Below are 113,515 nucleotides of genomic sequence, written 5' to 3' on the forward strand. Positions count from 1 at the left end.
TCGCCGAGGGACTTCAGCCGAGCGAGGCGGGGGCGGACCTGCCCTGGCTTCGCTGAGCCACGGGCTGGTCCCCCCGATCCCCGCGGTGGGTCAGTGCGCGATCACCGGCACCGCCAGCTCGTCCTCGACCGCCTCGCCGGACGTGGCGTCCGAACCGGCGACCGGCGTACCGCCCGGGCGCCCGGCGTTGATCAGGGTCAGCGCGATCAGGGCGGCGACGAGCAGGATGCCGACGGCGAACCAGATCGCGCTGGTGTAGCCCTGCACCTGCCCCTGGAGCAGTACGAGCTGCTGCTGGGAGCGGTTCGTCGCACCGCCGATGTGGTCGGCGATGTAGGACGTGGTCGCCGAGGCGGCGATGGTGTTCAGCAGCGCGGTGCCGATGGCGCCGCCCACCTGCTGCGAGGTGTTGACCATCGCCGAGGCGACACCGGCGTCGCGCGCCTGCACGCCGAGGGTGGCCAGGGACATGGCCGGCATGAACGCCGTACCCATGCCGAGGCCGAGCAGCAGCATGCCGGGCAGCAGCAGGGCCGCGTAGGAGGAGTCGATCTCCAGCTGGGTCAGGACCAGCATGCCGAGGGCGGCGACCAGGAAGCCGGGTCCCATCAGCAGCCGGGGCGCGACACGGGTCATCAGGCGGGCGCCGATCTGCGTGGAGCCCGTGATCATGCCGGCGATCATCGGCAGGAAGGCGAAGCCGGTCTTGACCGGCGAGTAGCCCTTCACGACCTGGAGGTAGTAGGTCAGGAAGAGGAACAGGCCGAACATCGCGATGATCGCCAGGCCCAGCGAGAGGTAGACACCGCCGCGGTTGCGCTCGGTGACCACGCGCAGCGGCAGCAGCGGCGCCTTGACCTTCGACTCGACGAGCACGAAGGAGACCAGCAGCACACCGGCGGCGACGAACATGCCGACCGTCAGGGAGTCGCTCCAGCCGTTGGACTCGGCGCGGGTGAAGCCGTACACCAGCGAGACCAGGCCGAGGGTCGACAGGATGACGCCGGGGATGTCGAGCGAGGAGCGGTTGCGCTCGCCGCGCGGCTCACGGATGGCGATGATCGCGCCAGCCGCGGCGACCACGGCGAACGGGATGTTGACGAAGAAGGTCCAGCGCCAGTTCAGGTACTCGGTGAGGAAGCCGCCGAGGATCAGGCCGACGGCGCCGCCGCCGCCCGCGATGGCGCCGTAGATGCCGAACGCCTTGGCGCGCTCCTTGGCGTCCGTGAACATCACGGCGAGCAGGGAGAGCGCGGCGGGCGCGAGCAGCGCGCCGAACACGCCCTGGAGGGCGCGGGCGCCGAACATCATCACGTCGTTGGTGGCGGCGCCGCCGAGCGCGGAGGCCACGGCGAAGCCGGCCAGGCCGGTGACGAAGGCGCGGCGGCGGCCCCAGAGGTCGGCGATCCGGCCGCCGAACAGCAGCAGACCGCCGAAGGCGAGGGCGTAGGCCGTGACGACCCACTGCCGGTTGCCGTCGGAGATGCCGAGGTCCTGCTGGGCGGAGGGCAGGGCGATGTTCACGATGGTGGCGTCGAGGACGACCATCAGCTGGGCCAGCGCGATGAAGACGAGCGCTTTCCAGCGGCCGGGGTCGGGCAGGGCGGCGGCCGGGGCTGCCTGCGTGGCCCGGGGGGCGGCTGTTTCGGACATGGGGATACCCACTTCGGTACTTCGTGACGGAAAGAGAGCGTGTAAAGACGTGCGGGGGCGCGATCGCAGGGGACGACCGGCGGGCTGTCGCCGGTCACCCGGGGCTGGGAGGCGGAACGGTCGGTCAGTGGCAGGGCCGGCGCAGATCCTCCATGGTCACGGCGGTCCCCGGCAGGGCGGAGCGGGCGGGTGCCCGCAGTCCGTCCAGGAAGAGCTGGAGATGGCGGTGGGCGAACCGGTCGACGTTCGGGCACTGCGTACCGGCCGGGGGCCGGCTGAGCTGGGCCACGGCGATCATCAGATCGCCCACGCCCACGTCGTCCCGGAGCTGGCCGGCCGTCCTCGCCCGGTCCATCACCTCGGCGACGAGCCGCTCGACGCGTTCGCGGGCCGCCTCGAGGTCGGGGTGGAACTTGTCGAAGGTCGTGGCGACCATCGGGCACAGGGCGCTGATCCGCTCGTCGGCGGCGACGTGCACGAAGCGCTCCAGCGCCTCGAACGCGTCGCCGGTCTCCGCGAGCGCGACCTCGGCGGCCCCGGCCGTACGGTCCATGACCGAGCAGACGACCTCGCGGACGAGGGCGTCACGGTCGGGGAAGTTGCGGTACACCGTGGCGTTGCCGACGCCGGCGCGGCGGGCGATGTCGTCGAGCGGGACGTCGGGCCCGTGCTCGGTGAACATCTCCCGGGCGGCGGCGACGATCCGCTCCCGGTTGCGCAGGGCGTCGGCGCGGGGCCGGGGCGCCTTGCGCTGCTCGGGGGCTACGGTCTGCACGACGTACTCCTGGGTCGGTGGACGTTGCTTGCGTGCGATCCGGGGAGGGCCTCCCCGTTTCGCTCGGACACAGTTCCAAACGGGGAAACGATCCCCGGTTATTTCTCGAGCCGCCGAGAACATGGCGTGACCTGCGTCACACCCATCCCTCCGCGCGCACGAAACCCACCCACCACCGGCTACTGACCGGAAACCCACGATCGGCCCCTCCAGCGCGCGCCCGCCCCCTGCCCGACACAGGGTGAACGCAAGGGTGCAGCCGGTCACCGGCGGCTGCCGTGGACCGGGAGGTGCCGACGTGCCGCCGCAGCCGAAGGCACCGCCGTCGAAGGCACCGCCGTCGAAGGGCCGGATACCCCCGCGGGGGCGGATACGGCCGCGCCGGCTGGCCGCCCTCACGACCGTCACCGTGCTGACCCTCGCGGTCAGCACCTCGGCCGGCACCGGCCGGCTGGCACCGGGCGGCACGGGCGCCGGACCGGCCGCCCTGGCCCTCTCCCCCGCGCACGGCCCGTGCATGATCAGCGGCGGCCCCGAGATCCAGATGTCGGAGGGCGTCCCCACCGCCACCGGCTACGCCCGCTCCACCGGCACGGTCCGCGCCCTCACCCTGATGATCGACTTCTCGGACGCGGTGGGCGAGGGCAAGGCCATGGACCGCTACGCCGAGTTCTTCCCGCAGACCCGGGACTGGTTCGCGACCAGCTCCTACGGCCGCCTGGACTACCGCCCCGAGACGCCGGTCACCGACTGGCTGCGCATGCCGAAGTCGTTCGCCGACTACGGCATAGAACGCGGCGCGCCCTTCGAGCCCGGCTACCGGGAGCTCGTCCAGGACCTCGTCGCGGTGGCCGACCCGAAGGTCGACTTCCGCGACTACGACCTGGTCAACGTCCTGGTCACCCCGAACGCCGGCCCCTCGGCACTGGACACGGTCCTCTCCGTCACCTTCGCCGGCAACACGGAGGCCCCGGTGGCGGACGGCGTCCCCGTCTCCAACGCGTCCTTCGTCTACTCCCGCCAGGACGACGGCTCCGGCTCCTACGACAAGACCGGCTTCCGCGTCCTGCCCCACGAGAACGGCCACGTCTTCGGCCTGCCCGACCTCTACACCCAGGAGGGCGGGGGCGCGGTCGGCCACTGGGACATCATGAGCGAGGACTGGGGCGCCGACAACGACCTCCTCGGCTGGCACAAGTGGAAGCTGGGCTGGCTGGCGCCCTCCCAGGTCCACTGCGCGGCCACCCCCGGCACGACGGACTACACCCTGGCGCCGCTGGGCACCCGGGGCGGCGACAAACTGGTGGTCGTCCCCCTCGACGCCAAGTCCGGCTACGCCGTCGAACTGCGCACCCGCTCCGGCAACGACGAGGCGGTGTGCCGCCCCGGCATCCTGATCTACCGCGTCGACGCGGACGTGGACACCGGCATGGGCCCGGTCACCGTCCACGACTCCCAGCGCGACAGCGGCGGCTGCACCCGCAGCCCCAACGTCCACGCCGAACTCTCCGACGCGACCTTCACCCCGGGCGAGACCTTCCAGGACCCGCACGCGGCCCTGACGATCAAGGTCACGTCCACCAACCCGGACGGCACCTACCGCATCCGCGTCACCCGCAGCTGACCCACCCCGCCCCGACCCCACCCGCTACACTGACGACGGTGGATCACCACCAGCCTTCGCCTTCGTAGCTCAGGGGATAGAGCACCGCTCTCCTAAAGCGGGTGTCGCAGGTTCGAATCCTGCCGGGGGCACAGCGAAAGGCCAGGTCAGAGGCCCTTCCGTCCATCGGACGGGAGGGCCTTCGTACTCGCAGCACACATATGGCACACGTGGGTGCTGCGGGCAGAGGTGGGGAGCTGTGCGATATGCCCGCGAAGGACGAGCTGGCTCGCCGTCGGCACGAGAGGCTGATCGACCGACTTGAGTCGATGATGCTGGCCGCGCTGAGGCCGGAGTACGAGGGGTACTACGGGCAGCTGATCCTTGGCGCTGACGATCTTGCGGAGATGGGCGAGCTCAAGGACGTCCGGCGTGCCGCCAGGGAAGCGGGACGACGTCTCGGCTGGAAGACGACCACCCACCTCGTCGGCGGGAGGCTCTTCGTCCTCGACGAGCGCGAGGTGCCCGAGAGGATCGAGCGGTTGGCTGGGGATGCGGCCGCTGCTGCGATGGACCGGTTCTGGGACGAAAGCCGTCGGCCGCGACTGACCTGATCCGAAGAAGACGCAAGGGGGCACCCACCGCATCAGGGCGGTGGGGTGCCCCCTTCGGTTACGGCTCCCCGGCACGGGTTAGGCACACATCACGCGGCGTCTTCCTCCAGGGCGGCCACGGTCTCGGCGGCCTCACGGGCCTTCCGCTCCGCTTTCTCCAGCTTGGCCTTCGCCTTGGCCAGTTGCTTGGAGCGGCGCTTGTGCATCTTCTTCGAGACCTCGTCCAGGCGGTCGGGAAAGAGATGCCCGTAGGTGTCCAGGGTCAGCGTCGCGGACTTGTGGCCCAGCATCGTCTGTACGACATTGACGTCCGCGCCGCTGGCGATGGCGAGCGAGGCCGCCGTGTGGCGCAGCTTGTGCGGGGTGACCTTGAGATGCCCCAGCCCGGTCTTCCCGACCGCCGGCGCGAAGAACCGCTGACGGAAGTTCCGGGCCCGCAGCGGCCCGCCCTGCGGGGCGGTGAAGAGCAAGTCGCCATCTCCCCTCCCCTTGACGTGGGGCTTCAGCTCGTCGGCCAGGAACCGCGGGATTGGTACGGACCGGCGCTCGTGGTTCTTGGGGGTGTCGAGGTAGAGCTTGCCGTTGTCCTCGGCGTACGCCTCCACGATGTGGGCTCGACAGGCGCTCAGGTCGACGCGGCCCACCTTGAGCGCGGATGCCTCGCCCCAGCGCAGTCCGGTGTAGGCCAGCAGCAGGATGAACACCCGGTAGGCGCCTGACGCGGTAGCCAGCGCGTCGACCTGCATGTCGTCGAGGTACACGTGATCAGCGGGCATCGCCTTCGGCAGAGGCACGCCGACAGCCGGGTTGGCCGCCAGACGACGGGCCTTGACCGCGTAGCCGAGTACGCGGCTGAGGACGACGTACGCCTTGCGGACCGACCGGGGGCTGAGCTTCCTGCCGCCGGTCGCCTCGCCGGACAGCAGATCCGCAAGCCACTCGGCGACATCCTCGAAGTGGATGCGGTCCAGCGGGGTGGTACCCCACTTGGGAATCACGTGGACGTCGAGAACACCGCGGTAGCGAGCCCGGGTTGAGCGCTTGAGGTGGAGCTGCGCCGCCAGCCAGGACTCCGCCACCTCTGCGAACTTCACCCGCGCGGCTGCGGGATCGCGATAGGAGCCGTCGTTGAGACGCGACTCCATCCTTGTCCGCTCCGCCTCGGCGTCGACCTTGCGGGCGAAGGTCTTCATCTTCGGCTTGCCGTCGGGGTCGTACCACCGCACGCGGTAGCGCCCCGGTGGCGTACGCCCCGCCCGCTTGGCGTCCGCGACGGCCCGTACATACGCCGCGTGCCCTATGCGGTCCTCAATCCAGACCCGAGCCAACTAGCACCCCCTCCGGCCATCGCTCGACACCGACGGGAGCGGCAGGAGCAGGGTTGTGGGAGGGACGCCGAGCGCCGTGGCGATGGCGACGAGATCGTCTACGTCGCAGCGCGGGTGGGCGCGTTCGGTTCGGCTGAGGACGGTGTTGCTCATCGGGCGGCCCAGAGCCGTGCAGCGGGCGGCGAGCTGGTGCTGGGTCAGACCGCGCACGAGACGTAGGTGCTCGATGGCGCGGGCGGCGTGGAGGCTGACGGGGCCTATTTTGACAGGTCGGTTGGGCATGACAGATAGCTGTAACTTGCAGCCGGCCGTTATGGCAAGAGTTAGTTCTTAAACTCTCCAAAAGTCGTTCGGGGGCGAAGTGGTGTTCGTCTCGTCGAATTCCCATACATCACGAGCCGTTTCAGCAGGGAGGTTGTGCTACCTTCCCTCCGCGTCAAAGAAGTGGGCGATTTGAGCACCTATTGGGTGCAGTGTCCGGCGGGCTGGCCGCGTCACTTCTGACTGCTGCACGCTACCTCTGAGCTGCCGAGGTACCGGATTCCGGCACCCCGGCCGGTTGCTTCGTCGCAGAAAATTTCGGCTTCCGCGGGAGCGATTTCGGCAACCGACGATCCGCCCTTACTGTTTTGGTCTTCCCCGGCGACGCCGAGGGAAGTGGCCGGGAGTTTCAGAATTCACTCTGGACGCTTCCATGGGTGGTGTGACTGTGTTGCCCACGCCTGCCATCCAAAACCCTGATTCCGATATGGAGACCTCATTGCCGAACCACTCCCCGCGCCTTGCCGACGCCGAGCGTGACCAGCTCGCCACTCCCACCGACGTGGCCGCGTATCTCGGGGTGCCGGTGAAGACGCTCTACCAGTGGAAGTACCGGGGCATCGGCCCCAGGGTCCACAAGGTTGGCCGTCACCTGCGCTACCGCTGGTGGGAGGTGGACGCGTGGCTGGATGCCCAGACGTCGTACGACCTCACGGCCTGACCCCGCGTCTGGAGCGGGCAACGAAGCGGCCCCCGGCGCACCAACGCCGAGGGCCCAAGACTTCCCAACTGATCGCCCATCCCTGAACGAATGAGCTTGTGAGGGGCGGGACCTTGCCCGTCCTGCCCCTCACCGGAGAGGAACGCCTATGGAGGACTCTACGTCCCCCACCCCCACGAACATCTCCCCGACCGGCTGGCCCACTCCCGCCGTCCCCGGCGAGGGCGTCCCCTGGCGCCGTCGGGATCCGACGGACACACGGTCCCCCGCGTCGGGGACCGTCGAACACTCGGCGGATGTGGAAGCACACGGGGACCGTCCCCAGCAGTCTGCAGATGCTGCCGTTGGGGACCGTCCCCGCGACCTGCCCGGTACTCGGTCCCCGCACGTCCCAGTCCCCGTATCGACATCCGGCGCAAACCCGCAGGTCAACGGCGCCGAAATGGGGACTGGTCCCCAACAGGCTGCAGTTGCACCAGGGGACCGCAACGGGGACCGTGATCACGGTCCCCGCCAGTCACTGGGGACCGACAACCCCGTGGCGGGAACCGCCCAGCAGGAGGGGACCGGTCCCGTCGACGCACGGGGACCGGATCACGGGAGCGTCTCCTGGCCTCCTCGGGAACCGGCAGACCCCGTGAAACAGGGTTCCGGTGAGGGTGCGGAATTGTTGGACGAGTTGCGGGCGGCCATCGGCAAGTACGTCGTACTGCCCAATGACGAGGCGCTGACAGCGGTCACCCTATGGGTGGCGGCCACGCACATCCAGACCGCGCTGCAGCACGCGCCGCGTCTGGCGGTCGTCGGCCCGACGAAGGGCTGCGGCAAGTCCCGGGTGCTGGACGTGCTCCACGAGACCGTCCACCAGCCGATCATGACGGTGAACATGTCCACGGCGGTGCTCTTCCGCGTCATCGGCAAGAACCCGCGCACGATCCTTGTGGACGAGGCCGACACCATCTTCAGCAAGGCGGGCGACAACGAGGAACTTCGCGGCCTGCTGAACGCCGGACACCAGCGCAACCGGCCCGCCTGGCGCATCTCCGGCCCGGAGCACAAGCCGACCCCGTATCCGACCTTCGCCATGGCCGCACTGGCCTCGATCGGCGACCTGCCCGACACGATCACCGACCGGGCGGTCGTGCTCCGCATGCAAAAGCGCAAGCCGGGCGAGAAGGTGACCCCCTTCCGCTCGCGCCACGCCACACCGGAACTGAACGCACTGCGGGACAAGCTGGCCGCCTGGCTGGGCCCGCTGCGCGGCACGGCCGGCCGCATGGCGCCAACGATGCCGGTGGAGGACCGGGCGGCAGACACCTGGGAACCGCTGGTCATCATCGCCGACCTGGCCGGCGGCCACTGGCCCGCCAGCGCCCGTGCGGCCTGTGTCGCGATGACCCGCTTCGAGGCCGTCCAAGACGAGCAAACCAACCTCAAGACGCGCTTGCTGCGCGACATCCACCGCGTCTTCGAGACACACGGCAACCCGGAAGCCCTGTCCTCCCTGGATCTGGTCACCGCCCTGCTCCAGGACCCCGACGCCCCCTGGGCGGAACACAGCACCAACGGGCTCAACGCCTACCACCTGGGCAGAATGCTCCGGGACTTCGACATCCGCCCGGCCAACTACCGGTTCGACAAGGGCAGGCAGGCCAAGGGGTACGCCCGTAACCGGTTCCTCGACAGCTGGGCCCGGCACTGCCCCGACCTCACCGAGACAGCGCCCGCCCCCACACCCGCGCCCCCGGCCCAGGGCAAGCCGCCCGCCGCCCCGTCGGGTCAGCTGCCCATCGGCCCGCCCAGCGGCACCGCCGGCCCGAAACGCGCCCGCTGACCCGCCTCCCGCTGGGTCCGTATCACTGCGTCGCATCCGTCCCCGCGCAGGTCAGCGCGGGGACGGATGTCCTCACCGGGACGGACTTCTCCGTACCTGCCCGAGTGTCCGTACCTGTCCTGACCAGGCATGGGACGGATGCGACGCACGTGACACATCTCCCGCCCCTCACCACCGGAGGACCACCATGCACGAACAGCACCACGAACTGCCCATACCTCAGGAGCAGATGCACACCGCCTCAGCCCCAGACAGCGCAGCAAGTTGTCGGGTAAGGAGTCCTTACCCGGCCTCCGCTCCTGGGGTGGCGGAGGCACCCGGCGCCGAGGGGGCGCCGGGGTCGGTCGGCCCGGGGGAGCCGACCGAGACGGGAGACACCAGACCCTCGCCGCATGCCACGCAGACGCCGACGCCGCAGCGCCGCCTGCGTCAGCCGCGCCTACGCGAGCGCCGCGTACACCCCCGTTACAGCGACAGCGAGTTCACCGACCTCGCCCACGCCGCCGCGCTCAGCCGTATGCAGATCGGCGGCTACGTCGCCGAGGCATCGCTCGCCGCCGCCCGCGCCGAGGACCCCACCGCCGCGGTCGCCGACTACCGCGCCATGGTGAAGGCACTGATGGCCGCCAACCGCCAGCTGGGCATGATCGGCAACAACCTCAACCAGCTCACCTGGCACCTCAACAAGGACGGCGCCTGGCCCGAGCCCGCCGTCGTCCACCGGCTCCTGGCCCACGTCGAAGCATCGATCGCCGACGTGGACACCGCCGTCGCCCAGGTCACCGAGGGAAGGCAGGACCGGTGATACCGAAGATCATCACCGGCAAAGGCAGCACCCGCCGTCTGATCGCCTACCTCTTCGGCAAGGGCGACGCCAACGAACACATCGACCCCCACCTGGTCGCCTCCTGGAACGACTTCGCCCCCGACCCCGGCCGCAGCCCCCACCGCGACCCCAAGGAGGTGGAGAAACAGCTCTACACCCAGCTCGACCAGCCAGTGGCCATGCTCGGCCGCCGGGCTCCCCAGACCACGGTCTGGCACTGCCCGGTCCGCGCCGCCCCCGAGGACCCCATCCTGTCCGACGCCCAGTGGGCAGAGATCGCCCGCCGGATCGTGGCCGCCGCCGGCATCGCCCCCACAGGAGACACCGAAGCCTGCCGCTGGGTGGCCGTACGGCACGCCGACGACCACATCCACATCGCCGCCACCCTCGTCCGCCAAGACGGCCGCCGCCCCAAACGGGACTACGACATCCGGGCCGTCCAGCGCGAAGCCCGCCAGATCGAAGTCGACTACGGGCTGAGGCGGTTGAAGCCGGGCGACAGCACCGCCGCCAAACGCCCCACCAGCAAGGAACACTTCAAGGCCAACCGCCAGGGCCAGGACGCCACCGCCCGCGAGATCCTGCGCATGCGGGTGCGCCGCGCGGTCGCCGCCGCGGCCGACGAGGCCGAGTTCTTCTCACTGCTGGAGGCGACCGGCGTGGACGTACGCCTCAAGCTCGCTCCCTCCGGCGACGCGCTCGGCTGCAACTTCGCCCTGCCCGGCAACGTGAACGAGGAAGGCAACCCGGTGTGGTTCGCAGGCTCCACCCTCGCCCCTGGCCTCTCCCTGCCCAAGATCCGCGAACGCCTCGCCACCACCAGCCCCGAGCCGGCCACCATCCACCCTGGCAACCCGTGGCACCAGGCCACCGCCGCCACCGAACGCATCCCCCACCACCTCACGAAAGGCGACGCTCAGACGGCTCAGGGCCAACTCGTCGCGCTCGGCGCGACGCTGGACCTGCTGCCCGTCATGGCACCGACCGCGGTGCGGGCCGAACTCGAACAAGCCGCCGCTGCCTTCGAGCGCGCCACCCGCTCCCTCATTGCCGCCGACCTCGACAGCACCCGCGCCATGCGCCGCAGCATCCAGACCATCTGGCGCGAGAGGCCACAGGACAGCGACGGCACCGGACTCACCATGCTCCTGGACGCCGCACTCACCGCGGTCGCCTTCGCGCTGCACTGGCACCGCACCCGCCAGCACGCCCAGCAGGAGGCGGCAGCCGAACAAGCGCTACTCCACCTGCAGACCGCGTACGCGCAGACCGCCGAGCCCGTCCTGGTCGGCCTCGCCAGCCGGGCACCCGGCCCACAGACCAAGCGCCGCTTCGCCCACCACCTTCAGGATGTGATTCCGGAGCACGCCGAGCGCATCCTCAACGACCCCGCTTGGGACGCACTCGCCACCGTGCTCGCCGAGACAGAGGCAGCAGGACACAACGCACCCACTGTCCTCGGCCAAGCGCTGCACCAACGCGCCCTTGACGACGCCCGCAGTCCCGCCCGCGCGCTGACCTGGCGCATCCGCCGCCTCGGCGAGCGCCACGTTCCCGGTCCACGGGCCCAGGCAGCCAGAGCCCACAGCGCCATGCAACGGCCCAGCGTGCCGACCCACCTTGCGGCAGCCATTGCTCGGCCACCACAGGGGTCACCGCCACGACGGCGCTGATCAGGCCGGGGCGGACAGCTTGGGCGCCAGGAGCTCCAGGGCTTCCTCCCAGCGGTAGCGGTCGACCCCGCCGCCGGCCTTCGGCCGGTGCGGTTCATACGAGCCGATCAGGACGCCCATCTCGCGCAGCCGTTCCAGACTCTGGCGGTACGCGGGGTGGGCAGCCTGGGCTGAGTTCAGATACGGCAGCACGGCGACCGGGATGTCCATGCCGGGTGCTTCGCACAGGACGCCCAGGGCGAGATTGTCGGAGATCCCTGCCGCCCACTTGTTGACCGTGTTGAAGGTGGCCGGGGCGACCGCGATCGCGTCCGCAGGCCGAGTCGGGCGCGGCTCCCCCGGTGATCGCCAGGCCGAGCGGATGGGGCGTCCGGTCTGGGCCTCGACCGCCTCCGCGTCGAGGAAGCAGAGCCCTTGTGGGGTGGCGATGACGCCGACGTCCCAGTGCCGCTTCTGTGCTGCGGTGATCAGCTTGCTGACGTCGGCGGCTACGCCGGCCGCGCAGACCACGATCTGTAGGAACGGCTTGTCGGGCTGATCACTCACGCGGGCACTCCCAGTTGGCGGCTGAAGTGGTGCAGCTCGGGCAGTGCCCGGCGGCGGTCGCGGGCAGCCATGTCGGCGACCAGTTCGCGTACGGCCGGGCGGCGGATGTCCTGTGCCGCGCAGCTCTCGGCGATACGCAGGGCCTGGTAGCCCTCGGCGAGCCTGCCCTGCTGACTGTAGGCGCGGGCGGTCTCCACCCACAGCGCGGCCCTGCGCTCGGGGACAGGAATGTGCCGCCGCATGAGCGGCCGTGCGGTTTCCAGGGCGATGCCGGCGTCACCGAAGGAGACGGCTGCGCTGATCTCGTGGAGTGCGACGTTGGTGGGGCTGAAATTCGCCCAGGCGTCCGGCCGGTCGAAGGAGACGTAGCGAGCGACTTCCTTGGCTTCGGTGAGGAAGTCCTGGGTGGTGTCGCGGTCGCCGTTTCTGCTGGCGGCGGTCGCCCCGCGGAGCAACAGCAGACCAACCGCTGCCAGGTACCGGGGCGAGCGCTGGTCGTAGGAGCCGGTGAGCTGGTCGGCAGTGTGACGGACCATGTTCACGGCCTGAGCCGTGTGCTTCTCCCGTACGAGGACGTGAGCGTGGACACGGACACTCGCGGCGAGAACGACAGGATCCCCGGACCGTTCCGCCTCGGCCATGGCCCGACCGGCCGCGAGCCAGGCGTTGCCCTGATCGGCCCGCTTCAGCAACAGGCTCACCGACGTCTGGTAGGCGGTCGCAAGCAGCCCGGACACCTCCGCCGAGCCGGATGAGCCTCCGGCAACCTGACGCAGGTCGGCGATCAGACCCGGCAAGGTCTGCTCCAGTTCCGCGTAGTCGCACGTGCAGAACATCCGGCGTACGGCTCGTGCCCGGTCCCGCAGTTCGTCGAGGCCCAGGGCCTGCCCGGTGGCCGCGGGGCTCGTGCCTGGCAACAGGACTTGGATCAGGTCGTGATGTGCCGCGCTCGACGACGGCGGAGCCGCGAGTGCGGCGACGCTCGCGGCAAGGAAGGTACGGCGGTGCATGTCCTCTGTTCCGGGCTCGGCGGGGCTGGCATCAGAAGCAGCAGCGAGGCCGAGACGTTGCGGCGGAATCTCCAGCACCTGCGCGATCTCGCGCAGCACTCGTACGTCCTCGGTACCCCTGCCGCTCTCCAGGCGGCTCAGCTTCGACTGGTGATACCCAAGCGCGGCGGCAACGTCCCTCTGCGAGCGCCGCTGTAACACACGTGCCTGACGGATCACTTCACCGATCCGTCTCGCTTCACTCTGTGCCTCGGCCATCTGTGCCACGGCCCCTTCTGCCGTCGCCGATCCTGCATGCTCAACCGAGAGTAACCGAGTGGCATTTGGCAGTGATGCAGCTCCTGCATAAGTGATGCAGCCCCGGCACACCGACTGGTTCCGCTTACGTGCGGAGCGGTTGCGTGGAGTGGCCAAACCAACCAGGAGGCCGCTCATGGAAGCGCATCACATCCGGATTCCCGTCTCTGGCACGCCAGCTGCCGCAGCGTCCGCGCGCCAGCAGCTCGCGAAGGGGATACGGACTTTCGGCGCCTTCCTCGGCCCCGAACTCCTGGACGCGGCAGAGCTGGTGGCCGCAGAGCTCATCGCGAACGCGGTCCGGCACGCAAACGGCGGCCCGATCACGGCCGCCGTCTGCCTGAGCGATAAGGGACTGCGAATCGAGGTGAACGACGCCAACCCCGCCGTCCCACAGGTCAGCTTGTCGGATGTCGACGACGAAGGCGGACGAGGGCTGTTCCTCGTCGCGGCACTCGCGGACCGCCACGGCTTCGATCCGCTGCCGCCCGGCAAACGCTGCTGGGCCGAGTTCAAGGTCAGCACCCCACTACGCACCGCATCTCACTATCCCCTGCAGAGGAGTTGACCGTTGACAGCCGTACGCACTCCCCCCGTCGCCGCAGAAGTGGTCGCCGTGCGACCCGGCAGCCCACTCGCCGGCTCCATCACCGTCGACGGCTCCAAGAACGCGGCCCTGCCCCTGCTGGCCGCCGCCGCGGCCCTGCACCGCCCGGTGCATCTGAGCAACGTCCCGTCGAACACGGATGTCGAGACCATGCTCACCCTGCTCCAACAGGCCGGCTGGCACACGGCCCGTCCGGTCAGCGATCCGCACACCACCGTGATCCTGCCGAGCGACAAGCCCCAGCCAGGCCCCGATCCTGAGGTCGCCGCCCGTATCCGGGCCTCGTACTACCTCGTACCGGCCCTGCTCGGCGCGTACGGGCGAGCCCGGCTGCCCTGGCCGGGAGGCTGCCGGATCGGGGAACGGGGGATGGAGCAGCACTTCAAGGTCTACGAGCGCTTCGGTGACCGCACGACCGTAGACGGCCACGGGTACGTCGTGGAAGCAGCCACTGGTGGGACCAAGACGGTGTCCGTGGTGCTGCCTTTCCGTTCTCGCGGGGCGAGCATCGCCGCCCTCCTGCGCGCCGTCGTAGCCGGCCGGTCACTGCGCCTTGGCCACCCCAATCTCTCGCCTGAAGTCATCAGCATCGTAGAGGCGTTGCAGGCGGCGGGATGGACGTGCCGGGTCAGTGAGTCGGTCCTGACGCTGTCACCACCCACTTCCGTCTCGACGAACACCACCGTCTGGGCGGTGCCTGGCGACAAGGTCGAAGCCGGGACGCTGGCCTGTGCGGTCGCGGCGACCGGCGGGGGTGCACACATCCGGGGCGTACGCGCCGACGACGTCGCTCCCCTGGTCTCAGCCTTGAACTGGCTGGGAGTCCCAGCCGACGTCGAGGGCGATGCCTTCACCGTCCGGGCCCACGACGCCGAGCCGACCGGGCGATCGCTGCGCGCCATCGCCTCCCTCTCCCCCGGCGGTCTGGACGCCGACTTCGAACCACCGCTGATGGCTCTGGCCCTCGGACTGCCCGGCACTCATCTGTTCGCCGACGCCATCAACCCCGGCCGTCACGGCAACCTGCTCCCCCAGCTCGCCCGCCTCGGCGCCGAGATCCACGAACTCTCGCCCACCGAATGCCGCCTCACCGGACCGCAGCAGCTGACCGGAGCCGGCGTGGAGGCCACCGACATCCGCACGGGCTCGGCCCTGCTCATCGCCGGTCTCACCGCGCGCGGCGTCACCACCCTCGGCGGCCTCGAACAGCTCCGGCGCGGCCACGCCGACCTGCCCACCAAACTGCACGCCCTGGGCGCCGACATTTGCGAGGTCACGCCATGACCCGGCAGCTTCAGCGGATCACCGCCACGACCGACGTCCACTCCTCCTTCGCCCAGGCCACACCGATGCTCGCCTACCTCCACGCCGCCAGGGCCGAGAGCCTGATCGTGGACTGCGGCGACTTCTTCGAAGGCACCGGCTTCTACCGCTTCGGCCAGGGGCAGATCGAGTGCGAGGCTCTCACGAGCCTGTACGACCTGCTCGCCCCTGGAAACCACGGCTGGCCGCACTACTTCGAACCGCAGCTGCACGCGATGACCGTGTGCGCGAACGCAGCCGACAGCAGCGGCAGGCCACTCTTCGACCGCGTGCGCATCGAGAACATCGGTGGCCGGCGAGTTGCCGTCACCGGGGTAATCGGCCTGCAAGCCTTCAACGCGATCCCTGCCAACCAGCGCACGGGCCACCACGTCACCGACCCTGCCCAGGCCCTACGCGAGGTGATGCTGGAGCACCACCACCGTGCGGACGCCTGGATGGTGCTGTCCCACTCGGGCTTCGACGAGGACTTGAAAATGGCCGCCGCCTGCCCGTTCGCGGACGTCATCTTCGCCGGGCACTGCCACAGCGGCAGCTACGGCCCCGTGCCCGTCGGTGACACCCTCGTCGTCAAGGGTCACGAACTCGGCGTCGGGTACGCCACCGCCGAGCCGGTCGGGGCCGGCTGGGCCGTCCGCGTAGGCATCTTCCCCGACACGTCCCTGATCCCCGAGGCCCTCGCCGTACTGCAGGAGAAGATCGCCCTCGTCGGCAGCACCCTGGGGAGCCAGCTCGGCATCGTGAACGAGCCATATCTCAATACCCTGTTGAACCGGCGCCTCCTCTTGGGCGAGATCGCCACCCGCCTGCACACCGGCCTCGGAGCGGACGCGGTCATCCTCAACGAGACCGCTCTGCGCCCCGTACCACTCGGCGATGTCCTCACCCTCGGCGACCTGCTCGCCATCGAGCCCTTCGGCAACCAGCTCGTCCACGCCTTCCTCTCCGACGATCAGTCCGAGGACCACGCCAAGCCGCTCGCTCATCTCGTCGAACGCGTCGGCCCCTTGGCCGTCACGCCCACACCCCTGCCACTGACAGCGCGCATCGTGCTGACCACCGACTACATCGCCGATACCTATCTCGGCGGCCGCACTCATCAAGCCGGACTGCGTCTGGGCCAGGCGGTGCGCAGCGTCCTGGCGGCCCCGTTCGCTGACTCTGCCGACGCTCTTCCAGGGAGCGCTCAATGATCCTCACCGGTCCCGAGATCAACACGGCCGTTGCCGACGGACGCCTTCGCATCACCCCGTTCGACCCGAAGCAGACGAACCCCAACAGCTACAACGTCCGCCTGGGCGCCACCCTGCTGACGTACGCCACCAAGGTCATCGACGCCCACCACGCCAACCCCACGCACGCGATCCGAATCGACACGGACGGATACGTCCTCCAGCCCGGCGAGCTGTACCTCGGCCACACCGTCGAGGAGGTCGGCTCGGACCTCTTCATCCCACTGCTCTTCGGCCGCTCCTCGGTCGGACGACTGGGGTTATTCGTCGAGATCACCGCCCCTATCGGTGACATCGGCTTCCACGGCCAGTGGACTTTGATGCTGTCCCCCATCCGCCCTCTGCGGGTGTACGCAGGCATGAAGATCGGGCAGATCATGTTCTTCGTCTCCACCGGGGACGTCGACCTGTACCGAGGCAAGTACCAGGGCGCCGCCGGCCCCCAGCCCTCCCGCTACTGGCTGGACGAGGCACCCGCCCAGGCGGGCGCCTCGTGATCCTCACCGGCCCCGCCATTGCCGCCGCCGTCAGCGCAGGCGAGATCACCATCGCGCCCTACGACCCGGCACGTCTGTCCCCCAATGCCTACGACTGGCGGCTGGGCGACACGATCCGCATCTGCGACGGCGACCTGGACGCCGCCGCCCCCACCGCCTTCACCGAACTGGCCATCCCGACCTCCGGATTGGTCTTGCAGCCCGGTGTGCTCTACCTCGGCGTCACGCTGGAAAGGACCGGCTCGGAAACGTATGCCCAACTCCTCAACGGCAACCGCACCATCGGCGCCCTCGGCATCTGGGTCCACGTCTCCGCACCACTCGGCCACCAGGGCCACGCGATCCGCTGGACCTTGGAGATCCGCGCTGCCAAGCCCGCCCGCGTCTATCCGGGAATGACCTTCGGCAAGCTCGTCTTCCTCACCACCCTCGGCCCCCCGGCCAGCTACCAGCAACAGCGCGCCAAGTACGCCGCCACGCACGGCATCGACATCTCCCGCCTGTACGAAGAGATCCCCCAAGGAGCGCTGTGAGCCCCCTCGTCCGCCCGGCCGCGGGGCCGCTGGCCGCCACCTTCCTCGACCTCCCAGCCGGAAGCCCCGGCGGCAGCGTCGAACTCTTCCTCGACCTGTACACCGGCGACAAGCCCCTCATCCCCGCACGGGCCTTCATGCTGGCCCCCACCCGCCCCAAACCCCACCTCCCCGCCGGGCTCGACCTGCTGACGGTCGCCGGCAAGTGCCTGGAGGGCGCCGCCTTCAGCCGCTACGTCGCAGCCCTGCGCCAGGCGCTGGTGACCGCGATCGATCCAGCCCAGATCCGGGTACTCCACCTGCAGCACCTCACCTTCGGCGCCACGCCCGCCCTGCTCCGGGCTCTGCCGGCCCACCCCAGGATCGCCTTGGTCCACGGCACCGACCTGATCTTCGCCGATGCACACCGCGACCAGCTCCAAGTCCTGCGCGAGACGGCGAGGGCCGCCGACGCGATCGTCGTCCCCACCGGCGCGATGGCCGACCGCCTTCTCAAGCTCGCCCCGCAGATCGACCGCCGCAAGGTCGTCCGCATTCCGTGGGGTGTCCCCGACCATCTGCTCACCGATCCGCCTTCCCGGCCCGGCCGCACTTCCACCAGCCACCTACGGCTGCTGTACGCAGGCAGGCTGACCGCCGAGAAGGGCGCAGAGCACCTGATCACCAGCCTGGCGCCCATTCCAGGAGTCGAACTGAGCATCGCCGCACCCAGAGCCCAGTTCCACGCCTTGGCCCCGCTCCTCCAGCGGACCGGAGTGCGGGCCCGGTACCTCGGCTGGCTCCGCCGTCCACAACTGTGGAAAGCCTTCGCCGAGCACGACGTCCTGGTCATGCCGTCCACCACCCTGGAAGCCATGGGCCTGGTCGCACTGGAGGCCCAAGCATGCGGTCTGCCTGTCCTGTACCAACCTGTGCCCGGCCTCAACGAAGTCGTCGCCGCGTCCGGAGTGGCCACCGACTTCACCCATTCCGCCGCACTCGCCCGCGACCTCGACCGCCTACGAACCGCCCCCGGCCTGCTGCCCGCGCTGCGACAGGCGGGCCACGCGAATGCCGCCCGTTACCCCCTCACCACTACCGCCCAGGCCCTGGCTGACCTCGGCCGCCAGCTCACCTGAGAAAGCCACCGATCAGCCCCCGCATCCGACGTCCGACACGCCATTCCCCCACCGGCCCTGCCCGCGTCACTACGCTGATCCGGCGGGTTGCCCACGGCGAACAGGGAGACCATGACGTACAGCACCGACCGCATCGAAGCCCTCCTGAACGAAGGCGTCCGCGACAAGGTCTACCCCGGCGCCGTATGGGCAGTCGGTGACGCCACCGGCACCCGCGCCCAGGGCGCCACCGGGGTCCTCGACCCCAACGAGCCGGACGTGCCGATGCAGCCCGACACCGTCTTCGACGCCGCCAGCCTCACCAAGATCCTCGCCGTGTGGGCCTCGATCGGAGCCCTGTGGGAGGAAGGCAAGCTCGACCTCGACACCCCGCTTGGTGCCTTCTGGTCCGAAGTCGACGGCCACCCGCTCGGCGCCGTGACCGCCCGCCACCTGCTGACCCACACGGCCGGCGCACCGCTCCGCGCCCAACTCAAGAACCTCTACGGCACCAACCCCCAGGACATCCGCGACGGAGTCCTCCACGAGGCCCTGCACCGCCCGCCCGGCGAGGCCGTCGAGTACACCGACCGAGCCGCCCTCATCCTCGGATACCTCGCCGAATACCTCGCCGGGCGACGCCTTGACCAGCTCGCCACGGAACGGACCTGGCAGCCGCTGGGCATGCACTCCACCCGCTTCGGCCCCCTGACCACCGAGATCACCACGCGGTGCGCACCGACCGAACTCGACCAGGACACCGGCGCCCACCTCAAGGGCGTCGCCCACGACTTTTCCGCCCGCCTCCTGGGCGGAGTGTGCGGGATCGCCGGTGCCTTCACCGTCCTCGACGACCTCGCCGTCTTCTTGCGCTACATGCTGGACACCTCAACCAGCCACGGGCAGGCCGGATTCGGCCCCGACTGGACCAGGCAGTCGCTGACCGTCCAGACCGGCGCCCTGGAGCCAGTGCGCGGCCTGTTCTGGCACCCCGCGCCTGGCACGCACCCCGCTGAGGACATCTGGGTCCACTACGGCTTCACCGGCACCGGAATGTGGATCTCACCCGAGCAAGGACGGTGGGCAGTACTGCTGACCAACAAGCTCTACTACACCCGCGAACGCCAGCCCTTGACCGACGTCCGCAACGCCTTCCGCGGTCTAGCCTTCCCCTGATCCCCACGGGGATCAGTGCTCGGCGCCACACCTGCCTCACATCGTAGATGCCTATTTGCCTGGGAATATCACCGGCAGCAACGTCGTCAACACCGCCAGGCCAGCGCTGACTGTGCTCCGGTACAACCACGCACCAACCATGACAACAGCTCCCATAGCAAGCGGCATGGGCACGTGCCACACACGGACGCCGAAGGCCACTGCCACCATCACACCAGCCATCATCACTAGGTTGAATGCCTCACGCCGACGCGCAGGTTCGACCAACTCCGCACTGTCAAGAAGAGCTCCCACGTGCCCTTGGGCATAACGGTCGCTGATCTTGAGTGAAAGTGCGGCAAGCTTCCGAGCGGCTTCCTTCCTGTCGAGGTCGAACCCAGCGTGAGCAGCGCGCAGGGCGGCAACAACCCCGCTCGCGTGAGCCCGCAGCCCGGGACGGCGCCATGACACCCCCGGCACCGTTCCACGCATCGACCGCGCACCCCTGACCCGCATTACTGCGAACCGCAAAGACACACTCTGCAGATCCGCGCGCATGTGCGGGGCGCGGGCAGTCTCAGCGCATTCGCCGATGAGGTCGGCCCACCGCTGAACCCGTTCGAAGGTCATGCTCCGAAGTTCGAACGCGTCTGCCGCCCACACAGCGAGACGTCGTGCAGCCAGAAAGCTGGCTCCGACCAGCAGCACACCATGCCCGAACGACACCCAAGCTTCCCGGCTGGACAGAGATGCTTCGGGCGGGTCCCCGTATATGGCCTCTTGAACCCAGGTCGGCGTGTACGTCAGAACCAGGACCCGCAGTGCTCGGCCCACAAACGCCACCACGCAGTAGCCCATGGGGATCAGAACCGCCCATGTTTGCCAACGGGTCTCGTGGTGGGCACGCAGTGCGACCCGAACTGGTCCTGGAACCGGACCGATGCCCAAGTATTCGGCGTCCTCGCACAACTTGCGTATCGCCGCGTTCGCCTTCTCTCGCTGTCGCAAGGCGAGTTGAGAACGGATGCGTCGGAACATGCAGTTGAGGATGCCACCTCGAGGTGGGCCACGAAGCGGCGATGATCACTATCGTCGCCCGGCCAGAGCCGTCGTTATCCGGCTGGCGCCCCGCCACTCCTGCACAACTGCCCCCTGTACGGGCTCGGCGGGCACAGCGAACGCGCCTCCAGCAGCGGATTTCGGTCAGCGCCCCGTATCGCCCGACCCCTGCTGTGCCATGGCCGGTACGGTCGATAAGTTCCGGCGTGCGAAACGGCCCGAAGGGGGAACCCATCCCATGTACGAAGAAGCAGTGATGGCCGTGAGCACAGGAGCTGCCAGCGGGGTCCTCTCCTACCTGCTTCAGGGCCAGGCCGACGCTTTGCGCTCACAGATCTCGGCAATCTTCCGGCTTGGCGGCAACCCTCAGGAGGAAGCCGCCGCCCTGCAGGTACTGGACGAGCACGCGGCAGCCCTGGCTCGGCGTGGAATCACTGAGCGCACCGTAACGGACACCTGGACGGAGCTGCTCGCCGCCTTTCTCGACGCTCACCCCAGCGCCCGAGCGGACATCGAGGAACTCAAGACAACGGCGCCGACGAAGACGGTCAACATCGGCTCCCAGCACAACCACGGCTCCGGGGCCTTCATCGGCAACGACCACCACGGCGACATCAACATCAACACCCGAGACGACCGGTGACCACCAACGACCCGGCACCTCCGGAGCAGCGCACCGTCCAGAACAACTACGGCGACGGCGCCTTCGTCGGCCGTGACCACATCGGCGACATCAACGTCCATCACGAGATCGACCCACAAACCAGGGCCACACTCGCGAAGCTGGGGAAGTCCGCGCCCGCACTGTCGCAGATGCTCGAAGACGGGCTGCGGGACGGTGTTGTCTCGCCTGACACGGTCAGTCAGCTCTCCATGGCCGCTCGGAGCATCAACGAAGATGTCGCTGGCCAGATCTCGCGTGCCTCCCACCGGATCAACGAGGACGTAGCCGGCCTTCTCACCCACGCAAGCCACAGCATCAACGAGGACGTCGCTGGCCAGCTGACCCACGCCGCAGACCGACTATCCAAAGCCTCCGCGAAGCTCGACTTTGACGCGCTTGACCGACTCGTCAGACGGTTGGAGGGGGTTCTCGGCCACCACAACGGCAGTGATCTCAACGGGCTCGCCACCCGGCTGGAGAGCAGCCTGGAGGATCTCAGTACGGCGACGCACCGCGTCGGCAACCTGAAGGGTGACAGCACCCAGGCGGGCAGGCTAGAGCAGGTGACGAGATCGCTCGCCGACATCGCGAAACGAGTCGAGGCAAGGGTGACCCCACCTCCACCGGTGGTTCTCCCCGACTGGGAGTGACGATTGCGGTGGTTCGGCGCCGGCGTTCTACTCGGCCTCTTGATATCTGTCCTGTACGCGGCCTACTCGTAGCCGTCGACACCGCCAAGTTAGAGCAAGTGTCGCACGCGGAACCCCCGCCGAGGTGCCCGACGTAGGCCAGCGCAGGAGGCTTCGGGGCCGCCGGGCCGCGGAGTCAGCTCAAGCGTTCCGGCTTCGCCTCCAGCCCACGAGCGAGCGCCCCAGGGCACAACCAGGGCACATGAGCCTGGGAAACGGCGTTGACCCGTGCGAACTATGGAGATGAGCTTTCCCAGGTCAACGCACATTTCACCGAGAACCTCGGGTCAGCATCCCGCCCCGCCCATTCGCCGCATAAGTGGCAAGACAGCTCTCCGCCACCAGCAGGGTAAACCGCCCCCGTTCGGATAGAGGCTCTGATGTGCTTGTGCTGGTGCCCGGCCAGGCCCGGTAGGCGGCGGGCGGGAGCCCCAGCTACGGGACGCTGGCCATGGCTCGTGCGCCGCGGTATGGATCCGGGCGGACGCTGCTCGCGCCCGGACTTTTCCAGGACAGAGACCACGAGGGTTCAGGCGCCCGCACCCGAACCGCCCTTGTCTTGCCCCGCCTCTCGGTGTGACGTCTTACCATGGGGCGGTGCTCCGCCGGAGGTCAGGAGCAAGCGGTGTGGGTCGGTCGGGCGGAGTGCGGTCGGTGTGAGCAGGGCGGGGCAGGCTGGGGAAGTCGGCAGTGTCTTCCGGTGCGAGCTGGCCGCGCACTTGGCAGTGCACGGGCTCCGTGGCCGCGCGGTGTCGGGGCTGGATGTGCCCGCAGGAGTGTGGCCCGTCCGGCTGGATTTCGAAACCAGCGACCCAACCGACGACATCCGTGTCACCTTCTCCGACGGACGCCACGCCTACGTATCCGCGAAGCGGAAGATCGACCGAGGCCGTCCGATAGAAGAGACGCTGACAGGGTGGGTGGAACAAGTTCCGACGCTCGGTCGCGACGATCTTCTGGTTATCGCCGGCGAGGAACTCATCGGGCCGGTAAAGTACCTCGACCGAGCTCTGCGCCGCCACCGTGCGGGCCTGCCCATGGAGACTGGCGACGAGTCCAGGGCCCTCGCCCTCCTCATCGACCGGCTTCCGTCGCAGGTCCGCAGGCTTGTCCTTGACCGGGCGCGTGTCCTCCATCTGCCCGGCTCGACCGGACCGGCACCGCACCGGGACCTCCTAGCGGCCCTGATGGACTTCGTCGTCGCAGACACACAGGGACACCGTGCCGTGAGTGCCCTAACCGACCTCTTCCACCGGCAAGCGGGCGCAGCGCTCGGGAGTTCCGTCGAGGACTGGGTCACCGCCCTGACCGCCTCGGGGGTGACCGTGCTCCCGGACCAGGGGGGTCCGGTGGCGATGCGTCTGGCCTCCCGTCGGAACGCCGTCGAGGCGTACCGCACTCGACTCACAGCGCAAGCCGGACGGATCGACCTCAGCCTGCTCGCCGATGACCTCCCGCCCCTCGTAGTCAATGACCTCGTCGGTGGCCTCCGGATCGACGTGGAGGGCGAGCGTACCTCCTCTTTCCTCCTCCAATACCTGAGGCGCTGGCGCCGCATGCTCGTCGTCGGGCAACCCGGCTCAGGAAAGTCTGTGGCGGTACGCGAGATCGCGGCCCACTGCGCCAGCCATGCCGACGCCCCCGCCCCGATCCCCGTGTCACTGCCGCGTCTGCTGAAGAGACAGCCGGGACGCCTGACTCTCGACAGCCTGGTCGATGACGCCGTAGCGGACACCGTGCCGGGCGCGGACCGGGCACCGCTCGCCGCCCACCTCCAGGAGGAGATCGGCGAGGGGCGTGCGCTCGTCCTCTGCGACGGGCTGGACGAATGCGGAGCGCGCGCGCCGTGGGTCGCGCAGGAACTCGCAGAGATCCTCACGTCTCTGCACCCCTCCTGCGGCTTTGTGGTGACGACACGGGCGAACGCACAAGGGGCCGCGGCCCGACTCAGCCTGCCGCACGTCGAGCTCGCGCCTCCAAAGGATCTCGGCGCGACGGTGGACAGCGTCCTTGTCACGTGTGCCGAGGCACGGATTCCCGGGCCGGACCGAGCGGCCTTCCTGACAACGCGACGTGCCTGGATCAAGGATGCGAAGAAGGAGCACGCACACCTGCTCGCGGTGCCGCTGCTCGCCGCTCTGCTTGCCCTCGTCTGCGCGAACACGCCGGACGTCGACCTTCCCAAAGGACGTGCGGCGTTGTTGCACCGCGCGGTAGAACAGTCCGTGCACCGATGGGAGCGGCTACGGGGGACGCTCGACCCGGCCCGGCCCTGGGCACCCACCCTGACGACGGGCATGCTCCTCGACGGGTTCGTCACGCTCGGGCGGCTCCTCGACGGCGAGCCGACCCCTCCAGCGGGACGCGCCCTCGAATCACTGACCGGGATGTTGAGGGACTCGCTGCGATGGGCCATGCCGCCCTCAGCCGCCGGCGAGGTGGCGGAGCACGTGCTCCGGTTCTGGGACGAGCACGTCGCCGTGTTCGTGGTGAACGGTGCGGGCGAACTCATCGCCCGCAGCAAGGTCTTCGCTGAGATCGCAACGGCCATGTGGGCACGGTCATGCCGGGCCGAGGAACTGCGGGACTGGCTGCGTCGCGCCCTCGTCCACACGGACTCCGACGGGGCAATCGCACTGGCCGCCGGACTAGATTCCCGTACGGCTGAGGCTCTGCTCGATGTCGGCGAGACACAGCGGGAGGCCACGCTCATGGCGGCTGACCTCGCGGCGCGCGGTGTCGTGACTCTTTCCGACGGCGAACTGGAACGGACCCTGGGCCAGCTCATGGACGGTGCTCTCGGGGCGCTCGCGGGCGAGCCGGTATCCCCGCGCGGCCCTGGCAAACCCTCGGAGTTCTTTCCGGCCCTATGGGAGAAGACGCGCGACGCGGGGCCCTGGCCCTTTGTGGAGGCCGCCTGTCTGCTGGCCCTGCCAGCGACATTGCGGCGTCGACGAGCGGACCTTGTGGACCTGTCCGAGCTTGATGACACCGCCGAGTCGATTGCCCGGACATTGTGCGCGCTGACAGACGCTCGCACGGACGCGTCCCCCCTGAGCGGAGCGGAGATCAACGCGCTCCGCGCTGTGCTGGCGCTTCCCCTGCCGCAGGAATCCGAAATGGTGCAGACGGGGCGCCGCCGTTGGAAGCTGGTACGTGGTGGCCGCCTTGTACCAGGGCTAGTGCAGGTCGCCCTAGGCGTGGCCGACCGCCTGGATGAGCTTCCCGGCGACGCGGGTGAGCGTGTGTTCGCCCTCGCGAACTACACGCCTGTGTACGTCGCCGAAAAGATCTATGCCGCACTCGCACACGCGGGATTCGACACGAGTCGCCGCTGGGGGAACATGTCAGCCCAGCTGCGAGACTGGGCATCCAGCGCCCGGGACGACAGGACGGCTTTGCTATCCGACCTTGTGTCGCTCCACGACCCCTTGCCGGAGTCCATGGGCAGGGACCTCTGGTCGCTCACCGCCCTCGGCAACCTTCTCGCGGCGACCGGATACGCCGATTCCTCGGTGACCGAGATCGACTTCGCCTTCGCCCACGGCAGTGCGGCGGAGCGCCGGGCGTGGCTCGACGCGATGGCTGACGCGTACGGCATCGACAAGGCAGCAGTGGCCGCGCAGGCTCATCACCTTCAGCAGAACACCACATCCGAAGCCCTGCTCGACGAATGGCTCGTCGTGGGCACACCGCCTCTGGCCAAGCCCTCGCCCATCCCCGGCGTCGGGCAGGTCCTCACGGACGCCCAGCAGATGGCGTTGCTGGCTTGCCTGGAAGCGGACTCCTCGTGGATGGCTTGGTCAGCGGCGAACGTGTTGGTCAACCTGGCAGGGGATCACGTTCCGTGGGACGGCCAGGAACTGTTCAACAGGGACATGAGCCACTGGCCTCGCCACCGGGCAGCCCTCTTCTACTCCATCGCCGTCATGACCGCAGGTGATCGGCGCCCTTCGCTCCTGGCATGGGCCGCTTCCTCGAAGTCGGCGGACCACCGATTGGCCGCCAGAATGTTGATCTCTGTCGTACCTAGCCTCGACCCCAACGGTTCGATCATTGAGGCTCTCCGTCGGGACGCCGACCTATCGGTCCGTCCTGAGGACGCACATCAGGCCACGCCCGCCCCAACTCACTGGAGTTGCGACAACTGCCGGACGGTCCAGGCCCTCGACGCCGAGGAATGCCCAGGGTGTGACGAGGGTGTGCGCCCTCGGCCTGAGGACTGAGTCAGCAGGAACACCACGCGCGACGCACCGGCCGGAGGCAACCACCGCCGGAAATGGAGCGGGCGGTCGCGCAGAGTTCACCAACCATGATCCTTACCGCCCCGAGTGGAGGATTCTGACGTGAGCGTCATGATTGGTCTGCGATGATGCGACCTGATTACCGAGATGGCGCCGGCGAAACCGGAGGCTAGGGCGTAAGCGCCTTATAGGCGGCACTGACCGATCGGTTGGGCAAGCCCGAGCCAGCAATGTCGGCTCCTGCCGAGTGTGGTTCGGGGCGCGGACCTTCCAGAACACACACAGCACACATGAGGCCGAGCAGCGTTGCGAACGCCTGAAAACTAGCGAGAAGCGTTTCCGCAGGTCAACCGCGGTTGGTCGGTAGTTTGCGCAGCTCACAGCCTCGCCCGGAGAAAACTCCTAAAGCGGGTGTCGCAGGTTCGAATCCTGCCGGGGGCACCAGCCAAAAGGCCCCGAACCGATCATGGTCCGGGGCCTTTGACGGCAGCCGTTGACGGCAGTCGCCCTCAGGCGGCCGGACGTCGGCGCTTCAGTAGCCGGTCCATGTGGCTGATGGCCTCCCGCTGGGTCGAGGTGGACGTGGCAACGAACCTGCTGAACGGCACCGTGCGGCTGTCCGTGCTGTGGACCCAGGAGATCTACCTGCATCCCGACGATGCCGAACGGGTAGCCCAGTCACTGGTGCTGTCCGGCGAGGTGCGCGAGCGGACGGCCTACCCCCGGGACGCCGGAGAACCCTTCGCTAGCGCTCGGTCCACGACGAGCAGCCCTGGCATCCCGGCGTGCGGTCGGACAACGTGGCGGTGTGGAAACCATCATCGCCAGCGCCATAGCGGTCCTGGGCACACTCCTCGGCTCCGGAATCACCCTGGCGTTCCAACAGCGCGTCAGCGACAGGGGTCACGCGTTCACTCGGCGTGAGACGCTCCGGCAGGAGCGACTCGATGCTTACTCCGCCTACGTGGTGGCGGCGTCGATCGCGGACTCCAGTAATCCGTTGAGGCCGCCGCACCAGCGCGCGTAGCGTCCGGTGGGATGAATCGACGTGATGTGAGTAGTGGCGTAGTGGTGGAGTGGGTTGCCGGGAGTGGCGGGGGCGACCGGGGAGTCGTCGTCTACGTGCATGGGGGCGGGTTCTCCCAGTCCCAGCCGGAGGCCGAGCGGGAGGTCGCGCGGCGGCTGGCCTCGGTGTGTGGGCGGGATGTGGTGCGGGTCGGTTATCGGCTCGCGCCTGCCGATCCGTACCCGGCTGCCCTGGAGGACGTGCTGGGGGCCTGGCGGGCGGTGCTGGAGCGGGGGGTGCCTGCCGAGCGGGTCGTGTTCTTCGGGGAGTCGGCCGGGGGGACGCTCGTACTGTCCGCGTTGCTGGAGATCGCCCGGCAGGGTGGGCCCCGGGCGGGGGGTGCGGTGCTCGTGTCGCCGCTCACCGACCTGGCCGTGACCGGCGAGAGCGTCGACGGCAACGGGGGGAGGGATCTGATCGGCCGGGGTGCGCTGGAACAGCTCTGTGCGCAGTATCTCGGCGGGGCCGAGGCGACCGGTGTGCCGCAGTCGCCGCTGTACGGGGAGTTGGGCGGGCTTCCGCCGCTGTACGTCGCCGTCGGTGGGGACGAGACGCTGCTCGATGACGCGCGGCGGCTGGCGCGGGGCGCGGCGGAGGCCGGGGTGAGTGTCGAGCTGCGGGTGTTCGAGGGCAAGCAGCATGTCTTTCATCTGTTCGACGCCGAGGCCGGGCGGCAGGTGTTCGAGGACGTCGGGCGGTGGGTTCGCGGCTCGGTGCGGGAGTTTCCCGTCGGCGGGGCCGAGGGGGAAGGGCAGGGGCCGTATGCCCTCGCTGAGGGCGGGGACGGCGGGCTGTGGTTCACGCTCGTGCATCAGGGGGCCGTGGGGCGCCGGGACCCCAGGGACGGGCGGATGTCCCGGTACGGCGTCGGGGACGGGCCCACCGTCGTCGCGGCCGGGCCCGACGGGGGTGTCTGGTTCACCGAGTACCGGGCCCATCGGATCGGGCGGATCGGCGGTGACGGGCGGTACTCCTCCTACGCGCCCCTCTCCGAGCAGGGCGGGCCGTTCGGGATCGCCGCCGGGGCGGACGGGGCCATGTGGTTCACGCTGACCGGGGTCGATCGGATCGGGCGCGTCAGCGTGGAGGGGGAGGTGAGCGAGTTTCCGGCGCCTGGGGCGTTTCCCTCGGCCATCGTCGCGGGGAGCGACGGGGCACTGTGGTGCACCCTCAATCAGGGCAACGCCATCGGGCGGATCGGGCTCGACGGGAGCAGTCGCCGATACGGGCTGCCCACCGAGGGTGCGGCGCCCGTCGGGATCGCCGCCGGGCCCGACGGGGCGCTCTGGTTCACCGAGATCGGGGCGGGGAGGATCGGGCGGATCACGGTGGAGGGTGAGGTGAGTGAGTTCCCGCTGCCGGATCCCGGTGCTCGGCCTCATGCGATTACCGCCGGGCCCGACGGGGCGCTGTGGTTCACCGAGTGGGGTGGCGGGCGGGTCGGGCGGATGACCGTCGATGGGGAGTACCGGGCGTACCCCCTTGCCCGCGCGGACAGTGAGCCGCACGGCATCGCCTCGCACGGTGGTGCCCTATGGGTGGCCCTGGAGAGCGGGGCGCTCGCGCGGGTCGAGCCCCCCGTCTCCGGAGCCGCGCCGGGATCCTGAGGTCATGCCGCGCGTCTCGGCAGCAGGCCCCCGTCCTCGTCTCCCCGTCGGCTGACCGCCGTCAGGGTCGCCGTGAACACCAGCGACATCAGAGCCATCGCCGTCATCGCCAGTGCGGGAGTGGCGAGTTGGGCCAGCGTGCCCGCCAGTGCCGCCGATACGCCCTGGAGCGTGAGCATGCCCGCCGAGTGCAGGCCCAGGGCGTGGCCGGAGAGTTGGGGTGGGGTCAGGGTCATCAGGCGGGCCTGCTGGATCAGGCTCGCGCCGAAGCCGAAGGAGGAGACGGCGACCAGGGCCGCGGCCACGGGGAGGGGTGGGTGCAGGGCGAAGGTCAGGTACGGGGTGGCCAGCAGGAGGAGGAGCGGGATGCCCGCCCTCGGGTGGCGGCGGGGTGGGAGCAGGCGGCCGACCGTCACATCGCCGGCGAGCATGCCGAGGGCCGCGCAGGCGAAGAGGGTGCCGGCCGCGTCGGGGGCGTAGGAGACGTACAGCGACTCGCAGCCGACGATCAGGCCGTTGGGGAGCCACAGGGCCAGGTAGACGTGGCGGCGGGGGGCCGAGGACCAGAGCTGGGCGTTGGTGCGCCAGGTGGCGGTGACGGAGGGGCGGCCGGTGGCGCGTGGGGGGCGGGTGGTCAGGCGGCCGGTCAGGGCGGCGGCGGTGGCGTGCAGGGCGGCTGCCAGGAGCAGGCACAGGTGCGGGGAGAGCAGGGTCAGGAGGGCGCCGCCGACGGCGTAGCCGGTGATCTGCATGATGCCGTTCATCGCGTTGAAGACGGAGCGGCCGGCGAGGTAGCGGGCGGGGGTGAGGATCTCGTTCAGCAGGCCCCAGCGGACGCCGCCGCCGAGGGAGGCGACCAGGCCCTGGAGGAGGAGCACGGTGAAGAGGGCCGGTAGGGGGAGGCCGGGGAGGGCCAGGAGGGCCGTCGCGGTGGCGAAGGCCAGGGACAGGGACGTCAGGGTGCGGCGCGGGGGGAGGCGGTCGGCGCCGGAGAGGAACAGGGTCGCGCCCAGTACCTGGGTGAGCGCCTGGCCGAACATGCTCAGCGCGGACAGCAGCGGCGAGTCCGTCGCCCGGAAGACCAGCGTGCCGAGGGCCAGACCGCTCACCGTCTGGGCGGCGACGCCCGCGGCGGAGGAGAGGAAGAGCGGGGTGAACTCGGGGGTGCGGAGGAGGAGGTCGCGGTACGTCGTCGTCACCGGTGGTCGTGCTGCGCCGGAGAGGGGGGCGGCCGCCTTCTTGCCGGTGTCCGTGTCGTCGGGCATGGGTGGAGTCTCGGGGGGTGCCGCGCGGGCGCGTCAGTGTTTCGCGCCTGTGCGAAAGGTGAGCAGGGTGGCAGGGTCGGGGGGCGGTGGGGGTGGGGCTGTGGCGGGTCAGTGCCGACACGCTCGCTCGTAGTCGCTTCGTCGTCTCGCCCTACGCCGAGACCTTCGCCTGCCTGAAGCTGCTGCACGCCGCCCGCGCCGCACATCCCGGTGAACGGGCCTGGCTCGACGCCCACTTGCCCGGTTACCGGCGTCGGCTGGCCGGTGATCCGGTGACCGCGCTGCTGGTGCGGGCCGGGCTCGGGCGGGGGTGGATCGCGGACTTCCTGACGCCGACGCCGCGCTCTGGCGAGTCCTTCGAGGACGGTGTGGCGTGGGTCCGGGCCACCCGGCCCGGCGCGGCCCTTGACCACCTGCGGCTCGCCCTCGACGGAGCGCCGCTGCCCGCCGCCCTGGACCGCGACGACCTGCCCGAGCGGGCCGCCGTACTGATCGAGTACGTGTGGGAGGAGGCCGTACGGCCGTACTGGCGGCGGCGCCGGCAGGTGCTGGAGGCCGATGTCGGGGCGCGGACCGCGCAGGTGAGCCGGGGCGGCTGGGCCGCCGTCCTGGACGCGCTGCGGCCGGGGACGCGGTGGCTCGGCGAGAGCGGGTTCCAGGTGAACCGGCAGGCGTATCCGCCGCGCGAGCTGTCCGGCGTGGAGCTGGCCTTCGTGCCGGTCACGCCGCAGCGGCACGGGTGGGTGTCGTGGGAGGGGACGGAGCGGTACGCCCTGGTCTACCCGTGCGCCGGGGCCCTCGCGGACGCCGGCGCGCGGGCCGTGCCCTCCGCGCTGGCCGCGCTGCTCGGGCCGGGGCGGGCGGCGGTCCTGGTGCTGCTCGGCTCGCCGATGAGCACCAGCCAGCTGGTCGGGGTGACCGGGCAGGGGCTCGGGTCGGTCGGGCGGCATCTGCGGGTGCTGCGGGACGCGGGCCTGGTGGAGCGGCGGCGGGCGGGGCGGTCGGTGCTGTACGAGTGGACCGGCGCCGGGGAGGTGCTGGTGCGGGCGGCGCCCTGACGGGGCCCGCGGGGGCGTCGTGGGGGTGTCACAGGGCGGCGTTAGCATCCGTTCCATGACGATTTCCGAGAACGCCCAGAACGCCGCCGCGCCCCTCGACGTCGAGATCGGCGCCCTCCAGGGCGGCGACGCCCGGTTGTCCCAGTACGCCGGTCAGGTCGTGCTGGTGGTGAACGTGGCCTCCAAGTGCGGGCTCACTCCGCAGTACGCCGGCCTGGAGAAGCTGCACGAGCGGTACGCGGAGCGCGGGTTCACCGTGCTCGGAGTGCCGTGCAACCAGTTCATGGGGCAGGAGCCGGGCAGCGCCGGCGAGATCGCGGAGTTCTGCTCGGCGACGTACGGCGTGACCTTCCCGATGACCGAGAAGGTGGACGTGAACGGGGAGGACCGGCACCCGCTCTACCAGCGGCTCGTGGGCTTCGCCGATGCCGAGGGGCACAGCGGGGACGTCCGCTGGAACTTCGAGAAGTTCCTCGTCGGGCGGGACGGGCGGGTGCTCGCCCGGTTCGCGCCGCAGACCGAGCCGGAGGCGGCGGAGCTGGTCGCGGCCGTGGAGGGGGCGGTGGCCGCCGGCTGAGCGCCGGTGGCCCCAGGGCATGCGCAGAGCCCTCTCGGCAAGGTCGGCGAACCGGTCGAGAGGGCTCCGGGCGGGGTCGTACCAGGAACTACCGGGAACTACTCGGGTGGTTACCCCTTGACCGAGGTCACGAAGGCGTTCCACGCGTCGGCCGGGAAGGCCAGGACCGGGCCCTCGGTGACCTTGGAGTCGCGGACGGACAGCGCCGCCACGACGGGGGACTTGACCTCGACGCACGCGCCGTTTCCTCCGGAGTAGGAGGACTTGGTCCATGACTCGGTCGCGCCCTGAAGAATTGCCATGTCTGCTCCGTTGGGGGGTTGCTGAGTCCTGCCGGATTGCGCCAATGAGCTGTGATCTTTGGCGTGATCGACGCTACTCGCTGGCCCCCGCCAGCGGAGGGGGCATTCACCCGTCCGGATGGCATATTCCAGAGGACCCTTCCAGTGGGGGTGGGAGGGGTGTAGCATCCCCCACCCCTCTCGCCTCCCGCACCTCCAGCGCCTCCAGCGCCCCGCGCGTCAGCGTGCGTAGTCCTTCGCCACGTCCTCGATGCGCTGCCGCGACTGCTCCACGTTCAGCGCCTGGGCGCGCAGGTGCTCGTACATCACCGTGTACTTCTGCACGTCCTGCGCCTTCTCCAGGTACAGGTCGCTGGTGACACCCTCCAGGTAGACCACGCTGGAGTCGGCGGTGTCGGTGAACTCCAGGATGGAGTACTGCCCGTTGATGCCCGGGTGGGCACCGACGTCGAACGGCAGCACCTGCACGGTGATGTGGGGGTGCTGCGACATCTCGGCGACGTACTCCAACTGCTCGCGCATCACCTGCCGGCCGCCGACCACGCGGTGCAGCGCCGCCTCGTCCAGGACGACCCACAGGCGCAGCGGGTCGGTTTCGGCGTTGACGCGCTCCTGGCGCCTTATGCGGACCCGCACCCGCTTCTCGATGTCCGCGACCGACGTCTCCGGCAGGGCGCCCTGGATGAGGGCCTCGGCGTACGTGGGGGTCTGCAACAGGCCGGTGATGATCTGGGGTTCGTACGTGCGCAGCGACTCGGCGTCGGTCTCCAGGCCGATGTAGACGCTGTACGGGATGTCGCCGAAGGCGTGCCACCAGCCCTGCTGGCGGGAGTCCTTGGCCATCTGCATCAGCGAGTCGACGATGCGCTGGTCCTCGACCTCGTAGACGCCGCACAGGTCGCGCACGTCGCGCTGGCTGATGCTGCGCCGGCCGTTCTCCAGCCGGCTGATCTTCGACTGGGAGACCAGCAGCCGCTCCGCCACCTCCTCGGCCGTCATGCCCTTGACCTCGCGGAGCCGGCGCAGCTCCTGACCCAGCCGACGCCGCCTGACGGTGGGATTGACATTGGACGCCACGGGACGTGCACCTCCGGCCACTTTACGTATCTGCTGTTGAGCACACTGCCACCAACGGGATTGCTACCGCTGGCAAACGGTCGATATGCGCCGGGAGCGCATCAGTTGGGGCACGTTTGTGGTAGGGGCCCCGGATATGCGACCGCGCGGGGCGGCGGAACCGGTGACTTCGGTTCCGCCGCCCCGCGCGGTCCTGCGGCTCCCGTTACCGGGTCTGGGGACGGTCGGTGCGGCGTGTGTATGCGTGCGCGTGCGCTTATGCGTGTGGGTGCGCGTGCGCTTGTGCGTGTGGTGCGGTCGAGCGTGGTGCGGTGGGTCGTTCAGTGCGCCGCCACGCGCGCCATCGCGCCGTGGCGGGGCTGGGCCGGGACGGCGCCCGGTCCGGTGGGCTGGCGGCCGGCCGGGGCCGGGCCGCGACGCGGCTGGGCCGCCACGCCGTTCTGGACGTCCATCACCGCGTGCGCCACCAGGCCGCCCATGGGGTCGTGCCGGATGAGGTCCCGCAGGCGGGACCGCGACGAGCGTCCTTCGTTGCCCGGGTAGAGGTGCTTGCCGAGACCGACCGCGTGGGCCAGCGCGGCGAGCGCCGCGGTCCGCGTGTCCGGCGGTACGCCGGTGCGGATCGCCGAGTCCAGCCGGGACCTGATCTCCCGGCTGATCGCCGTGTCCGTCGCCTGGTAGCGAGTGGTCGGCAGCACCCCGCACATCTGGCCCTCCACGGCATGCACCATGCCGCAGCGCTCCAGATGCGAGAGGTAGGTCTGGCGCAGGCCCAGGCGGGGCCCGCCTATCCAGTTGACCGCGCGTACCGGGGCGCCGCGCCTTCGCAGCAGCTCCAGTGCGCAGTCGAGTGTCGGATCTCCGGTCGGCCGTGGCGCCACCACGGCGATACGATCCCCGTCCGGGGCTATCCTTCCGGCCAGCGCCAGCTCGACGAGCTGCGCTCCGGCCAGACCCAGGTCGAGCGACTGCGGCTGTGCGGTGGTACCCGTGGTCGGGTCCAGCGCCAGCAGCAGAAGCTCCTCCGGAATTGTTCTGCGGCTCCTGCCCATCCATGCCTCCCCGCGTGGATGACAGACAGGGTGACCCCTCTCACATTCATCTGTCGAGGGTGCGTGACCGGTTCGTAGTGGAACCGGTAGGTATGTCGTTCTCGTCTACCGCAGGGGTTCTCCCCGTACACAGGACACTGGTACATGGTTCGGTAGGCGCATGGAGGAGGCATCGGTGGCGGGCGAGTCCCCCGACAGGTCGAAGCAGCGCGAGTCGTCGGATGAACCGACGTCGGGGAGCGCGGGTCCGGTTCCGGAGGCCAGGAACGCGGCGAGTACGAGTGCCTCCGGCGGTTCGGCGGGGGGTTCCGGTGACGCCGGGGGTACGGCGGGCGCCGGCTCGGGTGACGCCGGAGGTGACGGGCGGCTGCGGGACGTCGTCGCGGCGTGGGTCGCCACGGCGGACGAGCGGGCCGCGGTGAGCGCCGGGCGGGGTGCCGGGGGCGCGGGGGCGGCCTCCGGTGCCGACGGCTCGTCAGAGGAGGGCGAGGGTTCCGGGGTTCCCGAGGGTGCCGCGGCCGGCGTCGACGACGCCCCCTCGGCCGGGGGCAAGGGTCGGGCTGCTGCCGGGGCTACGGGTGACGCGGGTACGGAGACCGGCCCGCGGGCCGACGCCGGGCGCGGGAACGTCGCCGAGGCGGGGGCCGGCGCCGGGCGCGAGGACAGGGTGGGTTCCGGGGCGGGCGGGGGTTCCCCGGCCGACGCGGGTGCCGACGCCGACGCGGGTTCCCGGGTGGGCGCGGGTTCCCGGGCCGACGCGGACGCCGACACCGACGCGGGTTCCCGGGCGGGCGCGGATGCCGAGACCGACGCGGACGCCGGACCTGGCCGGAAGGCCGGCACCGACGCCGGCCGCGAGGCGGAGACCGCCGCCGGGACGAAGGGCGACGCGGGCGCCGAGGCCGACGCGGGCGCCCGACCGGGCCGCAAGGTTGGCATCGACGCCGGCCGCGAGGCGGAGGCCGCCGCCGGGACGAAGGGCGACGCGGGCGCCGAGGCCGACGCGGGCGCCGAGAGCGGCCCCGAGGTCGACACCGCACCGCAGGTCGACGCGGAGGCCGGTGCCGGGGCGGAGGACGACACCCGCGCCCGAACCGACGCCGGGCTCCCGACCGGTGCGGGTGCGCAGGCCGGGCCCGGGCGGGAGGGCAACGGCACGCCCGAGAGTGCCGCCGAGGCCCGAGCCGCGACGGTGGCCGAGGCCAAGGCCGATGCCGGGTCCGTGGGTGGCGCCGGCTCGGAGACCGGGTCGGGAGCCACGTCCGCCGCGCCGTCCCGGACCGACGGCCGGCCCGAAGCCGGGGCCGGTGCGGGCCCGAAGGCCGGGGCCGACGCCACGATCCATCTCGGCGCCGAGTCCAAGGCCGCCCCCTCGGCCAGGACGGACACCAAGCCCGAGGGCGAGGCCGCCGCTGCCCCCACCGATGCCGACCAGAGCACCGGCGCCGGGCCCGAGGGCGAAGAGCCGGCCAAGCCTCGCGTCGGGGCCAAGGGCGACAGCAGGCTCGGTGTCTCCGCCATGCCCGAGTCCGACGGGAAGGCCGAGCCCGCCGCGGGCACCGCGGCTGCTGCCCTCGCCGACCCTGACCACGGCACCGGCACCGGCACCGGCACGGACGCCCGACCCGAGCCCGCCGGCCCTGACCGCGGCACCGGCACGGGCACGGACGCCCGACCCGAGGACGTCGACCAGTCCGAGGCCGGCCAGTCCAAGGCCGACGGCCGACCCGAGCCCCGCATCCCCGCCCGTACGGCCGCCGCGGGCACCACCGCGGTCGCCGAGCCCGGCGACGCAGACGACACAGGCGACGCAGACGACGCCGACACCCCCGAGCCCGGCACCCCCGTCGCAGAAGGCGACGGCGGCGACGCCAAGCCCTCCGCGTCCACCAGCCCCGCCGCCCCCGTCGACCACCCCACCACCGCCCTCAAGGCCCCCCGCCTCGCCGCCGGACCCCCCGTCGACCAGCCGACGACGATGTTGAAGCTGCCCGAGCGGGAAGGCGAGCGGACGAGCAAGTTCGTCCGGCTCAGGGACGCCGAGGAGGCGCGGAGCCGGACCGCGCCCGTCGGGGCCACCGCCCTGTCCGCGACCGCCCCCGCCGCCGCCGCCGCCGAGCGGACCACGCAGCAGCCGATGCCGCCCAAGCCGCCGCTCGACCTGCTCGCGGAGCTGACGAACACCCCGCCGCCCCCGGAGACCCCGCTGCGCACCACCGTGCGCCGGGTGAAGATCTGGACGCCGCTGGTGCTGCTGCTCGCCGTGCTCGTCGGGATCGCGCAGGCCGTGCGGCCGCTGCCCGACCCCACCCTCGACCTCACCGCGAAGGACAGCTTCACCTTCCAGGGCGGCAAGCCCGACATCCCCTGGCCGGCCAAGGGGCAGGCCGCCCTCGACGTGCAGGGCATCGGCACCTTCGGCTCGTCCGGCGCGCAGAAGCCCGTGCCGATCGCCAGTGTCGCCAAGATCATGACCGCCTACCTCGTGCTGCGCGACCACCCCGTCAAGAGCGGGGACGACGGGGCGTCGATCCAGATCGACCAGACGGCCGAGAGCCAGTCGAAGGCCGGCCAGGAGTCGACCGTCGACGTCTTCGCGGGCGACAAGATCAGCCAGCGCGAGGCCCTGGAGTCCATCCTCATCGCGTCCGCGAACAACGTGGCGCGGCTCCTCGCCCGCTGGGACGCCGGGAACGAGAAGGCGTTCGTCGAGAAGATGAACGCCGCCGCCAAGAGCCTGGGGATGACGAACACGACGTACACCGACCCCTCGGGCCTGAACAACACCACCGTCTCCACGGCCGTGGACCAGGTGAAGCTGGCCAAGGCCGCGATGCAGCAGCCGGTGTTCCGCGAGGTCGCCGCGATGATGTCGTACGTCGACTACAAGGGCGTCAAGCACAACAACTGGAACGGCCTGGTCGGCTACAACGACGTCGTCGGCATCAAGACCGGCACCACCACCTCCGCCCTCGGCAACCTCGTCTTCGCCGCGAAGAAGAAGGTCGGCGGGGAGACGAAGAGCATCATCGGCGCGGTCGTCCGGCAGCCGGAGGGCGGGGCCGACAACACCATCATCGGCGGCGCCCTCTCGGCCGGCGACAAGCTGATCCGCGGCGCGCAGGGCGCCCTCGCGTCGTCCACGATCCTCAAGAAGGGCACCGTGGTCGGCTACGTCGACGACGGGCTCGGCGGCCGGACGCCGGTCGTCGCCACCGAGGACGTGAAGGCGGTCGGCTGGCCAGGCCTGACGGTCAAGGTGACCTTCACCGCCGACGACGTGCCGCACACCGCGAAGGCCGGCACGAGGGTCGGCACCCTCACCGTGGGCGACGGCCACGCGGCCGGCGCGGTGAAGGTGCCGGTGGCCCTGCAGCGGGACCTGGCCGAGCCGGGCCTCGGCGACAAGTTGACCCGGATCGGCTGACCCCGGCCAGGACCGCTCCCCGCCGACGTGCGTGCTAGCGTCACGAACCGGGCACGTCGCCGGTCGCGGGGAGCGGGACGCGGCCGTACAGCGGAAGACGGGACACGGGGAGTGCCTTCAGGTGGCCACTGCGGAGCCGACACACGCCGACGACGCCGGCCGGGGCTCGGACGAGGGTCCGGGAGCCGGGTCGCGGCCCCGCGTACCCGCACCGCGCGCCGAAGCCCGGGGCGACGGTGAGCAGGGCGTGAGCGGCGCGAACGCCGTCAGCGGCAAGGGCACGGCCTCCCCCACCGAGCCCACCGCCGCGCGGGCCGCCGCCCTCGCGCTGCGCGCCCGCATGCTGCGCCACCCCGTGCTCTCCATGACCGTCCTCTCCGGGCTCCTGCACATCGGCTGGTTCTTCACCTTCGCGAACAGCGGCGGCGACCTGGCCGCGCAGGACGCCTGGGCGGAGTTCGTCGGCCGGCACCCGGCCTCGGCGTACAACCTCGCGTGGTACGGCGGCATGCACCCGGTGTCGTACAGCGTCGTCTCGCCGTACCTGATGTCGCTGCTCGGCGTGCGGACGACGATGATGATCGCCGGCACGATCTCCGCCGGGCTGCTCACCCTGATCCTGATCCGCAGCAGGGCGGTGCGCAATCCGCTCTGGGCATCCCTCGCGGGGCTCTTCGGGCTGCTCTGCAACACCATCTCCGGGCGGGTCACCTTCGGGCTCGGCAACATGTTCGCGCTCGGCGCGGTGGCCGTCGTCTTCTGCTGGCCCCACCGCTGGCGGTACAAGCGGTGGGCGAAGGCGCTGTGCGCGGCGCCGCTGGCCGCGCTGGCGACGATGGGCTCGCCGGTGGCGGGCCTGTTCGTCGGCCTGGTCGCGGTCGCCCTGTTCCTGCAGAAGCGCCGCCCCGGCGCCTGGGCGCTGGGCATCGCGCCGGCCGTGGTGGTCGGCCTGTCGGCCTGGCTGTTCCCCTTCTCCGGCACCCAGCCGATGTCCTTCGGCTCGGCCTCGCTGCCGCTCGTCTTCTCGGCGCTGGTGTGCTTCTTCGTGCCGCGCGAGTGGAAGACGGTGCGGATCACCGCCGCCGTGTACGCGCTGGCCGTGCTCCTGGTGTGGGTGATCAGCTCGCAGATCGGGTCGAACATCACCCGGCTGACGATGATCTTCGCCGGGGCGGCTCTGGTGGCCGTGCTGCCGTTCCAGGTGCCGCGTTCGCGCAAGTGGTACGCGCTGGTGACGGCGCTGGTCGGCTTCGGCGTGTGGCTCGGCGTCAAGACGGTGGACGACATCATCCACACCACCCCCGCCGCCTCCTGGGCCCGCGAGCTGGCCCCGCTGGTCAACGAGTTGCAGGAGGTCGGCGCCGAGAAGGGCCGCGTCGAGGTGATCCCGGCCCGCTCGCACCGCGAGGCCTCCGCCCTCGCCCCGTACGTGAACCTGGCCCGCGGCTGGAACCGCCAGGCCGACATGGAGCGCAACCCCCTCTTCTACGACGACACCCTCAACTCCGCGAACTACCACGACTGGCTCCAGCGCTGGGCCGTGCACTACGTGGTGCTGCCCAAGGACGAGCCCGACGGCGACGGCGGCGAGCGCGAGCGGGCCCTGGTGCAGCGCGGCCTGCCCTACCTGCGGCAGGTGTGGGGCGACGCCAACTGGCAGCTCTTCCAGGTCACCGACCCCGCGCCGCTGGCCGCGCCGGACGCGACCGTGCTCCGCGCCGAGCAGGGCGAGTGGATCATCGAGGTCGACAAGCCGGGCCGGGTGCAGGTGCGGATGCCGTACTCGCCGTGGCTGAGCCTGGTGGACCCGGACGGCAAGAAGCTGGAGCCGCCGCGGGAGACGCAGCAGTCGAAGGACGCGCCCGAGGGGACGCCGAAGACGTACGACAACGTCGACGGCTGCGTCACGGAGACCGAGGAGACCGCCGAGGGCGACAAGTGGACGCTGCTGGTCGCGCCGAAGGCGGGCACGTACCGGCTGGCGGCGCCGTACGACCTCCCGCGGGGCACGCCGTGCCCGGACGAGCTGCGGTAGGACCGTCCGAGGCGGTGTCGGGGGTTGCCCCTGACCCGTGGGGCAGGGTTTAGCGTCGGCGCGCGCCGGCGGGGCGGGGATCCCGGCGGCTTTCCGTCCGCGCCCCCTGGAGGCTCGCCATGTCCGTCGTCAGCAGAGAGGTCCGGCTCGCCGCCGTGCCCCGGGGTCTGCCCGTACCGGCGGACCTCGAACTCACCGAGGCGGCACCCCTGCCCGCCCCCGCGCCCGGCGAAGTACTCGTCCGCAACCGGCACTTCCAGGTGTTCGGCGGGCTGCGGACCCTGCTCGGGGGCGGGGTCGAGGGGACGCCGGTACCGGGTCTGCGTCCCGGCGACACGTTGTTCGGGCCCGCGGTCGGCGAGGTGGTGGCCGCGCCGGACGGCGGTCCGCTGCGCCCCGGGGACCTGGTGACGCACCTGCTCGGCTGGCGCGAGTACACGCTCGTACCGGCCGCGCAGTGCGCCCCCGTCGATCCGGCCCTGCCCGACCCGGTCGCCCACCTCACCTCGGGCTCGGCCGCCTACGGCGCGCTGACCCGCCTGGCGGAGCTCCGGGAGGGCGACGTCGTGCTGGTCACCGGCGCGGCGGGCGGGGTCGGCTCGCTGGCCGGGCAGATCGCGCGGCTGCTCGGCGCGGGGCGGGTCATCGGCACGACCGGTTCGCCGGGGAAGGCGGAGCGGCTCACCGCCGAGCTGGGCTACGACGCCGTCCTGACCGGCGGTTCGTGGCGCGACGGCGCGTCCGCCGAGGCCGCCTTCGCGAAGGAGCTGGCCGAGGCCGCCCCCGACGGCGTCGACGTGCTGCTGGACAACGTCGGCGGCCACCAGCTCACCGCGGCCGTGGACGCGGCCCGGCCGGGCGCCCGGTTCGCGCTGGTCGGCGCGTTGTCGGGGCAGTTCGCCGCGGACACCGCGGGTGCGACGGGGCCGGCCACGGTCGACGCCTTCCGGCTGATCGTCAAGGGCGTGTCGCTGCGCGGGTACACCGGGGTGGCGCACCCGGACGTGGAGGCCGAGTGGACCGACCGGCTCGCCGACTGGCTGCGCGCCGGCGCGATCCGGCTGCCGCTGACCCGGTACCCGGGCATCGATCAGGCGCCGCGCGCGTTGCGGGAGTTGACCCGGGGGGACGTCTTCGGCACGGTCGTCGTCGACCTGCCGGACCCGGCGCACGACTGAGGCCCGAGGGCCCGAGCGGGAGGCACCTGACATGCGGATCGGCGACGCGGCGGCGGCCGTGGGCACCACACCCCGGGCCCTGCGGCTGTACGAGCAGCGCGGGCTGCTGCCGCCGCCGCACCGCTCCCCCGCCGGGCAGCGCGACTACACGCCCGCGGACCTGGCCGTCCTGCGGGTCGTCCGCCACCTCCTCGGCCTCGGCCTCACCGTCGCGGACCTGGCCGCCATCGCCGACCGCCTCCCCCTGCTAGCCGTCGAGACGCCCCGCGCCTGCGACCCGTCGTCGGGTTCGGGCGAGACGACGGTGGTCGGCACGGCGGTGGTACGGCGCCGGGTGGCGGCGCTGGAGGCGGAGATCGCGCGCCTGAGCGGGCTGCGAGACGCGCTGGTGGCGGGCCTGGACCCGTCCGTCCCCGGTCAGCCCCGCGGATAGCGGGCGAGCCAGGCCGCCGATGACTCCCCCGGGCCGTGCAGCGCGGGGCCCTGGGTCATCTCCATGGCGAAGTCGTCGGCCAGTTCGAGCAGGGTCGGGCGGCCCTCCAGCTCGGCGAGCCAGGACGGGGGCAGGGCCGTCTCGCCGTGCAGGGCGCCGAGCAGGGCGCCCGCGAGGGCGCCGGTGGCGGTGGCGGTGGCGGTGCGGGGGCCGTCGTGGTCGACGGCGAGCCGCAGCCCGTGCCGGACGTCCTCGCCGACGAGGGCGCAGTAGATGGCGGCTGCGAGCACGCCCTCCGCGTGCCCCTCCCCCGCCAGCTCGGCCACCCGCTCAGGACTCGGCATCCCCTGCCGCACGGCGCCCAGGGCGTGCTGGAGACCGTCCGTCACGGGCTGGTGCCCGGGCCGGGCGCCGAGCAGCCCCAGCGTCCGCTGCACCGCCCCGTCCAGCCCCTCACCCCGGGCGAGCCCGTGCACGACGGCGGCGTACGCGCCCGCCGCGAGGCCCGCCGCGGGGTGGCCGTGTGTCTGCGCCGCGCACTCCACGGCGAGCTGCACGACCAGCTGCGGCTCCCAGCCGACCAGCAGCCCGAACGGCGCCGACCGCGCGGTCGCCTCCGCCCCCCGCTCACCGGGGTTCTTCGGCGCCTCGGGCGTGCCCACCGTGTCGTCGCCGAGGCCGAGCAGCAGGGAGCGGGGGGCGCCCCGGCGGGCGTACAGCCACTCCTCGCGGGCCAGCCAGCCGTCGTCCGCGCGCCGCTCGTCCGGTCCCCAGTCCGTCTGGGTCGCGTACCAGCGCCGGTAGGCCCGGTGCAGGTCGGTCGGCGGGTGCCAGGCGCCGGTGTCCCGGCGGACCTGGGCGCGGATCAGGCCGTCGACGGAGAAGAGGGTGAGCTGGGTCAGATGGCTGACGCTCCCGCCCTCCCCCACCCCCTGCGCGTCCCCGACGGCCGCGCCGAGCAGCGTCCCGCGCACCCGGCTCCGGAAGTCCTGCTGCTCGCCCCGCCCCCAGACGGCCCCGGCCGACCCGCCCACCTGGACCTCCCACGGGACCGTGCGTATGTACGTGCCCCGCACTGTAATCGAACGGGGTGGGGTGCCCCAGCGGGGAGAGGTCGTGCGGGGGGCCGGGCCCGGGGGCCGAGGAGGTGTCAGCCGTACCAGTCCGGGTCGGCCCCGACCTCCGCCTCCGCCGCCTCCCGGATCTCGCGGATACCGGCGATGGCCTCGGCCGGGTCCTGTTCACCGGCGTCCACGACACGCTCCAGCTGCCGCAGACGTTCGGCGCGGGCGGGGTGGCGCTCGATGGCCACGAAGACGGCCCACGAATGCAGGAAGGCGCGGACCGGCGCCAGGCTCTGGGTCTGCTGCGCGTTGGTCGTGGCCTCGAACAGGTGCTGGGTGAGAGCGGGCAACCGGCTCGGAGCGATCCGGGCGACGGCGTTCCGCAGCGCGTCCGGAGTCAGTTCGGGCATGGGGATCAGCGGTCCGTAAGGGCCGTCGCTCTGAGCGCTCATGGTGACCTCCGAGGCTGGTGACTCGCTCCTCGTACGGTACCGACGGACACTCCGATGGGCGGCTGGGTGTGCTGTCCCGGCACGTTGGCGGACGGACGTCCGTCGCGTCGGGTGCCGGTGGCGTGGGGAGATGGGGGTGGCCACGAGCGCGGACAGCGGTCCCGAGTACTAGGGAGGCCGTATCTACGGCTCGGGCTAAACCCCGACCACGGCCGGTGCGGCCGTCAGTCGCCGCGAGGGCGCCAACGCCGTGCCTGCCGCACAGCGACGGTGCTCGCCCACTCCGGAGCGCCGATCCTCCCCGCGCGGGAACACCTGGTGAGGGTGGGCGATAAGGCGCTGGGATCGATGGTGCGAAGTTTGATCGGCGTGCGGTTGCCCCTCTGCCCCAGGTCAGTCGCTGTTCCGCCCGAACGGCGGGCGTCATCTACCTCACGCGCAACCTCTGACCACTATTGATGCGCGCGAGATCAGGTCACGATGAAGGGCCCCGTACGGGACTCGTGGTGGTGTCGGTGGTCGAACTACTGCTTGTCGCAATCCTGTTGACGACCCGTGACCGGCATGTGAAATGACCGAATCTGGTCGCAATGGATCATCAATCTGTGGGAAAAGCGTGGATTTCGTGAAGACCTTGCGTGAGTATGTGGGCGCCTGGTGACCAATCGCGGCACCAGGGACCAGCAGGGGGGAAGTAATGCATTCACGTGCTACGGGCACGTCTGTTCGGCGTGTCCGCAGACCGGCCGGTCTGGGGCTCGTCGCCGCTGTCGCGGCTCTGTCACTGGCCGGTTCGGTGATACCGGCCCTAGCCGCTCCGGCCGCTCCCGATCCGGGTGACGCCTCGGTCTGGGGCAGGAGCGCGCCGCACTTCACGATGCCGGCGGTGAAGGTCGGTGCGAACCGCCCGGTGAAGTCCGAACCGGCAAAGGCGCCGAACGACTCGGCCTATGCGCCGTGGCTGCGCGAGCAGCAGGCCCGCGTCAAGAACATGAAGGGCGCGAAGGCGTCGTCGGCCGGGGACGGGCGGGCCGTGGCAGCGGCTGAGGGGTCGCCGCCGGAGGGCCAGGGTGACGTGCCCTGGCACCGCTCCACCACTTTCGCGGTCACCGACGCATTGACCGCGAAGATCGACTACTCGACCGGCAACCTGATGCTGACGGCGACCGACTTCGACATCGCCGGCGTCGGCCAGAGCCTGCGCCTGGCGCGGACCTACAACTCCCTCAACGCCCCGCACGGGCAGGTGACTCAGCGCTGGTGGCAGGAGTACGAGCGCTACCTCTCGCTCTCGTCCTCCGAGGCGGTCCTCTACGACGACTCGGGCGCGACGGTCCGTTTCACGGAGAACAGCGACGGCTCTTTCACCACTCCGAAGGGCTACTCGCAGGATCTGAAGAAGAACTCCGACGGCACCTACACCCTGTCCAAGTGGAAGTCGGGCGCGAAGGAGACCTACGACGCGGACGGCCAGCTGACGAAGATCACCGACCGCAACCACGGCCAGATCACGCTCACCCGGCACACCGGTGGCGGCTTCAAGCTAACCGAGTCCCGCTCCGGCCGCTTCATCGACCTCACCAAGACCAGCGCCACCGGGTGGCAGGCAAAGGACAACACCGGCCGCACCGCCGCCTACACCCTCGACACGGCTGGCAACCTGGTCTCGACCACCGACACCGACGGCAAGACGACCACCTTCGGCTACGACACCTCCGGCCGTGTCAACAAGATCACCACCGCAGAAGGTCGGGTGACCGTCTTCACCTACGACGGCGCCAGCCGGATCACCTCCCTGCTCCGCGCCACCGGCTTCAACGCCTCCGGCAGCACCGGCCCTACATGGACCTACGCCTACACCGCCTCCTCGGCGACCGCGGCCGGCACCACCACGGCGAAGGACCCCGAGCTGCACGCCACCAAGTACGAGCACGACGGCGACGGCCAGGTCACCAAGGTCACCGACGCCCTCGGCCACAACCGGTCGACGAAGTTCGACGCGAACCACAACATCGACACCGCCACCGACGCGATGGGCTCGGGCACCACACCCGGCAACGCCACCGACTACGGCTTCAACAGCCGCAACAACCTGGAGAGCGTGAAGGCCCCCACCGGTGGCACCACCGTGAACCACTGGCAGACCGTCGCCGGCGGTGACGTCCCCTCGGACAGCACCAACCCCGACGGCGAGAAGACCGCGTTCACCTACGACTCGGTCGGCAACACCACCTCCGTCGCGCAGACGGGCACCGGCGGCGGCAACCTCTCCTACACCTACAACCCCGCCAACGCGACCTGCGGCGGCTTCGAGGGCCAGCGCTGCAAGGCGAAGACGAAGATGACCTCTTCCAAGACGGTCACCACCGACTTCCACTACGACGCCAAGGGCAACCTGGACACGGTCACGCCCCCGGCGCCGCTGGAGAAGACGGCCTACACCTACGACGACCTCGGCCGCACCAAGACCGTCACCGACGGCCGCGGTGTCACCGTCTCCTACACCTACGACAACCGCGACCGCATCCGCACCGTCACCTCACCGAACACCGTGAAGGTCGAGTACACCTACGACGGCGACGGCAACCTGACCAGGCGCACGGACGGCTCGGGCACGGTCACCTACCAGTTCGACCCGCTGCAGCGCGAGACGGTCCGCACCTTGCAGGACGGCTCGCAGACCCTGCTGGCCTACACCCCGGCCGGCAACGTCGACTACTACCAGGACCCGGCGGGCAAGGTCGACTACACCTGGAACGAGGTCAACAAGCTCACGCAGCTCAAAGACCCCCAGGGCAAGGTGACGACGTACGGCTACAACAACAACGACGTCCGCACCTCCACCGCCTACCCCGGCGGCACCCAGCAGAAGGTCGACGTCGACAACTCCAGCCGCCCCAAGAGCATCAAGGCCACCTCCTCCAAGGGCACCCTCGTCAGCCTCGACTACACCTACAACTACGGCAGCGACGGCAAGAGCGACGGCAGCAAGATCCGCACCTCCACCGACAATGTCACCGGCCTCAAGCGCACCTACTCCTACGACAGCGCAGGCCGCGTCTCCTATACCAAGGAGGACAAGGCAGGCAGCCTGGCCGCCTCCTTCCAGTACTGCTGGGACCTCGCCGGCAACCTCACCTCCCAGGGCACCGACGGAGCCGGCTGCCCCCGCGGCACCACCTACACCTACAACGACGCCCAGCAGGTGACCGGCAAGTCCTCCACGGGCGCCTGGTCCTACGACAAGGCCGGCAACGAGACGGCAGCCGACTCCAACCCCGACTCCACCCGCACCGCCGAGACCTGGACCGACCACTCCCAGCTCTCCTCCATCACCGCCCGCGACACCACCTTCGACGGACAGTACGCCTCCACCGACCAGAGCGAACGGATCAAGCTCGGCACCACCCTCTTCCACAACGGCCCCCTCGGCCTGTCCGCCGAGACCAGGGCCGGAACGGACATGAGCTTCAACCGGGAACCCGGGGGCACGCTCAACTCCATGACCACCGGAGGCAAGACCTACGTCTACCTGACCGACGCCATCGGCAGCGTCGTCGCCACCGCCGACACCGACGGCAACAAGGTCGACAGCTACACCTACAGCCCCCGCGGGGTCCGCATCATGGACCAGTCCGACGAGCCCGTCGACCAGCCCTACCGCTTCGCCGGCAACTACCAGGACCGCACCGGCCTCTACCACCTCGGCGCCCGCTACTACGACGCCAACATCGGCCGCTTCACCCAGCCCGACCCCTCCGGCCAAGAGAAGAACCCCTACCTCTACGCCGAAGGCGACCCCATCAACCGCATCGACCCCACGGGCTTGTGGACGGGATGGGACACGGTGGCCACTGCCTTCGCGACGGCTGCGTTGATCACTGCTATCCCAACAGGCGGTGCTTCGCTTACGGTCGCCGGCGGCATCGGACTGGCGGTATCCCAGGCAGGCTTCGTCGGCGCCATCGCGTGCGGCGTATCCGACGAGAACGAGTGCTAGTTCTGTGATGCTCGGCCTGGCCTCCTGAAGCGGAGGCCAGGCTGGACCCGTAGAAAGGTGAACACATTGCCCAATAACCTCAAAGGCATTTCACTAGGGTGCCTCGTGGCCGCTGTACCCTTTCTGATCCTGTTCTCGCCCAATGCACTGGATGTCATGACCGTCTGGTGGATCGCCCTCGGGGTCGCCTGCGTCAGCACATGCGGCTTGCTTGTCTCGCACTTCAAGAGCAGATTTTGACGGTCCTTGCCGTGGGGGTGCGGCTTCGCCCTCCCGGGCGATAACCAAACCCAATCCGATTTACGGGTCCGTCTACACAACTGCCCGACGCTGAAGAAATGCCGCTCCGCAAGGGGCAGGAGGACGCTGGGGGCGTGGACGGATTTGGCAAGCTGCAGATCGAGTCCGGCCACGACGGCCAGATCTCAGCGTGGACCGACATGACGCTGGACAGCGGCAAGTGCTCCACGGCGTCCACGGGCGGCATCGTCATCGACGCCCGCGCCCGCATGGGCTACACCGCCCCGATCGGGTCGACGGACCAGGACCGCATCCGGCACTTGACTATCGCCCTGCCGCCCCTCTCCGCGGCCCGGCTCTTCGACGCCCAGGAGCAGGGCGCCACCGACGATCGCCTCCAGGAGATCGCGGCCGAGGCGCTCAAGGACGTCTACTTCCAGGACGGCGGCCGCCGCTCCGGCTCCCTCGAGGAAGTCCGGTTCACGGACATCGAGCACCTTGAGTTCGAGCAGTAGCAGCCGGTCTGGTCGTCGGCCCCGTTGGTACCGCCGGCGCAGTGGTCGGATCATGCGCAGTAGACGGATTCCTCGGCTACAGCAACGCGGACATCATCAGTTATGGGTGAGGGTAAGGCGCCATTACATCATTCCGGGGTGGTGATGAATGTTTCAAAACATCGTCACCCCGGATCTGCAACCTGCCCCAGTGAACTAAATTAAGTGAACCCATCAGGAGTTGAGAGAACCGGTAGTTGTGTGAGGACGCACCGAACTTCCGGTCGCGGACCGGGACGAGGGTGCCGTCCACGATCCACAGCCGCTCGACCGCGTCGGACGAACGGTCGGCTCGACCGCGAGCAGGTCGCAGCCGCTGGATCACCCGGCATACCGTCGCGGACGAGACGCCGACGAGCGGCGCAAGCTTGCCACAGGGTGTCGAACTGGCGTATCCGCCAACCCGCTTCAGGCCGCCCTGTGCCGGGCTGGGCGGCAGTCGCGGCAGTGGCCCGGGGTTGGGGAGCGGAAGGCTCGTTCGCAGCCGTCGCAGGTCTGGAGGGGGGTGGGACGGGGTGCGGCGGCCTGGGTGGGGAGGAGGGGAGCGGGGAGGAGTGGGGGGAGGTCTGTGGTCAGGCGGTGGTTCAGGAAGGCTGCCGGGTGGCGGAGGGGCTCGTCGGGGAGGCCGGACGTCAGGACGCGTTGGACGGCTGTCGGTGGGACGCCGCGGTCCAGCCAGGTGTTCACCGCCGGGGCCAGGCGTTGGATCTCGCGTTCGGTGAGGAGCAGGCGGGTGTCGAGGGTGCGGAGGGTCGCGAGCAGGTCGGTCGCCTTGGTGCGGGGGCCCGTGTGGGGTGGGGCGGTGGCCGGCGGGCTGGGTTCGGCGGCCTCGGCGATCACGATGCCGGGGCGGTTGAAGGAGATCGTCCGGGTCACGACTCGGCCCGATTGAAGACGCTCCTTGGTGCGTGCGAGGTACCCGTGCTCCTCCAGCTCCCGCAGGGCCGCCGCGATGCGGATCTCGCCCTCGGGGAACTTGCCCGCCAGCGTCTTGATGCCGACCGGTGTCCCGGCGGGCAGCGACTGGATGTGCACGGCCAGGCCGATCGCCGTCAGCGACAGCTCTGGGTGCTGGAGCAAGTGGTTGCCCACGACGGTGAAGTTGTCGTGGTGCGGGTGATTTTCGTGTACGACACCGGCGGTGGGGCGGGTGCGGGCGTTAGGCTGGCGCTCAGTCATCTGGAAGCCGTTATCTTCCTCGGTGATCAGGCCCTCGTCATATGGGATGGCAGTCCCGGCGGGGGCCGAATCATGTCTGGTGTGGTCGAGGCAGACGCTGCACCATCAACCCGCCGCCACGCCAGCCGAGTTCCCGATATTCACTCCGGAGAGTGATCGACGGGGACGGTAGGGGTGGGTTTGGTTCTTTCCCCGGTTCTTTGGTCTTTGGCGTCGCGTGCCACCGGGTCACGTCCCGCCGCGACCCGGTGCCAGTTCGGCCCAGACCGTCTTCCCCGGGCTCGGCCCCTGCTCCACGCCCCAGCGGTCCGCGTACGCCGCGACGATCAGCAGGCCCCGGCCGTGCTCCGCGTCGGGGGTCGCCGGGTCGGGGAGTTCCGGGACGCGGTCGCCCCGGGCGTCGGTGACCTCGATACGGACCGTGCCGGGTGCCGTCCGGCGGAGGGTCAGGCGGAAGTCCCGGCCGGGGACGCGGCCGTGCAGTACGGCGTTCGACGCCAGCTCCGCCACGATGTGCGCCGCCTCGGCCGACGGGAGGCCCCAGTCGTCCAGTTGGCGTTCGGTGAGGAGGCGGGCCAGGCGGGCGCCTCTGCGGGTGGCGGAGAGTTGGAGGGCGAGGCCCGGTTTCTCATTCACGTCACCCAGCGTGGCTGTACGTCCCTACAGTGAACAGTGATGACCTCGGTACGCAGGGTCACTGTCCGGGTGTCCGCCGGGGCCGTACGGGTCGTACGTCGGGAGGGATGAGGGTGGAGGACGAGGAGGCCGCGGCCGTCCTGCGGGCGGTGGGGCGGCAGATCAAGGTCTGGCGGGAGTCCGCGGGGCTCACGCAGCCGCAGTTGGGCGAGCGGATCGGGTACGGGGCGGAAATGGTGTCCTCGGTGGAGAGGGGACGGCGGACCCCCAAGCCGGACTTCCTCGACGCGACGGATGAGGCGGTGGGGGCGGGGGGCAAGATCGCCAGTATGAAGGAGGACGTGGAGAGCGCTCGGTACCCGAAGAACGTCCGCGCCCTGGCCAAGCTGGAGAGTGAGTGCGCCGAGTTGGGGGCTTACGCCGCCCTCCACGTCCACGGTCTTCTACAAACAGTGGAGTACGCGCAGGCGTTGTACGCGATGCGTCGGCCCACCTACTCCGAGGAGGAGATCGACCGTCTCGTCTCGGCTCGCATGGCGCGGAAATCCGTCTTCGAACGGGTACCCCTGATCGCGATCTCGTTCGTCCAGGAAGAGGCCACTTTGAGGCGCCCGATCGGTGGCCGGGCGGTCCTGCGGGGGCAGTTGCTGCACCTGCTGGAGATGAGCCGGTTGCGACACGTGCAGATCCAGGTGATGCCCACCGACTGCGAGGACCACGCGGGCATGATGGGGTCGATCCAGATGCTCAAGCTGCGGAACGGCAAGACCTTGGGGCACTCCGAAGGTCAGCAGTACAGTCGGGTGATCAGCGACCCCAAGGAAGCCCAGATCATGGAGATGCGCTACGGATTGCTCCGGGCACAGGCGCTCAGCCCCCATGACTCACTGAGCTTCATCGAGAAGGTACTGGAACGGGAGACATGACCTCCGCGCTCAACTGGTTCAAGAGCAGCTACAGCGGCAACGACGGCCCCGAATGCGTCGAGGTCGCCATCACCGCCACCGTCCACGTCCGCGACTCCAAGCGCCCCGACGATGCCCAACTCTCCGTCAGCAACGACGCTTGGAGCGCCTTCACGGCTTTCGCCGGCGAATAGGGAGGAACCATGACCGCGCTGAAGTGGTTCAGGAGCAGCTACAGCAGCAACGAGGGGCCCGACTGCGTCGAGGTCGCCGTCGCCGCCACCATCCACGTCCGCGACTCCAAGCGCCCCGAGGGCGGCCAACTGTCCGTCAGCAACGAAGTCTGGAGCACCTTCACCGGATTCGCCGCCGAGTAGGGAGCAACCATGAGCACGCTGAAGTGGTTCAAAAGCAGCTACAGCAGCAACGACGGCCCGGATTGCGTCGAGGTCGCCATGGCCACCACGGTCCACGTCCGCGATTCAAAACAGCCCACCGACGCTCAACTCACCTTCGGCGGCGACGCCTGGCGTGCCTTCACGGCGTTTTCCGAGCGGGGCTGAGGAGCGTAAGTCGGTTGCGGTGCCGGGGCGTTCGGCGGCACCTTGACCCCCATGACTGAGCAACTCGATCGCTGGACCATGGCCACCGACCACCCCGACATGTGGGTGGACCCCGACGACGACCCCCGGGAGGGTCAGGGGGACCCGGTGGAAGGGGAGTTGGACACGCTGCGGGACTTCCTGGCCGGGTATCGGACCACGTTGCTCATGAAGTGTGACGGCCTCGATGCCGAGCAGCTCGCGCGGCGGTCCGTGCCGCCCTCCACCATGTCCCTGCTCGGCCTGCTGCGGCACCTCGCCGAGGTGGAGCGGGACTGGCGGAACTGGATCGGGGACGCCGACCCGCTGCCCCGGCTGTACGGGGAGAAGGACGCCGATTTCCACGGCGCCGTCGCCGACCAGGCCGTCGTGGACGCCGCCTACGCCGATCTCGCGCGGGAGCAGGCCGCCACCGACGCCGCGCTGGCCAAGCACCCGGATCTGGGCGAGAGGCTGGCGAGGGACGGGATCACGGTGCGGGAGATGCTGGTGCACAGCGTCGAGGAGTACGCCCGGCACTGCGGCCACGCCGACCTGCTGCGGGAGTGCGTGGACGGGCGGGTCGGGCAGTAGGCGTGCCCGAGATGCAGCCGCTCCGGGCGGAGCACGGAGCGGCGCTGCTCGCCTTCGAGCGGGAGAACCGGGCCTACTTCGCGGCCTCGGTGCCCGACCGGGGCGAGGAGTTCTTCACCCGGTTCGCGGAGATGCTGAGCGAGCGGCTGGCCGAGCAGGAGACGGGGATCTGCCGCTTCCACGTGCTGGTCGACGGCTCCGGCGAGGTGCTGGGGCGGGTCAATCTGGTCGACCTGGCGGACGGCGGCGCAGATCTCGGGTACCGGATCGCCGAGCGCGCCGCGGGCCGGGGGCTCGCCACCGCCGCCGTACGAGAGGTCTGCGTCCTGGCGGCCGGCCGGTACGGGCTCGGCACGCTGCGCGCGGCCACCACCCTCGACAACGCGGCCTCCCGGGCCGTGCTCGCCCGTACCGGGTTCACCGTAAGCGGCGAGACCCTGCTGTCCGGGCGGCCGGGACTCACGTACACGCGCCGCCTCGGTGATCAGCGGGTCACGTCGTAGACCATCTTCTGGATGCCGTTCGGGTACGCCTCGTGCTCGGTCAGCGTCAGCTTCTGGGCGTCCTTGTCGCCGGAGCTGAAGAGGCGCTTGCCCGCGCCGAGGAGGAGCGGGAAGACCAGGAGGTGGTAGCGGTCGATCAGGTCCGCGTCCGCGAGGGCGTGGGTGAGCGACGCGCTGCCCTGCACGATGATCGGGCCGCCGTCCGTCGCCTTGAGGGCGGCGACCTCGTCCAGGGTGCGGAGGATGGTCGTGTCGCCCCAGTTCGGGACGAGGTCGGTTTCCGCCAGGGTCGAGGAGACCACGTACTTCGGGAGGGTCTTGTAGCGGGCGAAGTCCGCCATGTCCGGCCACACCGGGCTGAACGCCTCGTAGCTCGTGCGGCCGAGGAGCATCGCCGTGGCCTCCTCCTGCTCCCGGCCCTTGATCTCGAACGCCTCCGGCAGGAACTCCGTGTGCTTGAAGGTCCAGCCCGAGTTCCGGTAGCCGGGCTCGCCGCCGGGGGCCTCCATGACGCCGTCGAGGGAGACGAAGGCCGAGCTGATCAGGGTGCGCATGGTGGGTCTCCGTGGAGTCGTGGTCGGGTCGATCATCCTGTACGACCTCGCCGCCCGCGGAAACTCATCGGCCCCCGGTCAGCCGACCACGGCGACGGTCGTCCCCGCCGTCGCGAAGGCCCACATCGCGGCGCCGTCGGCCTTCGGCAGGCGGATGCCGCCGGTCTTCGCGCCGGGGGCGGGCGGTGGGGGTGAGGAGCCGTCCACCGCGTTGGAGAAGGCGACCGAGACGCCGTCCTCGCGGGTGAAGTACACGACGCGCTCGATCTGGACGCCGTCCGAGCCCCGGATCGGGTCCTCCGCGCGCGTGCCGACCTCGTACGTCCCCGGGTCCGGGCTCACCGTGCCCGGCCAGACGACGAAGGTGCGGCGGGCCGCGTCGCTCGCGTCGACCAGCCATACGCGCTTCTGGGAGAGGGAGTAGACGACCCGGCGGCCCGTGCCCGAGCCGGAGGGCACGGCGGCGGGGGCCGACGGCTTGGGGGACGACGGGTGCGCCGAGGGGGTCCGGGCGGTCGCGGAGACGGTCGGGTGCGGGCCCTGGTCCGCCTGCACGGCGAGGAAGGTCACCGCCGCCACCGCTCCCACGGTCAGTCCGGAGACCCAGGCCCAGGAGGGGAATCGGGCAGGCACGGGCACGCAGCTCCTCGGTCAGGGCAGGGGGCCGCCCCCGGCGGAAGAAGAGGCCGAGGGCGGGTTCATCGTACTGTCAGTCCAGTAGCGGCAGGAGCTGAGGCAGGTGGCCGTCCGACGCCGTCGCCGTGCGCTGCCGCTCCTCGGGGACCTCGCCGTAGAGGGTGGTGCGGGGGCGGGACGGGCGGCCGGCCGCGTCCGCGACCGCGACCAGGTCCTTCACCGACTTGTACGAGCCGTACGACGAGCCGGCCATGCGCGAGATCGTCTCCTCCATCAGCGTCCCGCCGAGGTCGTTCGCGCCGGAGCGCAGCATCTCCGCCGCGCCCTCGGTGCCGAGCTTGACCCAACTGGTCTGGATGTTGGGGATCCACGGGTGCAGGAGGAGGCGGGCCATCGCCGTGACCGCGCGGTTGTCGCGGGTCGTCGGGCCGGGGCGGGCGATGCCGGCCAGGTAGACCGGGGCGTTGGTGTGGATGAACGGGAGCGTCACGAACTCCGTGAAGCCGCCGGTGCGCTGCTGGATGCCGACGAGCGTGCGCAGGTGGCCGAGCCAGTGGCGGGGCTGGTCGACGTGGCCGTACATCATGGTGGAGGAGGAGCGCAGGCCGAGGGAGTGGGCCGTCTCGATCACCTCGATCCAGGTCGCCGCCGGCAGCTTGCCCTTGGTGAGGATCCAGCGGACCTCGTCGTCCAGGATCTCCGCCGCCGTGCCGGGGATCGAGTCGAGGCCGGCCTCCTTCGCCGCCGTCAGCCACTCGCGGATCGACATGCCGGTGCGGGTCGCGCCGTTGACGACCTCCATCGGCGAGAAGGCGTGCACGTGCATGCCGGGGACGCGGGCCTTGACCGCCCGCGCGATGTCGAAGTACGCCGTGCCCGGCAGGTCCGGGTGGATGCCGCCCTGCATGCACACCTCCACCGCGCCCACCTCCCACGCCTGCTGGGCGCGGTCGGCGACCTGGTCGAGGGAGAGCGTGTAGGCGTCGGCGTCGGTGCGGCGCTGGGCGAAGGCGCAGAAGCGGCAGCCGGTGTAGCAGACGTTGGTGAAGTTGATGTTCCGGGTGACGATGTACGTCACCTCGTCGCCGACGGCCGTCTTGCGTACGTCGTCCGCGACCCGGCAGAGAGCGTCCAGGGCGGGGCCGTCGGCGTGCAGGAGGGCGAGGGCCTCGTCGTCGGTGAGCCTGGTCGGGTCGTCGGCGGCCGTGGCCAGGGCCTGGCGGACGTCGGTGTCGATGCGCTCGGGGGCCATGCCGGGGGCCGCGGCCTCGCGCAGGGCGGACCAGTCGCCGTAGACCTCGTCGAAGTCCTCGCGGCGGTCGGTGGTGCGGCCCTCGGTGTCGATGGCGGTGTGGAGGTCGGTGCGGCCGGTCGACGTCGCGGTGAAGGTCTCGTCCGGCTCCTGCCAGAGGTGGCCCTCGACCTTCGCGTCCGGGCGGGCCAGGCCGGTGGCCGGGTCGGCGAGCGCCGCCACGTGCGGGCGCAGGCGGGGGTCGAGCCAGGGCTCGCCGCGCCGCACGAACTCCGGGTAGACGCAGAGGCGTTCGCGGAGCGTGAAGCCGGCCGCCGCCGACCTCGTCTCCAGTTCCTCGATCTGCGGCCAGGGGCGTTCGGGGTTGACGTGGTCGATGGTGAGCGGGGAGACGCCGCCCCAGTCGTCGATGCCGGCGGCGATGAGGCGCTCGTACTCCGCGTCGACCAGGTTCGGCGGAGCCTGGAGGCAGGCGGCGGGGCCCATGATGTGCCGGGCGACGGCGACGGTGGCGATCAGCTCGTCCAGCTCCGCGTCCGGCATGCCGCGCATCGCGGTGTCCGGCTTGGCGCGGAAGTTCTGGATGATCAGTTCCTGGATGCCGTGGTAGGCGCGGGAGACCTTGCGCAGGGCGAAGAGGGACTCCGCGCGCTCCTCGTACGTCTCGCCGATGCCGATCAGCAGGCCCGAGGTGAAGGGGACGGAGGAGCGGCCGGCGTCCTCCAGGACGCGCAGGCGGACGGCGGGTTCCTTGTCCGGGGAGCCGTGGTGGGGGCCGCCGGGCTCGGACCACAGGCGGGTGGCGGTGGTCTCCAGCATCATGCCCATGGAGGGGGCGACGGGCTTGAGGCGCTGGAAGTCCGTCCAGGACAGCACGCCCGGGTTGAGGTGCGGGAGGAGGCCCGTCTCCTCCAGGATGCGGATGGAGATGGCGCGGACGTAGGCGATGGTGTCGTCGTAGCCGTGCGCGTCCAGCCACTCGCGCGCCTCCGGCCAGCGGTCCTCCGGCTTGTCGCCGAGGGTGATGAGGGCTTCCTTGCAGCCGAGGGCGGCGCCCTTGCGGGCCACGTCGAGGACCTCGTCGGGGGACATGAACATGCCGTGGCCGGCGCGGCGGAGCTTGCCGGGGACGGTGACGAAGGTGCAGTAGTGGCACTTGTCCCGGCAGAGGCGGGTCAGGGGGATGAAGACGCTCTTGGAGTACGTGATGACGCCGGGGCGGCCGGCGGCGTCGAGACCCGCGTCGCGTACGTGGGCGGCGGACGCGGTGAGGTCTTCCAGGTGGGGGCCCCTTGCCTGGAGCAGTACCGCTGCCTCCGTCACGTCCAGGGCCACGCCGTCCCTCGCGCGTTTGAGGGCGCGGCGCAGGGCGTTCTCGGTGGGGCCGGTTCCGGAGTGCGTCGCGGAAATCGTCATCAGTCGAGCATACGAGGAGGTGGCGGGGGTGGTGGTGGGCGCACGGGGCTCCGCCCCTGGACCCCGGCCTATGCCCACCCGCCGCCCGTTTACGGTCGGACAGAGAAGCCGGGGGGGGTGGGTCCCTCCTGGTCGGGCAGAGAAGTGTCCATCCGCCGACTCCCCCGCCGTGCACCGGAGTTCACCGTGCCCCGGCAGAGTCGGCCGCATGTGCGACGACGACAGGAACCAGCCCGGACGGCGCGCGCTCATCGTGACGGGAGCCGCCGCCGCGCTTACGTTGGGGAGTGTGAGCTTCGCAGCGGCGGGTGAGCGGGAGACCAGGACCGTCAGAGGGACCCTGCCCACCGGGTCCCCGGACTTCGTGTACGTGCCGGTGGAGGTGCCGGACGGGGTGCGGGAGATACGGGTCGCCTACAGCTACGACCGGCCCTCCGTGCCTGCGGGCACGGCCGGGAACGCGCTCGACATCGGGCTCTTCGACGAGCGCGGGACCGAGCTGGGCGGCCGGGGGTTCCGGGGGTGGTCGGGCGGGGCGCGTACGGAGTTCTTCGTGCGGGCCGACGACGCCACCCCGGGGTATCTGCCGGGGCCGGTGCGGGAGGGGACCTGGCACATCGCGCTGGGGCCGTACACCGTGGCGCCGCAGGGGCTCGCGTACGAGATCACCGTCACGCTGACCTACGGGGAGCGGGGCGCGACGCCCCGGCCGGTCTACCCGCCCGAGCGGGCCAAGGGGCGCGGCCGGGCCTGGTACCGCGGGGACTGCCACCTGCACTCCTGGCACTCCGACGGGCGCCGCACCCCCGCCGAGATCGCCGCGCTCGCCCGCGCCGCCGGGCTCGACTTCATCAACTCCTCCGAGCACAACACCTCCTCCGCGCACCCGCACTGGGCCGCCGAGGCCGGGGACGACCTGCTGGTCCTGGTCGGCGAGGAGGTCACCACCCGCAACGGGCACGTCCTCGCGCTCGGCACCGACCCCGGGACCTTCGTCGACTGGCGCTACCGGGCCCGCGACAACCGCTTCGGCCGTTTCGCCCGGCAGATCCGGCGGGCCGGGGGTCTGGTCGTGCCCGCCCATCCGCACGCCACCTGCGTCGGGTGCGGCTGGAAGTTCGGCTTCGGGGACGCCGACGCGGTCGAGGTGTGGAACGGGCCGTACACCCCGGACGACGAGGTGGCGCTGGCCGACTGGGACGCGATGCTCGTCGCCTCGGTGCGGGAGGAGGGGCGGGGGTGGCTGCCGGCCATGGGGAACAGCGACGCCCATCGCGATCCGGACGCCGTCGGGTCGCCGCAGACCGTCGTGCTGGCCGAGGAGCTGACGCGGGAGGCCATCCAGGACGGGATCCGGGCCGGGCGGTCGTACGTCGCCGAGTCCGCCCGGGTCTCGCTGGCCTTCACCGCGTCCGGCGGGCGGGGCGAGCACGCCGGGATCGGGGAGCGGCTGCGGGTGGACCGGGAGACGCCGGTCACCGTGCGCCTCGAGGTGTCCGGTGCCCCGCGCTGCACGGTGCGGTTCGTCACCGACCAGGGGGTGCTCTTCACCAGCGCGCCGCTGCCGGTGTCCGGGGCCGGCGTCGTGGAGTGGCGGACGACGGCGGCGTACGCGGCGTACGTGCGGGCGGAGCTGCGGCACGAGGCGGCGGCGGGGCCGGTGCCGGGGGCGCTGGCGGCGTTCACCAATCCGGTGTTCCTGGGGCGGTGAGCTGTCAGTCCCCCAGGTCGGCGACCACGGCCAGATGGTCGGAGGGCCAGACGCCGTCCACGGGGCCGTCGCCGGCCCGGTGGGCGGCGCGGACGCGGCCGAGGCCGCCGGGTCCTGGCGGGCCGACGCGGATGTGGTCGATGCGGGCCGGCTCCATCGAGGAGAGGTAGGGGTTGGCCGGGTCCCAGGTGGCCGCCGGGGCGCCTGGGTCGGCCTGGTCCCACGCGTCCCGCAGGGGCGGGTCGCCGGTGCCGAGGAGGCGGACCTCGGCGGAGTCGGGGCCGGCGTTGAAGTCGCCGGTGACGACGGGCGGGAAGGCGGTGCCGTGCCGGTGGGCCGCGACGAGGTCCTGGAGGGCCTCGACCTGTTCGCGGCGGACGCCGGCGGCGTCGTGGGCCGAGGTGAGGTGGGTGGTGAAGAACGGGACCTGGTGGCCGGGGGCGTCCAGGCGGGCGTAGAGCGCGAGCCGGCCGTCGTCCAGCGCGGGGGGCACGGGCAGCGGCAGCGCGGCCCGCTCCAGGACCGGCCAGCGGCTGAGCACCGCGGTGCCGATGCCGACCCGGTCGTCGCCGAGGCGGCGCTGCCAGCGGGTGGGGTTCGGGGAGGGGGCGTAGGCGTGGTGCAGGCCCAGTTCGCCGGCGAGCCACTCGGCGAGGTCGGTGCCGTCGGCGGACCAGACCTCCTGGAGGCCGACGACGTCGGGGCGCAGACCGCGCAGGACGGAGCAGATCGCCTTCTGCCGGTCGGCCCAGGGGCCGAACCGCCACCACAGGTTCCAGGTCACGATGCGCACGGGTGACGGATGCCCTCGTGGCCGCCGGTACACCGGGCGCCGGGGGAACGGGAGTTGAACAAACGGTGAGTGAGGGACCTGTGATCGCCGTCTCCCACGGCTGACGGGGTCGGCGTGTACAAGGCAGACTGACGGGATCGGTCAGGATGTCGAGGGGGACTTGCATGGGCGGCGGAGCGCACGCACCGGGCGAGCCGGACGCGACGCGGGTACCGGGGCAGCGACGCCCGGCGCAGCCGACGTGCCCGGCGGAGCCGACGGTGCCGGCCGGGGCCGTGGGGGCGGCGACGGGTGCCGCCGGGCCGGCCGAGGCCGTGGAGCCGGCGGGGCCCGCGCGGGCGGTGGAAGCAGGGCCGCGGGACTTGGCGAGCGCCTCGGGCACGACGGCTGCGGCAGATCCGGCTGCCGGCCCGGCGAACGCCTCGAACGCAACCACCGCAGCAGACCCGGCCGACCCGGCGAACGCCTCGAACGCAACCACCACGGCAGATCCGGCCGGCCCGGCGACGCCCGCGAGGCCAGTGGCGGCGGGGGGCTCGGTGGCGTCCGGCGGGGCTGTAGTGGGCGTGGCCTCCGCGTCGCCCGCAGAGGCGCCCGGCACCGCGAGGGCGGCGGAGCCACCCGTGGCAGTGGCGGGCACCGCGGAAGCGGACAGGCCCCTGAAGACGGCAGGGCAGGCAGAGCCGACCAGCCCCTCCAACCCGGCAGGCCACACACAGCCGACCAGCCCCTCCGACCCGCCAGGCCACACACAGCCGGCCAACCCCCCCGAGGCGGCGCTATCGGCGCAGCCCCTCGGATCAGCCGGGGCCGCTGCGGCGGGGCTGCGCTACGGGGTGCTCGGGCCCGTGCGGGTCTGGTGGGGCGGGGACGCGGTGGGCGCCGGGTCGCCGCAGCAGCGGGCGTTGCTGGCCGCGCTGTTGCTGCGCGAGGGGCGTACCGCCACCGCCGGTGAGCTGATCGACGCGCTGTGGGGCGAGGACCCGCCCTCGCAGGCGCTCGCGGCGCTGCGGACGTACGCCTCGCGGCTGCGCAAGGTGCTCGGCCCGGGTGTGCTGGTCAGCGAGGCGGGCGGGTACGCGGTCGCCGGGCTCGCGGACGGCGCCCTGGATCTGCACGCGGCGCAGGACCTCGCCGCGCGGGCGGAGAAGGCGCGGGCGGCCGGGGAGACGGGCGAGGCCCGCGAGGGGCTGCGGCGGGCGCTGGCGCTGTGGGACGGGGAGGCGCTGGCGGGGCTGCCGGGGCCGTACGCCGAGGCGCAGCGGGTGCGCTTGGAGGAGTGGCGGCTCCAGCTTCTGGAGACGCGGCTCGACCTCGACCTGGAGCTGGGCTGCCACGCGGAGGCCGTCTCCGAGCTGACCGCGCTCACCGCGGCGCACCCGCTGCGGGAGCGGCTGCGCGAGTTGCTGATGCTGGCGCTGTACCGCAGCGGGCGGCAGGCGGAGGCCCTCGCGGTGTACGCCGACACCCGCCGCCTGCTCGCCGACGAACTGGGCGTCGACCCGCGCCCCGGGCTCCAGGACCTCCAGGGGCGCATCCTGCGGGCCGACCCGGGCCTGGTCGAGCCCCCGCCGCCGGGTGACGGGGCGGACCCGCCGGCCGCCGCGTCGAGGCGTCCGGCGCAACTGCCCGCCACCGTGCCCGACTTCACCGGACGCGCCGCCTTCGTCGCGGAGCTGAGCGACGTGCTGGCCTCGGCGTCGGGGACGGGGACGGGGTCGTCCGGGACCTCCGGCGCCGAGGGGCGCGTCATGGCCGTCTCCGCGCTCGCGGGGATCGGCGGGGTCGGCAAGACGACGCTCGCCGTGCACGTCGCCCACCGGGCCCGCCCCGCCTTCCCCGACGGGCAGCTCTACGTCGACCTCCAGGGCGCGGGCGCGCGGGCCGCCGAGCCGGAGACGGTGCTCGGGTCCTTCCTGCGCGCCCTCGGCACGGCGGAGTCCGACATCCCCGACTCCCTCGCGGAGCGCGCCGCGCTGTACCGGTCGGTGCTGGACGGGCGGCGCGTGCTGGTCCTGCTGGACAACGCCCGGGACGCGGCGCAGGTGCGCCCGCTGCTGCCCGGCACGGCGGGGTGCGCGGCGCTGGTGACGTCCCGGGTGCGGATGACGGGGCTCGCCGGGGCGCACCTGGTCGACCTGGACGTGATGTCCCCCGAGGAGGCGCTGGCCCTCTTCACCCGGATCGTCGGCGAGGAGCGGGTGGCCGCGGAGCGGCAGGCGGCGCTCGACGTGGTGGGGGCGTGCGGCTTCCTGCCGCTCGCCCTGCGCATCGCCGCGTCCCGGCTCGCCGCGCGGCGGACCTGGACGGTGTCCGTACTGGCCGCGAAGCTCGCGGACGAGCGGCGCCGCCTCGACGAGCTCCAGGCGGGCGACCTCGCGGTGGCGGCCACCTTCGAGCTGGGCTACGGCCAGCTGGAGCCGGCCCAGGCCCGCGCCTTCCGCCTCCTCGGCCTGGCCGACGGCCCCGACATCTCCCTCGCGGCGGCGGCAGCGGTGCTCGACCTGCCGGCGGAGGAGACGGAGGACCTGCTGGAGTCCCTGGTCGACACCTCCCTGCTGGAGTCGGCGGCACCGGGCCGCTACCGCTTCCACGACCTGGTCCGCCTGTACGCCCGCGTCTGCGCCGACCGGGACGAGCACCCGCCGAGCGAGCGGGGCGCGGCGCTCTCCCGGCTGCTGGACTTCTACCTGGCGACGGCCGCGGCGGTCTACGCGATCGAACGCCCCGGGGACCGGCTGGTGGACCACCTGGAGCCGACCCGGCACGAGGGGTTGCGCTTCGCGCAGGGCTCCCGGGCGCTGGACTGGCTGTACGGCGAGGGCGAGTGCCTGCTCGCCTGCGTGCGGCAGTCCGTGGGCACCGACCGGCTGCGGCGCGGGGTGGACCTGCTGTGGGCGGCGAAGGACCTGGCGGAGTCGGGCGCCGACGCGCGGAGGTACGAGGCGACGGCGGTCGCGGTGTGCGACGCGGCGCAGGCCGCCGGGGACCACCGCACGGAGGGCCGGGCCCGCACGACGCTCACCAACGTCCTGCTGGTCTCCGGACGGATCCAGCAGGCCGAGCGGGAGGCGCTGCTCGCCATGGACCGGGCGGCCGACGCGCAGGACGTCGCCGCGGGCAGCTGGGCCGCCAACGACCGGGGCCTGATCGCGCTGCACCAGCTCCGTTACGCGGACGGCAAGGGCTTCTTCGAGCAGGCCATCCGGGGCTTCAGCGCGGCCGGCAACCGGGCCGGCGAGGCGACCACGACGTTCAACCTGTCCCGCGCGCACCTGGCCATGGGCAACGTCACGAGAGCGGTCGACATCGCCCGCGACGGCCTCGGCCTGCTCGCCGAGCTGGGCACGACGATGCGGCTCGCCAACGGCCACTACGCCCTCGGCGTGGCGCTGACCCAGGCGGACCGGCACGCGGAGGCGCTGGGGCAGTTCGCCGAGGCGCTGACCGTCTTCGTCCTGCACCGCCAGCGCCTGTGGGAGGGGACCACGCACTTCCGGATCGCCGAGACGCACCTCGCCGCCCACCGCCCCGCGCAGGCCGCCCAGCACGCCGAGCAGGCCCTCGCCATCGGGTGCATCGGCGGCGACCGGATGCGGGGCAACGTCCTCACCCTGCTCGGCAGGGCGCTGTCGGCCCTGCGGGAGGTGGACCGGGGCCGCGCCTGCTGGCGGGAGGCGCTCCGGCTGTACGAGGCGTCCGGCGACGGCCAGGCCGAACAGGTGCGGGCGCTGCTGCTCGCGCCCGCCGAGGCGGCCTGAGGCGCCGCCCGGGGGACGTTCAGCGTTCGTTTATCCCGCTCCCGGATGCTTCGTCGTGCCAGACCGTCGCGTCGGGGGGCAGGCGGTCTCGCGGGGAGCCGACCGGGTTATCGTTCGGATCCGCCCGCCCGTCCGGAGGTCCACGGGGGAGCCTCCGGACGGGTGACTCGTCACCCACCCTTGACCGCTGAGGAGCACCAACGATGAGCGAGCAGAAGGCCACGCCGGCCAAGCCGCAGGACAACCAGATGCCCGCCCCGCCGGCCAAGGACGAGTCCGCCACCACCCAGGACAACCAGATGCCCACGCCTCCGGCGAAGCCGAAGGACGAGATCGTCACCCTGGACAACCAGATGCCCGCGCCGCCCGCCCTGGGCCGCGACGGCAAGTAGGCCACACAGCACGGGGGAACCGCCCGCGCCGGCTCAGGGGGAGCCGGCGCGGGCGGCGTGGTTTCCGGTCAATGTGCGGCCGAGGACGCGCGGAACGGTCGAACGGTGAACGAATTGGCCCTATCCTCATGACCTGTTGCGTACCGGTCGACCGAGAGGCCCGGCCCATGGGTTCCCGCGCGATGAAGTCCCTGCTCGCCGCGCTCGGCAGGGAGGCGGCCGGCTCGGTGGAGCGGCCCGCCGCGGTCCGGGACGTCATGCGGGCCTTCTGCCGGGCGATGAGCGCCCGCACCGGACGCCCCGTCGAGCTGCTGATCCGCGCCTTCCCCGCCGACCTGCCGATCTCCGGGCTGCGCCTCGACCTCGGGGACCGGTCGGTCGTCGTGGTCGAGGAGCGCACCGCGCCCGAGGCGCAACTGGTCATTCTCGGACATGAGTTGTGGCACGAGGAGTGCGGGGATGGAGGCCACGGCCCGGCCGGCGCGCGGGGTGCGGCGGCGCGCGGTGGGCTCGGGCCGGACGGGCGGACCGCCGCCCTGGAGATCCTCGCCGCCCAGGGCGTCATCCCGCGCGACGCCCTGCTCAGCGTCGCCGCCCGCGCCGAGTCCGCCGACGCCTGCGAGGTGGACGCCGAGACCTTCGGGCTGCTCTTCGGCCGCGAGGTCCGCACCTGGGTGCACGGCCGCTGGGCCGAGGGCCCCGTCACCCCGGCCACCGTCGAGGGGCGCATGCGGCTGTCCCTGACCGACCTCGGCGGCCGTCTGCTCTGATGGGCGCCCTCCACATCCCGTACGCGCTGCCCACCGCCCTGCTCGCCCTCGCGGTGCTGCTCAAGCTGCCGACCTTCCTGCGCGCCTGGCGCAACCCCGAGGTGCGGGCGACCACCGTGCTGCTGGTCTGCGCGACCCTGGTCCTGGTCGCCGTCACGCCGGTCAACATCGTCCGCCTCAACCGGTGGACGGGCGTCCCCAACTTCGCGTCGCCGTGGGCGTACTCGTTCCTCACGGCGTTCGGCGCCACCGGGCTGACGATGATCATGCGCTGGCGGGAGGCGCCGTCCGCGGGGCGCCGCCGCCGCATCCGGCGCATCTACGCGCTGTACACCGGGATCGTCGTCGGGCTCTGGACCACCTTCCTGCTCGCCCACGTCCCCGAGCCGCGCGTCTACGACCTGGACACCTACTACGCCGGCACCCCCTGGATGCGCGAGCACATCCTGCTCTACATCGGCGCCCACGCCGCCACCGGCCTCGTCGCCACCCGCATGCTGCGCCAGTGGGCGCCGACCGTGGCCGAGCCGTGGGTGAAGGCGGGCGTGGTCTGCCTCCAACTGGGCTTCGCCGCGGGCCTGGTCTTCGACGCGTGCAAGCTGCTCGCCGTCGGGGCCCGCTGGACCGGCACCGACTGGGACGGGCTCAGCACCGGCGCCGCGCCGCCCTTCGCGCTGCTCCAGGCCACCTTCGTCGCCCTCGGCTTCATCGTCCCGCAGGCCGGACCCGCGCTGCGCAACACGGTGCGCGACCAGCGGGAGTACCTGCGCCTGTGGCCGCTGGCCCGCGCCGTGCGCGTCCTCGCGCCCACCGCGGCGCGGGCCCGCTTCGGGCTGTGGGTGCCGCTGGGCCTGCGCGTCGTCCAGCGCCAGCAGCGCGTCCACGACGCCCTGCGCCTGCTCGCGCCGTACTACCGCCACGAGGTGTACGCCCGCGCGCTCACCGCCGCCCGCGCCGCGCACCCCGAGCCGCGCGCCCGCGCCCTGGCCGGTGCCGTCGCCGTCCGCGCCGCCATCGACGCCTACACCGCCGGCACGCCGGCCCCCCAAGCCCCCACATCCGGAGCACGCCCGTACATCGGCACCGACCTCACCGAGCACGTCGGCGCCGTCTCCTCCGCCCTGTACCGCCGGCGGGCCACCGCCGACGTCCGCCGGCGGGCGAGCCGCACAGAAAGCAGCCTCGACACCCATGCCTGACAGCCCAGTTCCCCGCTCCACCCGCCCCCGCGCGGTCGTCCTCGGCGCCGGCGCCGCCGGCCTCTTCGCCGCCGCCGCGCTCGCCGAGTCCGCCGACGTCACCCTCGTCGAGCGGGACGTGCTGCCCGAGGGCCCCGAGCCGCGCCGCGGCGTCCCGCAGGCCCGCCACGCGCACCTGGTGTGGAGCGGCGGCGTCCGCGCCATGGACGCGCTGCTGCCCGGCCTGTCGGCCGACGTCGTCAGCCGGGGCGGCCGGCTGGCGCGCATCATGGCCGACATGGTCTCCCGGGCGCCGAACGAGATCTGGTTCCGCCGCTTCCTCGCCACCCACCACCGCAACCTGATCTGCTCCCGCGACCTGCTCGACTCGGTCATCCGCGACCACGTCCTCAAGGACGAGCGGGTCACCCTGCTCCAGGACACCACCGCCGCGGGACCGGAGGGCGACGCCGGCCGCGTCACCGGCGTCCGCGTGCGCACCGGGGAGGAGGCGGAGCGGGTCCTCGCCGCCGACCTCGTCGTGGACGCCACCGGACGCGGCTCCCGCGCCCCCGAGTGGCTCACCGGCCTCGGCCTCGACCGGGTCGCCGAGCGGAAGGTCGACTCCGGGCTCACCTACGCCACCCGCGTCTTCCGCGCCCCAGGACGCGCCGCCGACGGCGACTTCCCGCTGGTCAACGTGCAGGCCAACCCGGCCAGGCCGCCGGGGCGGGCCGGGATCGTGCTGCCCGTGGAGGGCGGTCGCTGGATGGTCACCCTGGCCGGCACCCGCGGCGGCGAACCCACCGCCGACCCGGACGCCTTCGTGCCGTTCGCGCTCGGCCTGGCCGACCCGGTCATCGGCGAGCTGCTGCGCGACGCCGAACCGCTCGGCGAGGTCGCCGTCACCCGGGCCACCGCCAACCGCCGCCGCTACTTCGAGAAGCTGAAGCGGTGGCCGGACGGCTTCCTCGTCCTCGGCGACGCCGCCGCCGGCTACAACCCGGTCTACGGGCACGGCCTGACCGTCGCCGCGCAGAGCGCCCTCCTGCTGCGCGAGGCGCTGCGCCGCCTCCCGCTCGGCGCGCCCGGCACGGCCCGCGCCCTCCAGCGGGCGACGGCCGTGCCGATCGGCGGGGCGTGGGATCTGGCCGTCGGGCAGGACGCCTTCTACCCGGGCGCCGCCGACAGCCCGCCGACCGCCGCCGAGCGGCTGCTCGCCCGCTTCGTGGACCGGGCCGTCGCCACCGGGGCCCGCAACCCGCGCGCGATGGGCGCCCTGCTCGACGTGATGAGCATGGAACGGCCGCCGACCCGGCTGTTCTCCGCCGACATGCTGATACCGATGCTGTTCGGGCCGCGCAAGCCGCACCTGGCGGGCCCGCCGCTCACGGACGCGGAGCGGGCGGCGGCCGAGGGCTGACCCCTTTCAGGGCGTCACGCCGTACGGGCCGTCCCGGTGCCCTTCTCCGCGTCGAGCGCGTACACGCAGCGGTCCTTGCTGCACGCGTACACGATGCCGTCCCGGACCACCGGGGAGCCGGTGATCTCGCCGCCGGTGGCCAGCTTCCAGCGGAGCCGGCCGTCATCGGCCTTCAGGGTGTAGAGGAGGTGGTCGGTGGAGCCGAAGTGGATGCGCCCCTCGGCCACCGCCGGGGCGCCCACGATGTCGCCGCCGGCCTGGAAGCGCCACTTGGGCGTGCCGGTGACCGCGTCCAGGGTGTAGAGGCCCTTGCCGCTGCCGACGTGCACGTGCCCGGCGGCCACCAGGACCGGCTCGGTGGCCGACCGGGCCTCGGTGGCGATGCGCCAGCGGTCGCGGCCGTCGGTGGCGTCCAGGGCGTAGACCGTGCCGAGGTAGTCGGCGAGGTACACCCCGCCGCCGGTCACCGCCGGGCCCGGCACGAAGGCGGGCGGCGAGAGGAAGACCGCCGGCGCCTCGAAGTGCCAGCGCACGTGCCCGCCGGCCACCTCGATGGCCAGGACCCGGGTGCCGGCCGCGACGTAGACGTAGCCGTCGGGGGCCTGGGTGAGGCGGACCGGCACCCCGCCGCAGGAGGCGGCGTCGCCGATCGGGTACGACCAGCGCTCCTCGCCGGTGCGGGCGTCCAGGGCGCGCAGCCGGGCGTCCTGCCAGACGTAGGCCGTGCCGTCGTGCAGGACCGGGCCGGCCTCCGGGGACTCGAAGTCGGTCTGCGCGCCGGTGACCTCCCACAGCTTGCGCCCGTCGGACGCCTCCCACGCCTGTACGCCGCCGCCCCGGGTGCCGGTGACGACGGTGCCCCGGTCGGCGTGGAGCGCGTACACCCAGGCATCCGTCGGCAGCCGCCACAGGTCACCGCCCTCGCGGGCGTCCAGGGCGTAGAGGGTGGGGCCGTCGGAGGCGTGCACGCGGCCGTCGGAGACCGCCATCGACCAGGCGACGTCCCGGGTCTTGAAGCGGCGCCGGCCGGTGGCGACGTCCAGGGCGTGCACCTCGAAGGAGGTGACGTAGACGAGGTCCTCGGCGACGGCCGGGGTGCCCCAGACGTCGTTGGACATCCGGAACCGCCAGGGCCGCCACCCGGCCGCCGTCTCGGGCGGCGCGGCGGGCGCGGGCGGTACGGCGGTGTCGGCGCCGGCGACGCCGGGGCGCGGCCGGGACCAGGAGGCGGAGAGGGCGGCCTCGGGCGGCGGGGGCTTGACGACGGCGGCGCGCATGTCGGCGACCCGGGGGCCCGGGCCGATCGGCACCTTGGCGCCGGCCAGCAGGACCGGGCCGGTGTCGGGGGCGCCGGCCGGACCGGTCGGGGCGGGTACGGCCGGGGCGTGCGAGGGCGGCGGGGGCAGCACGGGCGCCGGGGCGGCGTGCGAGCGTGCGGCGCCGGAGTGGCCCCGGCCGCCGGCCGGCACCGCGGCGGGTCTGATCGCCGGGCGGCCGCCGCGGCGGGACTCGATCAGGCCCACCGCCCGCTCGGGCAGCCACGCTGAGGCCGTACCGCTGTCGTCCGAGCCGGAGCCGAAGAGGTGCGGGGCGAGCTGCGCCTGGAGGTCGGCGGGCCCGGGGCGGGCGGTGGCCTCCATCTGCATGCAGGACTCGATCAGCGGGCGCAGCTCGTCGGGCAGCCCGGCCAGGTCGGGGCCCTCGCGCAGCAGCATGAAGACGGTCTCGACCGGGTTGGCCCCGTGGAAGGGCGGGTGCCCGGTGGCGGCGAAGACCAGCATCGAGCCGAGCGAGAAGACATCGCTGGCGCCGGTCACGCTGCGGGAGTCCTTCGCCTGCTCCGGGGACATGTAGGCGGGGGTGCCGACCGCGACGTTGGTCATGGTCAGGCGGGTGTTGGAGACGCCGGAGGCGATGCCGAAGTCGATCACCCGGGGGCCGTCCTCCACCACCAGGACGTTGGAGGGCTTCAGGTCGCGGTGGACCAGGCCGGCGCCGTGGATCGACTGGAGGGCCTCGGCGACGCCCGCCGCCAGCCAGCGCACCGCCTGCGCGGGCATCGGCCCGCACTCGTTGACGATCTCCTCCAGGGAGGGCGCGGGCACATAGGCGGTGGCCAGCCAGGGCACGGCGGCCCGGGGGTCGGCGTCGACCACGGCGGCCGTGTAGAAGCCGGACACCGCGCGGGCGGCCTCGACCTCGCGGGTGAAACGGACCCGGAAGAGCTGGTCCTCGGCCAGCTCGGTGCGCACCGTCTTGATCGCCACGCGCCTGCCCGACGCCGAGCGCGCGAGGTAGACCAGCCCCATGCCGCCGGCACCCAGCCGGCCCAGCACCTCGAACGGCCCGATCCGCCGCGGATCGTGCTGCGTCAGCTGATCCACCACCTGCCTGCCACCTCCCCGTACGCGCCGCGCCGTCCACGTCCGTGCGCGACCTTCCGTGCGCGACCGAGGTGCAGCGTCTCACCACCGCGCCGCCCGGGCGGCACGCACCCCGATTCTTCCTGTCCGGCGCGCCGGTGGCGAACCCCGGGACAATCGGGGTGTCTCCCTGTAATCCCGGGCGAACCGCCCGCATCGGTGTCCGCGTCCCGGCCGCCGACGAAGCGGCTTCTCGCATAACCACCCCATTTGCAGTCGGCCGAATAGCGCGCCGAGCCCCCGTCGGTAGGCTGACGGCATGACAGGACAAGTGCGTACCGTCGACGGCCGGGTGGCCGGACGACGTGGGCAGGCGACCCGGCAGAAACTCCTCGACTGCCTCAGCGACATGCTCAGCTCCTCCCCCTATCGCGATGTCAAAGTCATCGATGTGGCGCGAAAGGCGGGCACCTCTCCGGCGACCTTCTACCAGTACTTCCCGGACGTCGAAGGCGCCGTACTGGAGATCGCGGAGGAAATGGCCGCCGAGAGTTCCGCGTTGGCCGAGCTGACCGCGGGCCGCTCCTGGGCGGGCAAGGCGGGCTGGCGGACGGCGCAGGAACTGGTCGACGGATTCCTGGAGTTCTGGCGGCAGAACGACGCCATTCTGCGCGTGGTGGATCTCGGGGCGGCCGAGGGCGACAAACGCTTCAACAAGTTGCGGACGAAGATCCTCAACTCCGTGAACGGCCCGCTCGCGGAATCCGTCGCGGAACTCCAGGCGAAGGGCCGGGTCGACAAGGACGTGAATCCGGCCGCCATCGCCGGTTCACTGGTCGCGATGCTCGCGGCGGTCGCCTCGCACCAGAAGAGCGTCTCCTCGTGGGGCGTAAAGCAGAATGAGCTGAAGCCGAATCTCGCTCTTCTGATGTATCTCGGGATCACGGGGAAGAAGCCCACCAAGTAGCAACCGGCCGGGGCCGGCGCCCGCGTACGCAGCCTGTCAGCTCTGCCGCGCCCGCCCCTCGCCGGACTCCCCTCGCCACCACGACACCGCAGGAGCGACCGCAATGGCCCTGAGCCGCGAAGAGCGTGAGAAGTTCCTGGCCGAACCGCACATCGCCGCCATCGCGATCACCGCGGAGGACGGCCGCGCGCCGCTCACCGTGCCGATCTGGTACCAGTACGAGCCGGGCGGCGACGCCTGGATCCTCACCGGCCTGGACAGCCGCAAGAACCAGCTGATCCAGCGGGCGGGCCGGTTCTCCCTGATGGTCGAGCGGGTCGAGCCGAGCATCCGGTACGTCTCCGTGGAGGGCCCGGTCGTGGAGACCGCGCCGGGCACGGTCGAGCTGCTGCGGGAGATGTCCGCGCGCTACCTGCCGGCCGACAAGGTGGACGGCTACGTCGAGATGGCCTCGAAGAGCCACGGCGAGCAGGTCGTGATCCGGATGCGGCCCGAGCGGTGGGTGTCCTCGGACCTCGGCTCGGTCTGAGCGGTTCTGAGCGGACAATCGGGAGATGGAACCCGACCTCGACCAGCTGCTGAGGGCGCAACGCGTCTGGGACCCCGCCGGCACCGACCTGCGCCCCTTCGACACCGGTGCCGCCCCCGCCGACCCGCTCACCCTGTTCACCCGCTGGTTCGCCGAGGCGGCCGGCGCCGGGCAGCGCGAGCCGCATGTCGTCACCCTGGCGACCGCCGACGCGGCGGGCCGCCCCGACCAGCGCGTCGTCACGCTGCACGGCGCCGACGCCGGGGGCTGGTCCTTCGGTACCCACGACGACAGCCGCAAGGGCCGCCAGCTCGCCGCGCGGCCGTACGCGGCGCTCTGCTTCTACTGGCCGGTGCTCGGCCGTCAGGTGCGGGTGCGCGGCCCGGTGGAGACCGCGCCGGCCGAGGACGCGCAGGCCGACCTGCACGCCCGTTCCACCGGCGCCCTCGCCGCCGCGCTCACCGGCCGGCAGAGCGCGCCGCTGGGCTCCACCGAGGAGCTGGCCGCCGCCTCCGAGGCCGCCTGGGAGCGCGCGTCGCGCGAGCCGGAGGCGCCGGCGCCGTCCTGGACGCTGTACCGGCTGCGCGCCGAGGAGGTGGAGTTCTTCCAGGGCGACGAGCGGCGCCGGCACGTGCGGCTCGCCTACCGGCGGGAGGGCGGCGGGCAGTGGGACCGGCTGCTGCTGTGGCCCTGAGCGGGGTTCAGACGCCCGCCGGCTCCTCGTCCGCCGCCAGGCGGGCGTGCAGGTGGGCGTCGCGGAAGGCGTCCTGGGTGCCCTCCGCGAACATCGCCTCGCGCATGGTGCCCTCATAGGCGTAGCCGCACCGCTCGGCCACCTTGCAGGAGGCGTCGTGGCCGGTGGCGTGGCCCAGTTCGAGGCGGTGCAGGCCGAGTTCGGCGAAGGCCCAGCGGGAGGCGAGCAGCAGGGCGCGGGTGGCCACGCCCCGGCCGCGGGCCTCGGGGAGCACCCAGTAGCCGACCCGGGCCAGCTTGAGCGGCAGGTTGATCTCGTTGACGCCGATGTGGCCGAACGGGGCGCCGGTCTCCTCGTCCGAGATACGGAAGGACGCGGAGGTGCCGGCGGCGGCGTCCTTGGCCCGGCCGCGCAGCGACTCACGGGCGCCCTTGAGGTCCGTCCAGACGGTGAGCGGGGTGTTCCAGCGCTGGAAGTCGGGGTCGAGGTAGCCGCGCAGCCAGGTCTCCTGGTCGCCCTCGTCCGCGGCGTCCCAGGGGCGCAGGTGCAGACCGAGGCCGCGAGGTTCGGGGAGGGACGGGTCGAGGGTGCGTGTGCGCGTGAGAGACATCCGGCCATTCAATACGACCGTTCGCGGCGGCCTGAAGGGCCGCGAACCGGAAGATCTCCGGGCCCGCGAGGTCCTCGTGACCGATCCGCAACCGATTCCCCTCTTGACCGAGACCCATCAAGCGCAGGCGTGATTACGCTCGCCGCATGAGCGACCCCGCACCGTCCAGCACGCAGCGTCCCGTCTACGTCGTCGGCGGCGGCCCCGGCGGCCTCGCCGTCGCCCACGCGCTGCGCGCCCGGGGCCTGCGGGCGGTCGTCCTGGAGCGCTCGGACCGGGTCGGGGCGTCCTGGCGGGGCCACTACGACCGGCTGCGCCTGCACACCACCCGCCGGCTCTCCGCGCTGCCCGGCCTGCCGATGCCGCGCCGCTTCGGGCGGTGGCCGGCCCGGGCCGACGTGGTGCGCTACCTGGAGAAGTACGCCGAGCACCACCGCCTCGAGGTGGTCACCGGCGTCGAGGTCTTCCGCGTCGAGCGCGCCCCCGACGGCGCCGGCTGGCTGCTGCGCGCCTCCGGCGGGCGGGAGCTGACCGGCGCCGCGGTGGTCGTGGCCACCGGCTACAACCACACCCCGCGGCTGCCGGACTGGCCCGGCCGCGAGACCTGGACCGGCGAGCTGCGGCACGCCGCCGAGTACCGGAACGCGGCGCCCTACGCGGGCCGGGACGTCCTGGTCGTCGGGGCCGGCAACACCGGCGCGGAGATCGCGGTGGACCTGGTGGAGGGCGGCGCGGCGCGGGTACGGCTGTCCGTGCGCACCCCGCCGCACCTGGTACGCCGCTCCACCGCCGGGTGGGCCGCCCAGTGGACCGGCGTCCTGGTGCGCCGGCTGCCGGTCCGCCTGGTCGACCGGCTGGCCCGCCCGCTGGCCCGCCTGAGCGTCCCCGACCTCTCCGCCCAGGGCCTGCCCCGCCCCGCGACCGGCCTGTACAGCAGGGTCGCCGAGGGCGCGATCCCGGTGCAGGACGTCGGCCTGATCGACGCGGTGCGCGCCGGGCGGGTGGAGGTCGTGGCCGCGGTGGCGGCCTTCGAGGCGGACAAGGTCCTCCTGGCCGACGGCACGGCCGTCGCCCCCGACGCGGTCCTGGCGGCCACCGGCTACCGACGCGGCCTGGACGCCCTCGTCTCCCACCTGGACGTCCTGGACGACCGGGGCCACCCCCGCGTACGCGGCCCCCGCACCTCGCCGAACGCCCCCGGCCTCTACTTCACCGGCTACACGAACCCCATCAGCGGCATGCTCCGCGAACTGTCGCGGGACGCCGACCGCATAGCCAGGTCCCTCGCCCGCAGGAACGCCCCGAACATCTCCCGCCTCCCGAGCTGACCGGCGCGGTTCACCCGGGGTGAGGATCCACAGGTCCCCGGCGTCCGGGTCGCCGAAGAGGACGAACAGCTCCGGGGAGTCGGCGGTGCCGCCTATCGTCCAGTGGGTGTCCAGGCCGCAGTCGCCGGCCAGGCGTACGACGATGTCGGCGCGGTGTCCTCCGTGCCACTCCGTCCTGCCGGCGGACCAGGTGCCGGGGCCGGCGCAGACGACGGAGTCGCTGTCCGTCTCGAAGCGGTCGGCCTCGGTCGGCAGGCTCGTCGCCGTGGCGCGACCGCCCGGGCCGAGGTGGAGCACCGCGCCGTGGTCGCCCTGCCAGTCGCCGGTGAGCTGGGCGGCCGTGAGGGCGGGCGGGTGGTAGTCGTCGGCCAGGGCGGCGCCGAGGACCAGGCCCCGCGACGAGCAGGACCGCGGAGGCGCCCGCCGCGCGCAGGTACAGCCCCCACGGCCCCCACCCGCGCCGCCGCGCGAGCGCCAGACCGAGGACGGGGAGCACTCCGGAGCCCGCACCCCAGGGGACGGTGGCCGCCAGGGGCAGGCCCCCGACCGCCGACGCGAGCGCGGCCCCGGCCGTGCCGATCAGCGCCGCGGCGGGCACGATCTGCGCCAGGGCCTGCACGGCCCCCAGGGCGAAGAGGAACGGCGGCGCGAAGAGGAGCAGGCAGAAGAAGCCGGCACCGACGATGCCGCTCTGCCCGTAGTCGTCCCCGCCCGCCGACCGGAACTCCACCACCGGCCACACCAACGGCAACTGCCACCCACAGAGCGCAGCCGCCCGGCTCCACACCCTGTCCCCGTCCCCGCCCATGAACGGGGATCCTACGAGGCCCTCAAATCACCGCCGCCACCGCCCGGCGCGGGTGACCAGGGATGGGCCCCGCTTCAGGCGCTTGCCCGTCAGGGCGGTGGGGTCGACAGCCGGCCGGGCCCTGGTGGCCAGTTGCAACCGCCAGACCTACCCACGGGCCAACGCCGTCACGCGACGTCCTCACCGAAGATGTCGGCGAGTTCCTCGCTGTCGTCAGCCGCCCGCTCCCGCCAGGCCCGCACCGCGGGCGCGGCATCGCGCAGTTGCTGGGCCCGCAGCGCGTGCTCGACGTAAGCCGACGGGTTGCCGCCGGAGGCGGCGCGAGCGTGGGCGACGAGGTCAGCCGGCAGACTGACCGTGATCCGCGTACGTGCGCTCATACGCCAGAGCGTACGCGGGTATGTCGCTGCGGCTTCCGGCTTCCGCGCAACCCCTCAGACCGCCACCGCCACCGCCTCCGGCGTCGCCCGGCGGCGGATGACCAGGGACATCAGGGCCGCCGCCGCGCACAGGGCGCCGGAGGCGTACCAGACGACGTCGTAGGAGCCGAAGACGTCGCGGGCGACGCCGCCGGCGAAGGCGACGACGGCCGCGCCGACCTGGTGGGAGGCGAGCACCCAGCCGAAGACGATCGCGCTGTCGTCGCCGTAGTGCTCGCGGCACAGGGCGAGGGTGGGCGGGACGGTGGCCACCCAGTCCAGGCCGTAGAAGACGATGAAGAAGACCATCGGGACGTGCACGTTCGGGGCGAGCAGCATGGGCAGGAAGAGCAGGGAGACGCCGCGCAGGGCGTAGTAGACGGCCAGCAGGCGGCGGGCCTCGAAGCGGTCGGTGAACCAGCCGGAGGCGACCGTGCCGACCACGTCGAACACCCCGATCACCGCCAGCAGCGACGCGGCGGCCTGGATCGGCATGCCGTGGTCGTGCGCGGCCGGCACGAAGTGGGTCTGGATCAGCCCGTTGGTGGAGGCGCCGCAGATCGCGAAGGCGCCGGCCAGGAGCCAGAACGGGCCGGTGCGCACCGCCCGGGACAGCACCCCGAGCGTGCGCCGGGCGGCGCCGGTGACCGGCGCCGGCTTGGGCACGAACTCCGTGGCGCCGTACGGCTCGACGCCCACGTCCGCCGGGTGGTCGCGCAGCAGCAGCCAGACGAAGGGGACGACGGCGAGGGCGGCCAGCGAGACCGTCACGGCCGCGGGGCGCCAGTCGTGCTTCTCCACGATCCAGGAGAGGAGGGGGAGGAAGATCAGCTGGCCGGAGGCGGAGGCCGCGGTGAGGATGCCGCTGACCAGGCCGCGCCGCTCGGTGAACCACCGGTTCGTCACCGTCGCGGCGAAGGCCAGCGCCATGGACCCCGAGCCGAGGCCGACCAGCAGGCCCCAGCAGAGGATCAGCTGCCAGGCGGAGTCCATCCACACCGTCAGGCCCGAGCCGAGCGCGATGACGGTGAGCGCGACCGCGACCACCCGCCGGATGCCGAAGCGGTCCATCAGCGCCGCCGCGAAGGGCGCCGTGAGCCCGTACAGGGCGAGGTTGACGGAGACGGCGGCGCCGATCGTGCCGCGCGACCAGTCGAACTCCTCGTGCAGCGGGTCGATGAGCAGGCCGGGCACGGACCGGAAGGCCGCCGCGCCGATGATCGTCACGAAGGCGACGGCGGCGACGAACCAGGCGCGGTGCACCCGGGTGCGGCGGGCGGGCGGCGTGTCTGCGGGCTGCGGTGCGGCGGCGGGCGCCGTCTCGGTCGTCTGGGTCACGAGAGGAGCTTCGCGAATTCCGGGGCCCCGAACGAGTGGCCCGGTGGACACCCTTCGCTAGGATCGGGCCATGGACTCCCGCCCGCACCGCGTCGTCGTCCTCGCCCTGGACGGCGTCCTGCCCTTCGAACTCGCCATTCCCCAGCGCATCTTCGGCATGGCCCGGGACGAGCGGGGCCGCCCGCTGTACGAGGTCGTCACCTGCTCGGTCCGCCCGCCGGGCCCCGTCCGCACCGACGCCGACTTCGCGGTCCTGGTCGGCCACGGCCCCGAGGCCCTGGCCACCGCCGACACCGTGGTCGTGCCCGCCTCCGACGAACTGGGCCCGGCCCTGGGGGAGGGCCGCCTGACCGACGAGCTGACCGCCGCGCTGGCCCGGATCAGGCCCGGCACCCGGCTCGTGGCCGTCTGCACCGGCGGCTACGTGCTGGCCGCCGCGGGGCTCCTCGACGGCCGCCCGGCCACCACGCACTGGGCCTACGCCGAGCACTTCCAGCAGCTCTTCCCCGCCGTGCGGGTCGACGCCGACGTGCTGTTCGTGGACGACGGCGACGTGCTCACCTCGGCCGGCGTCGCGGCCGGCGTCGACCTGTGCGTGCACATCGTGCGCCGCGACCACGGCACCGGCGTCGCCAACGACGTGGCCCGCCGCACCGTCGTGCCGCCGCACCGGGACGGCGGGCAGGCGCAGTACATCGAGCGGCCGGTGCCCGACCCGCGCCAGTCGTCCACCACGCGGGCCCGCGCCTGGGCCCTGGCCCGCCTCCACGAGCCCATCCAGCTGCGGGACATGGCCGCGCAGGAGGCCATGTCGGTACGGACCTTCACGCGCCGCTTCCGCGAGGAGTCCGGCCTCAGCCCCGGGCAGTGGCTCACCCAGCAGCGCGTGGAACGGGCCCGGCACCTGCTGGAGTCGACCGGCCTCTCCGTGGACCGGGTGGCCCGCGACGCCGGCTTCGGCACCGCCCAGTCGATGCGGCAGCACCTCCAGGGGGTGCTGGGGGTGACCCCGACCGCCTACCGGCGCACCTTCCGGGCGGGCGACGCGGTGTCCACAGGCTGTGGAGAGTGAGGCGGCCCGGAGGACCGGGCCCGGGAGAACGGGGCCGACGGCGCGGCGCCGCCCGCTCCGTACATCCGCCCCGGAGCCCGGCGCCGCCCGCCGCCGCGTCACGACCCACACTCGCCGAGGGCTTCCGTCACGAGCCCTCGACGTCCCCTCGCGGCGAATCGCTGGCTCCAAGCGTGCGGAACCGGCCATCAACCGTCAACCGGGCGACGGGCTTTCACCCCCGTGGCCCCCGGCGTGCACGGCACGCGCACGGAAGCACACCCGGCGCACGGAGCCGAAACCCGGCGGTCGCCCGATCCGCTCAGACCGCCTCGAAGGCCAGCCCCTCGTACGCCTGGTACGCCGCGTCCTCGGCGGTGCAGGCCGGCCCGGCCGCCTCACGCCCGGCGCAGCGGTCCAGTTCGCACCAGATGCGCTTGCCGGTGCCCTCCCGGCTCCAGCCCCAGCGGTCGGCGAGGCCGTCGACCAGGGCCAGGCCCCGCCCGCCGGTCGCGTCGCCGTCCACGCAGCGCGGCACCGGGGCGCGGTCGCTGGCGTCGTCCACCTCCAGGCGGACCGTCGCCTCCGCGTCCCCCTCGGCCACCGTGTCCGGCAGCACCAGGCGCAGCACGGCCGAACAGCCGGTGTGCACCACGGCGTTGGTGACGAGCTCGGACACCAGCAGGATCAGCGTCTCGGCCAGCGGCTCGTCGGCCCCTATGCCCGAGCCGGCCAGCCGTGACCGCGCCCACTTGCGGGCCCGCCCCACCTCAGCGGGATCGGCCCGGACCTCCAGCTGCACTTGAAGCACCTGCACCGCTCACACCATCCGAACCGGCGGACACCAAGGCTCACGCCTCATGAGGGCCACGATCGTAGCCATTTCTTCGACGCCATTACTTCGACGGCCGGTCAACGGCCGGGCAGGGGTCACGCACCGTGTCCCCTGGTGAGACAGCATGGTTGACCTACAGTCACCCCAACAAGCGCTTCGGGCATATTCCCGCGCGAAGGAGTACCTGTGCGGCATACTGTGCGACGCTCGCCGCGACGCCGGGGACCACTCGCATCCTCCACAAGGTACCGGAGCCGGACCCGGACCCCGGGCCGTGACGGCCGGTCACTCGGACACAACCCGGTATCGAACCGCCGCGACTCTCCGTGATAATCGCTCCCCAAAACTTCGCCACGATCCGCGACTTCCGGGGGCGGCGCCACGCGTCGGGCCGCTACTCGGGAACGGTGAAGTACCGGGCGAAGGCCGGCACGATCTCCGCCTCCCCCACCTTGCCGTCCGCGTCCGTGTCCAGGCCCGCGGCCACCGTCCCGGCGACCTCCTCGGGCACGCCCAGCGCGGTGAGGACGCGCTCGGTGGCCTCGATCGTGGCGGCGCCGTCGCCGTCGTCGTCGGCCACGACCAGGGCGGCGTGCAGGAACGGGCGGGCGATCTCGGCGAAGCGCTCGGGGTTGTCGCGCAGCCGCTTGACCGCCGCGGTGACGAACTCCTCGCGGGTGATGCGCTGGTCGCCGTCGCGGTCCGCGATGCCGGCCATGCCCTGCCAGAGCGCCTCGGCGCCGCCGTACAGCGCCTGGCCCTTGTCGGAGCGGGCGGTGGCGCCGAACTCGGCGAGCACCGCCTTGGCGGCGGCGCTGAAGTCACCGCGGTCGATGTAGCCGTTGCCGTCCTGGTCGAAGGTGGCGAACCGCGCGGCGATCCTCTGTTCGTACTCGCTGCTGACCATGGTTGCTGGGCCGCCTCACGTTGACGTCGGTGGGTCGTTGCGCACGGAGCGTACGACGCCCCGGCCGGCACGGGCAGGCGCTGCGCGGGGCACGGGGGAGCGCTACGCGGAGAGCGGGCGGGAGTCGTCGCCGGTGGCCGAGGCGAGGTCGGGGTGGACGTCGAAGAGGCGGCGCACGCCCAGCGCACCGAGCACGCGGTTGACGTGGGAGCCGTCGACGGCCCCCTGGGCCGGCAGTATCAGCCGCAGCTCGCCCTGGCAGGAGCGGATCAGCCGCCGCGAGGCGATGAGCACGCCGACGCCGCTGGAGTCGCAGAAGAGGACGTCCGAGAGGTCCAGGACCACGCTGTGCCGCCCCTCGGCGACGGCGTCGTGCACATGCTGCCGCAGCGCGGGGGACGTCACCAGATCGAGTTCGCCGGAGACCTGGAGCACGGTCCATTCGCCCTGCTCACCGCCGGTCACATTGAACGTCACCACCATGCCCTTCATCCGGAGGCCAAGCCTTCGCTTGGGCGCGCGCCTGCCCAGCGGCCGTGCCCGCAAACACCCGGCCGGAAACGGGGCGCGCCCGGAAACGGCTTGTTCGAAACCGTTTCGAACTTGTTCGATCGAATCCGGCCGCACACTGGAGGGAAGTGTCACGGGCGATCCGCCGGGGGCGCACATTGGCACAAAGGGGCGTACGCCGTCGGACGTGCCGACTACATTCGGGGGCACCGGAACCGCAGGCCGCGGGAGCCGGGCCGGGCGGCGGGAGCGGGAGGGGTCGGGGCGCATGACGACGGGCGACGCACCGCGGCGCTGGGACCGCACCATGCGGCGCCGCCTCGCGCGCGGGGAGGCCGCCGCCCTCGGCGAGCTGTACGACCACTACGGCTCCCTGGTGCACGGCCTCGCCCACCGCGTCCTCGACGACGAGCAGGCCGCCGACCGCGTCACCCGCGAGGTGTTCGCGCACGTCTGGGAGCACGCCGACGCCTACGACCCCGCGCGGGAGCCGCTGCGCACCTGGCTCGCCGCCCTGACCAACCGGCTCGCCGTGCGGCGGCTGCGCGCCACGGAGACGGCCGCCCTCGCCCTCGGCGGACCCGGCAGCAGCGAGGACCTCGAGCGCAAGGTGCGGCACGCCACGGTCACCGCCCGCGCCGACTACATCGTGCAGGCCATGCCCGCCCCGCTGCGCGCCGCCCTGGAGCTGGCCTACTTCCAGCGCCGCGACTACCGCCAGACCGCCGCCGACCTGAGCGTCACGGAGGACGAGGCGCGACGCCGGCTCCGCCTGGGCCTCCAGCTCCTCGCCACCGCCCGCACCCCGCCGCCGGATCCCGGGGCCGCGCCGTGACGCCGGAGCACCAGCGGCTGGCCTCGCTCCTCGGGGCCTGGGCGCTGGCCGCCTGCGCGCCCGAGGAGGCGCGGGCCGTGGAGGCGCACCTCCCGGGCTGCGAGGAGTGCGCCGAGGAGGCGGTGCGGCTGCGCGAGGCCGTCGGGCTGCTCCAGCGCCCGGACAGCCTCGACCTGGACCCGGCGCTGCGCACCCGCGTCCTGGCGGACTGCCTGGAGCGGCGCCCGCCGCGCATCCCGGTGCCCGCCTGGACCACCCCGTACGACGCCGAGACCGCCCGCCTGGACGCCCTGCTCCAGGACATCGGGGACGCCGAGTGGCACGCCCCGGTGCGGCTGCGCTGGTTCGAGGCCGGCGGCGCGGCGAGCCGCCGTACCACCGTCGCCGGGGTCATCGCGCACCTGCTGTCGGTGGACGGCCTGGTCGCCCTCGCCCTCGGCCTGCCCGACCCGCTGGGCGCCGCGCCCGCCCCCGTGCCCTCGCCCGTCCCCGCGGGCCGCACCGAGGCGTACTGGCGGGCCGCGCGGCGACCGCCGACCCGCCTGGTGCGCCGGCCCTGGCGCGCGCAGAGCCACGACATCGTCCGCACCTCCGCCTTCACCGGCGGCAGCGGCGGCCTGCCGGTGGACTACGGCGACTTCGCGCTGCCGCTGCGGGACGCGCTGACCGACCGGGCCTTCGAGTGCTGGGTGCACGGGGAGGACATCGCCCAGGCGGTCGACTACCCCTACGAGCCGCCCGCCCCGCGCCACCTCAACGGCATGATCGACCTCGCGGCGCGGCTGCTCCCGGACGTCCTGGCGGCCCGGCGGCGCCGGCCGGCCGTGGCCGGCGGCCCCGGCCGCAGCCTGCGCCTGGAGATCGAGGGCTCGGGCGGCGGCGAGTGGCTGATCCCGCTGGACCCCGGCGCCGCGGCCGTCGCCGACCGGCAGGTGGCGCACATAGCGCTGGACGGCGTGGAGTTCTGCCGCCTCGCCGCGGGGCACGTGCCCCCGGAGGAGGCCGCCGCCGGGGCCGGCGGCGACCGGGAGGCGATCCGCGAGGTGCTGTTCGCGGCGGCGTCGCTGAGCCGGATGTAGCCGGGGAGCGCTACGCGAAGACCACCGTGCGGCGGCCGTTGAGCAGGATCCGCCGCTCCGCGTGCCACTTCACCGCCCGCGCCAGCGCCTGGCACTCCACGTCCCGGCCCACCGCGACCAGCTGGTCGGGGGTGACGTCGTGGCCCACCCGCTCGACCTCCTGCTCGATGATCGGGCCCTCGTCGAGGTCGGCCGTCACATAGTGCGCGGTCGCGCCGATCAGCTTCACGCCCCGGGCGTGCGCCTGGTGGTACGGCTTGGCGCCCTTGAAGCTCGGCAGGAAGGAGTGGTGGATGTTGATGATGCGCCCGCTCAGCTGCTTGCACAGGTCGTCGGAGATGACCTGCATGTAGCGGGCGAGCACCACCAGCTCGACGTCCGCCTCGCGCACGATCTCCAGGAGCCGCGCCTCGGCCTCCGCCTTGGTGTCCTTGGTCACCGGGATGTGGTGGAAGGGGATGTCATAGGAGCCCACCAGCTCGGCGAAGTCGGTGTGATTGGACACCACCGCCGCGATCTCGACCGGCAGCGCGCCGATCCGGGCCCGGAACAGCAGGTCGTTCAGGCAGTGCCCGAACCGGCTGACCATGAGGACGATCCGCATCCGCTCGTCGGCCCGGTGGATCTGCCACTCCATCTGGAAGGCGTCCCCGATCGCCGCGAAGCTCGCGCGCAGCTTGTCCACGGTGACCGGCGCCTCGCCGGTGAAGTGGACCCGCATGAAGAACAGCCCGGTGTCGTGGTCGCCGAACTGCTGGCTGTCCTCGATGTTGCAGCCGGTCATGAACAGGTAGCTCGACACGGCGTGCACGATGCCCTGCTTGTCGGGGCAGGACAGGGTGAGGACGTACTGGTCGGCCGGGGCGGCGGCGGGAGCGGACTGCGCGTTCATGCAGCACAGGGTCCCACACCCGGCCCCCCGCGCCGGGGCCGTCCCGTCAGGCGGACCGGGTCCCGTCAGGCGGACCGGGTCAGGATGCGCAGCAGCTCCAGGCTGCGCGGCTCGGTGTCCGGGTCCTCCCCGTCGCCGGTCGCGAGCCGCACGTGCGCGTCCCGCGCCGCCCGCACCGCCTCCGGCCAGTCCGCGTGCTCCAGGTAGGCGGCGACCGGCGCGTCCGGGCCGACCTGGTGCATGATCCGCAGCACCCGCAGCACGGCGGTGTCCACCAGCGCCGCCTCCTGCGAGTCGCGGAAGACGGTGCCGACGTACTTGTCGGCCGACCAGTGGTCCAGCCAGGTGTCCTCCACCAGCCGGTACACCGCGTCGGTGACGTCCCCGTACCCCTCCGCGCCGGCCAGCCAGACGCCGCGCTGGAAGTCGGGCGCGGAGAGCATGTGCAGCGCGGAGCGCACCTGGCTGCGCCAGCGCCACCACGGCATGTCGTTGAGTGGCATGCCGCCCATGGTGGAGGAGCGACGGCCGCGACGGGAAGAGTTCTCCGAACCTTGCACGGTCGTCGATCGTACGTTCCCCTCATGCCGCGTCCCACCGCCCCCCGCAATTCACCCCCGCGTCACCCGGTGTCGACCCGTGATCACCGAGCGGTTGGCCGGGCGGCGCGAGGGTGCGGGACATGACCGGCCGGCGACGCCTCCGCACCAGCCCCCACGGGACCACCCGCACCGCCGTACTGACCGCCGGCGCCCTGGCGGCGTGCGCGGCGCTGACCGCCGGATGCGGTGTCGTGCCCGGTACCTCGGGGGGTGCCGGGGACGGCACCGTCACCGTGATGACCTGGGCGCCGGAGAACACGGGCACCACCGACAAGCCCGGCATGCCGGCCTTCGCCCGCGCCTACGCCCGCTGGATCAACGCCCACGGCGGCCTCGGTGGCCGCAAGCTGACCATCCTGACCTGCGACGACCGCAACGACGGCGTGGCCGCCGCGAAGTGCGCCCGGCAGGCCGTGGAGGCGGACGCGGTCGCGGTCGTCGGCTCCTACAGCCAGCACGCCGAATCCTTCCTGCCCGTCCTGGAGAGCGCCGGCATCCCCTACATCGGCGGCTACGGCATCACCGACGCCGAGTTCACCAGCCCGCTCTCCTACCCGGTCAACGGCGGCCAGCCCGCCCTCCTCGCCGGCCTCGGCGGCGCGCTCGCGGCGAACTGCGGCCCGGTCGCCCTGGTACGCCCCGACACCATCGCCGGCGACCAGCTGCCGGCGCTGCTCGACTCGGGGCTCGCCGCGAACGGCGCCGGCGCGGCCCGCGACCAGCGGGCGGCCGAGGACGCCACCGCCTACGACCGGCAGGCCGAGCGGGCCCTGACCGAGGTCACCGGCGGCTCCGGGAAGCGCGGGTGCGTGGTCCCCGTCCTCGGCGACCGCACCCGCATCTTCATGGACTCCTTCCGCCGGGTCCGCGACCGGTTCCCGCAGGTCCGCACGGCGACCGTGCTCGGCAGCGTCGACCAGACCCTGATCAACGCCTCCGGCGGCGCCTCGGGCCCCTACGAGGGCGCCTACGTCACCGGCTGGTACCCGGCGGAGAGCGACCCGGGCTGGGACGGGATGAAGCAGGTGATCAAGGAGGAGGCGTTCGGGGACACCCGGATCGACGCGGCGGACGCCGGGGTGCAGACCACCTACATCGCCTACACCGTGCTGAAGGAGGCCGTGGCGTCCCTCGGCACCGGCGAGGTGACCGCGCGCCGCCTGGTCCGGGCCCTGGACGACGGCGCCCCGATCCGCACCGGCGGGCTCACCCCGCCGCTGCGCTGGAGCTTCCAGGCGGAGCTTGCGTCGGCCGGCTTCCCGCGCCTGGTCAACCCCGAGGTCACGCTCCAGGTGGTGCGGGGCGGCCGGCTGGTGTCGGCCCGGACCGGCGCCGTCGACACCACCGGGTTCCTGGAGCACGCGGACCTCGGCTGAGCCGGCGGTCCGGCCCGGTCAGAGCCGGGTGGGCGGGCGCTCAGAGCTGGGTGGGCGGGCGCTCGGTGAGGCCGTAGCGCTTGGCGATGCCGTTCCACAGGCCGCTGGCGCGGGTCTTCTCCTTGCTCGCCGTGCCGCTGGCCCGGTTGCCGGCCTGCGTCTGGCCGGTGACCTTGGCCTGGCCCTTGCGGCAGCCGCCCTTGCCGGCCGTCTGGTCGGCCCAGGCCGCGTAGTGGTTGTCGGCGGACGCGGACGCCTGCCACGCCTTGGTGAGGGCCTGCGTCAGCTCCGTGTGGTTCGGCAGCTTGTCCACGGACAGCTTGGAGAGGCTGGTGACCAGGCCCGCGCGCTGCCCGGCCGCGTCGCGCAGGTCCTTGGCGGCGCCGGACAGGCTGTCGCAGCCCTTCACGTCGCTCACGGCCTTGATCACGGCGGCGCGGCTGCTGCCGCTGTCGGCCAGCAGCTTGTCGAGCGCCACGGCCTGCTCCCGCACCGGGTCCGGGGCGGCCGACGCGGACGCCGACGGCTCCTGGGAGGCCGGGGCCGAGACGGAGGGGCTGCTCGCGCCGTCCTTGGCGTCGTCGTCCCCGCCCCCGCCGGCCAGCAGCGCGCCCGCGCCGATCCCGACGACGGCGATGCCGACCCCGATGGCCGCGATCAGCGGCAGCCGCGAACGGGACCGCCCGCCGCGGTCGTCCCGGCCGCCGCCGCCATGGCCACCGTGGTCGTCGTAGCCGCCGTACCCTCCGCCGCCACCCGCGCCCTGCGGGCCGTAGGGGGACGGGGACCCCTGCGGGGCGTCGTCGAAGCGGGGCATCTGCTGGGTCGAGGAGGCCGGCCCCTCGGGGCCCGGGCCGGTGCGGAAGAGGTTGTCGAACTCGGCCGGGGGCTGGCGTTCCGCGTCCCCCGCGGGCACGGGCGGGATGTACTGGGTCGCGTCGGCGTCGGGGTGGTGGGGCTGGGGCTGGGGCTGGGCGTACTGCTGGGTGGCGGGTCTCTCAGGGGGCAGGACGCCGCCCGGGGTGGGACCTGGGGGTATGTGGGGTATGTACTGCGTCGCGCCCTCGTCCGCGGCCGGGGGGACCGGCGGGAGGTACTGGGTGGCGCCCTCGTCGGCCGGGTTCGCCGGGTGCTGATAGGGCGTCTGGGGGTGGGACGTCTGCGGGTACGGGCCCGGGTAGCCGTACGCCGGCTGGGCGCCGTAGGAGGGCGTGGCGCCGTAGGTGCCGTACCCGGGGTCAGGAGCGGCGCCGTAGGGGTCGGGGGTGCCGTACTGCGGGGCGGGGGTGCCATAGGCGGACCCCGGGCCGGGTGTGCCGTACGCGGAGGGCTGCTGGGACTGCTCCGGCGGCAGCGGGCCGGGGCCCGCCTGCGGCGGGGTGGGGGCGGCGGCGGGCGGCCACGCCTGGGCGTCGGGCGGGGTGGGCCAGCTCTGGCCGGGGTGGCCGGTCTGGTCGGGTGCCGGGTGCTGCCGGCGCTCCGGGCCCCACGGCTGGTCCCATGCCTGGGCGCCGGGCGGCGCCGAGGCGGGCGCGGGGCGTCCGTCCCGGGGGCCGCCGGACGGGCCGGGCAGCAGGGGCTCGCCACCGTCCGAGGGCAGCACGATGCCTTCGCGCGCGGGCCGCGCCGACGGCTCCTCGCCCTGTCCGCTCTGCGTCACCGGGACTCCTACCAATGGGGGACCTTCGGAAATCAACGGCTCACGCTACCGGGTGCCCCGAGCCCCCTGCCACGCCGACCGCCCCACCTCCCGTCCACCGGACTCCCGTTGTCCACCCGTTCACCCGGGCCCGCCCCTTTCGTTCACGCCGTCCACGCCGTTCACGCCGCCGCGCCCAGGTCGAGGCGGGCGCCGAACTCCCGGACCACCGTCTCCTCCCGGTACGGCTCAAGGCGGGCCTGGAAGTCCTCCAGATACTCGGCGCCGCGGTCCGAGCGCAGGCCGTTCAGCAGCTCCACCGCCTGCACCGCGGTGTGGCAGGCGGCCTCCAGCTCGCGCTGCTGGACCTGGGCGGTGGCCAGCAGCACATGGCCGATGGCCCGTCGGCGGGCCTTCGCGGCGGGCAGCCCGTCCAGCGCCTCCCGCGCGCACCGGGCGGCGGCGTCGGCCTCCCCGAGGTCGCGGTGGCAGTGCGCCAACTCGTCGGCCAGGTAGGCCCGGTCGAAGTGCCGGATCCAGTCCGGGTCGTCGCCGGAGGCCGGGTCGGCCGCCTCCAGGGCGCTCACCGCGCGCCCCGCCGCCGTGTGCGCGGCCCGCACGTCGCCGAGCAGCGCGTGGCCACGGGCCTCGGCGGCGTGGAACATCGCCTCCGCGCGCGGGGTCACCCGGCCCCGGGCGCCCTCCTGCGCGGCCCGCGCCAACTGGGCGATCTCCCGCGGGTTCCCGAGCTGCGCGGCCAGGTGGCTCATGGAGGCGGCCAGCACGTAGCCGCCATAAGCACGGTCGCCGGCGGCCTGGGCCAGGCGCAGCGACTGGATGTAGTAGCGCTGGGCGAGGCCCGGTTGGCCGGTGTCCACGGCCATGTACCCGGCCAGTTCCGTCAGCCGGGCCACCGCGGCGAACAACTCCCGCCCGATCGCCTCCCGGTAGGAGCCGGCCAGCAGCCCGGAGACCACGCTGTTGAGGTAGTGCACGACGACGGGGCGCACGTGCCCGCTGCCGAACTGGTGGTCCAGGTCGACCAGCGCCTGCGTCATCGACCGCACCGCCGCCACGTCCGAGGGGCCCACCCGGGGCCCCGCCGAGCGGGACACCTGCGGGTCGGGCGCGGAGATCAGCCAGTCCCGGCTGGGCTCGACCAGCGCGGACGCGGCGACCGAGGAGCCGGAGAGGAAGTCCCGCCGCCCCACGTCGCTGCGCCACAGCTCGCAGACCTGCTCGATGGCCCCGAGGACCGTCGGGGAGAACTGCAGGCCGACGCCCGAGGCGAGGTTCTTGCCGTTGGCCATGCCGATCTCGTCGATCGTGACCGCGCGGCCCAGCTTGCGTCCGAGCGCCTCGGCGATGATCGCCGGTGCCCGGCCGCGCGGCTGCTGGCCGCGCAGCCAGCGGGCCACCGAGGTCTTGTCGTAGCGCAGGTCGAGGCCGTGCTCGACACCGCACACGTTGACCCGGCGGGCCAGGCCCGCGTTGGAGCAGCCCGCTTCCTGGATGAGCGCCTGCAGCCGTTCGTTCGGCTGCCGCGCGACGAGTGGCCTCGCGGCCATGGCGTACCCCCATGCTGTCTCGGCGGAACGAGGATCCTGCCGGGAAGATCAATGCCCAGCCGGAGTGCCGACAATGCGAGCCTTACGGGGGTAACGCCCGATCTTGCCCCCCAGGGCTGGTTACCCCGCCCGGGCGGCGAATCCTCCCGCGCGCCCCCGCCCGTGCACCCGTGCGCCCTGGGCCGGGGCGCGGTGCTCCTCCCCCGCGATGCCCGTAACCCGTGGTGGGGGCGGGAGTTGAGATCCACGTGGAAGACACCATCGAGCGGCGTGGCACGTCGCTGCTGCAGGCCGCCGTCCGCTATGCCGAGGAACGCGGGTGGGACGTGGCCGCCGGCACGTGGACCGACGTCGTGGACGGGGACCTGCGGTGCTCGTGCGGGGAGGGCGCCTGCCTCTCGCCGGGGGCGCATGCCGTGCGGGGTGACTGGGCCGCTTCGGCGGTGGGCGGGGCGAGTGCGGTGCGGCGGCTGTGGGAGGAGCGTCCCGGCGCCGGGATCCTGTTGCCGACCGGGCGGAGCTTCGACGTGGTGGAGGTGCCGGAGGCGGCGGGGTTCCTGGCGTTGGCCCGGCTGGAGCGGGTGGGGGTGGCGTTGGGGCCGGTTCTGCTGGCGCCGGATCGGGTGATGCGGTTCTTCGTGTCGCCGGGGGCCGCGGGGAAGGTGCCCTCGTCGTTGCGGGTGCTGGGGGAAGGGGCGTATGTGGTGGCGCCGCCTACGCGGGTGGGGGTGCGGGGGGTCGTGCAGTGGGTTCGCCGGCCGACCGCGGTGAATCGGTGGCTGCCGGATGCGGGGGAGTTGGCGGGGGCGTTGGTGTATGCGGTGGGGGCGTCTCGGTAGCACCCCGTGGCGGAGCCGCACGTCAGCCCAGTCCCGCGCCCCCGAAGAAGCGACATCTCCTGCACGTACGCTGCGACGTGACGGAGGGAGATGTGGTGGATGGTGCGGCCGTACGTGTGCGGGGGCTCTGGAAGCGGTTCGGGGAGCAGGTGGCCGTCGGGGGGATCGACCTCGAGCTGCCCGCCGGGAAGTTCATCGGGCTGGTCGGGCCCAACGGGGCCGGGAAGACCACCACGCTGTCCATGGTGACCGGGTTGCTGCGGCCCGATCAGGGGTCCGTCGAGGTCGTCGGGCACGACGTGTGGCGGGATCCGGCGGCGGTGAAGGCCCGGATCGGGGTGCTGCCCGAGGGGCTGCGGATGTTCGAGCGGCTGTCGGGGCGGGAACTGCTCGGCTACACCGGGCGGCTGCGGGGGCTGCCCGGGGGTGAGGTCGACAAGCGGGCCGGGCAGCTGCTCGACGTCCTCGATCTGGCCGGGGCCCAGCACAAGCTGGTCGTGGACTACTCGACCGGGATGCGGAAGAAGATCGGGCTGGCCGCCGCGCTGCTGCACAATCCCGAAGTGCTGTTCCTGGACGAGCCGTTCGAGGGCGTCGACCCGGTCTCCGCGCAGACCATCCGGGGGGTGCTGGAGCGCTACACCGCCTCCGGCGCCACCGTCGTCTTCTCCTCCCACGTGATGGAGCTGGTGGAGTCGCTGTGCGACTGGGTGGCCGTGATGGCCGGCGGGCGCATCCGGGCCACCGGCACGCTGGGTGAGGTGCGCGGGGCGGCGGCCTCGTTGCAGGAGGCGTTCCTGGAGCTGGTCGGCGCGGGCGGCCGGGGGGCCGGGAGCGACCTGGACTGGCTGGGCGGTGGGGCCCGGTGACCGCCCTCTCGGCCTCGGCGACGGCGGAGCCCGTCACCGGCGTCACGGGCGTCACCGGCGTCTTCGTGCGGCTGAAGCTGTCGCTGCTGCGCAACGGGCTGCGGCAGTCCGCCGGGCGGCGGGTCGCCTGGATCGTCTCGGCGGTCGTCGTGCTGCTCGTGACCGCGCTCCAGCTCCTCGGGCTGGTCGCGCTGCGCGGGCACGCCCACGCCGACGCCCTGGTGGTGCTGCTCGCGGCGGTGCTCGGGCTCGGCTGGGCGGTGCTGCCGCTGTTCTTCCCCAGCGGCGACGAGACGCTCGACCCGACCCGCCTGGTGATGCTGCCGCTGCGGCCCCGGCCGCTGGTGCGGGCGCTGCTCACGGCCTCCCTGGTGGGGATCGGGCCGCTGTTCACGGTGTGCCTGTTCGCCGGTTCCGTCGTCACGCTCGCGCACGGCGCGGGGGCCTGGGCGGTGGGGGTGGTGGGCGTCGGGCTCGGGGTGCTGGTGTGCGTGAGCCTCGCCCGGGCCGTCGCCGCGGCCAACGTCCGGCTGCTGACCAGCCGCAGGGGCCGCGACCTCGCGGTGCTGAGCGGGCTGGTCGTCGCGGTCGGGGCCCAGCTGGTCAACTTCGGCGCGCAGCGGCTCGGCAGCGCCGGGCTCGGGCAGCTCGACCCGGTGGCCGACGTGCTGCGCTGGGTGCCGCCGGCCTCCGCGCTCGGCGCGGTCGACGCGGCGAGCGACGGGGCGTACGGGGTCGCGGTGGCGCAGCTCGCGGTGACGGCGGCGGGGCTCGGGCTGCTGCTGCGGGCGTGGTCCCGGCAGCTGGACCGGCTGATGACCTCCCCCGACGGGTCGACCCTCCAGGCGGCCGAGGGGCGGCCCGGGCGGGAGCGCGGCTCCTCGGGGCTCGCCCGGCTGCTGCCCGCCGGACGCACCGGCACCGTGATGGAGCGCAGCCTGCGCTACGCCTGGCGGGACCCCAAGACCAAGGCGGCCTGGATCACCTCGCTCGCCATCGGCCTGCTCGTGCCGGTGTTCAACGCCTGGCAGGGCACCGGCTCGGTCTACTTCGCCTGCTTCGCCGCCGGGATGCTCGGCACGCAGATGTACAACCAGTTCGGCCAGGACACCTCCGCCTTCTGGATGGTGGCGCTGACCATCTCCTCGCCGCGGGACGCCTACGTGGAGCTGCGCGGGCGGGCCCTGGCCCTGCTCCTGGTGACCCTGCCCTACGCCACCGCCGTCACCGTCCTGACCACCGCGCTGCTCGGCGACTGGCGGACGCTGCCCGAGGTGCTCGGCCTGTCCTTCGCGGTCCTCGGCGCGATGCTGGCGACCGGGGCGTGGGCGTCGGCGCGCTTCCCGTACTCCATCCCGCAGGACGGGCACAAGAACGTGGCGCCGGGGCAGGCGGGGCTCGCCTGGCTGGCGATCGTCGGCGGGATGGGCGCCGCGGCCCTGCTGTGCGCGCCGGTGATCGGGCTCGACGTCTGGCTGAACACCGGGGTGGGCGGCGGCTGGGACGCGCTGCTGCTGCCGGTCGGCGCGGTCTACGGGGCGGCGCTGACGCTGCTCGGGCTGCGGCTGGCGGCGCCGCGGGTGGCGGACCGGCTGCCGGAGATCCTCGGGGCGGTCAGCAAGGGGTGACGCCTGGCCAGGGGGGCGGCCCGGGTCAGCGCTCGGCGTCGAGGGCCTCGGCGCCGAGGGAGTCCAGGAACGGCTCGACCGCCGCCCGCCACGCCTCCGGCTGGTCGTAATGGACGAGGTGCCCGGCGTCGGCGACCTCCGCATACCGGCCGCGGGGCAGCACCCGGACCATCTCCTGGGCCTCGGCGCGGCCCAGCTCGCCGTCGAGGCCGCGCACCACGAGGGTGGGGCAGCGGACCTGGGCCAGCTCCTCCCAGTGGGCGTCCTGCACCCACGTCTCGCGGGAGTCCAGCATCCGCTCCGGGTCGAAGACCGGACGCCAGCCGTCGGGGGACTCGGCCATCACCTCGGCGTAGAACTCCCCGCGGGCGGGGCTGGGGCGCTCCACCCAGGGGTCGTCCTCGCCGAACCAGCGGCGGACGTCGGCGAGGGTGGCGAAGGGCACCGGCCAGGCGCGGAACCAGTCGGCCCACTCGCGCTGCGAGGCGGCGCCCAGCGGGGAGGCCCGCATGTCGCAGACGACCAGGCCGCGCACCAGGTCGGGGCGTCTGGCGGCGAGCTGCCAGGCGGTCAGCGCGCCCATGGCGTGCCCGACCAGGACGGTGGGGCCGAGGCCGAGCTGGGTGAGGGCCGCCTCGGCGTCCGCCACGTACGCCTCGCGGGTGTACGCGCCGGGCGGGGGCTGGTCGCTGCGGCCGTGGCCGCGCTGGTCGAGGGCGACGGCGCGGTGGCGGGCGGAGAGCCAGCGGGCGGTGGCGGCCCAGTGGGAGGCGCGGCCCATCAGGCCGTGCAGTAACAGCACGCTGGGCGGGGCGTCGGCGCCGTCCCGCCCGGACTCCCGGCCCGTCTCACGGTCGGTCTCCCGGCCGGTCTTGAGGGGGTCGCCGAACTCCCAGGCGGCCAGGCGCACCCCGCCCGCCCCTGTCACGTCGATACGCCGCGCCATCGCTCCTGGCACCCCCAGACTCGCCTGCCTACCGCTTCGCAGAGTATCGAATCTCTATTCGAAAACGCCGTCCCGGATCACAACACCCCTCGTTCGAGTGACACCGGGTCGGGATTGACCGCCGCCTCCGAGGGGAGACCTTGAACGGGAGGCGGACCGCTCGGGGAAAAGGGGTCCGACGGGACTGACCTTGAGAGCTCGGGGCTCCAGGTCAGCACAGGGGAGGACAGGCCCCGGCGCCCCAGGGCGCCGGGGCCCTCCACGTCTCCGCGGTCGCCTCACCCGCACACCCCCTCCGATGCCGTCCCCGTCCCCCCGGACGCACAGCCTGGCACGCGCGGGGCCCGAGCGCTGCGATTCGCGTCACGTCACTGAACGCCGGACACATCCGTGTCCGACGCCCCGTCACCGCCCCGGCCGGGACAGCCCGTTCGGCGCTCAGCGCTTAGGGCTCAGCGCTTGGCGACGAACACGTGTGAGGCGACCTCGGATTCCAGCTCGGCCGCCTCGCCGCCGCTGCCCACCAGGACACCGCCCGCCGACTCCGTCACGCTCACCACCGAGCCGGGCTGCACGCCCGCCCGGCGCAGCGTGTACATCAGCTGGGCGTCGGTCTGGATGGGCTCGCCGATGCGGCGCACCACCACGTTCTTCCCCTCCACGCCCGGGTCGAGGTCGGCCAGCGAGACCATGCCCTCGTCCAGGAAGGGGTGCGCCCCGTCCGGCTCGCCCAGCTCCTCCAGGCCCGGGATCGGGTTGCCGTAGGGCGACTCGGTCGGGTGGCGCAGCAGCTCCAGGACGCGGCGCTCGACGGCCTCGCTCATCACGTGCTCCCAGCGGCACGCCTCGGCGTGCACCTGCTCCCACTCCAGGCCGATCACATCGACCAGCAGGCACTCGGCGAGCCGGTGCTTGCGCATCACCCGGGTGGCGAGGCGGCGGCCCTCGTCGGTCAGCTCCAGGTGCCGGTCGGCCGCCACGGACACCAGGCCGTCGCGCTCCATCCGCGCCACCGTCTGGCTGACCGTGGGCCCGCTCTGGTCGAGCCGCTCGGCGATCCGGGCGCGCATGGGGACCACACCTTCCTCTTCCAGCTCGAGGATGGTGCGGAGGTACATCTCCGTGGTGTCGATCAGTCCGGACATACGTGCCCCTCGTCGAGATCTGCCGGAGGCCGCAACCCGCCGGCGCGTGCGCTGGCCCTGCAACAATTCTGACGCATACCGCTGACAACCGTGCCGGGGCGCCGTGAACCCGCCGCTCCCGCACGGCTCACCCGTCCCCCGGGGCCGTATTGACACCGTACTGGTCCAGACCGCACCGTGATCCGCGACGCAGGCCACACCGAAGGCGCAGGCCACACCGAAGGGGTCCCCGAATGAGCGACCGCAAGCCGGCCGGGCAGTTCCTCGACGCGGCGATGGAGCTGCTGCGGCGCGTGCGCGACGAGGAGGCCGAGGCCGTCGAGGCGGCCGGCGCGCTGCTCGCCGACACCGTCGAGCGCGGGGGCCGGCTCTTCGCCTTCGGCGCCGGGCACTCCTCGCTGCCCGCCCAGGACGTCGTCTACCGCGCCGGCGGCCTCGCCCTGATGAACCTGCTCGCCGTGCCCGGCGTCGTCGGCGTCGACGTCACGCCCGCCACCCTCGGCTCCGCCCTGGAGCGCGTGGACGGCCTCGCCGCCGCCGTCCTGGACACCTCGCCGCTGCGGGCCGGCGACGTCCTGGTGATCGTCTCCCTGTCCGGGCGCAACGCGCTGCCCGTCGAGATGGCCCTCAACGCCCGCGCCCTCGGCGTCAAGGTGATCGGCGTGACCTCGGTCGCGTACGCCACCGAGACCCGGTCGCGGCACACCTCCGGCACCTTCCTCAAGGACCACTGCGACGTCGTCCTCGACTCCAAGATCGCCGTCGGCGACGCCGAACTCACCCACGACGGCGTGCCCGCGCCCTTCGCACCCGCCTCCACCGTCGTCACCAGCGCGCTGATGCAGGCCGTGCTCGCCACCACGGCCGGGCTGCTCGCCGACCGGGGCGCCGACGTGCCGCTGCTGCGCTCGGGCAACGTCGACGGCGGCCACGACTGGAACGGGCGGATCATGGACGACTACGCCGACCGGATCTTCTACCGCCGCTGACCGGGCACGCGGTCGCCGCCCGGACCGCCCTCCGCCAGATCCAGGGCGCCGGCGATCCGGGCCGCCACATCCTCCGCGTACATCGCGTCCGCGCGCTCGAAGGCGCTGCGCCCGGCGCCCCGCAGGAAGGTCACCACCCCCAGGGTGCGGCCCCGGCTGCGCAGCACCGCGCACAGGGCGTGCACCGCGTCCTCCGGCCACTGCCGCCCCGCCGCCCACTCCCGCAGCCGCCCGGCAGGCGCCTCCCGCACCCCCACCCCGGCGCCGGTCCGCACCGACGCCGCCCGCTCCACGCACTGCACCGCCGGATGCCCCGGCCCGTACCGCACCGGCAGCCCCGCCGCGCCCGACGGCACGCAGGGGCCCGGCGCCCCCGAGGGCGTCGCCGCGATCCGCACCAGGCGCACCGGCTCCGCGTCCTCGGCGCCCTCCTCGGGCAGCTCGCCGGCCACCCGGTCGAGCAGCGCGTGGTCGGCGAACCCGGCCAGCGCGAAGTCCAGGTGGACGCCGACCGCCTCCGCCGGGTCCTCACACTCCGCCGCCGCCCGCGCCGCCCGGTGCAGCTGCTGCGCCCGGAACCGCAGCAGCGCCCCCTCCTGCTCGGCCTGCCGCGCCTCGGTCACGTCCAGGAACAGCCAGCCCACGCCCAGCGGCACCGGCTCCTCCGCCAGCGGCGACGACAGCCGCACGAAGCCGCTGCGCCAGCACCGGCGCCGCTCGCCGCCCGCCTCGTCCCGCACCCGGACCCACACCTCGGCCGGCGCGGGCGGGGCGCCCTGGGCCAGCACGTGCGTCAGCGCGTTCTCCAGCTCCTCCGCGCCCTGCGCGAGCAGCTCGCCCAGCGGACGCCCGAGCACCGAGGCGCGCCCGGCGCCCAGCGCGCGGGCCGCGTGCGCGTTGACCACCGCGGGCCGCAGGTCGGCGTCGACGAGCACCACGCCCCAGCTGGCGTCCTCAAGGAGCGCCTCGCTCAGCGCGATGGACCGCTCCAGGTCGATCTGCGCGTGCACCTCGCTGAAGGCGCAGTACACCCCCGCCGGAGCGCCGTCCCTCCCCCGCACCGCCGCCGACTGCGTCCGCACCAGCACCCGGCCGCCGCCCTTGGTCAGCAGCGCGAACTCGTGCACCTGCCGCCCCGGCGCCCGCATCGCCGACAGCAGCCGCTCCTCCACCGCCCCGGCGTCCGCGCTGCGCACCGCCCAGCCGGCCAGCCCCTTGCGGCCCACCGCCTCGGCGGCGCTCCAGCCGAGGATGCGCTCCGCCTCCCGGTTCCAGTGCGTGAGCACACCGTCCGCGTCGAAGGCGCACAGCGCCGCGTCCATGCCCTCCAGGAGCGCGGCCAGCAGGTCCGCGCCCTCCCGCTCGGGCGGCCCGGGCCCGTCAGGACCCAGCTCGTCGGTGGCTCCGCCACGCCGGGAAGCACTCACCTGGTCCCCCTGCACACTGCGTCCGCCCTGCGGCGCCGCTCCACCCACCGGCCGTTCACCCACTGGCCCTCATTCAACTCGAACGTGACACAGAGCACACCGGGTTCCCACCACTTCAGGGAAAACCCCGCATCGCCGGAACCGGCATACGCCCCCGTCATCACCGCTCCCGGGCGTCGTCCGCGAGCCGCAGGTCCACCCACTCCTCCCGCTCCCCGTCCAGCACGTACCGCTCCCGCTCCACGAACCCGCGCCCCACCGCGAACCGCAGCCCCTCCGTATTGGCCGCCAGCACCACGGTCTCCACGACCCGCTCGTCGCCGCCGTTCGTCCACCGCTGTTCCTGCGCCATGGGCGAAACGGTAGGTGACCAGCGCGAACGCGTCCATGGGCGGACGCTGGAAGATCGACTCGCAATCACCGGGGAAAACCGATTGATCCCGCGCCGGACGGTTCTTAGGGTGGGGGTACACGAGAAGGGAGGTGGTTCGGCAGATGTATGACAACCGGACGCGTGAGGTGACTGCGGGCTAGCGGCCCGTCACCCCATTCAGTGCGGTGCCGGACCCGTGCGTGACAGATGCGTACAGCCGGCCCAATCCCAACAGCAGTCACCCGACCCGCGAGTCGCCGGTACGTCCGGCCGGCTCCTCCTCTGGAGGAACCCGACTCGCGGGTCGTCTGCGTGTGCGGGCCCCGGTCAGGGGGTGATCGTGGCGTAGCCCTCGATGTCGTGCGGGGTGCGGGTGCCGGGGCCGGTGTAGCGGGCCGAGGGGCGGACCAGGCGGCCGGTGCGCTTCTGCTCCAGGATGTGGGCCGACCAGCCGGCCGTGCGGGCGCAGGTGAACATCGAGGTGAACATGTGGGCCGGGACCTCGGCGAAGTCGAGCATGATGGCGGCCCAGAACTCGACGTTGGTGGCGAGGACGCGGTCGGGGCGGCGGTTGTGCAGCTCCTCCAGGGCGGCCTTCTCCAGCGCCTCGGCGACCTCGAAGCGCGGGGCGCCCAGTTCGCGGGCGGTGCGGCGCAGGACGCGGGCGCGGGGGTCCTCGGCGCGGTAGACGCGGTGGCCGAAGCCCATGAGGCGCTCGCCGGCGTCCAGGGTCTTCTTGACGTACGCCGTGGCGTCGCCGGTGCGCTCGATCTCCTCGATCATGCCGAGGACCCGCGAAGGGGCGCCGCCGTGCAGCGGGCCGGACATGGCGCCGACGGCCCCGGAGAGGGCGGCGGCGACGTCGGCGCCGGTGGAGGCGATGACGCGGGCGGTGAAGGTGGAGGCGTTCATGCCGTGCTCGGCGGCGGAGGTCCAGTAGGCGTCGACGGCGGCGACGTGCTTGGGGTCGGGCTCGCCGCGCCAGCGGATCATGAAGCGCTCGACGATGGACTGGGCCTTGTCGATCTCGCGCTGCGGCACCATGGGCAGGCCCTGGCCGCGGGCCGACTGGGCGACGTAGGACAGGGCCATGACGGCGGCGCGGGCGAGGTCCTCGCGGGCCTCCTCGGCGCCGATGTCCAGGAGGGGCTTTAGGCCCCAGACCGGGGCCAGCATGGCCAGGGCCGACTGGACGTCCACGCGGATGTCGCCGGAGTGGACCGGGATCGGGAAGGGCTCGGCGGCGGGCAGTCCGGGGTTGAAGGCGCCGTCGACCAGCAGGCCCCAGACGTTGCCGAAGGACACCTTGCCGACCAGGTCCTCGATGTCGACGCCCCGATAGCGCAGGGCGCCGCCCTCCTTGTCGGGTTCGGCGATCTCCGTCTCGAACGCGACGACTCCTTCGAGCCCGGGTACGAAGTCGGACATCAGGCGGCTCCTCGTGGTCGTGAGTGGTCGTGCGGGGTGGTGCGGGGTCGTGCTGTGCGGCGCCCTGTGCGGAGGGCGGGGCGGCCCCGTGGCTCCGCGGTCGCGTCCCCGACGCGCGGTCCCGGTGGTCGTCGCCCCGGTGATGCCCCGTACGGCCGCCGGTCATCCGGCCGGGACGGGACCAGCACGATATCCCCGGGTGCCACGCTTGGGGAGGGGTCACGGCACTCAGTGCCACTTGGTGACCAAGGACACGCCCGCGCGCGATGGTACGGATGGGGCAGGATGGCCGGTGTGACCGACCGCGACGACGCCGCTTCCGTGGAACTGGACCTGGCCGCCATGCGCAAGCAGTACCGCACCGAGGGGCTCACGGAGGCCGAGGCCGCCGCCGACCCCGTCGAGCAGTTCGCCCGCTGGTTCCGGCAGGCCGCGACGGAGGGGGGCCTGTACGAGCCGAACGCGATGGTCGTCTCGACGGCGGACCCCGCCGGGCGGCCCTCCTCGCGCACGGTGCTGCTGAAGCACTTCGACGCCGAGGGCTTCGTCTTCTACACGAACTACACCTCCCGCAAGGCCCGCGAGCTGGACGCCAACCCGCACGTCTCGCTGCTCTTCCCCTGGCACCCGATGGCCCGCCAGGTGCTCGTGACGGGCACGGCCCGGCGCACCGGGCGCGACGAGACGGCCGCGTACTTCCGCACCCGCCCGCACGGCTCCCAGCTCGGCGCCTGGGCCAGCGACCAGTCGGCGGTGGTCCCGGGCGGCCGGGACGCCCTGGACGCGGCCTACGCGGAGCTGGCGGCCCGCTACCCGGAGGGCGAGCGGGTGCCGGTGCCGCCGCACTGGGGCGGGTACCGGGTGGTGCCGGAGACGGTGGAGTTCTGGCAGGGCCGCGAGAACCGCCTGCACGACCGGCTGCGGTACGTGGCGGAGGGGGACCCCGGCAAGGGCTGGCGGGTGGAGCGGCTCAGCCCCTGAGCCCGCGGGCCGGCCGCCGGTTCAGCCCAGCGCCTCGTCGAGCAGCCGCGCCCACTGGGCGACGACCCGGTCCCGGCGGGCCCCGTCGTCGGTGAGGACGTTGGCCAGGCCGAGGCCGCGGGCCATGTCGAGGAGGCCCTGGACGGTCTCGCGGACGCCGGGGCGGGTCTCGTCGGCGGCGAGGAGGGCGACGGCGATGCGGTGGGTCTCGCGGCCGACGCGGGCCTCCAGCTCGGTGACCCGGCCGCGCAGCTGCTCCTCGTTGGAGGCGGCCACCCACAGCTGGAGGGCGGCGCGGAAGAGGGGGCCGGTGAAGAGGTCGACCAGGGCGCGGACGGCGGCCGGGCGGTCGGGGGCGGCCTCGGGGAAGAGGGTGCGCAGGGCGCTGGAGCGCTCCTCGGCGACGTACTCGACGGCGGCGGTGAACAGGTCCTCGCGGGTCGGGAAGTGGTGCTGGGCGGCGCCCCGGGAGACGCCGGCGCGCTCGGCGACGACGGCGACCGTGGAGCCGGCCCAGCCGTGCTCGGCGAGGCAGGCGACGGCGGCCGCCAGGAGCCGCTGCCGGGTGGCCCGGCTGCGGTCCTGCTTGGGCCGGCGGTCGGCCGAGGTCTCGCCCGGTGCCGTGCTGCCGGTGCTCACAGCACCCATCGCGGATCCCGTCGTTCGAGGAAGGCCGTCATCCCCTCGCGGGCGTGCGGGGAGGCGAACAGCCGGGCCGAGAGCGCGGTGAGGTCGGCCGCGTCCCGGTCGAAGGTCTCCAGCACCCTAGCCGTGAGCAGCGCCTTGGTCGCCGCCAGGGCCTCCGGCGCGGCCCGCCGCAGCCCGTCCAGGACGGGGGCCAGTACGGCGTCGACGTCGTCCCCCGCCGCCGTGACGAGGCCGATGCGCGCGGCCTCGGCGGCGTCGAAGCGCTCGCCGGTGAGGTAGAGCCGGGCGAGGGCGCGGGGGTCGGTGCGGGGCAGCAGGGTGAGGGAGATGACGGCGGGGGCCACGCCGATGCGCACCTCGGTGAAGGCGAACGACGACGCGGCGGAGGCCCCCGCGATGTCGCAGGCGGCGAGCAGCCCGAGGCCCCCGGCGCGCACGTGCCCGGCGACGCGGGCGACGACCGGCTTGGGCAGCGCCACGAGCTGCCGGAGCAGCCCGACCAGGTCGTCCGGGTCGGGCGGGTCGCGCAGGTCGGCGCCGGCGCTGAAGGTGGTGCCGGTGTGGGTGAGGACGACGGCCCGTACGTCCGGGTCTTCACCGGCGTCGGACAGAGCGGCGGCGAGGTCGCGGACCAGGGCGGCGGAGAGGGCGTTGCGGTTGTGGGGGGCGTCGAGGGTGAGGGTCTCGACGCCCCGGTCGCGGGTGCGGAGGACGAGGTCGCTCATGCCTGCCGCCCCCGCAGCTCCCGGCGCAGGATCTTGCCGCTGGTGGCCCGGGGCACGGCGTCCACGAAGCTGACCCGGCGGACGCGCTTATAGGGGGCGACGCGTGCGGCGACGTACGCCATGACCTCGGCCTCGTCGGGCCCGCCGCCCGGCTCGCGGCGGACGACGTGCGCGTGCGGGACCTCGTTGCCGTCGTCGTCGTAGGTGCCGGTGACGGCGGCGTCGGCGACGCCGGGGTGGGTGAGCAGGAGGGCCTCCAGTTCGGCGGGGGCCACCTGGAAGCCCTTGTACTTGATCAGCTCCTTGACCCGGTCGACCACGAACAGCCAGCCGTCCGCGTCCACTTGGCCGACGTCCCCGGTGTGCAGCCATCCGTCCGGGTCGATCATCGCGGCGGTGGCGTCGGGGCGGCCGAGGTAGCCCTTCATCACCTGCGGGCCCCGGATGAGGATCTCGCCGGGCGCGCCGGGCCCGAGGTCGGTGCCGGGGGTGTCGAGGGAGGCGATGCGCATCTCGGTGCCGGGGATCAGCTTGCCGACGGTGCCGGGCGGGGCGTCGTGCATGCGGTCCAGGGGGACGACGTGGGTGCCCGGGGAGAGTTCCGTCATGCCGTACGCCTGGCCGACCGGCGGCAGCCCGAGCCGGGCCGAGCAAGCGGCGGCGAGGGTCGCGTCCAGCGGGGCGGCGGCGCTGATGACGTAGCGGAGGGAGGAGAGGTCGTAGTCGGCGACCAGGGGGTGCTTGGCGAGGGCGAGGACGACGGGCGGGGCGACGTAGAGGCCGGTGATGCGGTGGGTCTGGATGGCGGCGAGGAACTGCGCCAGGTCGAAGCGGGGCAGCACGACCACGGTGGCGCCGAGCCGCAGTGGGGCGTTCATCAGGGCGGTGAGGCCGTAGATGTGGAAGAACGGCAGCACGGCGAGGATGCGGTCGCCGGGCGCGGCCGGGACGAGGGGGTGCAGTTGGGCCAGGTTGGTGGCGATCTGGCGGTGGGTGAGCATCACGCCCTTGGGGGTGCCGGTGGTGCCGGAGGAGTACGGCAGCACGGCGACGTCCTCGGCGGGGTCGACCGGTTCGTCCGGCTCGGGGGCGGTGCAGCCGAGCATGTCGATGAGGGAGCGGTGTCCGTCGGCGTTGTCGCAGACGAAGATCTCCGCGACGCCGCCCGCGAGTTCGGCGGCCCGGCGGGCGGTGTCCAGGAGCGGGGAGATCGTGACGATCCAGCGGGCCCGGGAGTCGGAGAGCTGCCTGGCGAACTCCTCGGCGGTGGCGAGCGGGTGCACGGTGGTGACGGCGGCGCCCGCGCGGGTGGCGGCGTAGAAGGCCAGCGGGTAGGCGACCGTGTTGGGGCTGTGCAGGGCGAGCACGTCGCCCTTGCGCACCCCCGCCTCGGCGAGCCCGGCGGCGAAGCGCCGGTGGAACCGGTCCACCTGCTCGTAGGTGAGGGCGGTGCCGTCGGTGCCGTCGATCAGCGCGGGGGTGGTGCCGAAGACGGCGGCCCGGCCGAGGACCACCTCGTGGATGGGCAGGTCGAGGGGCGGGACGTCGGCGTACTCGCTGCGGAACATCGTTCCTCCAGGGCGGGTGTGCGGCTGGGTGCGGCTAGTACGACTTGGGCAGGCCGAGCGTCTGGTGGGAGACGTAGTTGAGGATCATCTCGCGGCTGACCGGGGCGATACGGGCCACCCGCGACGCCGTGATCAGGCGGGCCAGGCCGTACTCCCGGGTCAGGCCGTTGCCGCCGAGGGTGTGCACGGCCTGGTCGACGGCCCGCACGCACGCCTCCCCGGCGGCGTACTTGGCCATGTTGGCGGCCTCGCCCGCGCCGACGTCGTCGCCCGCGTCGTAGAGTCGCGCTGCCTTCTGGGTCATCAGGCGGGCCAGTTCGAGGTCGATGTGGGCCTGGGCGAGGGGGTGGGCGATGGCCTGGTGGGCGCCGATGGGAGTCTTCCAGACGGTGCGCTCGCGGGCGTACTCGACGGCTCGGGCGAGGGCGTAGCGGCCCATGCCGATGGCGAACGCGGCGGTCATCACGCGTTCGGGGTTGAGGCCGGCGAAGAGCTGGAGGAGACCGGCGTCCTCGTCGCCGACCAGGGCGTCGGCGGGGAGGCGCACGTCGTCCAGGACCAGCTCGAACTGGCGTTCCGCCGCTTGCAGTTCCATGTCGATGGGGTTGCGCTGGAAGCCGGGGGTGTCCCTGGGGACGATGAAGAGGCAGGGCTTGAGGCGGCCGGTGCGGGCGTCCTCCGTGCGGCCGACTATGAGGGTCGCGTCGGCTATGTCGACGCCGGAGACGAAGACCTTGCGGCCGGTGAGGAGCCAGTCGCCTGTTCGTTCGTCGCGGCGGGCGGTGGTGGTGATGCGGTGGCTGTTGGAGCCGGCGTCGGGTTCGGTGATGCCGAAGGCCATGAGGCGGGTGCCGTTCGCTAGCGCTGGCAGCCAGTGTTGCTTTTGGGCTTCTGTGCCGAAGCGGGTGATGACCGTGCCGCAGATGGCGGGGGACACGATCATCATGAGGAGGGGGTTGCCTGCGGCGCCCATCTCTTCGAGGACGAGGCTGAGTTCGGTGATGCCCGCGCCGCCGCCTCCGTAGGTTTCGGGGAGGTTGACGCCTATGTAGCCCAGCTTGGCGGCCTGTTGCCAGAGTTCTCTGTTGTCCAGGTCGGGGTGGCTCTTGGCGAAGGATTTCACCGCTTCGCGGAGGGCTTTGTGCTCGTCGGATTCGATGAGGGTGGTCACTGTGGCTCCTTCGACTGCGGGCTGTGTGTGGCTGGTCGCGCAGTTCCCCGCGCCCCTCGGTTAGTTGCTCTCGACCACCGCTAGAAGTGCGCCCATCTCCACTTGGCGGCCCGGGGCGACGGGTAGTGCCGTCAGTCGTCCTGTTACCGGCGCTGTGATGACGTGCTGCATCTTCATTGCCTCCAGCCAGAGCAGGGGCTGGCCTGCCTCGACCTTCGTGCCCTCCTCCACTCCCTCCGCCACCCGTACCACCGTGCCCGGCATCGGGGCCAGGAGGGAGCCGGGGGCGACGTGGGTGGTGGGGTCGGGGAAGCGGGGGAGGGCGGTCAACGGCGTGTTGTTGACGTGGAACTGGTCTCCGTAACGGGTGACTTCGTAGCTGCGGCGGACGCCGTCCGTCTCCAGGACGACCAGGTGGGGCTCGGCGGAGAGGACGCGGACGCCGTCTGCCGTGAGGCCGGTGCGGGTGTGGGAGTAGTGGATCTCCACCTCCTCGCCCGCCACCGCGTACCGCCGCACCTGCGGCTGCGAGGGCAGGTTGCGCCAGGCGCCGAAGCGGGACGGGGTGGAGGCCGCCTCGGCCAGGGCCGCCGCCAAGGGGGCGTGCGGGTCCGGGGTCGGGTCGGTGAGGGTCGGGAGGTGGCGGTCGTAGAAGCCGGTGTTCATCCGCGCGGAGGTGAACTCCTCGTGGCGCAGGGAGCGGACGAGGAGGGCGCGGTTGGTGGGCGGGCCGTGCAGCGTCGTCCGTTCGAGGGCACCGGCGAGGGCGCGGACGGCCTCCGGGCGGGTCGGGGCGTGGGTGATGACCTTGGCGAGCATCGGGTCGTAGTGGACGCCGATGTCGTCGCCGTCGGTGTAGCCGGTGTCGAGGCGGACACCGTCGGGGACGGTGAGGCGGTGCAGGCGGCCCGTCTGCGGGGCCCAGCCGGCGGCCGGGTCCTCGGCGTAGAGGCGGGCCTCCACCGCGTGGCCCCGCGCCGTCGGGGGCTCGGGGTCCAGGGCGTGGCCCTCGGCGATCCGGAGCTGGAGGGCGACCAGGTCGACGCCGAACACGGCCTCCGTGACGGGGTGTTCGACCTGGAGACGGGTGTTCATCTCCAGGAAGCTCGCGCGGCCGTCGGCGACGAGGAACTCCACCGTGCCCGCGCCGACGTAGGAGACGGCGCGGGCGGCGCGTACGGCCGTGGCGTGCAGGTCGGCGGTGAGGGCGGGTGGCAGGCCGGGGGCGGGAGCCTCCTCGATGACCTTCTGGTGCCGGCGCTGGAGGGAGCAGTCGCGGGTGCCCAGTGCCCACACCGTGCCGTGGGTGTCGGCGAGGATCTGGACCTCGACGTGGCGGCCGTTCTCCAGGTAAGGCTCGACGAAGACCTCGCCGTCGCCGAAGGCGCTGGCCGCCTCGGCGCGGGCGGCCTCCAGGGCTGCGGGGAGGTCGGCGAGGGCGCGCACGACGCGCATGCCGCGTCCGCCGCCGCCCGCCGCGGCCTTCACCAGCACCGGCAGGTCGGCCTCGGTGACGTCGGTCAGGGGCGCGATGCCGAGGAGCTGCTTGGCGCGGGTCTTGGACGCCATCGCCTCGATGGCCTCCGGGGGCGGCCCGATCCAGGTCAGGCCGGCGTCCTGGACGGCGCGGGCGAAGTCGGCGTTCTCGGAGAGGAAGCCGTAGCCGGGGTGGATCGCGTCGGCGCCGGCCGCCGTCGCGGCCTTCACGATCAGGTCGCCGCGCAGGTACGTGTCGGCGGGCGCCGCGCCCGGCAGGCGTACGGCGGTGTCGGCGAGGCGGGTGTGCAGGGCGTCCTCGTCCGGGTCGGAGTGGACGGCGACCGTCGCGATGCCCAGGGCCCGGCAGGTGCGGAAGACGCGGGCGGCGATCTCGCCCCGGTTGGCCACCAACAGTGACTGGATCATGGACCTCACATCCGGAAGACGCCGAAGCCGCCGCGCGCGCCTTCGTAGCGGGCGGTGTGCACGGCCGACAGGCACAGGCCGAGGACGGTGCGGGTGTCGCGCGGGTCGATGACGCCGTCGTCGTAGAGCCGCCCGGACAGGAACATCGGCAGCGACTCGGACTCGATCTGCTGCTCCACCATGGCGCGCAGCGCCGCGTCGCCCTCGTCGTCGTACGGCAGCCCCTTCGCCGCGGCCGACTGGCGGGCGACGATGGACAGCACGCCGGCGAGCTGCTGCGGGCCCATGACGGCGGACTTGGCGCTGGGCCAGGCGAAGAGGAAGCGCGGGTCGTAGGCGCGGCCGCACATGCCGTAGTGGCCGGCGCCGTAGGAGGCGCCCATGAGGAGGGAGAGGTGCGGGACGCGGCTGTTGCTCACCGCGTTGATCATCATGGCGCCGTGCTTGATGATGCCGCCCTGCTCGTACTCCTTGCCCACCATGTAACCGGTGGTGTTGTGCAGGAAGAGGAGCGGGATGTCGCGCTGGTTGGCGAGCTGGATGAACTGGGCGGCCTTCTGCGACTCCTCGCTGAACAGGACGCCCCGGGCGTTGGCGAGGATGCCGACCGGGTAGCCGTGCAGGGCGGCCCAGCCGGTGGTGAGGCTGGTGCCGTACAGCGGCTTGAACTCGTCGAAGTCGGAGGCGTCCACGATCCGGGCGATGACCTCGCGCGGGTCGAAGGGGGTGCGGAGGTCGCCGGGGACGATGCCGAGCAGCTCCTCGGGGTCGTACTTGGGCGGCTCGGCGGGAGCCGGGTCCGGGTACGCCTTGCGGTGGTTGAGGCGGGCGACGACGCGGCGGGCCTGGCGCAGGGCGTCGGGTTCGTCCACGGCGAAGTAGTCGGCGAGGCCCGTGGTACGGGCGTGCATCTCGGCGCCGCCGAGGGACTCGTCGTCGCTCTCCTCGCCGGTGGCCATCTTGACCAGGGGCGGGCCGCCGAGGAACACCTTGGCGCGCTCCTTGACCATGATCACGTGGTCGGACATGCCGGGGATGTACGCCCCGCCCGCCGTGGAGTTGCCGAAGACGACGGCGACGGTGGGGATGCCGGCCGCCGACAGCCGGGTCAGGTCGCGGAAGATCGCGCCGCCCGGGATGAAGATCTCCTTCTGCGAGGGCAGGTCGGCGCCGCCGGACTCCACCAGGCTGATGGCGGGCAGCCGGTTGGCGAGCGCGATGTCGTTCGCGCGCAGGGCCTTCTTCAGGCTCCACGGGTTGCTGGCGCCGCCGCGCACGGTCGGGTCGTTGGCGGTGATCAGGCACTCCACGCCCTCGACCACGCCGATGCCGGTGACCAGCGAGCCGCCCACCGCGTACTCGCTCCCCCACGCCGCCAGCGGGGACAGCTCCAGGAAGGGCGTGTCGGGGTCGAGGAGCAGCTCGATGCGCTCGCGGGCCAGCAGCTTGCCGCGCCCCCGGTGCCGCTGCACGTACTTCTCGCCGCCGCCGGCGAGGGCCTTGGCGTGCTCGGCGTCCAGCTCGGCGAGCTTGGCGAGCATCGTCTCGCGGTGGGCGCGGTGGTCGGGGGCGGCCGGGTCGAGGGCGGAGGGGAGGACGGTCACGGGAGGGCCTCCGGGTCGGGGGCGTCGGGGGCAGCGATGGTGACGGGGGCGTCGATGGCGGACGGCGGGGCGGTCACAGCAGGGCCTCCGGGATGTCCAGGTGGCGGGAGCGGAGCCATTCGCCGAGCGCCTTGGCCTGCGGGTCGAAGCGGGCCTGCGCGGCGACGCCCTCGCCGAGCAGGCCGGTGACGACGAAGTTCAGGGCGCGCAGGTTCGGCAGCACGTGCCGGGTGACGGGCAGGTCGCGGTCGCGGGTCTCGGGGAGCAGGGCGCGGAAGCGGTCGACGGTCAGCTCGTGCGCGAGCCAGCGCCAGGCGTCGTCGGTGCGGGCCCAGACGCCGACGTTGGCGTCCCCGCCCTTGTCACCGCTGCGGGCGCCGGCGACGCGGCCGAGGGGGGCCCAGCGGACGGGACCTCCCGGCGGCAGGGGTCGCGGAAGCTCCGGCTCCGGTACGTCCGTGAGGGCGGTGGCCTCCGGCGGGGGCGGGACGAGGGCGCGGCGCCCGTCCGGGAGTACGGCCACGTGCTCGACGCCGTCCTGGGGCACGTACCCGGCCTCGAAGACGCCGTAGGGGGCGCCCTTGCCGGGCGGGGCGAGCACGTGGAAGCCGGGGTAGCCGGCCAGGGCCAGCTCGATGGCGGCGCCGCTGAGGGCGCGGCCGACCTTGCGCTCGTCCGGGTCGCGGACGACGAGGCGGAGCAGGGCGCTGCCCGTCTCCTCGGTGGGGGCGTCGGGGCGGTCGGTGCGGGCCAGCTCCCAACGGGTCTGTCGCGGCTGCGCCTTGGCGAGGGCCTCCGTCATCTGCGCGGTGACCAGCTCGGCCTTGGCCTCGATGTCCAGGCCGGTGAGCACGAAGACGACCTCGTTGCGGAAGCCGCCCAGCCGGTTGCGGCCGACCTTGAGGGTGGGCGGCGGGGCCTCGCCGCGCACGCCCTCGACGCGGACGCGGTCGGGGCCGTCCTGCGTGAGCCGTACGGTGTCGAGGCGGGCGGTGACGTCGGGCCCCGCGTACCGGGCGGCGCCGGTCTCGTAGAGGAGCTGGGCCGTGACGGTGCCGACGTCCACCAGGCCGCCGGTGCCGGGGTGCTTGGTGATGACGGCGGTGCCGTCCTCGTGCAGCTCGGCCAGGGGGAAGCCGGGGTGCCGAGGGTCCGGGACCTCCTGGAAGAAGGCGTAGTTGCCGCCGGTCGCCTGCGCCCCGCACTCCAGCACGTGCCCGGCGACGACGGCGCCGGCCAGCCGGTCGTACTCCGCCGGCGACCAGCCGAAGTGCGCGGCGGCGGGCCCGGTGACGAGGGCGGCGTCGGTGACCCGCCCGGTGACCACGACGTCGGCGCCCGCCGTGAGGCACTCGGCGATGCCGAATCCGCCGAGGTAGGCGTGGGCGGCGAGGCTGCCGGGGTGGGCGGCGGTGAGGTCGTCGCCCTCGACGTGCGCGACGCGTACGGGGATGCCGAGCCGCTCCGCGAGGGCGCGCACGGCGTCGGCGAGGCCGGCCGGGTTGAGCCCGCCGGCGTTGGTGACGAGCCGCACCCCGCGCTCGTGGGCGAGGCCGAGGCACTCCTCCAACTGGCGCAGGAAGGTGCGGGCATATCCGGCGCCGGGGTCCTTCAGGCGGTCGCGGGCCAGGATGAGCATGGTCAGCTCGGCGAGGTAGTCGCCGGTGAGGACGTCGAGGGGGCCGCCGGTGAGCATCTCGCGCAGGGCGTCGAAGCGGTCGCCGTAGAAGCCGGAGGCGTTGCCGACGCGGATCACGGCGTGCGCTCCCCCGGTCCGCGCCCGGCGCCCGGTGGTCCGGCGAATGCCTGGGCGATGTCCAGCCAGCGGTCGGCGTCGGATCCGGTGGCGGTGAGGGCGAGGTCGGCGCGGTGGGCGCGCTGGGTGACGAGGAGGCAGAAGTCGAGGGCAGGCCCGGTCACTTGCTGCTCCGCGTCGTCGGGCCCGTAGGCCCAGGTCCGCCCGTCCCCCGGCCCGGTGAGTTCGACCCGGAACTCTTCGGCGGGCGGGGTGAGTCCGTGGGTCAGGAAGGCGAAGTCGCGGGTGCGGACGCCGAGTCGGGCGATGTGCCGGAGCCGGGCGGTGGGCGCGACGGTCACGCCGAGGGCGTCGGCGATGTCCAGGCCGTGTGCCCAGGTCTCCATCAGGCGGGCGGTGGCCATGGAGGTGGCGGCCATCGGCGGCCCGTACCAGGGGAAGCGGGCCCCGGCGGGCGCCTTGCGCAGCGCGGCGTCCAGGGCGTCGCGCCCCTGCCGCCAGGCGGCGAGCAGCTCCTCGGGCGTCCGCCGGGCCCCCTGCTCCGCGCCGTCGTCCACGAAGGAGTCCGGCGCGGCGAGGGCCTGCTCGACCAGCGCCTGGAAACCGGCCTCGTCGGTGACGGCCAGCAGGGCCGACCGGTCGGTCCAGGCGAGGTGCGCGATCTGGTGGGCGACGGTCCAGCCGGGGGCGGGCGTGGCCAGCCGCCACTCCCCCGGTGCCAGCCCGGCGACCAGCGCGTCGAGGGCCTCGGCCTCCTCGCGCAGGTCGTCGATGACGGGGGTGGGGTCGGACACGGGGCGCTCCCCTCGGGTCTGGGTCTGGCACGGCTCTGGCTCGGCGTGGCAGGAGCATGGCAGCGACGGAAGAAACAAGCAAGCGTGCTTGCATGTATTTTCGGGAGCGACGTGACAACAACTCTTTCGAAAGAGATGTTGTAGGTCTACGCTCCCCTCATGACCACTGCTCCGGAGCCGGACGTCGAGCTGGACACCGCCGCGTTGCGCGTGCTGGCGCACCCTCTGCGGATCAATGTGCTGGCGCTGCTGCGCCGGGAAGGACCCTCGACGGCCACCAAGGTCGCCGGGGAGCTGGGCATCAACCCCGGGGCCGCCAGCTACCACCTGCGCCGTCTGGCCGCCGGGGGGCTCATCGCGGAGGAGGCCGGCCGTGGCACCGGGCGTGAGCGGTGGTGGAGGGCCGTCCACCGCCAGTCGCTGCACGATCCGGCGGCCTCGGAGAGCGCCGAGCAGCAGGAGGCCGGGCGGGCGTACGCCCACGCCGTGGCCCTCGCCGCCGCGGAGCGCCTGCGCGCGGCGGCACGGGAGGTGCCGCTGCTGCCCGGTGAGTGGGCGGACGCCAGCGCGTTCGGCGACTTCGCGCTGCGGCTGAACCCCGCGGACGCCGCCAGGCTGCGGGACGAGGTCTTCGCGGTGATCGCCCGGTACCGGGAGGCGGCCGACTCGGCGGGCGCGGTGCCGGTGACGGCGCAGGTGCAGGTGTTCCCGGTGCCCGGCGCGGCCGTACCGCGCGCCGGGCACCGGGACGCGGTCGTACCGCGCGCCGCCGGCTCATGACGGCCCCGGCCGCCGCCTCGGCACCGCCGGCGTACCGCGACGGCAACGTACTGCGCTGGCTCGCCGCCTACACCGCCTCCGTCACCGGCGACGTCGTGTACTTCCTGGCGCTGTCCTGGTCGGCCGCCCGCGAGGCCGGACCGTCGCAGGCCGGACTGGTGGTCGCCGCCGGTGCGCTGCCCCGGGCGGTGTTCATGCTGGCCGGGGGTGTGGTCGCCGACCGGTTCGGTCCCCGGCGGGTGGCGGCCGGCAGCGACGCCGCCCGCTGCCTGCTCATCCTGGCCGCGGCCACGGTGCTGGTGGCGGGTGCGCCGGGGCTGTGGCTGCTGGTGCCGCTCGCCGTGCTCTTCGGCGTGGTCGACGCGGTGTTCATGCCGGCCGTGGGCGCGCTGCCGCCGCGGATCACGACGCGGGAGCAGCTGGGGCGCGTGCAGGGCATGCGGGGGCTGTCGATCCGGGTGAGCAACGCGCTCGGTCCGGCCGTCGGCGGCGTCGTGCTGGCCACCGGCGGGGCGGCCGGCGCCTTCGCCGTCGCGGGCGTCCTCTTCGCCGGGTCCCTGGCCCTCCTCCTGACCCTGCGGGTCGCTCCCGCGCCGACGAGCCCGGTGCGGCCGGCACCGTGGCACGAGCTGCGCGACGGTCTGCGGTACGTCCGCGGGCACCCGCTGCTCGGCCCGCTCGCCGCCGTGATCGGGCTCAGCGAGATGTGCTTCAGCGGCCCCGTAGCGCTGGGCCTGGTGCTGCTGGCCGACGAACGGGACTGGGGCGCCTCGGGCACCGGGTGGACGGCGAGCGCGTTCAGTGCGGGGGCGGCGGCTGCGGCGCTGTGGGTCGCCGTCGCGCCGCGAGTGTCCCGCGCCGGGTCCGGCGTGATCGTCGCGCTGCTGGTCACCGGCGCGGCCACGGCGGCTCTGGGCCGGGCGCCGTCCCTCCCGGCCGCCGTCGCCCTCGCCGCCCTGGTCGGCGCGGGCAGCGGGACGACGGTGACGCTGACCGGCGCCCTGGTCCAGTCGGCGGCCGACCCCCGCTACCTCGGCCGCGTCACCTCCCTCACGACCCTGTGCACCCTGGGCCTGTCCCCGGCCCTCCTCCCCCTCGCCGGCCTCACGACCCAGCTCTGGGGCCCGGCCGCCTTCTTCACCGGCTGCGCCGCGCTCAGCCTCCTGGCGGCCACGCCGGCCGCGTTCGTACCGGCCCTGCGCCGGGCCGGGTTGGCCTCGGAGGAGGAGGTGCGGGCGGTCGGGGCCGGCCTGGTGGAGACCGGCGGGGTGCCGTCTGTTCTTCAGGGGTGGGGGTCCGAAAACCATTCGCGACGGCAGGGGCCTCGAGCCGACACTGGCAGGTCGATCACATCGAACAGGAAGAGTGGCCGGCCCTGACGTACAACCGTGACACCCTGCCCTTCCCCGACAACCGCGTGCCTCGCGTCACCTACGCGGACATGCGGAACTGGGAGGAATTCGACCCGGCTCGTCACCCGTTCGCCTGGGATGCGGCCGAAGACGCCCGTCTCCGCTCGCTGGTCGGCGAGTGGGTGCCGCCCGTGCTGTCCGGCATGGCCGGCTGGTGGCAGGGTGAACATTGGTGTGAGAGCCAGGTGGATGCGGTCCTGCGGGAGCGATACGGCACCTGGGCCTGGGGATGGAGCTGGTGCTATCGCGCCGGCGGGCCCATCGGCAACTGGGACGGCGGGCCGAGCTCGGTGACGACCCCCGACGAGACCGCAGGACGCGTCGTGGCCGCGCTGCTGGAGTGGCGGGAGTGGCTGGAGCGGACGGCCCAGCGCTTCGCCGAGCTGGCGCCGCCGCCGGACGCCTCACCCGAGGATCGCAGCTGGTACCTGGAACGGGCCTGCGTCCGGCTCGTGAACCACACGCTGGACTCGGGCGCGGACAACGCCTGGCGCGGCCAGACCTCCGTCGTGCTTGGCTGGTTCCTCACCAGCACCGGCATGGACCCGGTCGAGGCCGACCTGGCGGTGGAGCGAGCGATCGGTGGCCGGTTCAGGAGCTGGGTCTACCCGGAGCGGACGCTGATCGAATCCGTCGGCGAGGACCTCGCGGTCGGCCTCACCGACCACGCCCCTTACCCGGACCACCGTGAGAGGGCGGCGCTGGAGGATCTCCATGACCGCTACTGACAGCCTTTCCGTCTGGCTGAGCGTGCGCCGCGAGGTCGACTGGCACTGTGCACCAGTCCTGCAACGGGTCCCACCCGGCTGCGACGGGTTCCGATCCTGGTGCGAGGGACCGGTCCGGCTGCGTGACCCGATCCGCGCCGAACGCCTGCTCGCCGCGCACGCCTTGTCCCTGGAGGATGCCGCACGTCGTGCCCCGCTGGACTTCGCCCTGCTGGCCGGTTGGCAGCGCGAAGTCCTCGCCGCGACGGAGGCGCCGTTCCGCATGAGCGACGCCTACGCGAAAGCCGGCCGCGAGCGCTACGGCCTGACCCGGCGGACCCGGGCCGACTTCGATTCCTGCCTGCGCGAGACAGACGACTCGGACATCCCACTGGCGGCCCGCGCGGCCCGCGCCTACCTCGATGTGGCGTTCTTCCACCCCTTCACCGATGGCAATGCCCGCGCCGCGCTGTTGACTCTGGTCCATGTCCTGGCCCGTGAGGGTGTCGTCCTTCCCGAGGTCGGTCCCCTCCAGACCACCCGCTACGCGGACGACCCGGCCGGCGCCGCCGACCTCGCCGCCCTCATCGGGGTGCTCAACCGCCGCCGACATTGACCTCCGTATCGGCCCCGAGGGGCCTCACCCGGCAGCGACTACTGCCCCTCCGCCGCCCCCGGCCCCGGCAGCACCGCCCGCTTCCCGCGCCTGCGGCCGCCGCCGATCTGGGTGCGGACCGCGCCCATGCTGGCCGCGACGACCAGGGCGATGGCGGCGGCCTGGGGCGCGGAGAGGGCCTGGTCCAGGACCAGGAAGCCGGCCAGGGCCGCGATGGCCGGCCCCAGGCTCATCAGGACGGCGAAGGTGGGGGCGGGCAGGCGGCGCAGGGCGAGGAGTTCGAGGGTGTAGGGCAGGACCGAGGACAGCATGGCCACGCCCGCGCCGAGGCCCAGCGTCGACGGTTCGAGCAGCCTCGTGCCCGACTCGGCGATGCCCATCGGCAGGAAGAGCAGCGCACCGACCGCCATCGCCAGCGCCAGCCCGTCGGCCTGCGGGAAGCGGCGCCCGGTGCGCGCGCTGAACACGATGTACGCCGCCCACATCACGCCCGCTCCCAGCGCGAAGGCGACGCCGGCCGGGTCGAGGCTCTCGAAGCCGCCGCCGCCGAGCAGGAAGACGCCGGCCAGGGCGAGCGCCGCCCAGACCAGGTTGACCGCGCGGCGGGAGGTGAGCACGGAGAGGGCGAGCGGGCCGAGCACCTCCAAGGTGACCGCCGGGCCGATCGGGATGCGGTCGATGGCCTGGTAGAAGAGGCCGTTCATGCCCGCCATGGTGAGACCGAAGACGACCACCGTGCCCCAGTCGGCGCGCGAGTGGCCGCGCAGCCGGGGCCGGCAGACCACCAGCAGCACCACCGCGGCGACGGCCAGCCGCAGCGACACGATGCCGAGGGCGCCGGCCCGCGGCATCAGCGTCACCGCCAGCGCGCCGCCGAACTGCACGGACAGCCCGCCCGCGAGGACCAGCCCGACCGGGCCGAGCAAACCCCACCGGCCGTCCACGGCGCCGGGCGCGGCTCCCGCCGGCGGGGCGGTCGCCGGGGCCGAGGTCGCGGCCGGGGTCACGGTCGGGGTGCCGGTGTGCGGGTCGGGACTGCTCAACGGGGGCTCCGAGGAAGGAGGGCGGACGGGCAGATGGATGGTGCGTTCATTTCACTGTACTGCCTGGTTCAAGGGAATGGACTAGGTCAGGCACATGACCCTCCACGCAACTGTCCGGGCCCGGGCCCGACCCTGTCAACGCGTATCCGCCGGACGGACACCGGGCGCCCGGCCCCGCCCCGGTAGCGTCGCCGGAGTCGGGGCAGGCGTCCCGGCGAGACGACTTTCCCGCTCCTTGCCGTTCCTTTCCCCCTTCCCGGAGGCCCCGTGCGACGTGTCCTGGCCCCTCTCTGGCGCGCCCTGCGCCCGCTGCAGAGCCGCATCATGTGGTGCGTCAACGCGAAGTTCGTGGTCGGGGTGACCGGAGTCGTCCGCGACGACGAGGGCCGGGTCCTGCTCCTGCGGCACCGGATGTGGCCCCCGGGCCGCCAGTGGGGCCTGCCGAGCGGCTTCGCGCACAAGGACGAGGACTTCCGGCAGACCGTCGTCCGCGAGGTCAAGGAGGAGACCAACCTCGACGTCACCGTCGGCCGCCTCGTCCTCCTCAACAGCGGCCTGCGCACCCGCCTGGAGGTCGCCTACGAGGCCCGCCTCCTCGGCGGCGACCTCCGCATCGACCCCTTCGAGATCCTGGAGGCCCGCTGGTGCGACCCGGACGACCTCCCCGACGGCATCCAGCCGGTGTGCCGGCCGCTGGTGCGGGGCGAGACGACGCCCTGAGCCCGCGGGCTCCGAACGGTCACGTCCGCGTCGGCCCCGGTCCGGCGTCCAGCCCCTCCGCCAGCACCTCCGCCAGGTGCCGCCCCCGTATCCCCGCCAGCTGCTCCAGCTGCGTCCGGCAGGAGAAGCCGTCGGCCAGGATCACCGGGGCCGGCGGCGCCGCGCGTACCGCCGGGAGGAGCTGGTCCTCGGCGCAGGCCACCGACACCTCGTAGTGGCCGCGCTCGAAGCCGAAGTTGCCGGCGAGGCCGCAGCAGCCGCCCGCGAGGTCGCCGGTGAGGCCGGCGGCGGCGCGCAGGCGGCGGTCGGCGGCGTCGCCGAGCACCGCGTGCTGGTGGCAGTGGGTCTGGCCGGTGACCGGACGGTCCAGGGCGGGCGGCGTCCAGCCGGGGGCGTGGCGCTCCAGCGTCTCCGCGAAGGTGAGGACGCGGGCGGCGAGGCGGGCGGCGCGGGGGTCGTCCGGCAGGAGTTCCGGGAGGTCGGTGCGCAGGGCGGCGGCGCAGCTCGGCTCCAGGACGACCACCGGGGCGTCGGTCGCCAGCACCGGCGCCATCAGGTCGAGGGTGCGGCGCAGGACGGCGCGGGCGCGGTCCAGCTGGCCGGTGGAGGTGTAGGTGAGGCCGCAGCAGACCCGGCCCCAGCGGGCCGACAGCAAGCGCAGGGCAGACACCGTCCTGCCGTCCCCGACGGCCGGTCCGCGGGGGTGGCGCAGGGTCGGCGGCAGGGTGACGCGCAGACCCGCCGCCTCCAGGACCCGCACGGCCGCGCGGCCGACGGAGGGTGAGAGGTGCTCGGTGAAGGTGTCCGGCCACAGGACGACCAGCGGCCCCGGCCCGGAGGACGCCCCGCCGCCGACCGGTCTCCGCTCGCGCCACCAGCGCGTGAACGTCCGCCCGGCCAGGCGGGGCAGCTCCCGCTCCGGCGCGATGCCGGCCGCCCGCTTGGCCACCGCCGCCAGCGGGGGCAGCGCCGCCAGTGCGTTGAGCAGCGGGGCCGTGCGGGTGCGGGCGACCCCGCGCAGCCACTCCGGCAGCCGGCCCATCGCGTAGTGGGCGGCCGGGCGGCGGCGGCCGGCGTAGTGGTGGTGCAGGAACTCCGCCTTGTACGTGGCCATGTCGACCCCGACCGGGCAGTCCGACCGGCAGCCCTTGCAGGACAGGCACAGGTCCAGGGCGTCGC

General features: G+C 72.9%; 101 protein-coding genes, 1 tRNA gene and 3 pseudogenes (2 of these 105 cut by a window edge). 59 read left to right on the top strand and 46 right to left on the bottom strand.

Features of this window, described 5'->3' with window-relative positions; all coding sequences use genetic code 11:
- Positions 1-56: the final stretch of a MarR family winged helix-turn-helix transcriptional regulator gene (locus ACGFZL_RS14425; protein ID WP_393691557.1), read on the top strand. Its footprint begins 460 nt before the window's first position; 56 of the gene's 516 nt are visible here — the last part of the coding sequence; its start codon lies beyond the left edge, outside the window; the stop codon is at positions 54-56.
- Positions 57-90: 34 nt separating this feature from the next.
- On the opposite strand, the gene ACGFZL_RS14430 is transcribed toward ACGFZL_RS14425, so the two are convergent.
- The gene (locus ACGFZL_RS14430; RefSeq protein WP_393691559.1) at positions 91-1,653 is read right to left on the bottom strand and encodes an MFS transporter; all 1,563 of its coding nucleotides are present in this window, start codon (positions 1,651-1,653) and stop codon (positions 91-93) included.
- Positions 1,654-1,777: 124 nt separating this feature from the next.
- Positions 1,778-2,428: a TetR/AcrR family transcriptional regulator gene (locus ACGFZL_RS14435; protein WP_393691561.1), complete on the bottom strand. Its 651-nt coding sequence runs from the start codon at positions 2,426-2,428 to the stop codon at positions 1,778-1,780.
- A 298-nt stretch (positions 2,429-2,726) separates the two neighbouring features.
- On the opposite strand from ACGFZL_RS14435, the gene ACGFZL_RS14440 reads away from it, so the two are divergent.
- The 3 genes from ACGFZL_RS14440 to ACGFZL_RS14450 all read left to right on the top strand — a co-directional run bounded on the left by ACGFZL_RS14440 (position 2,727) and on the right by ACGFZL_RS14450 (position 4,645).
- Complete coding sequence (locus tag ACGFZL_RS14440; RefSeq protein WP_393691563.1) at positions 2,727-4,052, top strand: M6 family metalloprotease domain-containing protein; 1,326 nt, start codon at positions 2,727-2,729, stop codon at positions 4,050-4,052.
- A 58-nt stretch (positions 4,053-4,110) separates the two neighbouring features.
- Positions 4,111-4,183 (top strand) — tRNA-Arg (locus ACGFZL_RS14445).
- 114 nt (positions 4,184-4,297) lie between these two features.
- Positions 4,298-4,645 carry a hypothetical protein gene (locus tag ACGFZL_RS14450; RefSeq protein WP_104780120.1) on the top strand — a complete coding sequence of 116 codons (348 nt, stop codon included), beginning with the start codon at positions 4,298-4,300 and terminating at the stop codon, positions 4,643-4,645.
- An 89-nt stretch (positions 4,646-4,734) separates the two neighbouring features.
- On the opposite strand, the gene ACGFZL_RS14455 is transcribed toward ACGFZL_RS14450, so the two are convergent.
- The gene (locus tag ACGFZL_RS14455; RefSeq protein WP_393691565.1) at positions 4,735-5,973 is read right to left on the bottom strand and encodes a tyrosine-type recombinase/integrase; all 1,239 of its coding nucleotides are present in this window, start codon (positions 5,971-5,973) and stop codon (positions 4,735-4,737) included.
- The gene (locus tag ACGFZL_RS14460) at positions 5,974-6,255 is read right to left on the bottom strand and encodes a helix-turn-helix domain-containing protein (RefSeq protein ID WP_393691567.1); all 282 of its coding nucleotides are present in this window, start codon (positions 6,253-6,255) and stop codon (positions 5,974-5,976) included.
- Between the two features lie 466 nt (positions 6,256-6,721).
- On the opposite strand from ACGFZL_RS14460, the gene ACGFZL_RS14465 reads away from it, so the two are divergent.
- The 4 genes from ACGFZL_RS14465 to ACGFZL_RS14480 all read left to right on the top strand — a co-directional run bounded on the left by ACGFZL_RS14465 (position 6,722) and on the right by ACGFZL_RS14480 (position 11,288).
- Complete coding sequence (locus ACGFZL_RS14465) at positions 6,722-6,955, top strand: helix-turn-helix transcriptional regulator (protein ID WP_393691569.1); 234 nt, start codon at positions 6,722-6,724, stop codon at positions 6,953-6,955.
- A gap of 679 nt (positions 6,956-7,634) precedes the next feature.
- Positions 7,635-8,789, top strand: coding sequence for a DUF3631 domain-containing protein (locus ACGFZL_RS14470; RefSeq protein WP_393691893.1), 1,155 nt, complete (start codon positions 7,635-7,637; stop codon positions 8,787-8,789).
- Between the two features lie 304 nt (positions 8,790-9,093).
- A complete protein-coding gene (locus ACGFZL_RS14475; protein WP_393691571.1) occupies positions 9,094-9,594 on the top strand; it encodes a plasmid mobilization protein in 501 nt (166 codons plus the stop codon).
- Positions 9,591-11,288, top strand: a complete 1,698-nt coding sequence (locus ACGFZL_RS14480; RefSeq protein ID WP_393691573.1) for a mobilization protein — start codon at positions 9,591-9,593, stop codon at positions 11,286-11,288. The genes ACGFZL_RS14475 and ACGFZL_RS14480 overlap by 4 nt, the downstream gene beginning before the upstream one ends.
- Here ACGFZL_RS14480 and ACGFZL_RS14485 read toward each other — a convergent pair whose 3' ends face one another.
- Together ACGFZL_RS14485 and ACGFZL_RS14490 are read right to left on the bottom strand one after the other, a co-directional pair.
- On the bottom strand, positions 11,289-11,834 hold the full coding sequence (locus ACGFZL_RS14485) for a flavoprotein (RefSeq protein ID WP_393691575.1): 546 nt from the start codon (positions 11,832-11,834) through the stop codon (positions 11,289-11,291).
- Positions 11,831-13,102 (bottom strand): helix-turn-helix domain-containing protein, encoded by a 1,272-nt coding sequence (locus tag ACGFZL_RS14490; protein WP_393691895.1) that lies wholly within the window; start codon positions 13,100-13,102, stop codon positions 11,831-11,833. The genes ACGFZL_RS14485 and ACGFZL_RS14490 overlap by 4 nt, the downstream gene beginning before the upstream one ends.
- 175 nt (positions 13,103-13,277) lie before the next feature.
- On the opposite strand from ACGFZL_RS14490, the gene ACGFZL_RS14495 reads away from it, so the two are divergent.
- From ACGFZL_RS14495 to ACGFZL_RS14525, 7 genes are all read left to right on the top strand, one after another.
- Positions 13,278-13,709 carry an ATP-binding protein gene (locus ACGFZL_RS14495; protein ID WP_393691577.1) on the top strand — a complete coding sequence of 144 codons (432 nt, stop codon included), beginning with the start codon at positions 13,278-13,280 and terminating at the stop codon, positions 13,707-13,709.
- A 39-nt stretch (positions 13,710-13,748) separates the two neighbouring features.
- The gene (locus tag ACGFZL_RS14500) at positions 13,749-15,032 is read left to right on the top strand and encodes a UDP-N-acetylglucosamine 1-carboxyvinyltransferase (RefSeq protein WP_393691897.1); all 1,284 of its coding nucleotides are present in this window, start codon (positions 13,749-13,751) and stop codon (positions 15,030-15,032) included.
- Positions 15,029-16,264: a bifunctional metallophosphatase/5'-nucleotidase gene (locus ACGFZL_RS14505; RefSeq protein ID WP_393691579.1), complete on the top strand. Its 1,236-nt coding sequence runs from the start codon at positions 15,029-15,031 to the stop codon at positions 16,262-16,264. Before ACGFZL_RS14500 ends, ACGFZL_RS14505 begins: the two co-directional genes overlap by 4 nt.
- On the top strand, positions 16,261-16,800 hold the full coding sequence (gene dcd, locus ACGFZL_RS14510; RefSeq protein WP_393691581.1) for a dCTP deaminase: 540 nt from the start codon (positions 16,261-16,263) through the stop codon (positions 16,798-16,800). The genes ACGFZL_RS14505 and dcd overlap by 4 nt, the downstream gene beginning before the upstream one ends.
- Positions 16,797-17,333 carry a dCTP deaminase domain-containing protein gene (locus ACGFZL_RS14515; RefSeq protein WP_393691583.1) on the top strand — a complete coding sequence of 179 codons (537 nt, stop codon included), beginning with the start codon at positions 16,797-16,799 and terminating at the stop codon, positions 17,331-17,333. Before dcd ends, ACGFZL_RS14515 begins: the two co-directional genes overlap by 4 nt.
- On the top strand, positions 17,330-18,451 hold the full coding sequence (locus tag ACGFZL_RS14520; RefSeq protein WP_393691585.1) for a glycosyltransferase family 4 protein: 1,122 nt from the start codon (positions 17,330-17,332) through the stop codon (positions 18,449-18,451). Before ACGFZL_RS14515 ends, ACGFZL_RS14520 begins: the two co-directional genes overlap by 4 nt.
- Positions 18,452-18,562: 111 nt before the next feature.
- On the top strand, positions 18,563-19,606 hold the full coding sequence (locus ACGFZL_RS14525) for a serine hydrolase domain-containing protein (RefSeq protein WP_393691587.1): 1,044 nt from the start codon (positions 18,563-18,565) through the stop codon (positions 19,604-19,606).
- A 51-nt stretch (positions 19,607-19,657) separates the two neighbouring features.
- On the opposite strand, the gene ACGFZL_RS14530 is transcribed toward ACGFZL_RS14525, so the two are convergent.
- Positions 19,658-20,623 carry a hypothetical protein gene (locus ACGFZL_RS14530; RefSeq protein ID WP_393691589.1) on the bottom strand — a complete coding sequence of 322 codons (966 nt, stop codon included), beginning with the start codon at positions 20,621-20,623 and terminating at the stop codon, positions 19,658-19,660.
- 259 nt (positions 20,624-20,882) lie between these two features.
- Between ACGFZL_RS14530 and ACGFZL_RS14535 the strand changes: the two genes are divergently transcribed.
- The 6 genes and pseudogenes from ACGFZL_RS14535 to ACGFZL_RS14560 all read left to right on the top strand — a co-directional run bounded on the left by ACGFZL_RS14535 (position 20,883) and on the right by ACGFZL_RS14560 (position 28,914).
- On the top strand, positions 20,883-21,287 hold the full coding sequence (locus ACGFZL_RS14535; RefSeq protein ID WP_393691591.1) for a hypothetical protein: 405 nt from the start codon (positions 20,883-20,885) through the stop codon (positions 21,285-21,287).
- Positions 21,284-21,958, top strand: coding sequence for a hypothetical protein (locus ACGFZL_RS14540; RefSeq protein ID WP_393691593.1), 675 nt, complete (start codon positions 21,284-21,286; stop codon positions 21,956-21,958). The genes ACGFZL_RS14535 and ACGFZL_RS14540 overlap by 4 nt, the downstream gene beginning before the upstream one ends.
- 695 nt (positions 21,959-22,653) lie before the next feature.
- A complete protein-coding gene (locus tag ACGFZL_RS14545; RefSeq protein ID WP_393691595.1) occupies positions 22,654-26,223 on the top strand; it encodes an NACHT domain-containing protein in 3,570 nt (1,189 codons plus the stop codon).
- Between the two features lie 826 nt (positions 26,224-27,049).
- The gene (locus ACGFZL_RS14550) at positions 27,050-27,268 is read left to right on the top strand and encodes a hypothetical protein (protein WP_393691916.1); all 219 of its coding nucleotides are present in this window, start codon (positions 27,050-27,052) and stop codon (positions 27,266-27,268) included.
- A gap of 11 nt (positions 27,269-27,279) precedes the next feature.
- Positions 27,280-27,945: pseudogene (locus tag ACGFZL_RS14555) on the top strand (alpha/beta hydrolase); the annotation flags it as partial.
- A 213-nt stretch (positions 27,946-28,158) separates the two neighbouring features.
- Positions 28,159-28,914: a virginiamycin B lyase gene (locus tag ACGFZL_RS14560; protein ID WP_393691899.1), complete on the top strand. Its 756-nt coding sequence runs from the start codon at positions 28,159-28,161 to the stop codon at positions 28,912-28,914.
- Positions 28,915-28,916: 2 nt separating this feature from the next.
- Here ACGFZL_RS14560 and ACGFZL_RS14565 read toward each other — a convergent pair whose 3' ends face one another.
- Positions 28,917-30,179, bottom strand: coding sequence for an MFS transporter (locus tag ACGFZL_RS14565; protein ID WP_393691597.1), 1,263 nt, complete (start codon positions 30,177-30,179; stop codon positions 28,917-28,919).
- A 92-nt stretch (positions 30,180-30,271) separates the two neighbouring features.
- Between ACGFZL_RS14565 and ACGFZL_RS14570 the strand changes: the two genes are divergently transcribed.
- Complete coding sequence (locus ACGFZL_RS14570; protein WP_393691901.1) at positions 30,272-31,237, top strand: ArsR/SmtB family transcription factor; 966 nt, start codon at positions 30,272-30,274, stop codon at positions 31,235-31,237.
- 55 nt (positions 31,238-31,292) lie between these two features.
- Positions 31,293-31,814 (top strand): glutathione peroxidase, encoded by a 522-nt coding sequence (locus ACGFZL_RS14575; protein WP_355174055.1) that lies wholly within the window; start codon positions 31,293-31,295, stop codon positions 31,812-31,814.
- 110 nt (positions 31,815-31,924) lie between these two features.
- Here the strand turns inward: ACGFZL_RS14575 and ACGFZL_RS14580 are convergent, their stop codons facing one another.
- The 3 genes from ACGFZL_RS14580 to ACGFZL_RS14590 all read right to left on the bottom strand — a co-directional run bounded on the left by ACGFZL_RS14580 (position 31,925) and on the right by ACGFZL_RS14590 (position 34,245).
- Positions 31,925-32,116, bottom strand: coding sequence for a DUF397 domain-containing protein (locus ACGFZL_RS14580; protein ID WP_355174053.1), 192 nt, complete (start codon positions 32,114-32,116; stop codon positions 31,925-31,927).
- A gap of 219 nt (positions 32,117-32,335) precedes the next feature.
- Positions 32,336-33,193, bottom strand: a complete 858-nt coding sequence (locus ACGFZL_RS14585; RefSeq protein WP_355174051.1) for a helix-turn-helix transcriptional regulator — start codon at positions 33,191-33,193, stop codon at positions 32,336-32,338.
- A gap of 320 nt (positions 33,194-33,513) precedes the next feature.
- The gene (locus ACGFZL_RS14590; RefSeq protein ID WP_355174049.1) at positions 33,514-34,245 is read right to left on the bottom strand and encodes a GPP34 family phosphoprotein; all 732 of its coding nucleotides are present in this window, start codon (positions 34,243-34,245) and stop codon (positions 33,514-33,516) included.
- Between the two features lie 1,192 nt (positions 34,246-35,437).
- On the opposite strand from ACGFZL_RS14590, the gene ACGFZL_RS14595 reads away from it, so the two are divergent.
- The 4 genes from ACGFZL_RS14595 (at position 35,438) to ACGFZL_RS14610 (ending at position 41,318) form a co-directional block, all read left to right on the top strand.
- Positions 35,438-37,672: a D-alanyl-D-alanine carboxypeptidase gene (locus tag ACGFZL_RS14595; RefSeq protein WP_407078454.1), complete on the top strand. Its 2,235-nt coding sequence runs from the start codon at positions 35,438-35,440 to the stop codon at positions 37,670-37,672.
- A 121-nt stretch (positions 37,673-37,793) separates the two neighbouring features.
- The gene (locus tag ACGFZL_RS14600) at positions 37,794-39,707 is read left to right on the top strand and encodes an MFS transporter (protein WP_393691602.1); all 1,914 of its coding nucleotides are present in this window, start codon (positions 37,794-37,796) and stop codon (positions 39,705-39,707) included.
- 119 nt (positions 39,708-39,826) lie between these two features.
- On the top strand, positions 39,827-40,885 hold the full coding sequence (locus tag ACGFZL_RS14605) for a zinc-binding dehydrogenase (RefSeq protein WP_393691604.1): 1,059 nt from the start codon (positions 39,827-39,829) through the stop codon (positions 40,883-40,885).
- Between the two features lie 31 nt (positions 40,886-40,916).
- Positions 40,917-41,318 carry a MerR family transcriptional regulator gene (locus ACGFZL_RS14610; RefSeq protein ID WP_355174041.1) on the top strand — a complete coding sequence of 134 codons (402 nt, stop codon included), beginning with the start codon at positions 40,917-40,919 and terminating at the stop codon, positions 41,316-41,318.
- Here the strand turns inward: ACGFZL_RS14610 and ACGFZL_RS14615 are convergent.
- On the bottom strand, positions 41,303-42,352 hold the full coding sequence (locus ACGFZL_RS14615; protein ID WP_393691606.1) for an ADP-ribosylglycohydrolase family protein: 1,050 nt from the start codon (positions 42,350-42,352) through the stop codon (positions 41,303-41,305). The two genes, ACGFZL_RS14610 and ACGFZL_RS14615, sit on opposite strands and share 16 nt — an antisense overlap.
- A gap of 116 nt (positions 42,353-42,468) precedes the next feature.
- The gene (locus ACGFZL_RS14620) at positions 42,469-42,834 is read right to left on the bottom strand and encodes a DUF6247 family protein (protein ID WP_393691608.1); all 366 of its coding nucleotides are present in this window, start codon (positions 42,832-42,834) and stop codon (positions 42,469-42,471) included.
- A gap of 877 nt (positions 42,835-43,711) precedes the next feature.
- Here ACGFZL_RS14620 and ACGFZL_RS14625 point away from each other — a divergent pair.
- Together ACGFZL_RS14625 and tpg are read left to right on the top strand one after the other, a co-directional pair.
- On the top strand, positions 43,712-46,834 hold the full coding sequence (locus tag ACGFZL_RS14625) for an RHS repeat-associated core domain-containing protein (protein WP_393691610.1): 3,123 nt from the start codon (positions 43,712-43,714) through the stop codon (positions 46,832-46,834).
- 470 nt (positions 46,835-47,304) lie between these two features.
- Positions 47,305-47,589: pseudogene (tpg, locus tag ACGFZL_RS14630) on the top strand (telomere-protecting terminal protein Tpg); the annotation flags it as partial.
- 223 nt (positions 47,590-47,812) lie between these two features.
- Here the strand turns inward: tpg and ACGFZL_RS14635 are convergent.
- The 3 genes and pseudogenes from ACGFZL_RS14635 to ACGFZL_RS14645 all read right to left on the bottom strand — a co-directional run.
- Positions 47,813-47,998: pseudogene (locus ACGFZL_RS14635) on the bottom strand (IS5/IS1182 family transposase); the annotation flags it as partial.
- Positions 47,999-48,036: 38 nt separating this feature from the next.
- Positions 48,037-48,807, bottom strand: coding sequence for a helix-turn-helix domain-containing protein (locus ACGFZL_RS14640; RefSeq protein ID WP_393691612.1), 771 nt, complete (start codon positions 48,805-48,807; stop codon positions 48,037-48,039).
- Positions 48,808-49,035: 228 nt separating this feature from the next.
- Positions 49,036-49,443 (bottom strand): ATP-binding protein, encoded by a 408-nt coding sequence (locus tag ACGFZL_RS14645; protein ID WP_393691614.1) that lies wholly within the window; start codon positions 49,441-49,443, stop codon positions 49,036-49,038.
- Positions 49,444-49,556: 113 nt separating this feature from the next.
- Here ACGFZL_RS14645 and ACGFZL_RS14650 point away from each other — a divergent pair, with 113 nt between their 5' ends.
- The 6 genes from ACGFZL_RS14650 to ACGFZL_RS14675 are packed head-to-tail and all read left to right on the top strand — an operon-like array spanning position 49,557 to position 52,026.
- Positions 49,557-50,369: a helix-turn-helix domain-containing protein gene (locus ACGFZL_RS14650; RefSeq protein ID WP_393691616.1), complete on the top strand. Its 813-nt coding sequence runs from the start codon at positions 49,557-49,559 to the stop codon at positions 50,367-50,369.
- Positions 50,366-50,542 carry a DUF397 domain-containing protein gene (locus ACGFZL_RS14655; RefSeq protein WP_393691618.1) on the top strand — a complete coding sequence of 59 codons (177 nt, stop codon included), beginning with the start codon at positions 50,366-50,368 and terminating at the stop codon, positions 50,540-50,542. The genes ACGFZL_RS14650 and ACGFZL_RS14655 overlap by 4 nt, the downstream gene beginning before the upstream one ends.
- A gap of 9 nt (positions 50,543-50,551) precedes the next feature.
- On the top strand, positions 50,552-50,725 hold the full coding sequence (locus ACGFZL_RS14660; protein ID WP_393691620.1) for a DUF397 domain-containing protein: 174 nt from the start codon (positions 50,552-50,554) through the stop codon (positions 50,723-50,725).
- Between the two features lie 9 nt (positions 50,726-50,734).
- Positions 50,735-50,911 carry a DUF397 domain-containing protein gene (locus ACGFZL_RS14665; protein WP_393691622.1) on the top strand — a complete coding sequence of 59 codons (177 nt, stop codon included), beginning with the start codon at positions 50,735-50,737 and terminating at the stop codon, positions 50,909-50,911.
- A 51-nt stretch (positions 50,912-50,962) separates the two neighbouring features.
- A complete protein-coding gene (locus tag ACGFZL_RS14670; RefSeq protein ID WP_393691624.1) occupies positions 50,963-51,523 on the top strand; it encodes a DinB family protein in 561 nt (186 codons plus the stop codon).
- Between the two features lie 2 nt (positions 51,524-51,525).
- Complete coding sequence (locus tag ACGFZL_RS14675; protein WP_393691626.1) at positions 51,526-52,026, top strand: GNAT family N-acetyltransferase; 501 nt, start codon at positions 51,526-51,528, stop codon at positions 52,024-52,026.
- Here ACGFZL_RS14675 and ACGFZL_RS14680 read toward each other — a convergent pair.
- The 3 genes from ACGFZL_RS14680 to ACGFZL_RS14690 all read right to left on the bottom strand — a co-directional run bounded on the left by ACGFZL_RS14680 (position 52,008) and on the right by ACGFZL_RS14690 (position 55,884).
- The gene (locus ACGFZL_RS14680) at positions 52,008-52,580 is read right to left on the bottom strand and encodes a dihydrofolate reductase family protein (RefSeq protein WP_393691628.1); all 573 of its coding nucleotides are present in this window, start codon (positions 52,578-52,580) and stop codon (positions 52,008-52,010) included. The genes ACGFZL_RS14675 and ACGFZL_RS14680 overlap by 19 nt on opposite strands.
- Positions 52,581-52,658: 78 nt before the next feature.
- Complete coding sequence (locus ACGFZL_RS14685; protein WP_393691630.1) at positions 52,659-53,213, bottom strand: hypothetical protein; 555 nt, start codon at positions 53,211-53,213, stop codon at positions 52,659-52,661.
- A gap of 76 nt (positions 53,214-53,289) precedes the next feature.
- On the bottom strand, positions 53,290-55,884 hold the full coding sequence (locus ACGFZL_RS14690) for a bifunctional FO biosynthesis protein CofGH (protein WP_393691632.1): 2,595 nt from the start codon (positions 55,882-55,884) through the stop codon (positions 53,290-53,292).
- Positions 55,885-56,092: 208 nt separating this feature from the next.
- Here ACGFZL_RS14690 and ACGFZL_RS14695 point away from each other — a divergent pair, with 208 nt between their 5' ends.
- Positions 56,093-57,595: a CehA/McbA family metallohydrolase gene (locus tag ACGFZL_RS14695; RefSeq protein WP_393691634.1), complete on the top strand. Its 1,503-nt coding sequence runs from the start codon at positions 56,093-56,095 to the stop codon at positions 57,593-57,595.
- A 4-nt stretch (positions 57,596-57,599) separates the two neighbouring features.
- Here the strand turns inward: ACGFZL_RS14695 and ACGFZL_RS14700 are convergent, their stop codons facing one another.
- A complete protein-coding gene (locus ACGFZL_RS14700) occupies positions 57,600-58,388 on the bottom strand; it encodes an endonuclease/exonuclease/phosphatase family protein (RefSeq protein ID WP_393691636.1) in 789 nt (262 codons plus the stop codon).
- An 848-nt stretch (positions 58,389-59,236) separates the two neighbouring features.
- Here ACGFZL_RS14700 and ACGFZL_RS14705 point away from each other — a divergent pair.
- The 5 genes from ACGFZL_RS14705 (at position 59,237) to ACGFZL_RS14725 (ending at position 65,912) form a co-directional block, all read left to right on the top strand.
- Positions 59,237-62,149, top strand: coding sequence for a BTAD domain-containing putative transcriptional regulator (locus ACGFZL_RS14705; RefSeq protein WP_393691638.1), 2,913 nt, complete (start codon positions 59,237-59,239; stop codon positions 62,147-62,149).
- A 203-nt stretch (positions 62,150-62,352) separates the two neighbouring features.
- On the top strand, positions 62,353-62,541 hold the full coding sequence (locus ACGFZL_RS14710; protein ID WP_355172180.1) for a hypothetical protein: 189 nt from the start codon (positions 62,353-62,355) through the stop codon (positions 62,539-62,541).
- A gap of 167 nt (positions 62,542-62,708) precedes the next feature.
- The gene (locus ACGFZL_RS14715) at positions 62,709-63,311 is read left to right on the top strand and encodes a toxin (protein ID WP_393691640.1); all 603 of its coding nucleotides are present in this window, start codon (positions 62,709-62,711) and stop codon (positions 63,309-63,311) included.
- Positions 63,311-64,510: a DUF6545 domain-containing protein gene (locus tag ACGFZL_RS14720; RefSeq protein WP_393691642.1), complete on the top strand. Its 1,200-nt coding sequence runs from the start codon at positions 63,311-63,313 to the stop codon at positions 64,508-64,510. Before ACGFZL_RS14715 ends, ACGFZL_RS14720 begins: the two co-directional genes overlap by 1 nt.
- Positions 64,503-65,912, top strand: coding sequence for an NAD(P)/FAD-dependent oxidoreductase (locus tag ACGFZL_RS14725; RefSeq protein ID WP_393691644.1), 1,410 nt, complete (start codon positions 64,503-64,505; stop codon positions 65,910-65,912). The genes ACGFZL_RS14720 and ACGFZL_RS14725 overlap by 8 nt, the downstream gene beginning before the upstream one ends.
- A 14-nt stretch (positions 65,913-65,926) precedes the next feature.
- Here the strand turns inward: ACGFZL_RS14725 and ACGFZL_RS14730 are convergent, their stop codons facing one another.
- Positions 65,927-68,299, bottom strand: a complete 2,373-nt coding sequence (locus ACGFZL_RS14730) for a PQQ-binding-like beta-propeller repeat protein (RefSeq protein WP_393691646.1) — start codon at positions 68,297-68,299, stop codon at positions 65,927-65,929.
- 307 nt (positions 68,300-68,606) lie between these two features.
- Here ACGFZL_RS14730 and ACGFZL_RS14735 point away from each other — a divergent pair, with 307 nt between their 5' ends.
- The 3 genes from ACGFZL_RS14735 to ACGFZL_RS14745 all read left to right on the top strand — a co-directional run bounded on the left by ACGFZL_RS14735 (position 68,607) and on the right by ACGFZL_RS14745 (position 70,465).
- Positions 68,607-69,242 (top strand): TetR family transcriptional regulator, encoded by a 636-nt coding sequence (locus ACGFZL_RS14735; RefSeq protein WP_355172658.1) that lies wholly within the window; start codon positions 68,607-68,609, stop codon positions 69,240-69,242.
- A gap of 103 nt (positions 69,243-69,345) precedes the next feature.
- Positions 69,346-69,771, top strand: a complete 426-nt coding sequence (locus ACGFZL_RS14740; protein WP_393691648.1) for a pyridoxamine 5'-phosphate oxidase family protein — start codon at positions 69,346-69,348, stop codon at positions 69,769-69,771.
- Positions 69,772-69,796: 25 nt separating this feature from the next.
- Positions 69,797-70,465 (top strand): pyridoxal 5'-phosphate synthase, encoded by a 669-nt coding sequence (locus tag ACGFZL_RS14745; protein WP_393691650.1) that lies wholly within the window; start codon positions 69,797-69,799, stop codon positions 70,463-70,465.
- Between the two features lie 7 nt (positions 70,466-70,472).
- Here ACGFZL_RS14745 and ACGFZL_RS14750 read toward each other — a convergent pair whose 3' ends face one another.
- Entirely contained in the window at positions 70,473-71,075 is a 603-nt protein-coding gene (locus ACGFZL_RS14750; RefSeq protein WP_393691652.1) for a GNAT family N-acetyltransferase, read from the bottom strand.
- A 146-nt stretch (positions 71,076-71,221) separates the two neighbouring features.
- Here ACGFZL_RS14750 and ACGFZL_RS14755 point away from each other — a divergent pair, with 146 nt between their 5' ends.
- A complete protein-coding gene (locus ACGFZL_RS14755) occupies positions 71,222-72,403 on the top strand; it encodes a flavin-containing monooxygenase (protein ID WP_393691654.1) in 1,182 nt (393 codons plus the stop codon).
- A 975-nt stretch (positions 72,404-73,378) separates the two neighbouring features.
- Here the strand turns inward: ACGFZL_RS14755 and ACGFZL_RS14760 are convergent.
- Together ACGFZL_RS14760 and ACGFZL_RS14765 are read right to left on the bottom strand one after the other, a co-directional pair.
- Positions 73,379-73,591 (bottom strand): type II toxin-antitoxin system CcdA family antitoxin, encoded by a 213-nt coding sequence (locus tag ACGFZL_RS14760; protein ID WP_393691656.1) that lies wholly within the window; start codon positions 73,589-73,591, stop codon positions 73,379-73,381.
- Positions 73,592-73,645: 54 nt separating this feature from the next.
- Positions 73,646-74,968: an MFS transporter gene (locus tag ACGFZL_RS14765; protein WP_393691658.1), complete on the bottom strand. Its 1,323-nt coding sequence runs from the start codon at positions 74,966-74,968 to the stop codon at positions 73,646-73,648.
- 70 nt (positions 74,969-75,038) lie between these two features.
- Here ACGFZL_RS14765 and ACGFZL_RS14770 point away from each other — a divergent pair, with 70 nt between their 5' ends.
- Positions 75,039-76,040, top strand: a complete 1,002-nt coding sequence (locus ACGFZL_RS14770) for a GlxA family transcriptional regulator (RefSeq protein ID WP_393691660.1) — start codon at positions 75,039-75,041, stop codon at positions 76,038-76,040.
- Between the two features lie 301 nt (positions 76,041-76,341).
- Here ACGFZL_RS14770 and ACGFZL_RS14775 read toward each other — a convergent pair whose 3' ends face one another.
- The 3 genes from ACGFZL_RS14775 to ACGFZL_RS14785 form a co-directional block, all read right to left on the bottom strand.
- The gene (locus tag ACGFZL_RS14775; RefSeq protein WP_355172660.1) at positions 76,342-76,821 is read right to left on the bottom strand and encodes an ATP-binding protein; all 480 of its coding nucleotides are present in this window, start codon (positions 76,819-76,821) and stop codon (positions 76,342-76,344) included.
- Between the two features lie 427 nt (positions 76,822-77,248).
- A complete protein-coding gene (locus ACGFZL_RS14780; RefSeq protein WP_393691662.1) occupies positions 77,249-77,761 on the bottom strand; it encodes an EF-hand domain-containing protein in 513 nt (170 codons plus the stop codon).
- Between the two features lie 102 nt (positions 77,762-77,863).
- Positions 77,864-78,244, bottom strand: coding sequence for an STAS domain-containing protein (locus ACGFZL_RS14785; RefSeq protein ID WP_355172662.1), 381 nt, complete (start codon positions 78,242-78,244; stop codon positions 77,864-77,866).
- A 295-nt stretch (positions 78,245-78,539) separates the two neighbouring features.
- Between ACGFZL_RS14785 and ACGFZL_RS14790 the strand changes: the two genes are divergently transcribed.
- Both ACGFZL_RS14790 and ACGFZL_RS14795 read left to right on the top strand, forming a co-directional pair.
- A complete protein-coding gene (locus ACGFZL_RS14790) occupies positions 78,540-79,106 on the top strand; it encodes a sigma-70 family RNA polymerase sigma factor (protein WP_393691664.1) in 567 nt (188 codons plus the stop codon).
- Complete coding sequence (locus ACGFZL_RS14795; protein ID WP_393691666.1) at positions 79,103-80,185, top strand: maleylpyruvate isomerase N-terminal domain-containing protein; 1,083 nt, start codon at positions 79,103-79,105, stop codon at positions 80,183-80,185. Before ACGFZL_RS14790 ends, ACGFZL_RS14795 begins: the two co-directional genes overlap by 4 nt.
- A gap of 10 nt (positions 80,186-80,195) precedes the next feature.
- Here the strand turns inward: ACGFZL_RS14795 and purU are convergent, their stop codons facing one another.
- Together purU and ACGFZL_RS14805 are read right to left on the bottom strand one after the other, a co-directional pair.
- Entirely contained in the window at positions 80,196-81,077 is an 882-nt protein-coding gene (gene purU, locus ACGFZL_RS14800; protein ID WP_355172214.1) for a formyltetrahydrofolate deformylase, read from the bottom strand.
- A gap of 65 nt (positions 81,078-81,142) precedes the next feature.
- The gene (locus ACGFZL_RS14805; protein ID WP_355172216.1) at positions 81,143-81,589 is read right to left on the bottom strand and encodes an SCO4402 family protein; all 447 of its coding nucleotides are present in this window, start codon (positions 81,587-81,589) and stop codon (positions 81,143-81,145) included.
- A 170-nt stretch (positions 81,590-81,759) separates the two neighbouring features.
- Here ACGFZL_RS14805 and ACGFZL_RS14810 point away from each other — a divergent pair, with 170 nt between their 5' ends.
- Positions 81,760-83,055: an ABC transporter substrate-binding protein gene (locus ACGFZL_RS14810; RefSeq protein WP_393691669.1), complete on the top strand. Its 1,296-nt coding sequence runs from the start codon at positions 81,760-81,762 to the stop codon at positions 83,053-83,055.
- 40 nt (positions 83,056-83,095) lie between these two features.
- Here ACGFZL_RS14810 and ACGFZL_RS14815 read toward each other — a convergent pair whose 3' ends face one another.
- Both ACGFZL_RS14815 and ACGFZL_RS14820 read right to left on the bottom strand, forming a co-directional pair.
- A complete protein-coding gene (locus tag ACGFZL_RS14815) occupies positions 83,096-84,715 on the bottom strand; it encodes a hypothetical protein (RefSeq protein WP_393691671.1) in 1,620 nt (539 codons plus the stop codon).
- Between the two features lie 161 nt (positions 84,716-84,876).
- Positions 84,877-86,262 (bottom strand): transcriptional regulator, encoded by a 1,386-nt coding sequence (locus ACGFZL_RS14820; RefSeq protein WP_393691673.1) that lies wholly within the window; start codon positions 86,260-86,262, stop codon positions 84,877-84,879.
- Between the two features lie 248 nt (positions 86,263-86,510).
- Between ACGFZL_RS14820 and ACGFZL_RS14825 the strand changes: the two genes are divergently transcribed.
- From ACGFZL_RS14825 to ACGFZL_RS14835, 3 genes are all read left to right on the top strand, one after another.
- Positions 86,511-87,101 (top strand): bifunctional DNA primase/polymerase, encoded by a 591-nt coding sequence (locus tag ACGFZL_RS14825; protein WP_393691675.1) that lies wholly within the window; start codon positions 86,511-86,513, stop codon positions 87,099-87,101.
- Positions 87,102-87,178: 77 nt separating this feature from the next.
- On the top strand, positions 87,179-87,970 hold the full coding sequence (locus ACGFZL_RS14830) for an ABC transporter ATP-binding protein (protein ID WP_393691677.1): 792 nt from the start codon (positions 87,179-87,181) through the stop codon (positions 87,968-87,970).
- Positions 87,967-89,598 (top strand): transporter, encoded by a 1,632-nt coding sequence (locus ACGFZL_RS14835; protein ID WP_393691679.1) that lies wholly within the window; start codon positions 87,967-87,969, stop codon positions 89,596-89,598. The genes ACGFZL_RS14830 and ACGFZL_RS14835 overlap by 4 nt, the downstream gene beginning before the upstream one ends.
- Before the next feature lie 25 nt (positions 89,599-89,623).
- Here ACGFZL_RS14835 and ACGFZL_RS14840 read toward each other — a convergent pair whose 3' ends face one another.
- Together ACGFZL_RS14840 and ACGFZL_RS14845 are read right to left on the bottom strand one after the other, a co-directional pair.
- Positions 89,624-90,544, bottom strand: a complete 921-nt coding sequence (locus ACGFZL_RS14840) for an alpha/beta fold hydrolase (RefSeq protein WP_393691681.1) — start codon at positions 90,542-90,544, stop codon at positions 89,624-89,626.
- A 452-nt stretch (positions 90,545-90,996) separates the two neighbouring features.
- A complete protein-coding gene (locus tag ACGFZL_RS14845) occupies positions 90,997-91,689 on the bottom strand; it encodes a metal-dependent transcriptional regulator (protein WP_355172232.1) in 693 nt (230 codons plus the stop codon).
- A 233-nt stretch (positions 91,690-91,922) separates the two neighbouring features.
- Between ACGFZL_RS14845 and ACGFZL_RS14850 the strand changes: the two genes are divergently transcribed.
- Complete coding sequence (locus ACGFZL_RS14850) at positions 91,923-92,678, top strand: SIS domain-containing protein (RefSeq protein WP_393691683.1); 756 nt, start codon at positions 91,923-91,925, stop codon at positions 92,676-92,678.
- On the opposite strand, the gene ACGFZL_RS14855 is transcribed toward ACGFZL_RS14850, so the two are convergent.
- The 3 genes from ACGFZL_RS14855 to ACGFZL_RS14865 all read right to left on the bottom strand — a co-directional run bounded on the left by ACGFZL_RS14855 (position 92,666) and on the right by ACGFZL_RS14865 (position 95,906).
- Entirely contained in the window at positions 92,666-94,105 is a 1,440-nt protein-coding gene (locus ACGFZL_RS14855) for a PAS domain-containing protein (protein WP_355172236.1), read from the bottom strand. The genes ACGFZL_RS14850 and ACGFZL_RS14855 overlap by 13 nt on opposite strands.
- Before the next feature lie 160 nt (positions 94,106-94,265).
- The gene (locus ACGFZL_RS14860) at positions 94,266-94,457 is read right to left on the bottom strand and encodes a hypothetical protein (protein ID WP_393691686.1); all 192 of its coding nucleotides are present in this window, start codon (positions 94,455-94,457) and stop codon (positions 94,266-94,268) included.
- A gap of 348 nt (positions 94,458-94,805) precedes the next feature.
- Positions 94,806-95,906, bottom strand: a complete 1,101-nt coding sequence (locus tag ACGFZL_RS14865; protein WP_355172242.1) for a citrate synthase 2 — start codon at positions 95,904-95,906, stop codon at positions 94,806-94,808.
- 285 nt (positions 95,907-96,191) lie between these two features.
- On the opposite strand from ACGFZL_RS14865, the gene pdxH reads away from it, so the two are divergent.
- Complete coding sequence (gene pdxH / locus ACGFZL_RS14870; RefSeq protein WP_355172244.1) at positions 96,192-96,887, top strand: pyridoxamine 5'-phosphate oxidase; 696 nt, start codon at positions 96,192-96,194, stop codon at positions 96,885-96,887.
- 21 nt (positions 96,888-96,908) lie between these two features.
- Here the strand turns inward: pdxH and ACGFZL_RS14875 are convergent, their stop codons facing one another.
- The 8 genes from ACGFZL_RS14875 to ACGFZL_RS14910 all read right to left on the bottom strand — a co-directional run bounded on the left by ACGFZL_RS14875 (position 96,909) and on the right by ACGFZL_RS14910 (position 107,058).
- On the bottom strand, positions 96,909-97,535 hold the full coding sequence (locus ACGFZL_RS14875) for a TetR/AcrR family transcriptional regulator (RefSeq protein WP_393691689.1): 627 nt from the start codon (positions 97,533-97,535) through the stop codon (positions 96,909-96,911).
- Positions 97,523-98,260, bottom strand: coding sequence for an enoyl-CoA hydratase family protein (locus ACGFZL_RS14880; RefSeq protein WP_393691691.1), 738 nt, complete (start codon positions 98,258-98,260; stop codon positions 97,523-97,525). Before ACGFZL_RS14880 ends, ACGFZL_RS14875 begins: the two co-directional genes overlap by 13 nt.
- Positions 98,257-99,828, bottom strand: coding sequence for a 4-coumarate--CoA ligase family protein (locus tag ACGFZL_RS14885; RefSeq protein WP_393691693.1), 1,572 nt, complete (start codon positions 99,826-99,828; stop codon positions 98,257-98,259). The genes ACGFZL_RS14880 and ACGFZL_RS14885 overlap by 4 nt, the downstream gene beginning before the upstream one ends.
- A 34-nt stretch (positions 99,829-99,862) precedes the next feature.
- Positions 99,863-100,999: an acyl-CoA dehydrogenase family protein gene (locus ACGFZL_RS14890; RefSeq protein ID WP_393691695.1), complete on the bottom strand. Its 1,137-nt coding sequence runs from the start codon at positions 100,997-100,999 to the stop codon at positions 99,863-99,865.
- 60 nt (positions 101,000-101,059) lie between these two features.
- Positions 101,060-102,904 (bottom strand): biotin carboxylase N-terminal domain-containing protein, encoded by a 1,845-nt coding sequence (locus ACGFZL_RS14895; RefSeq protein WP_393691697.1) that lies wholly within the window; start codon positions 102,902-102,904, stop codon positions 101,060-101,062.
- Between the two features lie 5 nt (positions 102,905-102,909).
- Positions 102,910-104,508, bottom strand: a complete 1,599-nt coding sequence (locus ACGFZL_RS14900; protein WP_393691699.1) for an acyl-CoA carboxylase subunit beta — start codon at positions 104,506-104,508, stop codon at positions 102,910-102,912.
- A gap of 73 nt (positions 104,509-104,581) precedes the next feature.
- The gene (locus ACGFZL_RS14905) at positions 104,582-106,204 is read right to left on the bottom strand and encodes an acyclic terpene utilization AtuA family protein (protein ID WP_393691904.1); all 1,623 of its coding nucleotides are present in this window, start codon (positions 106,202-106,204) and stop codon (positions 104,582-104,584) included.
- A 56-nt stretch (positions 106,205-106,260) separates the two neighbouring features.
- Positions 106,261-107,058, bottom strand: coding sequence for a TIGR03084 family metal-binding protein (locus ACGFZL_RS14910; RefSeq protein ID WP_393691701.1), 798 nt, complete (start codon positions 107,056-107,058; stop codon positions 106,261-106,263).
- Between the two features lie 159 nt (positions 107,059-107,217).
- On the opposite strand from ACGFZL_RS14910, the gene ACGFZL_RS14915 reads away from it, so the two are divergent.
- From ACGFZL_RS14915 to ACGFZL_RS14930, 4 genes are all read left to right on the top strand, one after another.
- Positions 107,218-107,838, top strand: coding sequence for an ArsR/SmtB family transcription factor (locus tag ACGFZL_RS14915; RefSeq protein ID WP_393691703.1), 621 nt, complete (start codon positions 107,218-107,220; stop codon positions 107,836-107,838).
- Positions 107,835-109,217, top strand: a complete 1,383-nt coding sequence (locus tag ACGFZL_RS14920; protein WP_393691705.1) for an MFS transporter — start codon at positions 107,835-107,837, stop codon at positions 109,215-109,217. Before ACGFZL_RS14915 ends, ACGFZL_RS14920 begins: the two co-directional genes overlap by 4 nt.
- A gap of 62 nt (positions 109,218-109,279) precedes the next feature.
- On the top strand, positions 109,280-109,978 hold the full coding sequence (locus ACGFZL_RS14925; RefSeq protein ID WP_393691707.1) for a hypothetical protein: 699 nt from the start codon (positions 109,280-109,282) through the stop codon (positions 109,976-109,978).
- Positions 109,965-110,573: a Fic family protein gene (locus ACGFZL_RS14930; protein WP_393691709.1), complete on the top strand. Its 609-nt coding sequence runs from the start codon at positions 109,965-109,967 to the stop codon at positions 110,571-110,573. The genes ACGFZL_RS14925 and ACGFZL_RS14930 overlap by 14 nt, the downstream gene beginning before the upstream one ends.
- Positions 110,574-110,611: 38 nt before the next feature.
- On the opposite strand, the gene ACGFZL_RS14935 is transcribed toward ACGFZL_RS14930, so the two are convergent.
- On the bottom strand, positions 110,612-111,616 hold the full coding sequence (locus tag ACGFZL_RS14935; RefSeq protein WP_393691711.1) for a DMT family transporter: 1,005 nt from the start codon (positions 111,614-111,616) through the stop codon (positions 110,612-110,614).
- 267 nt (positions 111,617-111,883) lie between these two features.
- Between ACGFZL_RS14935 and ACGFZL_RS14940 the strand changes: the two genes are divergently transcribed.
- Complete coding sequence (locus ACGFZL_RS14940) at positions 111,884-112,336, top strand: NUDIX domain-containing protein (protein ID WP_355172270.1); 453 nt, start codon at positions 111,884-111,886, stop codon at positions 112,334-112,336.
- Between the two features lie 19 nt (positions 112,337-112,355).
- Here ACGFZL_RS14940 and ACGFZL_RS14945 read toward each other — a convergent pair whose 3' ends face one another.
- Positions 112,356-113,515, bottom strand: the 3' end of a protein-coding gene (locus ACGFZL_RS14945) for an FAD-binding and (Fe-S)-binding domain-containing protein (RefSeq protein WP_393691713.1). Its footprint extends 1,786 nt past the window's final position; 1,160 of the gene's 2,946 nt are visible here — the last part of the coding sequence; its start codon lies beyond the right edge, outside the window; the stop codon is at positions 112,356-112,358.

Origin of the sequence: Streptomyces sp. NPDC048182, assembly GCF_043202555.1 — a bacterium.
Taxonomy (GTDB): Bacteria; Actinomycetota; Actinomycetes; order Streptomycetales; family Streptomycetaceae; genus Streptomyces.

Coding starts and splice junctions, on each gene's coding strand:
- ACGFZL_RS14430 (WP_393691559.1), bottom strand. CDS start 1,653: ATGTCCGAAACAGCCGCCCCCCGGGCCACGCAGGCAGCCCCGGCCGCC.
- ACGFZL_RS14450 (WP_104780120.1), top strand. CDS start 4,298: ATGCCCGCGAAGGACGAGCTGGCTCGCCGTCGGCACGAGAGGCTGATC.
- ACGFZL_RS14460 (WP_393691567.1), bottom strand. CDS start 6,255: ATGCCCAACCGACCTGTCAAAATAGGCCCCGTCAGCCTCCACGCCGCC.
- ACGFZL_RS14465 (WP_393691569.1), top strand. CDS start 6,722: ATGGAGACCTCATTGCCGAACCACTCCCCGCGCCTTGCCGACGCCGAG.
- ACGFZL_RS14490 (WP_393691895.1), bottom strand. CDS start 13,102: ATGGCCGAGGCACAGAGTGAAGCGAGACGGATCGGTGAAGTGATCCGT.
- ACGFZL_RS14495 (WP_393691577.1), top strand. CDS start 13,278: ATGGAAGCGCATCACATCCGGATTCCCGTCTCTGGCACGCCAGCTGCC.
- ACGFZL_RS14505 (WP_393691579.1), top strand. CDS start 15,029: ATGACCCGGCAGCTTCAGCGGATCACCGCCACGACCGACGTCCACTCC.
- dcd (WP_393691581.1), top strand. CDS start 16,261: ATGATCCTCACCGGTCCCGAGATCAACACGGCCGTTGCCGACGGACGC.
- ACGFZL_RS14525 (WP_393691587.1), top strand. CDS start 18,563: ATGACGTACAGCACCGACCGCATCGAAGCCCTCCTGAACGAAGGCGTC.
- ACGFZL_RS14530 (WP_393691589.1), bottom strand. CDS start 20,623: ATGTTCCGACGCATCCGTTCTCAACTCGCCTTGCGACAGCGAGAGAAG.
- ACGFZL_RS14535 (WP_393691591.1), top strand. CDS start 20,883: ATGTACGAAGAAGCAGTGATGGCCGTGAGCACAGGAGCTGCCAGCGGG.
- ACGFZL_RS14560 (WP_393691899.1), top strand. CDS start 28,159: ATGTCCCGGTACGGCGTCGGGGACGGGCCCACCGTCGTCGCGGCCGGG.
- ACGFZL_RS14565 (WP_393691597.1), bottom strand. CDS start 30,179: ATGCCCGACGACACGGACACCGGCAAGAAGGCGGCCGCCCCCCTCTCC.
- ACGFZL_RS14575 (WP_355174055.1), top strand. CDS start 31,293: ATGACGATTTCCGAGAACGCCCAGAACGCCGCCGCGCCCCTCGACGTC.
- ACGFZL_RS14580 (WP_355174053.1), bottom strand. CDS start 32,116: ATGGCAATTCTTCAGGGCGCGACCGAGTCATGGACCAAGTCCTCCTAC.
- ACGFZL_RS14590 (WP_355174049.1), bottom strand. CDS start 34,245: ATGGGCAGGAGCCGCAGAACAATTCCGGAGGAGCTTCTGCTGCTGGCG.
- ACGFZL_RS14605 (WP_393691604.1), top strand. CDS start 39,827: ATGTCCGTCGTCAGCAGAGAGGTCCGGCTCGCCGCCGTGCCCCGGGGT.
- ACGFZL_RS14610 (WP_355174041.1), top strand. CDS start 40,917: ATGCGGATCGGCGACGCGGCGGCGGCCGTGGGCACCACACCCCGGGCC.
- ACGFZL_RS14620 (WP_393691608.1), bottom strand. CDS start 42,834: ATGAGCGCTCAGAGCGACGGCCCTTACGGACCGCTGATCCCCATGCCC.
- ACGFZL_RS14625 (WP_393691610.1), top strand. CDS start 43,712: ATGCCGGCGGTGAAGGTCGGTGCGAACCGCCCGGTGAAGTCCGAACCG.
- ACGFZL_RS14640 (WP_393691612.1), bottom strand. CDS start 48,807: ATGACTGAGCGCCAGCCTAACGCCCGCACCCGCCCCACCGCCGGTGTC.
- ACGFZL_RS14655 (WP_393691618.1), top strand. CDS start 50,366: ATGACCTCCGCGCTCAACTGGTTCAAGAGCAGCTACAGCGGCAACGAC.
- ACGFZL_RS14660 (WP_393691620.1), top strand. CDS start 50,552: ATGACCGCGCTGAAGTGGTTCAGGAGCAGCTACAGCAGCAACGAGGGG.
- ACGFZL_RS14665 (WP_393691622.1), top strand. CDS start 50,735: ATGAGCACGCTGAAGTGGTTCAAAAGCAGCTACAGCAGCAACGACGGC.
- ACGFZL_RS14670 (WP_393691624.1), top strand. CDS start 50,963: ATGACTGAGCAACTCGATCGCTGGACCATGGCCACCGACCACCCCGAC.
- ACGFZL_RS14680 (WP_393691628.1), bottom strand. CDS start 52,580: ATGCGCACCCTGATCAGCTCGGCCTTCGTCTCCCTCGACGGCGTCATG.
- ACGFZL_RS14690 (WP_393691632.1), bottom strand. CDS start 55,884: ATGACGATTTCCGCGACGCACTCCGGAACCGGCCCCACCGAGAACGCC.
- ACGFZL_RS14695 (WP_393691634.1), top strand. CDS start 56,093: ATGTGCGACGACGACAGGAACCAGCCCGGACGGCGCGCGCTCATCGTG.
- ACGFZL_RS14710 (WP_355172180.1), top strand. CDS start 62,353: ATGAGCGAGCAGAAGGCCACGCCGGCCAAGCCGCAGGACAACCAGATG.
- ACGFZL_RS14715 (WP_393691640.1), top strand. CDS start 62,709: ATGGGTTCCCGCGCGATGAAGTCCCTGCTCGCCGCGCTCGGCAGGGAG.
- ACGFZL_RS14720 (WP_393691642.1), top strand. CDS start 63,311: ATGGGCGCCCTCCACATCCCGTACGCGCTGCCCACCGCCCTGCTCGCC.
- ACGFZL_RS14725 (WP_393691644.1), top strand. CDS start 64,503: ATGCCTGACAGCCCAGTTCCCCGCTCCACCCGCCCCCGCGCGGTCGTC.
- ACGFZL_RS14740 (WP_393691648.1), top strand. CDS start 69,346: ATGGCCCTGAGCCGCGAAGAGCGTGAGAAGTTCCTGGCCGAACCGCAC.
- ACGFZL_RS14745 (WP_393691650.1), top strand. CDS start 69,797: ATGGAACCCGACCTCGACCAGCTGCTGAGGGCGCAACGCGTCTGGGAC.
- ACGFZL_RS14750 (WP_393691652.1), bottom strand. CDS start 71,075: ATGTCTCTCACGCGCACACGCACCCTCGACCCGTCCCTCCCCGAACCT.
- ACGFZL_RS14755 (WP_393691654.1), top strand. CDS start 71,222: ATGAGCGACCCCGCACCGTCCAGCACGCAGCGTCCCGTCTACGTCGTC.
- ACGFZL_RS14760 (WP_393691656.1), bottom strand. CDS start 73,591: ATGAGCGCACGTACGCGGATCACGGTCAGTCTGCCGGCTGACCTCGTC.
- ACGFZL_RS14770 (WP_393691660.1), top strand. CDS start 75,039: ATGGACTCCCGCCCGCACCGCGTCGTCGTCCTCGCCCTGGACGGCGTC.
- ACGFZL_RS14780 (WP_393691662.1), bottom strand. CDS start 77,761: ATGGTCAGCAGCGAGTACGAACAGAGGATCGCCGCGCGGTTCGCCACC.
- ACGFZL_RS14785 (WP_355172662.1), bottom strand. CDS start 78,244: ATGGTGGTGACGTTCAATGTGACCGGCGGTGAGCAGGGCGAATGGACC.
- ACGFZL_RS14790 (WP_393691664.1), top strand. CDS start 78,540: ATGACGACGGGCGACGCACCGCGGCGCTGGGACCGCACCATGCGGCGC.
- purU (WP_355172214.1), bottom strand. CDS start 81,077: ATGAACGCGCAGTCCGCTCCCGCCGCCGCCCCGGCCGACCAGTACGTC.
- ACGFZL_RS14805 (WP_355172216.1), bottom strand. CDS start 81,589: ATGGGCGGCATGCCACTCAACGACATGCCGTGGTGGCGCTGGCGCAGC.
- ACGFZL_RS14810 (WP_393691669.1), top strand. CDS start 81,760: ATGACCGGCCGGCGACGCCTCCGCACCAGCCCCCACGGGACCACCCGC.
- ACGFZL_RS14820 (WP_393691673.1), bottom strand. CDS start 86,262: ATGGCCGCGAGGCCACTCGTCGCGCGGCAGCCGAACGAACGGCTGCAG.
- ACGFZL_RS14840 (WP_393691681.1), bottom strand. CDS start 90,544: ATGGCGCGGCGTATCGACGTGACAGGGGCGGGCGGGGTGCGCCTGGCC.
- ACGFZL_RS14845 (WP_355172232.1), bottom strand. CDS start 91,689: ATGTCCGGACTGATCGACACCACGGAGATGTACCTCCGCACCATCCTC.
- ACGFZL_RS14850 (WP_393691683.1), top strand. CDS start 91,923: ATGAGCGACCGCAAGCCGGCCGGGCAGTTCCTCGACGCGGCGATGGAG.
- ACGFZL_RS14860 (WP_393691686.1), bottom strand. CDS start 94,457: ATGGCGCAGGAACAGCGGTGGACGAACGGCGGCGACGAGCGGGTCGTG.
- ACGFZL_RS14865 (WP_355172242.1), bottom strand. CDS start 95,906: ATGTCCGACTTCGTACCCGGGCTCGAAGGAGTCGTCGCGTTCGAGACG.
- pdxH (WP_355172244.1), top strand. CDS start 96,192: ATGGCCGGTGTGACCGACCGCGACGACGCCGCTTCCGTGGAACTGGAC.
- ACGFZL_RS14875 (WP_393691689.1), bottom strand. CDS start 97,535: ATGGGTGCTGTGAGCACCGGCAGCACGGCACCGGGCGAGACCTCGGCC.
- ACGFZL_RS14880 (WP_393691691.1), bottom strand. CDS start 98,260: ATGAGCGACCTCGTCCTCCGCACCCGCGACCGGGGCGTCGAGACCCTC.
- ACGFZL_RS14885 (WP_393691693.1), bottom strand. CDS start 99,828: ATGTTCCGCAGCGAGTACGCCGACGTCCCGCCCCTCGACCTGCCCATC.
- ACGFZL_RS14895 (WP_393691697.1), bottom strand. CDS start 102,904: ATGATCCAGTCACTGTTGGTGGCCAACCGGGGCGAGATCGCCGCCCGC.
- ACGFZL_RS14905 (WP_393691904.1), bottom strand. CDS start 106,204: ATGCTCACCGGCGGCCCCCTCGACGTCCTCACCGGCGACTACCTCGCC.
- ACGFZL_RS14915 (WP_393691703.1), top strand. CDS start 107,218: ATGACCACTGCTCCGGAGCCGGACGTCGAGCTGGACACCGCCGCGTTG.
- ACGFZL_RS14920 (WP_393691705.1), top strand. CDS start 107,835: ATGACGGCCCCGGCCGCCGCCTCGGCACCGCCGGCGTACCGCGACGGC.
- ACGFZL_RS14925 (WP_393691707.1), top strand. CDS start 109,280: ATGCGGAACTGGGAGGAATTCGACCCGGCTCGTCACCCGTTCGCCTGG.
- ACGFZL_RS14930 (WP_393691709.1), top strand. CDS start 109,965: ATGACCGCTACTGACAGCCTTTCCGTCTGGCTGAGCGTGCGCCGCGAG.